This window comes from Paraburkholderia lebeckiae, assembly GCF_050436325.1.
Classification (GTDB): Bacteria; Pseudomonadota; Gammaproteobacteria; order Burkholderiales; family Burkholderiaceae; genus Paraburkholderia; species Paraburkholderia tuberum.
The window spans coordinates 1,926,231-2,041,573 of sequence record NZ_JBNDLZ010000002.1 but is presented as its reverse complement, the minus strand read 5'-3'; the positions used below and the strand labels follow the sequence as shown (position 1 = coordinate 2,041,573).

Annotated in this window: 98 protein-coding genes and 2 pseudogenes (1 of these 100 only partly in view); 57 read left to right on the top strand and 43 right to left on the bottom strand. The window is 64.8% G+C overall.

Translation table 11 applies throughout. The annotated features are described in order from the left end of the window. Positions 1-95 precede the first annotated feature (95 nt). Positions 96-2,546, top strand: a complete 2,451-nt coding sequence (locus OKW44_RS12505; RefSeq protein WP_018424079.1) for a bifunctional acetate--CoA ligase family protein/GNAT family N-acetyltransferase — start codon at positions 96-98, stop codon at positions 2,544-2,546. 42 nt (positions 2,547-2,588) lie between these two features. Here OKW44_RS12505 and OKW44_RS12500 read toward each other — a convergent pair whose 3' ends face one another. Continuing rightward, complete coding sequence (locus tag OKW44_RS12500) at positions 2,589-3,134, bottom strand: hypothetical protein (RefSeq protein WP_018424080.1); 546 nt, start codon at positions 3,132-3,134, stop codon at positions 2,589-2,591. A 114-nt stretch (positions 3,135-3,248) separates the two neighbouring features. Next, on the bottom strand, positions 3,249-4,034 hold the full coding sequence (locus OKW44_RS12495; protein WP_018424081.1) for an IclR family transcriptional regulator: 786 nt from the start codon (positions 4,032-4,034) through the stop codon (positions 3,249-3,251). 259 nt (positions 4,035-4,293) lie between these two features. Here OKW44_RS12495 and OKW44_RS12490 point away from each other — a divergent pair, with 259 nt between their 5' ends. The 4 genes from OKW44_RS12490 to OKW44_RS12475 are packed head-to-tail and all read left to right on the top strand — an operon-like array spanning position 4,294 to position 7,850. Further along, positions 4,294-5,334: an aldo/keto reductase gene (locus OKW44_RS12490; protein WP_018424082.1), complete on the top strand. Its 1,041-nt coding sequence runs from the start codon at positions 4,294-4,296 to the stop codon at positions 5,332-5,334. A 7-nt stretch (positions 5,335-5,341) separates the two neighbouring features. Next, a complete protein-coding gene (locus OKW44_RS12485; RefSeq protein ID WP_018424083.1) occupies positions 5,342-6,172 on the top strand; it encodes an amidohydrolase family protein in 831 nt (276 codons plus the stop codon). A 33-nt stretch (positions 6,173-6,205) separates the two neighbouring features. Next, the gene (locus OKW44_RS12480) at positions 6,206-6,949 is read left to right on the top strand and encodes an SDR family oxidoreductase (RefSeq protein WP_018424084.1); all 744 of its coding nucleotides are present in this window, start codon (positions 6,206-6,208) and stop codon (positions 6,947-6,949) included. Positions 6,950-7,001: 52 nt separating this feature from the next. After that, entirely contained in the window at positions 7,002-7,850 is an 849-nt protein-coding gene (locus OKW44_RS12475; RefSeq protein ID WP_018424085.1) for an ureidoglycolate lyase, read from the top strand. Between the two features lie 87 nt (positions 7,851-7,937). On the opposite strand, the gene OKW44_RS12470 is transcribed toward OKW44_RS12475, so the two are convergent. Then, complete coding sequence (locus OKW44_RS12470) at positions 7,938-8,372, bottom strand: PaaI family thioesterase (protein WP_018424086.1); 435 nt, start codon at positions 8,370-8,372, stop codon at positions 7,938-7,940. A 283-nt stretch (positions 8,373-8,655) separates the two neighbouring features. On the opposite strand from OKW44_RS12470, the gene OKW44_RS12465 reads away from it, so the two are divergent. Further along, positions 8,656-10,278, top strand: a complete 1,623-nt coding sequence (locus OKW44_RS12465) for a methyl-accepting chemotaxis protein (RefSeq protein WP_018424087.1) — start codon at positions 8,656-8,658, stop codon at positions 10,276-10,278. A gap of 131 nt (positions 10,279-10,409) precedes the next feature. Here OKW44_RS12465 and OKW44_RS12460 read toward each other — a convergent pair whose 3' ends face one another. Together OKW44_RS12460 and OKW44_RS12455 are read right to left on the bottom strand one after the other, a co-directional pair. Then, entirely contained in the window at positions 10,410-10,613 is a 204-nt protein-coding gene (locus OKW44_RS12460) for a cold-shock protein (protein WP_018424088.1), read from the bottom strand. Between the two features lie 302 nt (positions 10,614-10,915). Continuing rightward, a complete protein-coding gene (locus tag OKW44_RS12455) occupies positions 10,916-12,049 on the bottom strand; it encodes an AGE family epimerase/isomerase (protein ID WP_018424089.1) in 1,134 nt (377 codons plus the stop codon). Positions 12,050-12,373: 324 nt separating this feature from the next. Here OKW44_RS12455 and OKW44_RS12450 point away from each other — a divergent pair. The 6 genes and pseudogenes from OKW44_RS12450 to OKW44_RS12425 form a co-directional block, all read left to right on the top strand. Then, positions 12,374-12,880 (top strand): annotated as a pseudogene (locus tag OKW44_RS12450) (MgtC/SapB family protein); the annotation flags it as partial. A gap of 150 nt (positions 12,881-13,030) precedes the next feature. Beyond that, complete coding sequence (locus OKW44_RS12445) at positions 13,031-14,344, top strand: hypothetical protein (RefSeq protein ID WP_026226455.1); 1,314 nt, start codon at positions 13,031-13,033, stop codon at positions 14,342-14,344. 162 nt (positions 14,345-14,506) lie between these two features. Continuing rightward, entirely contained in the window at positions 14,507-14,665 is a 159-nt protein-coding gene (locus tag OKW44_RS12440; RefSeq protein WP_018424094.1) for a hypothetical protein, read from the top strand. A 497-nt stretch (positions 14,666-15,162) separates the two neighbouring features. Further along, positions 15,163-15,477: a hypothetical protein gene (locus OKW44_RS12435; RefSeq protein ID WP_018424095.1), complete on the top strand. Its 315-nt coding sequence runs from the start codon at positions 15,163-15,165 to the stop codon at positions 15,475-15,477. A 213-nt stretch (positions 15,478-15,690) separates the two neighbouring features. Continuing rightward, complete coding sequence (locus tag OKW44_RS12430; RefSeq protein ID WP_018424096.1) at positions 15,691-16,566, top strand: 3-hydroxyacyl-CoA dehydrogenase family protein; 876 nt, start codon at positions 15,691-15,693, stop codon at positions 16,564-16,566. 110 nt (positions 16,567-16,676) lie between these two features. Continuing rightward, positions 16,677-17,288: a flavin reductase family protein gene (locus OKW44_RS12425; RefSeq protein WP_018424097.1), complete on the top strand. Its 612-nt coding sequence runs from the start codon at positions 16,677-16,679 to the stop codon at positions 17,286-17,288. Between the two features lie 147 nt (positions 17,289-17,435). Here the strand turns inward: OKW44_RS12425 and OKW44_RS12420 are convergent, their stop codons facing one another. Next, positions 17,436-18,881: a polyhydroxyalkanoate depolymerase gene (locus tag OKW44_RS12420; RefSeq protein WP_018424098.1), complete on the bottom strand. Its 1,446-nt coding sequence runs from the start codon at positions 18,879-18,881 to the stop codon at positions 17,436-17,438. A gap of 226 nt (positions 18,882-19,107) precedes the next feature. On the opposite strand from OKW44_RS12420, the gene OKW44_RS12415 reads away from it, so the two are divergent. Further along, a complete protein-coding gene (locus tag OKW44_RS12415) occupies positions 19,108-19,761 on the top strand; it encodes a glutathione S-transferase family protein (RefSeq protein ID WP_026226457.1) in 654 nt (217 codons plus the stop codon). 44 nt (positions 19,762-19,805) lie between these two features. On the opposite strand, the gene OKW44_RS12410 is transcribed toward OKW44_RS12415, so the two are convergent. The 3 genes from OKW44_RS12410 to OKW44_RS12400 all read right to left on the bottom strand — a co-directional run bounded on the left by OKW44_RS12410 (position 19,806) and on the right by OKW44_RS12400 (position 25,358). Then, a complete protein-coding gene (locus OKW44_RS12410) occupies positions 19,806-21,779 on the bottom strand; it encodes a methyl-accepting chemotaxis protein (RefSeq protein WP_026226458.1) in 1,974 nt (657 codons plus the stop codon). A gap of 193 nt (positions 21,780-21,972) precedes the next feature. Further along, positions 21,973-24,615, bottom strand: a complete 2,643-nt coding sequence (locus OKW44_RS12405; RefSeq protein ID WP_018424101.1) for a heavy metal translocating P-type ATPase — start codon at positions 24,613-24,615, stop codon at positions 21,973-21,975. Between the two features lie 95 nt (positions 24,616-24,710). Continuing rightward, positions 24,711-25,358, bottom strand: a complete 648-nt coding sequence (locus tag OKW44_RS12400; RefSeq protein WP_018424102.1) for an FMN-binding negative transcriptional regulator — start codon at positions 25,356-25,358, stop codon at positions 24,711-24,713. Between the two features lie 344 nt (positions 25,359-25,702). Here OKW44_RS12400 and OKW44_RS12395 point away from each other — a divergent pair, with 344 nt between their 5' ends. Both OKW44_RS12395 and OKW44_RS12390 read left to right on the top strand, forming a co-directional pair. Continuing rightward, positions 25,703-27,121, top strand: coding sequence for a DUF1254 domain-containing protein (locus tag OKW44_RS12395; protein WP_026226459.1), 1,419 nt, complete (start codon positions 25,703-25,705; stop codon positions 27,119-27,121). A gap of 213 nt (positions 27,122-27,334) precedes the next feature. After that, a complete protein-coding gene (locus OKW44_RS12390; RefSeq protein ID WP_026226460.1) occupies positions 27,335-31,105 on the top strand; it encodes a DUF748 domain-containing protein in 3,771 nt (1,256 codons plus the stop codon). A 143-nt stretch (positions 31,106-31,248) separates the two neighbouring features. Here OKW44_RS12390 and acnA read toward each other — a convergent pair whose 3' ends face one another. The 6 genes from acnA to OKW44_RS12360 form a co-directional block, all read right to left on the bottom strand. Beyond that, on the bottom strand, positions 31,249-33,963 hold the full coding sequence (acnA, locus tag OKW44_RS12385; RefSeq protein WP_018424105.1) for an aconitate hydratase AcnA: 2,715 nt from the start codon (positions 33,961-33,963) through the stop codon (positions 31,249-31,251). Positions 33,964-34,005: 42 nt separating this feature from the next. Beyond that, a complete protein-coding gene (locus tag OKW44_RS12380) occupies positions 34,006-35,457 on the bottom strand; it encodes a bifunctional 2-methylcitrate dehydratase/aconitate hydratase (protein ID WP_018424106.1) in 1,452 nt (483 codons plus the stop codon). Between the two features lie 24 nt (positions 35,458-35,481). Further along, positions 35,482-35,994 (bottom strand): hypothetical protein, encoded by a 513-nt coding sequence (locus tag OKW44_RS12375; protein WP_018424107.1) that lies wholly within the window; start codon positions 35,992-35,994, stop codon positions 35,482-35,484. Positions 35,995-36,091: 97 nt separating this feature from the next. Then, entirely contained in the window at positions 36,092-37,279 is a 1,188-nt protein-coding gene (prpC, locus tag OKW44_RS12370; RefSeq protein ID WP_018424108.1) for a bifunctional 2-methylcitrate synthase/citrate synthase, read from the bottom strand. Between the two features lie 54 nt (positions 37,280-37,333). Beyond that, on the bottom strand, positions 37,334-38,350 hold the full coding sequence (locus tag OKW44_RS12365; RefSeq protein ID WP_026226461.1) for an HpcH/HpaI aldolase/citrate lyase family protein: 1,017 nt from the start codon (positions 38,348-38,350) through the stop codon (positions 37,334-37,336). Between the two features lie 191 nt (positions 38,351-38,541). Beyond that, the gene (locus tag OKW44_RS12360) at positions 38,542-39,525 is read right to left on the bottom strand and encodes a malate dehydrogenase (RefSeq protein WP_018424110.1); all 984 of its coding nucleotides are present in this window, start codon (positions 39,523-39,525) and stop codon (positions 38,542-38,544) included. A 540-nt stretch (positions 39,526-40,065) separates the two neighbouring features. Between OKW44_RS12360 and OKW44_RS12355 the strand changes: the two genes are divergently transcribed. The 11 genes from OKW44_RS12355 (at position 40,066) to leuB (ending at position 49,842) form a co-directional block, all read left to right on the top strand. Further along, positions 40,066-40,866, top strand: coding sequence for a GntR family transcriptional regulator (locus OKW44_RS12355; protein ID WP_018424111.1), 801 nt, complete (start codon positions 40,066-40,068; stop codon positions 40,864-40,866). Positions 40,867-41,023: 157 nt separating this feature from the next. After that, entirely contained in the window at positions 41,024-41,440 is a 417-nt protein-coding gene (sdhC, locus tag OKW44_RS12350) for a succinate dehydrogenase, cytochrome b556 subunit (protein WP_018424112.1), read from the top strand. 3 nt (positions 41,441-41,443) lie between these two features. Continuing rightward, positions 41,444-41,812 carry a succinate dehydrogenase, hydrophobic membrane anchor protein gene (sdhD, locus tag OKW44_RS12345; protein ID WP_018424113.1) on the top strand — a complete coding sequence of 123 codons (369 nt, stop codon included), beginning with the start codon at positions 41,444-41,446 and terminating at the stop codon, positions 41,810-41,812. A 4-nt stretch (positions 41,813-41,816) separates the two neighbouring features. After that, positions 41,817-43,592 carry a succinate dehydrogenase flavoprotein subunit gene (gene sdhA, locus OKW44_RS12340; RefSeq protein ID WP_018424114.1) on the top strand — a complete coding sequence of 592 codons (1,776 nt, stop codon included), beginning with the start codon at positions 41,817-41,819 and terminating at the stop codon, positions 43,590-43,592. 26 nt (positions 43,593-43,618) lie between these two features. Continuing rightward, positions 43,619-44,323 carry a succinate dehydrogenase iron-sulfur subunit gene (locus OKW44_RS12335; RefSeq protein WP_018424115.1) on the top strand — a complete coding sequence of 235 codons (705 nt, stop codon included), beginning with the start codon at positions 43,619-43,621 and terminating at the stop codon, positions 44,321-44,323. Positions 44,324-44,408: 85 nt separating this feature from the next. Further along, positions 44,409-44,681 (top strand): FAD assembly factor SdhE, encoded by a 273-nt coding sequence (locus OKW44_RS12330; protein ID WP_018424116.1) that lies wholly within the window; start codon positions 44,409-44,411, stop codon positions 44,679-44,681. A 72-nt stretch (positions 44,682-44,753) separates the two neighbouring features. Then, positions 44,754-46,055, top strand: coding sequence for a citrate synthase (gene gltA, locus OKW44_RS12325; protein WP_018424117.1), 1,302 nt, complete (start codon positions 44,754-44,756; stop codon positions 46,053-46,055). A gap of 318 nt (positions 46,056-46,373) precedes the next feature. Next, a complete protein-coding gene (gene leuC, locus OKW44_RS12320; protein ID WP_026226462.1) occupies positions 46,374-47,783 on the top strand; it encodes a 3-isopropylmalate dehydratase large subunit in 1,410 nt (469 codons plus the stop codon). Between the two features lie 5 nt (positions 47,784-47,788). Continuing rightward, entirely contained in the window at positions 47,789-47,947 is a 159-nt protein-coding gene (locus tag OKW44_RS12315; RefSeq protein WP_018424119.1) for an entericidin A/B family lipoprotein, read from the top strand. A gap of 83 nt (positions 47,948-48,030) precedes the next feature. Continuing rightward, on the top strand, positions 48,031-48,684 hold the full coding sequence (gene leuD / locus OKW44_RS12310; RefSeq protein WP_018424120.1) for a 3-isopropylmalate dehydratase small subunit: 654 nt from the start codon (positions 48,031-48,033) through the stop codon (positions 48,682-48,684). Positions 48,685-48,774: 90 nt separating this feature from the next. After that, the gene (gene leuB / locus OKW44_RS12305) at positions 48,775-49,842 is read left to right on the top strand and encodes a 3-isopropylmalate dehydrogenase (RefSeq protein WP_018424121.1); all 1,068 of its coding nucleotides are present in this window, start codon (positions 48,775-48,777) and stop codon (positions 49,840-49,842) included. A gap of 44 nt (positions 49,843-49,886) precedes the next feature. On the opposite strand, the gene OKW44_RS12300 is transcribed toward leuB, so the two are convergent. After that, positions 49,887-50,204 (bottom strand): hypothetical protein, encoded by a 318-nt coding sequence (locus OKW44_RS12300; RefSeq protein ID WP_162634088.1) that lies wholly within the window; start codon positions 50,202-50,204, stop codon positions 49,887-49,889. Here OKW44_RS12300 and asd point away from each other — a divergent pair. The 13 genes from asd (at position 50,203) to OKW44_RS12235 (ending at position 65,885) form a co-directional block, all read left to right on the top strand. Beyond that, positions 50,203-51,324 (top strand): aspartate-semialdehyde dehydrogenase, encoded by a 1,122-nt coding sequence (asd, locus tag OKW44_RS12295; RefSeq protein ID WP_026226463.1) that lies wholly within the window; start codon positions 50,203-50,205, stop codon positions 51,322-51,324. The genes OKW44_RS12300 and asd overlap by 2 nt on opposite strands. A gap of 138 nt (positions 51,325-51,462) precedes the next feature. Then, complete coding sequence (locus OKW44_RS12290) at positions 51,463-54,117, top strand: FimV/HubP family polar landmark protein (protein WP_026226464.1); 2,655 nt, start codon at positions 51,463-51,465, stop codon at positions 54,115-54,117. After that, positions 54,114-54,926 carry a tRNA pseudouridine(38-40) synthase TruA gene (gene truA / locus OKW44_RS12285; protein ID WP_018424125.1) on the top strand — a complete coding sequence of 271 codons (813 nt, stop codon included), beginning with the start codon at positions 54,114-54,116 and terminating at the stop codon, positions 54,924-54,926. Before OKW44_RS12290 ends, truA begins: the two co-directional genes overlap by 4 nt. Continuing rightward, positions 54,923-55,633 (top strand): phosphoribosylanthranilate isomerase, encoded by a 711-nt coding sequence (locus tag OKW44_RS12280; RefSeq protein WP_018424126.1) that lies wholly within the window; start codon positions 54,923-54,925, stop codon positions 55,631-55,633. The genes truA and OKW44_RS12280 overlap by 4 nt, the downstream gene beginning before the upstream one ends. 60 nt (positions 55,634-55,693) lie before the next feature. Beyond that, positions 55,694-56,887 (top strand): tryptophan synthase subunit beta, encoded by a 1,194-nt coding sequence (gene trpB, locus OKW44_RS12275; RefSeq protein WP_026226465.1) that lies wholly within the window; start codon positions 55,694-55,696, stop codon positions 56,885-56,887. 9 nt (positions 56,888-56,896) lie between these two features. After that, a complete protein-coding gene (locus tag OKW44_RS12270) occupies positions 56,897-57,811 on the top strand; it encodes a DNA-methyltransferase (RefSeq protein WP_018424128.1) in 915 nt (304 codons plus the stop codon). An 80-nt stretch (positions 57,812-57,891) separates the two neighbouring features. Beyond that, entirely contained in the window at positions 57,892-58,704 is an 813-nt protein-coding gene (gene trpA / locus OKW44_RS12265) for a tryptophan synthase subunit alpha (RefSeq protein WP_018424129.1), read from the top strand. 79 nt (positions 58,705-58,783) lie between these two features. Continuing rightward, positions 58,784-59,656, top strand: coding sequence for an acetyl-CoA carboxylase, carboxyltransferase subunit beta (accD, locus tag OKW44_RS12260; protein WP_018424130.1), 873 nt, complete (start codon positions 58,784-58,786; stop codon positions 59,654-59,656). Between the two features lie 310 nt (positions 59,657-59,966). Then, positions 59,967-61,277 carry a bifunctional tetrahydrofolate synthase/dihydrofolate synthase gene (gene folC / locus OKW44_RS12255; RefSeq protein WP_018424132.1) on the top strand — a complete coding sequence of 437 codons (1,311 nt, stop codon included), beginning with the start codon at positions 59,967-59,969 and terminating at the stop codon, positions 61,275-61,277. A 29-nt stretch (positions 61,278-61,306) separates the two neighbouring features. Further along, the gene (locus tag OKW44_RS12250) at positions 61,307-62,251 is read left to right on the top strand and encodes an SPOR domain-containing protein (RefSeq protein ID WP_018424133.1); all 945 of its coding nucleotides are present in this window, start codon (positions 61,307-61,309) and stop codon (positions 62,249-62,251) included. Positions 62,252-62,258: 7 nt separating this feature from the next. Further along, the gene (locus OKW44_RS12245; protein WP_018424134.1) at positions 62,259-62,810 is read left to right on the top strand and encodes a CvpA family protein; all 552 of its coding nucleotides are present in this window, start codon (positions 62,259-62,261) and stop codon (positions 62,808-62,810) included. A gap of 89 nt (positions 62,811-62,899) precedes the next feature. Then, positions 62,900-64,450 (top strand): amidophosphoribosyltransferase, encoded by a 1,551-nt coding sequence (gene purF, locus OKW44_RS12240; protein ID WP_018424135.1) that lies wholly within the window; start codon positions 62,900-62,902, stop codon positions 64,448-64,450. Between the two features lie 238 nt (positions 64,451-64,688). Further along, positions 64,689-65,885 (top strand): O-succinylhomoserine sulfhydrylase, encoded by a 1,197-nt coding sequence (locus OKW44_RS12235; protein ID WP_018424136.1) that lies wholly within the window; start codon positions 64,689-64,691, stop codon positions 65,883-65,885. A 93-nt stretch (positions 65,886-65,978) separates the two neighbouring features. Here the strand turns inward: OKW44_RS12235 and OKW44_RS12230 are convergent, their stop codons facing one another. Then, a complete protein-coding gene (locus OKW44_RS12230; protein WP_018424137.1) occupies positions 65,979-66,767 on the bottom strand; it encodes an AraC family transcriptional regulator in 789 nt (262 codons plus the stop codon). 19 nt (positions 66,768-66,786) lie between these two features. After that, entirely contained in the window at positions 66,787-67,128 is a 342-nt protein-coding gene (locus OKW44_RS12225) for an FKBP-type peptidyl-prolyl cis-trans isomerase (protein WP_018424138.1), read from the bottom strand. 195 nt (positions 67,129-67,323) lie between these two features. Here OKW44_RS12225 and OKW44_RS12220 point away from each other — a divergent pair, with 195 nt between their 5' ends. Continuing rightward, complete coding sequence (locus OKW44_RS12220; protein WP_018424139.1) at positions 67,324-68,145, top strand: sensor histidine kinase; 822 nt, start codon at positions 67,324-67,326, stop codon at positions 68,143-68,145. 91 nt (positions 68,146-68,236) lie between these two features. Next, positions 68,237-69,580 carry a hemolysin family protein gene (locus tag OKW44_RS12215; RefSeq protein WP_026226466.1) on the top strand — a complete coding sequence of 448 codons (1,344 nt, stop codon included), beginning with the start codon at positions 68,237-68,239 and terminating at the stop codon, positions 69,578-69,580. A 40-nt stretch (positions 69,581-69,620) separates the two neighbouring features. Here the strand turns inward: OKW44_RS12215 and treY are convergent, their stop codons facing one another. From treY to OKW44_RS12175, 8 genes are all read right to left on the bottom strand, one after another. Further along, positions 69,621-72,488 carry a malto-oligosyltrehalose synthase gene (treY, locus tag OKW44_RS12210; protein ID WP_018424141.1) on the bottom strand — a complete coding sequence of 956 codons (2,868 nt, stop codon included), beginning with the start codon at positions 72,486-72,488 and terminating at the stop codon, positions 69,621-69,623. Beyond that, complete coding sequence (gene malQ / locus OKW44_RS12205) at positions 72,485-74,677, bottom strand: 4-alpha-glucanotransferase (protein ID WP_018424142.1); 2,193 nt, start codon at positions 74,675-74,677, stop codon at positions 72,485-72,487. Before malQ ends, treY begins: the two co-directional genes overlap by 4 nt. Continuing rightward, positions 74,674-76,578, bottom strand: a complete 1,905-nt coding sequence (treZ, locus tag OKW44_RS12200; RefSeq protein ID WP_018424143.1) for a malto-oligosyltrehalose trehalohydrolase — start codon at positions 76,576-76,578, stop codon at positions 74,674-74,676. Before treZ ends, malQ begins: the two co-directional genes overlap by 4 nt. Before the next feature lie 139 nt (positions 76,579-76,717). Beyond that, entirely contained in the window at positions 76,718-78,931 is a 2,214-nt protein-coding gene (gene glgX / locus OKW44_RS12195; RefSeq protein ID WP_018424144.1) for a glycogen debranching protein GlgX, read from the bottom strand. A gap of 115 nt (positions 78,932-79,046) precedes the next feature. Next, on the bottom strand, positions 79,047-81,257 hold the full coding sequence (glgB, locus tag OKW44_RS12190) for a 1,4-alpha-glucan branching protein GlgB (RefSeq protein WP_018424145.1): 2,211 nt from the start codon (positions 81,255-81,257) through the stop codon (positions 79,047-79,049). Then, positions 81,250-84,717, bottom strand: coding sequence for a maltose alpha-D-glucosyltransferase (gene treS / locus OKW44_RS12185; protein WP_018424146.1), 3,468 nt, complete (start codon positions 84,715-84,717; stop codon positions 81,250-81,252). The genes glgB and treS overlap by 8 nt, the downstream gene beginning before the upstream one ends. Further along, positions 84,714-88,166, bottom strand: coding sequence for a maltotransferase domain-containing protein (locus OKW44_RS12180; RefSeq protein ID WP_018424147.1), 3,453 nt, complete (start codon positions 88,164-88,166; stop codon positions 84,714-84,716). Before OKW44_RS12180 ends, treS begins: the two co-directional genes overlap by 4 nt. Positions 88,167-88,698: 532 nt before the next feature. After that, a complete protein-coding gene (locus OKW44_RS12175) occupies positions 88,699-89,361 on the bottom strand; it encodes a DUF1345 domain-containing protein (RefSeq protein ID WP_018424149.1) in 663 nt (220 codons plus the stop codon). Between the two features lie 307 nt (positions 89,362-89,668). Here OKW44_RS12175 and OKW44_RS12170 point away from each other — a divergent pair, with 307 nt between their 5' ends. The 4 genes from OKW44_RS12170 (at position 89,669) to OKW44_RS12155 (ending at position 94,383) form a co-directional block, all read left to right on the top strand. After that, the gene (locus tag OKW44_RS12170) at positions 89,669-90,295 is read left to right on the top strand and encodes a sugar dehydrogenase complex small subunit (RefSeq protein ID WP_018424151.1); all 627 of its coding nucleotides are present in this window, start codon (positions 89,669-89,671) and stop codon (positions 90,293-90,295) included. 109 nt (positions 90,296-90,404) lie between these two features. After that, positions 90,405-92,006 carry a GMC family oxidoreductase gene (locus OKW44_RS12165; RefSeq protein ID WP_018424152.1) on the top strand — a complete coding sequence of 534 codons (1,602 nt, stop codon included), beginning with the start codon at positions 90,405-90,407 and terminating at the stop codon, positions 92,004-92,006. A 20-nt stretch (positions 92,007-92,026) separates the two neighbouring features. Next, positions 92,027-93,457 carry a cytochrome c gene (locus OKW44_RS12160; protein WP_018424153.1) on the top strand — a complete coding sequence of 477 codons (1,431 nt, stop codon included), beginning with the start codon at positions 92,027-92,029 and terminating at the stop codon, positions 93,455-93,457. 188 nt (positions 93,458-93,645) lie between these two features. Continuing rightward, positions 93,646-94,383: a metallophosphoesterase gene (locus tag OKW44_RS12155; protein ID WP_026226467.1), complete on the top strand. Its 738-nt coding sequence runs from the start codon at positions 93,646-93,648 to the stop codon at positions 94,381-94,383. 37 nt (positions 94,384-94,420) lie between these two features. Here OKW44_RS12155 and OKW44_RS12150 read toward each other — a convergent pair whose 3' ends face one another. After that, complete coding sequence (locus tag OKW44_RS12150; RefSeq protein ID WP_018424155.1) at positions 94,421-95,122, bottom strand: RES family NAD+ phosphorylase; 702 nt, start codon at positions 95,120-95,122, stop codon at positions 94,421-94,423. Next, a complete protein-coding gene (locus OKW44_RS12145) occupies positions 95,119-95,481 on the bottom strand; it encodes an MbcA/ParS/Xre antitoxin family protein (protein WP_018424156.1) in 363 nt (120 codons plus the stop codon). Before OKW44_RS12145 ends, OKW44_RS12150 begins: the two co-directional genes overlap by 4 nt. A 187-nt stretch (positions 95,482-95,668) precedes the next feature. Between OKW44_RS12145 and OKW44_RS12140 the strand changes: the two genes are divergently transcribed. Beyond that, on the top strand, positions 95,669-96,343 hold the full coding sequence (locus tag OKW44_RS12140; protein ID WP_026226469.1) for a hypothetical protein: 675 nt from the start codon (positions 95,669-95,671) through the stop codon (positions 96,341-96,343). Between the two features lie 54 nt (positions 96,344-96,397). On the opposite strand, the gene OKW44_RS12135 is transcribed toward OKW44_RS12140, so the two are convergent. Next, the gene (locus OKW44_RS12135) at positions 96,398-97,249 is read right to left on the bottom strand and encodes a LysR family transcriptional regulator (RefSeq protein WP_018424158.1); all 852 of its coding nucleotides are present in this window, start codon (positions 97,247-97,249) and stop codon (positions 96,398-96,400) included. 98 nt (positions 97,250-97,347) lie between these two features. On the opposite strand from OKW44_RS12135, the gene OKW44_RS12130 reads away from it, so the two are divergent. The 6 genes from OKW44_RS12130 (at position 97,348) to arsH (ending at position 100,988) form a co-directional block, all read left to right on the top strand. Next, a complete protein-coding gene (locus OKW44_RS12130; protein ID WP_018424159.1) occupies positions 97,348-97,740 on the top strand; it encodes a tautomerase family protein in 393 nt (130 codons plus the stop codon). Between the two features lie 91 nt (positions 97,741-97,831). Next, positions 97,832-98,164, top strand: a complete 333-nt coding sequence (locus OKW44_RS12125; RefSeq protein ID WP_018424160.1) for an ArsR/SmtB family transcription factor — start codon at positions 97,832-97,834, stop codon at positions 98,162-98,164. Next, a complete protein-coding gene (locus OKW44_RS12120; protein ID WP_018424161.1) occupies positions 98,161-98,628 on the top strand; it encodes an ArsI/CadI family heavy metal resistance metalloenzyme in 468 nt (155 codons plus the stop codon). The genes OKW44_RS12125 and OKW44_RS12120 overlap by 4 nt, the downstream gene beginning before the upstream one ends. Further along, entirely contained in the window at positions 98,625-99,146 is a 522-nt protein-coding gene (locus tag OKW44_RS12115) for an arsenate reductase ArsC (RefSeq protein WP_018424162.1), read from the top strand. Before OKW44_RS12120 ends, OKW44_RS12115 begins: the two co-directional genes overlap by 4 nt. Further along, positions 99,133-100,230 (top strand): ACR3 family arsenite efflux transporter, encoded by a 1,098-nt coding sequence (gene arsB / locus OKW44_RS12110; RefSeq protein WP_018424163.1) that lies wholly within the window; start codon positions 99,133-99,135, stop codon positions 100,228-100,230. The genes OKW44_RS12115 and arsB overlap by 14 nt, the downstream gene beginning before the upstream one ends. Beyond that, positions 100,227-100,988, top strand: coding sequence for an arsenical resistance protein ArsH (arsH, locus tag OKW44_RS12105; RefSeq protein ID WP_026226470.1), 762 nt, complete (start codon positions 100,227-100,229; stop codon positions 100,986-100,988). The genes arsB and arsH overlap by 4 nt, the downstream gene beginning before the upstream one ends. A gap of 59 nt (positions 100,989-101,047) precedes the next feature. Here arsH and OKW44_RS12100 read toward each other — a convergent pair whose 3' ends face one another. Beyond that, entirely contained in the window at positions 101,048-101,296 is a 249-nt protein-coding gene (locus tag OKW44_RS12100; protein WP_026226471.1) for a hypothetical protein, read from the bottom strand. A gap of 144 nt (positions 101,297-101,440) precedes the next feature. Between OKW44_RS12100 and OKW44_RS12095 the strand changes: the two genes are divergently transcribed. Both OKW44_RS12095 and OKW44_RS12090 read left to right on the top strand, forming a co-directional pair. Then, a complete protein-coding gene (locus tag OKW44_RS12095; protein ID WP_018424166.1) occupies positions 101,441-102,145 on the top strand; it encodes an SDR family NAD(P)-dependent oxidoreductase in 705 nt (234 codons plus the stop codon). An 85-nt stretch (positions 102,146-102,230) separates the two neighbouring features. Further along, on the top strand, positions 102,231-103,076 hold the full coding sequence (locus tag OKW44_RS12090) for a TOBE domain-containing protein (protein WP_018424167.1): 846 nt from the start codon (positions 102,231-102,233) through the stop codon (positions 103,074-103,076). 37 nt (positions 103,077-103,113) lie between these two features. Here OKW44_RS12090 and OKW44_RS12085 read toward each other — a convergent pair whose 3' ends face one another. From OKW44_RS12085 to OKW44_RS12070, 4 genes are all read right to left on the bottom strand, one after another. Beyond that, complete coding sequence (locus tag OKW44_RS12085) at positions 103,114-103,824, bottom strand: sulfate/molybdate ABC transporter ATP-binding protein (protein ID WP_018424168.1); 711 nt, start codon at positions 103,822-103,824, stop codon at positions 103,114-103,116. A gap of 1 nt (position 103,825) precedes the next feature. Beyond that, a complete protein-coding gene (gene modB, locus OKW44_RS12080; RefSeq protein ID WP_018424169.1) occupies positions 103,826-104,500 on the bottom strand; it encodes a molybdate ABC transporter permease subunit in 675 nt (224 codons plus the stop codon). Between the two features lie 22 nt (positions 104,501-104,522). Continuing rightward, complete coding sequence (gene modA, locus OKW44_RS12075; RefSeq protein ID WP_018424170.1) at positions 104,523-105,296, bottom strand: molybdate ABC transporter substrate-binding protein; 774 nt, start codon at positions 105,294-105,296, stop codon at positions 104,523-104,525. Between the two features lie 190 nt (positions 105,297-105,486). After that, positions 105,487-106,188, bottom strand: a complete 702-nt coding sequence (locus OKW44_RS12070; RefSeq protein ID WP_026226472.1) for a phosphatase PAP2 family protein — start codon at positions 106,186-106,188, stop codon at positions 105,487-105,489. Positions 106,189-106,546: 358 nt separating this feature from the next. Here OKW44_RS12070 and OKW44_RS12065 point away from each other — a divergent pair, with 358 nt between their 5' ends. After that, the gene (locus OKW44_RS12065; RefSeq protein ID WP_018424172.1) at positions 106,547-107,725 is read left to right on the top strand and encodes an extracellular catalytic domain type 1 short-chain-length polyhydroxyalkanoate depolymerase; all 1,179 of its coding nucleotides are present in this window, start codon (positions 106,547-106,549) and stop codon (positions 107,723-107,725) included. A gap of 109 nt (positions 107,726-107,834) precedes the next feature. Beyond that, a complete protein-coding gene (locus OKW44_RS12060; RefSeq protein ID WP_018424173.1) occupies positions 107,835-108,017 on the top strand; it encodes a DUF3563 family protein in 183 nt (60 codons plus the stop codon). A 156-nt stretch (positions 108,018-108,173) separates the two neighbouring features. On the opposite strand, the gene OKW44_RS12055 is transcribed toward OKW44_RS12060, so the two are convergent. From OKW44_RS12055 to OKW44_RS12025, 7 genes and pseudogenes are all read right to left on the bottom strand, one after another. Continuing rightward, positions 108,174-108,632: a TspO/MBR family protein gene (locus OKW44_RS12055; RefSeq protein ID WP_018424174.1), complete on the bottom strand. Its 459-nt coding sequence runs from the start codon at positions 108,630-108,632 to the stop codon at positions 108,174-108,176. A 57-nt stretch (positions 108,633-108,689) separates the two neighbouring features. Continuing rightward, positions 108,690-109,316: pseudogene (locus OKW44_RS12050) on the bottom strand (FAD-binding domain-containing protein). Between the two features lie 29 nt (positions 109,317-109,345). Continuing rightward, positions 109,346-109,765 carry an organic hydroperoxide resistance protein gene (locus OKW44_RS12045; RefSeq protein WP_018424176.1) on the bottom strand — a complete coding sequence of 140 codons (420 nt, stop codon included), beginning with the start codon at positions 109,763-109,765 and terminating at the stop codon, positions 109,346-109,348. 172 nt (positions 109,766-109,937) lie between these two features. Then, positions 109,938-110,390 carry a MarR family winged helix-turn-helix transcriptional regulator gene (locus OKW44_RS12040; RefSeq protein WP_018424177.1) on the bottom strand — a complete coding sequence of 151 codons (453 nt, stop codon included), beginning with the start codon at positions 110,388-110,390 and terminating at the stop codon, positions 109,938-109,940. 174 nt (positions 110,391-110,564) lie between these two features. Then, positions 110,565-111,371 (bottom strand): BPSS1780 family membrane protein, encoded by an 807-nt coding sequence (locus tag OKW44_RS12035; RefSeq protein ID WP_018424178.1) that lies wholly within the window; start codon positions 111,369-111,371, stop codon positions 110,565-110,567. Further along, on the bottom strand, positions 111,362-112,357 hold the full coding sequence (locus OKW44_RS12030) for a homoserine kinase (protein WP_026226473.1): 996 nt from the start codon (positions 112,355-112,357) through the stop codon (positions 111,362-111,364). Before OKW44_RS12030 ends, OKW44_RS12035 begins: the two co-directional genes overlap by 10 nt. A 176-nt stretch (positions 112,358-112,533) precedes the next feature. Further along, positions 112,534-112,929, bottom strand: a complete 396-nt coding sequence (locus tag OKW44_RS12025) for a hypothetical protein (RefSeq protein WP_018424180.1) — start codon at positions 112,927-112,929, stop codon at positions 112,534-112,536. Between the two features lie 190 nt (positions 112,930-113,119). On the opposite strand from OKW44_RS12025, the gene OKW44_RS12020 reads away from it, so the two are divergent. Then, positions 113,120-114,646, top strand: coding sequence for an AMP nucleosidase (locus OKW44_RS12020; RefSeq protein WP_026226474.1), 1,527 nt, complete (start codon positions 113,120-113,122; stop codon positions 114,644-114,646). Positions 114,647-114,764: 118 nt separating this feature from the next. On the opposite strand, the gene OKW44_RS12015 is transcribed toward OKW44_RS12020, so the two are convergent. Both OKW44_RS12015 and OKW44_RS12010 read right to left on the bottom strand, forming a co-directional pair. Continuing rightward, on the bottom strand, positions 114,765-115,295 hold the full coding sequence (locus tag OKW44_RS12015) for a chromate transporter (RefSeq protein WP_018424182.1): 531 nt from the start codon (positions 115,293-115,295) through the stop codon (positions 114,765-114,767). Then, on the bottom strand, positions 115,292-115,343 hold the 3' end of the coding sequence (locus OKW44_RS12010) for a chromate transporter (protein WP_018424183.1). It continues 524 nt past the right edge of the window; 52 of the gene's 576 nt are visible here — the last part of the coding sequence; its start codon lies beyond the right edge, outside the window; the stop codon is at positions 115,292-115,294. Before OKW44_RS12010 ends, OKW44_RS12015 begins: the two co-directional genes overlap by 4 nt.

Below are 115,343 nucleotides of genomic sequence, written 5' to 3'. Positions count from 1 at the left end.
GTCCCGCGCCAGCGCGCGACTTCGCCTATGCTGACGGAACCACCCGCCCCGCCGCGAAGCCGGCTCCAATCCCTGTCCAACCGCATGGAGCGCCCGTGACCGTTCGCAACCTCGACGCCTTGTTTCGCCCGAAATCCGTCGCCGTGATCGGCGCGTCCGAGCGGCCGGGCAGCACCGGCGCGATGGTCTGGGCGCGTGTGCTGGAAGGCGGCTTCGACGGCCCGCTGTGGCCGGTCAATCCGAAGCACGCGACGCTCGGCGTCCACCCGGTGATTCCCGACGTCGGCGATCTGCCGCAGGCGCCCACCGTCGCGGTGATCTGCACGCCGCCCGCGACGTGGCCCTCGTTGATCCATAAGCTCGGTGGCATGGGCACGCGCGCCGTAATCATCGTTGGCGAGGTGCGCAGCGATGAAGACCGGCTCGAGCTGCGGCACGCGCTGTCGGCGGCGCGGCTGCATCTGTTGCGCATCGTCGGACCCGGCAGTCTCGGCGTGGTGTCGCCGGCGCTCGGCGCGCATCTGGGCGCGCCGTCGTGCACGGTCAAGGCGGGCGGCGTCGCGTGGGTGTCGCAGTCGAATGCGCTGACCAACGCAGTGCTCGGCTGGGCACGAGCGCGCGGGCTCGGTTTTTCGCACGCGGTGGCGCTCGGAGCGGAGGCCGACGTCGATGCCGGCGACGTGCTCGATTACCTTGCGAGCGACCCCGGCACCCGCGCGATCCTGCTCGAACTCGACAGCGTGCGGGCGGCGCGCAAGTTCATGTCGGCCGCGCGCGCGGCGGCGCGCAACAAGCCGGTGCTCGCGCTGCGCTCCGGCCGCGACGATCCCGCGGACGGTCTCTACACAGCGGCGTTCCGGCGCGCGGGCCTCGTGCGCGTCGACGCGCTCGACGATCTGCTCGACGAAATCGAAACGCTCGGCGTCGGCCGCGTGGCGGCGGGCGCCACCGCCACGCTGATCACTAGCGATAGCGGTCTCGCGACGCTCGCGCGCGACGCGTTCACCGCCGCCGGCGGCCTGCTCGCGCCGTGGCCGGCCGCGGCGTCGGACGCGCTGCGCGAGGCGTTGCCGCTCGCGGTCGGCGGCAATCCGCTGCTGCTCGGCGACGGCGCGCGTCCTGAGCACTTCGGCACCGCGCTGAAGCTGCTCGGCGAGTATCGCGAGACCGGCACCGCCGTCGTGGTGCACGCATCGACGCATGGCGCGCCCGTCGACGATGTCGCGCAGGCGCTTATCGAGCATCAGCGTTTTGCCTATCGCGGGCTGCTCGCGTGCTTTTTCGGCGGTGTCGATGCGGCAAGGCGCGACGCGCTGCATGCGCAGGGCATCCCGGTGCACACGACGCCGCAGCGGCTCGCGCGCGCCTTCGCCCGTCTGGTCGATTACCGGCTGGGCCGCGAACTGCTGATGCAAACGCCGGAAGGCCTGCCTGCGCAGATTCCCGAGTCGATCGACGCCGCCCAGGCGCAGGCTCGCGAAGCGTTGGCGGCGGGCGCGAGCGAGCTTGCCGGGGCGGCGGCGGCGCGGTTTCTATCGCGGTTCGGGTTGCGGGTGGAGGGCGCGGAAGGAGGGGGCGCCCACGCATCGGGCGCCGATGCACCGAGCGCCGATGCCGACGGCGCCGTAAAGCCCATCGTCGACGTCGCCGTCGAACTGCACGACGACGACAACTTCGGCCCCGTGTTCCGCTTCGCCGCGCCGCCGATCGACGGCGTTTCCAGCGGGGTGCACGTGTACGGCCTGCCGCCGCTCAATCCGATGCTCGCGCGCGACATCGTCACGCGTTCGCACTACGCGAGGCTGGTCGCGCCGGAGCCGACGCTCGCGGCGTTGACGGCGGTGTCGCAAGCGGTTTGCGACGTGCGCGAGATCGTCGGCCTGTCGTTGAAGCTCAGGGTCTACCGGGACCGGGTGACGGTGGTCGATCCCGTGTTGCGGGTCGGCGCGCAGCGCAGCCGTCTCGCGATCGTGCCGTATCCGCGCCGCTTCGAGGAAACGATCGACTGGCAGGGGATGCGTGTAACGGTGCGGCCGATTCGCCCCGAAGACGAAAACGCGCATCGCGAGTTCGTGCAGGCGATGACGCCGGAAGATTTGCGGCTGCGTTTTTTCGGTTCGGTCGGCGCGTTCGACCACTCGCAACTCGCGCGCATGACGCAGATCGACTACGACCGGGAAATGGCGCTGATCGCGACGGTCGACAACGAAGACGGCGTCGCGCAGACGCTCGGCGTGGTGCGCGCGGTGGCCGATCCCGACAACGAGACGGCCGAATTCGCGGTGACCGTGCGCTCGGACCAGAAGGGGCGGCGCCTCGGCCAGTTGCTGATGCAGCGGATCATCGCGTACGCGCGGGCGCGCGACACGCACTGGCTGATCGGTGAAGCGTTGCGCGAGAACGCCGCGATGATCGCGCTCGCGAAGGCCAGCGGCTTCACGATCACGCGGACCGATGACCCCGGTGTGGTCGGCTTCCGGATGGCGCTCGACGAAACGGCGGGGGCGGACCCGAAGTCCGCCGCGCAGAACCAGCCGGCGCGTTGAGCGGCTGACGTCGCGAGCCGCTCAACGCATGGCTTCACCGCCTCACGCCGCCAGCTTCTGAGCCGCCTCGTCGACCTGCGCGCGCGTGACCGACAGCTCGTCGAGCCATGCCTGCGCATAAACGGCGCCGGTTTCGCGTTCGAGCCGCGCGATCGTCGCGGCGCAGCGGTTCGCGTCCTTCAGCGTCGAAATGAACGCTTTCACCGACTCACCGCCCTTGAACGCGTCGAACAGCGGCACGCGAATTTCGTCGGGCAGCGCACGGGTGGTCCATTGGTACGGCTTGCCGTTGAACGTCAGCGACGGCGGCAGCACGCGCTCCTTGCGCGCGGCCGGAATCAGGCCGTAGGTGCGCGCCGCTTCGCCGATCTGCTCGGGCGAAAACAGCTCGTCGGGCGTGATGTCGAACTGCTGGATGAAAGTCTCGATGCTTTGCATCGCGGCGGCGCGGTCGTCGCGGCGCTTCTGCGCGTGGGCGACGATGTCGCGCAGTTCGTCGGCTTCTTCGACGGTGATCGTGAAGCTCGACTGCTTCTGCTGGAGTTCGGAAAAACGCTGGAATTCGGAATCGGTCAGAAGTTTGGCCATTGCTCAATCGATGCGCGCGCATGAGCCCGTCATGCGGCGTTATTTTGGAAGGGCCGCCATTCTAAACCATGTGCGCGTGCGCGCCGCCGCGCACTTTACCGCGCAACTTACCGATCACGCCGCCTGCTCGCGGAACATCGACAGCGCCTGCACCGTGTCGCGCAGCAGCGTGGTGGCCGCTTCTAGCGTCGGCGCGACGTATTCGTCGATCCGCCGCAGATATGGGCAGGTCAGCACCGCGATCGCCTGTCCCGACGGCGCGAGTATCGGGAACGTCAAGTCGGTGACGCCGAAGGTCTGCTGGCTGTCCTTCTGCCAGAAGCCCGCTGCGCGGATGCGCTCGCAGGCCTCCTCCAGCGCGTCGCGATCGAGCGTCACTTCGCCCTTCACCTTCGTGTGCTCCGCAAGCATCTGCCGGCGCTGCTCGACGCTCTGGAACGCGAGCATCACGCGCCCCGAACCGGTGTCGATCAGGCCGACCCGCGAACCGAGCCGCACTGACATGCCCCATGTGCCCGGTCCGTCGACTTGCGCAATCACCAGCAGGTTGCCGCGGTCGTAGACGACGAGGTGGCAAGACTGCTCGGCCGCGTCGGCGAAACGCTGCATCAGCGGCAGCGCTTCTGCGATCAGCCGGTTCATTGGCGGATGACGGTGCGCGAGCGCGAACAGCTTCAGGCTCAGCGAGTAGCGGTCGCCAGCCGCCGAGCGCACCACATATTGGCGCGCGACGAGGCGTTCGAGCATCCGGTACATCTCGCTCGCGTTGCGGCCCAGCTGCCGCGTGATTTCGGCGCGCGTGAGTCCTTCCTTCTGCTCGGACAGTAGCTCGAGAATGTCGAGGCCTTTATCCAGCGCGGGGGCGCGATAGCGGTCGTCGTCCTTGTCTTCGGCGTCCATCGTGAGGGTCGGAGAATTCGGTCTGGGAGTTCTTATTATCTGGTGTACGCGGGCGAGTGCGTAGCATTTCGCGAACTGGATCGCCTATGTCCAGGGAAAACCTAGGCGTCCGCGCCGCGTAGTTTGCTTGACTTGGAAAAATTCGAATATGAATAATACGTTCATTGGTGAATGAATGCACTTCCAGGCGGTGCGCGGAGTGTGATCGCCGCACCTCGCCGCCGCATGGTAAAAAGACCACAAAACTGGAGACACGCTCATGTCGGCATCGATCGTATCGAAAATCGGGCAGCGGCGCCGTATCGGCCGCGGCTCGTTGCAGGTGAGCGGACTCGGGCTCGGCACGGCGCCGCTCGGCGGCCTGTACCGTGACCTGTCCGACGAGGAGGCCCAAGCGACGATCGCCGCCGCCTGGGACGCGGGTGTGCGCTACTTCGACACCGCGCCGCACTACGGCAACACCAAGGCCGAGCATCGGCTCGGCGCGGCGCTGCGCCACTATCCGCGCGGCGAGTATGTGCTGTCGACCAAGGTCGGCCGCCGCTTCGTGCCGCGCACGTCGCCATTCGACGACCGCGAAGGCTGGCAGAATCCGCTGCCGTTCGAAGCGATCTACGACTACACGCACGACGGCATTCTGCGTTCGTTCGAGGACAGCCAGCAGCGCCTCGGCATCATCGATATCGACGTCCTGCTCGTGCATGACATCGGTCGCGTCACGCACGGCGACCGGCATCCGCACTACTGGCGGCAACTGACCGAAGGGGGCGGCTTCCGTGCGCTCGAGCGCCTGCGCTCGACGGGCGCAATCAAGGCGCTCGGCCTCGGCGTCAACGAGGGCGCGGTGATCCTCGATGCGATGGCCGAGTGCGATATCGATTGCGCGTTGCTCGCGGGCCGTTATACGCTGCTCGAGCAGACCACCTTGGATGACCTGCTGCCCGCCTGCGAGGCGCGCGGCGTCAGCATCCTGCTCGGCGGCGCGTTCAATTCGGGCATTCTGGCGCGGGGCGTCGAAGGCGATCTGAAGTTCAATTACGGCGCCGCGCCGCCCGAGGTGATCGAGCGCGTCGCGCGTCTGGAGGCGGTGTGCCGCGTCCATGACGTGCCGCTCGCCGCCGCCGCGTTGCAGTTTCCGTATGCGCACCCGGCAGTCGCCACCGTGCTGACCGGCGCGCGCAGCGCCGACGAATTGCGCGAGAACGTCGCGTCGTTCGAGCTGCCGATCCCAACGGCCCTGTGGTCCGCATTGCGCGACGCGGGCCTGCTCGACCCCCGTGCGCCCGCGCCCGAGGATTGATCCGACCATGCCGATCGATGCTCACCAGCACTACTGGGACCCCGCGCGGGGTGACTACGAGTGGCTGACGCCGGAGCTGAAAATCCTCTACCGGCCGTTCGGGCCTGATGATCTGAAGCCGTTGCGCGAACAGGCCGGCATCGAGCGAACCGTGGTCGTGCAGGCCGCGCCGACGCTCGACGAAACTCGCTACCTGCTCGACATCGCGCGGCACGAGCCGTCGATCGCGGGCGTGGTCGGCTGGGTGCCGCTGTTGTTGCCGAACGCGCCCGATCTGATCGAGGTGCTCGCGCGCGAGCCGAAGTTCAAGGGCGTGCGGCCGATGCTTCAGGATCTGCCCGACGACGGCTGGATCGCGAACCCCGATCTCGCGCCGGCGATCGAGGCGCTGATCGCGCACGATCTCGCGTTCGATGCGCTGATCTACGCGCGTCACGTGCAATACGTCGAGATCTTCGCGCAGCGTTTCCCGGCGCTGCGCATGGTGGTCGATCATGGCGCGAAGCCGCCGATCCGCTACGGACAGGCGGGCTACCCGGTATGGCGCGACGCGATCACGCGGCTCGCCGCGCTGCCGCAGGTGCACTGCAAGCTGTCGGGTCTCGCAACCGAGGCCTCGCCCGGCTGGAGCGAGGACACGCTGCGGCCCTACGTCGAACATCTGCTGAAAACGTTCGGTCCCGCGCGGCTGATGTGGGGCAGCGACTGGCCGGTGCTCGAACTGAACGGCGACTATCTGCTGTGGCATTCGGTGGCGACCACGCTCGTCGCGTCGTTGAGCGACGCCGAGCGCGACGCCGTGTTCGGCGACAACGCCGCCGCGTTTTATCGGCTTTGATTTCGTTAGCAGCCCATTCAACTGGAGTCGTAGATGACACAAAGACTGGCCGGCAAAACGGCCCTGATCACCGCGGCGGGACAAGGTATCGGTCTCGCCACCGCCGAACTGTTCGCGCGCGAAGGCGCGCGCGTGATCGCCACCGATATCCGCATCGACGGACTCGCCGGCAAGCCGGTCGAGGCGCGCAAGCTCGACGTGCTCGATGGCGCGGCGATCAAGGCGCTCGCCGCGGAAGTCGGCACGATCGACGTGCTGTTCAACTGCGCGGGCTTCGTACACTCGGGCAATATCCTCGAATGCAGCGAGGAGGACTGGGATTTCGCGTTCGACCTCAACGCGAAGGCCATGTACCGTATGATTCGCGCGTTCTTGCCGGCCATGCTGGAGAAGGGCGGCGGCTCGATCATCAACATGTCGTCGGCGGCGTCGAGCGTGAAGGGCGTGCCGAATCGCTTCGCGTACGGCGCGTCGAAGGCCGCGGTGGTCGGGCTGACGAAGTCCGTCGCTGCGGATTTCGTCACGCGTGGTGTACGCTGTAACGCGATTTGCCCGGGCACGGTGTCCTCGCCGTCGCTCGAACAGCGAATCGCCGCGCAGGCTCAGGCGCAGGGCGCGTCGCTCGATGCGGTGCAGGCCGCCTTCGTCGCGCGTCAGCCGATGGGCCGCATCGGCAAGCCGGAGGAGATCGCCGCGCTCGCGCTGTATCTCGCGTCCGACGAGTCGTCATTCACGACGGGCCAACTCCATGTAATCGACGGCGGATGGTCGAACTGATTCTGATTGACTGACGAACCGAACACTACTGAACGTAAAGGGAAGTGCAACGATGAAATTGCTTCGTTATGGGCCGAAAGGCCAGGAAAAGCCGGGCCTGCTCGACGCGCACGGCAAGATTCGCGATTTGTCGAAGGTGGTGGGCGATATCGACGGCGCTGTGCTCGGCGATGAAAGTCTCGCGAAACTGCGCGCGCTCGATCCGGCAACGCTCCCGGTCGTCGAAGGTAATCCGCGCGTTGGACCGTGCGTCGGCAAGATCGGTAAGTTCATCTGCATCGGCCTGAACTATGCGGATCACGCGGCGGAATCGAATCTGCCGGTACCGGCCGAACCGGTCATCTTCAACAAGTGGACGAGCGCGATCAGCGGCCCGAACGACGACATCGAAATCCCGCGCGGTTCGAAGAAGACCGACTGGGAAGTGGAACTCGGCGTCGTGATCGGCAAGGCGGCGAAGTATGTCGACGAAGCGAACGCGCTCGAGCACGTGGCCGGCTACTGCGTCATCAACGACGTGTCGGAGCGCGAATGGCAGATCGAGCGCGGCGGCACGTGGGACAAGGGCAAGGGCTTCGACACGTTCGGCCCGATCGGCCCGTGGGTCGTCACGCGCGACGAAGTCGCCGATCCGCAGAACCTTAGCCTGTGGCTCGAAGTGGACGGCCATCGCTACCAGAACGGCAGCACGAAGACGATGATCTTCAGTGTCGCGAAGCTGGTGTCGTATGTGTCGCAGTGCATGAGCCTGCAGCCGGGCGACGTTATCTCGACCGGCACGCCGCCGGGCGTCGGCATGGGCGTGAAGCCGAACCCGGTGTTTCTGAAGCCGGGCCAGACGGTGCGTCTGGGTATCGAAGGGCTGGGCGAGCAGACGCAGAAGACTTACGCGGCGGAGTAACGCTCTTTCGCTTTCCGTCATATCGCTGAGAAATGAAAGGCCGTTCCTGCTTCGCGCAGGAGCGGCTTTTTTCATGGCGTCCCGGCTTTAAGCCCCCGCCTCCTGCTCTCCGTTCTCCCCAATCCGATTCACGGTCCCCTGCGCGACCGCCACCAGCTTCTCGCGGTTCCCCTCCATCACGAACACACTGCACTGGCACGTCGCCTGATGCCTGCCCGCATAGACAACGCTAGCGCGCGCGATCAGCATGCCCTTCACTGCCGGGCGCAGATAATTGATCTTGTACTCACCGATCACGACTCTCGGACCCAACGACAGCGCGCCAGCGAACGTCAACGCATTGTCGGCCAGATAGCTGATGACGCCGCCATGTACGAAGCCATGCTGCTGCCGCAGTTCATCTCGAATCGGCAGACACAGGGTGAGCTCGTCGCTGCCGGCGTGCATCAACTCCGCGCCTAGCAGCATGCTGAACGGCTGGGCGTGCAGTGCGCCGCGCGCCCGGTCGAGTAGGTCGGTCATCGTGGTTCCTTCGTGCAGGGTCTGGGTAGTGCATCGGTGCAGCAGAGCATCCGCGCGGCGTGCGCCACGCGGTCCCTACCCACTCTAGGAAGCGCAGCTGAACTGCGCAAGGTGATTCCGCGCGACCAGCGGCGCATTGTTGCGCAAAACAACCGCAATCGCGACGATCGACGATGAAACCCGCACGTAGAGCGCTTTTTGCGGGAATTGGCCTCAAGCAGCCAATCGGCCTGCCGTTAACCCTGGTCTAACCCCCGTCATCCTTTGTTCCCAGGTGTCCACGATGTTCAGCAAGATCAAGGTCGCATCCGGCCTCCTATGTGTTCTGGCCGCGTTCTGCGTCTTCCAACTCGTCACGGTAGGGTTGGGCTTCTGGTCACTGACGCGGACGCACGACGATGTCGGCGATCTGTCGAACATCGCACTGAAGCAGGTCGAGGCGGTCAATCAGACCACGCAGCGCCTGATGGACGCGCGCATCAACCTGTCGCGTGCCGGCACGCGCATGGTGCGCGGGGGCACCGAGCCCACGGACATCGTGCAGCACGCTCGCGAACAGCTCGCCGCCGCCGATCAGTCTTTCGCGGCCTTCATGAGCGCGCAGAAGACCAGCGACGAAAACAGCGCGCGCGCCACCGCACTCGCCGAACGCTACAAGACGCTGCATGGCGCGCTCGCGGAACTCGCGCAGTATCTCGACTCGAACAATATCCAGGCCTTCCTCGATCAGCCGACGCAGTCGTTTCAGGACGCCTATCTGGCGGAAGTGCACAACTTCGGGCAATTCGGCGACGCCGCGAGCCGCGCGTCGCTCGATTCGATCGATGCGCGCGTGGCGGCGTTTCGCATCGTCAGCATGGTGATTTTGCTCGTGCTCGTCGCCGGCACGCTCGCCGTCTATACGGCGCTGCGCCGCGGCGTCGTGGCACCGCTCGAGGAAGCGGGCCGCCACTTCGAGCGCATCGCCCAAGGCCGTCTCGATCAACCGATCGCCGCACGCGGCAGCAACGAAATCGGCCGTCTGTTCTCGGGCCTCGCCACGATGCAGGCGAGCGTCGCACGCACCGTCAAGAGCGTGCGCGAATCGGCCGACTCGATCCATCTTGGCGCCAACGAAATCGCGACCGGCAACGCCGATCTGTCGGCGCGCACCGAAAACCAGGCGGCATCGCTCGAGGAAACGGCATCGAGCATGGAGGAACTCACAGCGACCGTGCGCCAGAACGCCGATCATGCGCGCGAAGCCAATGCGCTCGCCGAGACCGCGCTTGGCGCGACGTCACGCGGCAGTGAAGTCGTCAATCAGGTGGTCGACAAGATGCGCGGCATCGCGCAGAGCTCGGACAAGATCGCCGAGATCATCTCTGTGATCGACGGCATCGCATTCCAAACCAACATCCTCGCGCTGAATGCCGCCGTCGAGGCGGCGCGCGCGGGCGAACAGGGCCGCGGCTTCGCGGTCGTGGCCGGCGAAGTGCGCGGCCTCGCGCAACGCAGCGCGCAGTCGGCTAAGGAAATCAAGACGCTGATCAGCGAATCGGTCGCGGAGATTCAGGGCGGCTCGACGCTCGTCGAGCGCGCCGGCGAAGCGATGAGTCATGTGTCGGCGTCGATCTCGCGCGTCACGCAGATGATGGCCGAAATCAGCGCGTCGTCGCTCGAGCAGAGCACCGGCATCGAGCAGGTGAATCAGGCGGTCGTGCAGATGGACGAGATGACGCAGCAGAACGCGGCGCTCGTCGAGCAGGCCGCGGCGGCGGCGGCTTCGCTACATCAGCAAACCGAGCAATTGAAACAGGCCGTTTCCGTGTTCGAAATTTCTGAAAGTGTGTTGCGTATGCAACAGCGCGGAGCGATGTCCGTCGCAAACGCAGAATTCGCAATAACCGGAATGCATGCGCTTTAAGCGGCGACGCTTGAAAACGGACGCAGAAATAGAAAATGGCTCGCGTAAAGCGAGCCATTTGCATTAGACGCAAGCGCCTGTAGAGGCGCCTATCGTGACGTCCAGGTCTGTCTCAAAGTACCCGAAGGAACTTAGACCGGCTGGATGTTTGCAGCCTGCTTGCCCTTCGGGCCTTGCTTGACTTCGAACGACACTTTCTGGTTTTCCTGCAGGGACTTGAAGCCCGAAGACTGGATTTCCGAGAAGTGCGCAAACAGGTCTTCGCCGCCGTCGTCCGGGGTGATGAAGCCAAAGCCCTTTGCATCGTTAAACCACTTAACAGTACCTGTTGCCATTTTTGATCCAAATAAATGTTGTGTATTGCATCGCGACCGCAATCGCTCCAATGCGAGAGCGAGCGCGAGGGGAGAGTTGTATCACGTCTTTATGACAGACGCCAATCAACCTGCGTCCGGGTATTCCCCGGTTTTGATGTTTTTTCGCGCTTTGAGAACGTCTGACGATAACTTTTTTGCGCCAGGGTTTACCAGCGGCATAAAATTTCTCCCGCGACCCGGCGGCGGGCATTCGTCCGTGCGTGCCGCACTTTATTGAGACGATCAAGCGTTGAACTTGATCTATCACTGGCCAAATTCGGCTAAGTTCGCGCTCGCAATTCGGCGTCCGCAGGCAGCGCCGCGTAGGCGGTGGCCAGATGATAAGGCGTCGTTGACGGCATGTCCGTACGTGCAATTTCGCCGCTCGACGTCTTGCATTCGAACCAGCCGTGTTCATGCAAAAAGCATCGCCGGAAACGTGCGATCTGTTGCGGCAGCGCCGCGCGCACGGCCGGATCGTCGTGACTGGCAAGCGCGCGCAGATATTCCGTCTGCGCCCAGATCCGCTGGGTCGCGTCGGTGACGTTGCCAGCCTCGTCGAGGGATGCGCACACGCCGCCGTTGTCCGGGTCCACGCCATGCTGCTGCGCGAAGGTGAAGGCGCGCGCCAGCGCTTCGGTTAGCCCCGTGTCGTCGAACAGCGCGCCCGCCTGCCTGACCAGCCAGTACCACTCGAACTGATGTCCCGGCTCCAGACGGTTGCCGCTCGTGCCGATCGGCAATTCGGCGATACAGCCGCTCGGCGCATGCACGAAGTGTCGCGCGACCGCGACAGCGAGGCGGCGCAACGCGGCGCCGAAGACGTTGTCGCGCGTCGCCTCGCAGGCGGCGAGCCACGCTTCGGTCAGGTGCATCAGCGGATTCTGCAACGGCGTCGCGGTGACCTTCGAAAAGTCGACGTTGAGCGCGGCGTTGAACAGATCGCCGTCGGCCGCGAAGTTCGACTGGATCAGCGCGGTCGTGTTGTGCACGAGCTTGAGCGCATCGAGGTTGTCGGAGCGCCGCGCGTATTCCGCGCACGCGAACATGACGAACGCATGCGTGTAGAGGTCCTTGGTCGTGTCGAGCGGCACGCCGAGCGCGTCGACGCTGTAGAACCATCCGCCGTGGTCGGTGTCCCGAAAGGTGTGCGTCAGCGAATCGAACAGCACGCGCGCGTGTTCCATGTCGCCCGCTTGCGCAAACGTGAACAACTGGCGCGCGCACGCCATCGCCCGGTAGCGTTGCGCGGGCAGCGGCTCGCCTCCGGTGGCGTCGAGCGCTTCGTAGGGCAGCTGCAACGCGTGGTTGAAGCCGGACCCCCGCCACATCGGCAGCACCACGTTCGCGAAGTGCTCGCGCAGCGCGGTCGCGACGGTGGTCGTCGAAGCAGGGGGAGGGGTCGTGCTTGGCATGGTCGGTTGGTTCGGGCGCGCAACGTGCGCAGTGTATCGAGGCAGCGTTCAGGGCGGCGGTTCAGGATTCCGCTCGCCGAGACTGCTGCGGTGTGCGGCCTAGCATAAAGCAAACGCCTCGCGCTGACAGCTTGGGTCAAGCATCCGAAATGCTCGACGCCTACGCGGGGCGACAGACGCATCAGGCGCGGAAGATGCACGAGCCGCATGGAATGCGTAACGCGAGGCGCGCTGAGCTGCTGCCGCCGCTCATTTCGGATAGGGAGGAACAAAGATGCCCGGTGATCTCGAACTTATCTCCCGTCTCGTGCTGGCAGCGGTGCTCGGGAGCACGTGATACTCGATCCGTCGCGGACGGCCGCCCAGGTCGTGTCGGGCATCGGCTTTCCAGGGGCGGGCTCGATCCTGCTGCGCGGCGAGATCGTGCGCGGGCTCACGAGCGCGGCGAGCCTGTGGTCGGTCGCGGCGTCGGACTGGCGATCGGTGGCGGCATGTATACGGCGTCGATTGCGGCGACCATCATCGTCCTGATCATCCTCGCCGGCATCAAGCCGCACGAGCGGCGCTTCATCCGCGGCCACGCAGCGGCGTCAGCTGACGATGCTGGTCGAGCGCGGAACGCTGACGTTCCATTCGCTGGACGACGAACTCGGCACCGCGAGTCCGCGCGTCAAGCAATTCGTGATGCAGTAAAGCGACGATGCGAACGAGTGCGACGAAGTGATCGTCACGCTGCATCGCGTGTCGATTCCGGAATACGAGTCGATCTGCGCTCGCCTTTGGCAATTGCAGGGCGTGCGGGAGTCCCGGAGCGACGACGCGAGGTCGTGAAAGGCGTGGGGCACGAAAGGGCGCAAAATCGTCGGGTAATGGCTTCGGCGCGGGCGGAGCGCCATGCGACAATGCTGGCTCTAAATATTCCAATGGCAATGACAAGCGGCATCCGGCGCCCCGTTCCTGGCGACGACCGCTTTTTCCTCTATGGCAGAATCCGCAGCATCCCCGCAGTCCATGTCCCGGCGCGTCGCTTCGAAGAAGCAGCGCCAGGGCGCCGTCTCCACCGAAACCGAAAACAAGCTGGCGCGCGCGGCGCGCTCGGCGCAACGCCTCGCGCAACTGAGCGGCGTCGCGCGCGACGACAGCACGCTCGACCTGTTCCCCGACGATCCGACCCGCGCGACGCTCGAGGCGATGAACATCGACGTCCGCCAAGGCACGCTGCACGGCTTCGAACTGCCGGACGTGGTGCTGCAGGCGGTCGGCGCATTCGATGAACATGGATCGCTCGACAAAACTGCGCGCCGCGCACCGCGTGCGGCGAAGCTGGATGCGTCGATGCCGGTGAACGGGCAGTTGAGCGGGTTTGACGTCGGGCCGGCGGTGGCGGTTGCGGATGCGTCCGCAAACGAGCCGGCGAACGGCGGCCCCGACGACGCAGCGCCGAACGCCGCAGCAAACACCGACGACAAGCCCGCGGCAACGTCGCGTGAGCCATCCGCGCCGCTCAGCTCGGCGATGGCCGCCGCGACCGTCGCGCGCAGCGTGACCGCGTTGCGCCAGGCGGCCGAAGCGGAGTCGGCTGCGACGGCGGGCGCGGGCAAGCCACAGCAGCGTTTCGCCGCGACGTTCGCGAAAGCCGCGACGGCTTCGCTTGCAACGTCCGCTGCGACCGACGGCAGTAGCATGAGCCAGTCCGCCGACGAGCCCGCGACGCGTACGCAACCCGCCTCGCCAGAGGCCGTGACCACGAGACAGGACGACAAGCTCTCCGCCACCGCGCCGTTGACGACACCCCGGTCCCCGTCCGCAGACAACCATGCCGGATTCGCCACTTCCTCGCGTGACGCGCGCCGCACCGACGCGGCCGCCGCCGCGCTACGCTCAGAGCCGGAACTCGACCACGCGCGTGCCACCGCGTTCGCCGATACGGTCGATGCGCTCTATGGCGTGATCGCCGATCAACGCCGCGCCGCGACCGATCATTCGCGGCGCGTGAAATGGATGCTGTCGATCGTGGTCGGTGCGCTGCTGGTGACGGTGGCTATCGGCATCGCGCAGACGCTGCTGTTGATGCGCCTCACGCGCGAGACGACGGCGCAGCAACACCGCATCGAACAGATGATGCAGAACCAGCAAGCGGCGATGGTGAGCCTGATCGACGCGCATACGGCGACAGCGAACGCCGCGTCGGCGCCTGCGGCCACGACCCCCACCGCAGCGCCCGTCCAGCCCAGCGTTACGCCGACGCGCGCGAGGCACGCTCGCGCTTCGCACGGGCGCCCGCCGGGTCATTAAACGGGGACGTTGTCGCGATGCAACGCCTCCCGGCCCAATGACATCGCGACTGCCCGCCGCAGCGAAAATTTGCTGCATTGCACTAGCTTTTCCCTAGGGGAAACCCCTATAATCATTACTAAGGGAAAACCCTAGCAATGCAGTCACTAACCGGGAGTCGCCATGAGCTACATCTTTGCACTGTTCCAAAAGGTCAGCGACCTCTTTGCGTCGCCCCATCTGCCGCTGGATTCGGACTACTCGTACGCAGCACGTGCCCGTGAAGCAGAGCGTCTGCGCCGCGCGCAGGCCACGCTGTTCGGCATCAAGCTGACGGACTAAAAACCAGCCGCACCTCCCCGAGCGCGCGACAACGCGCCGGGGCGCGCACCTCGAGTGCGCTTCTCATTGAGCCATTATTCGCGAAATGCGGATCGTGGCTTTTTGTTTTTCGGGGCTCTCTTGTCGCAATGCACCATTGCACGACGAGACAGACGTATCAGCGCCAGGCCTCCATATCTGTCCGACTCCTTGCGAAATATTTCGGGGCCGAAATGAATGTAACCAGCTTTCACGCCGATTCAGCGAGTCGAATGAAAGCATTGCCCGTAAGTCTTTGTTGAATGAAGCGCAAAAGCGAAACCGCGCTTCCATCATCAAGCCCCATCTATGAAATGCTCGCTTACAAGTGCTAACGTCTTCATGCGATCCGGGCCGCTAAAGTGAGTCTCAAGCGTACGGCGTCTGGTTCGGCTCACAAGCGAAGCGAACGAAGCGAATCGCACGGTCCGAACAAACACGGACGCTGGCCTGGAATAAAACTTTGACGGGAGGTCATTATGAAAAACTTTGGCAAGGCATCGCGCTCGCTGATCGCAACGCTGCTTGCGGGCGGCGCACTCGTCGCGGCTGGTAGCGCATTCGCGCAGGACCGCGTGATCGTCGAACACGGTCCGGCGCCAGTCGTGTACGGGCAACCGCATATGATGCCGGTGGGCGTGTCGATCAACATCGGCTGGCACGGCGATCGTTACTGGGACGGCCACCGCTACTGGGAGCACGACGAGTGGATGCGCCATCATCCGCACGACTACGATCCGCACCACCGCGGCGGCGATCGCAACGATCACCGCCCGCCGACCTCGCGCTACTAAAGCGCGCCTGACGGCGCCGCAACAGGCGGCGTGAGTCCACGAAGCCGGTCTTTCCTCGAGGGGAAGGCCGGCTTCGTCGCAATTGGGCGTGCGAGTCCGACCGTGGTATTGCGCGTGCTGCGCTATGCTTCGGGACTTTCATCGACGGCAGCGGGAGCGCGCGTGGGCAAGACGACACAGGATGTAGCGATAGGGGTGGTGGGCACGGGACTGATGGGCGTCGGCATTGCGACGCAGGCCGCGTTGCATGGATACCGCACGATCGTTCACGACGTTGATCCGGCGCGACTCGCGAGCGTCGCGCCGAAAGCGCAAGCCGTGCTCGACGAACTGATCGACGCGGGCCGTATCGACGATGCTGCCAAACAGGCGGCGCTCGCGCGCATCGAAACCAATGCGCAACTCGATGCGATCGGGCAAGCGCGCTTCGTGATCGAGGCGATTCCCGAAGTGCTCGAACTCAAACACCGCCTCTACGCGACGCTGACCAGCCTGCTCGCCGATGATGCGATCCTCGCCAGCAACACCAGCGGCTTCCCGCCCGACCAGCTTGCCACCCCGCTGTGCGCGAAAGAACGCTTCGTGATCGCGCATTTCTGGAACCCGCCGCACATGATTCCGCTCGTCGAGGTCGTGCCGGGCACCGAGACCGCACCCGAAGTCGTGCAGCAAACCACCGGACTGATGAGCGCGATCGGCATGGAGCCGGTCGTGCTCGCGAAGGCGATTCCGGGCTTCGTCGGTAATCGGCTGCAGTTCGCGGTGCTGCGCGAGGCATTGCATATCGTGCGTTCGGGAGCGGCAACACCCGAAGTCGTCGATCGCGTGATGAAAGCTTCGCTGGGACGTCGCTGGGGCATCGTCGGACCATTCGAGGGCGCGGACATGGGGGGACTCGACACGTTCGTCGACATCGCGTCGCATCTGATGCCGCAACTCGCGAAAGACGAGGACGTGATCGATCTGCTGCGCGCGCAGGTCGACGCTGGGCGTGTCGGCGTGCGCAGCGGCGCGGGTTTTCATGACTGGGATGAAGCGCGCATCTCGCGGGTAAAGGAAGGGCGCAAGCGCGTGATCGCGCGCGGCTAGTGCGGTATAAATAGCCGTTCCGTGCCCGCTACTCCGCCGCTTTTCGCGCAAACTGCCACACGCGTCGCAAGCGAACCTAAGTCAACTCCAAGCCAACCCCAAGCCACTCCATGTCTCACTACTTCTACGACCCCGCCGCCGGTCACGGCCTGCCGCACGATCCTTTCAAGGCGATCGTCGCGCCGCGGCTGATCGGCTGGATTTCGTCGCGCAATGCCGAAGGCACGCTCAATCTCGCGCCATACAGCTTTTTCGGCGCGTTCGCGACCTTTCCGCCGATCATCGGTTTTAGCAGCGAGGGCCGCAAGGACAGCCTCGCCAACATCGAGGCGACCGGCGAATTCGTGTGGAATCTCGCCACCCGGCCGCTCGCCGAGCAGATGAACCGCTCGTCGGCGCCGGTCGCGCCGCACATCGACGAGTTCGCACTGGCCGGGCTCACGCCCGCGCCGGGCCGCAACGTCGCCGTGCCGCACGTGGCCGAATCGCCGGCCGCGCTCGAATGCAAGCTGCTGCAGATCGTGCGTCTGCATGACGTCGATGGCAAGCCGATGGACAACTATCTGTCGCTCGGCCAGGTGGTCGGCGTGCACATCGACGAGGCCTATCTGAAGAACGGCCTGTTCGACACGCACGCCGCGCAGCCGATCATGCGCGCGGGTTATCGCGCCGACTATGCGCAGATCGGCGAGATGTTCCAGATGATCCGGCCAACGGCCTGAACTCGCCCTCATCAGCTTCCGCTGATTAGCTCCACTGGCCTGCTCGATGCTCGCAACCGCCGCTCCACCGCGCCGGTATCGATGCCGGCGCGGTGCCAGCTTCGACGCCGTGGCGTGACGGAACGGTTTGATGGAGCGGCGGATCGTTCAGGGTGTCACCGGCGGCGGTTTGCGTGGGGACTGCGCGGACGTTTTTGCCGCGGAGTCGCTGTTGTCGCTCCTGCCGCCGCTCTCGCCCACGGGCGCATCCACTTCCACCTCGACAACAGAGGCCGCGACCGGCGCGGCCGCCGTGACTTCCGCCGCGGTCGCCGCGGGCACCGGCTGGATCGGGCGCGCACGCGAGTTGACGAGCACCGCGCGCGGTTCATTGTCGTAAATCACGGCCCGCACGCGCGGATAAATGTGCCGCTCCCAGCGACGTCCGCTGAACACGCCGTAGTGGCCGACGCCCGTTTGCACGTGATGCGTCTTCAGATACGGCCGCAGACGATCGCACATGTCCTGCGCGGCGAGCGTCTGACCGACTGCGCAGATATCGTCCTTTTCACCTTCCACGGTCAGCAATGCGGTGCGGCGAATCTTCGACGGCTCCACCAGACGCCCCTCGACTTCGAGCGCGCGTAACGGCAGCGCATGCTGCTGGAACACGGTGTCGACGGTCTCCAGGTAGAAGTCGGCGGTCAGATCCATCGTCGCGAAGTACTCTTCGTAGAACGTGCGAATCGTGTCGGCTTTCTGCGGATCGCCCTTGCCGCGCTCGTAGTACATCGTTTCGAACGAGTCGGCGTGGCGGCCCGGATTCATCGCCATGAACGCTCCCAGCTGCACGAAACCCGGATACACGCGACGCTGCGCGCCGGCGAAGCCGAACGGCACCGCGCTGATCAGGTTGCGCTCAAACCACTCGATCGGCCGGCTCCTGGCCAGTTCATTGACGCGTGTCGGATTGATGCGCGTGTCGATCGGGCCGGCCATCAGCGTGATGCTGGCCGGCTGCGCGGGATGGTCGTCGGCGGCCATCAGCGCGACGGCGGCGAGCGCCGCGACGGTCGGTTGACAGACCGCGAGCAGATGCGTGCCGGACCCGATCGTCGCGGTGAAGTCGATCACGTGGCGCACGAATTCATCGAAGCCGAAGCGGCCTTCGCCGAGCGGCACGTCGCGCGGGTTGTGCCAGTCGGTGATATAGACGTCGTGCTCGGTCAGCATCGTGCGCACGGTTGCGCGCAGCAGTGTCGCGAAGTGGCCCGACATTGGCGCGATCATCAGCACGCGCGGCTGCGGCGTTGAAAGCACGGCGTCCTTGCGAAAATGCAGCAGCGAGCAGAACGGCGTGCGCGCGACGACTTCCTCGACCACCGCGACCGGCTCGCCTTCGGTGACGACGCTGTCGATGCCGAACGGCGGCCGCTTCGGCGTGAGTCCGCCGAGCATCAGAAGTTCGCACGTCGCGCGCAGCGAGCGTCCGTGCGACGTCTGAGCGAATGCCGACCATGCATCGAGCGAACGGTTCGCCAGCGCCGCGCCGTGCCGCAGCGGTAGCAGCAGGTCGGCGCAAGCCTGATAGGCGGGATAGGCGAACAGATTCATACTTTCGAATGCGCCAGAAAGACCGGAACTCAAAATAAAAGCAAGTGATGCGCCAGGCGCTGGCGCGCGTTGCCCCCTGTATAGCGTCATGTCTGCGTGCGTCGGCATATCCCTTGCGTGCGTAGGCGAAATGGGCCGGCCTTGCCGCGCTTTGGTGCGCGCGCGCACCGCGGCGTGCATGGGTGCAGGCGCGCGCGGCGCAATGCCCGATCTGGAGGACATACGGATGGGAAATACTACGCTTACGATAAGCAGCAGGAATTATTCGTCCTGGTCTCTGCGGGGCTGGCTGCTGACGAAGTTCAGCGGCTTGCCGTTCGAGGAAATCGTGGTGCCGATCGACGACCCCGCGACGCGCGCCGAACTACTGCTGCTGTCGCCGTCGATTCTGGTGCCATGCCTCGTGCACGACGGCGTCAAGGTCTGGGACACGCTGGCGATCGCCGAATTTCTGAACGAGCTGAAGCCGCAAGCCGCGCTGTTGCCGCACGAGATCCGCGCTCGTGCGCATTGCCGCTCTATCTGCGGCGAGATGCATTCGGGGTTTGCGTCGTTGCGCTCGGCCCTGCCGATGAACCTGAAGGCGCATTTCCCGGGCTTCAAGGTATGGGCGCGCGCGCAATCGGATATCGAGCGGATCGTGACGATCTGGCGTGAATGTCTGAAGGAGTACGGCGGCCCGTTCCTGTTCGGCGAGCGGACCGCCGCGGACGCGATGTACGCACCGGTGGTTACGCGTTTCGTGACCTATGACGTGCAACTCGATCCGGATATCGTCGAATACGGGCAGCGCATCATGGCGCTGCCCGAAATGCGCGAGTGGATCGCGCTCGCGCGTCAGGAGGTCGAGGAGATCGATGAACTGGACGTCGAGTTCTGAGCGCGGCGGCCGCCGTCCGCCGCCGTCCGCATCAAGCGGATCCGTCAGCCGCGCTCGCCTTCGAGCTTGAACACGCTAACCAGCTGCGCGAGCCGCGCAGCCTGCTCGCGCAACTCGGCCGCCGCGGCTTCCGCATCGACCACGATCGTCGCATTCTGCTGCGTCGCCTCGCCGATCTGCGTGACCGCCAGGTTGACCTGCTCGATGCCGCCCGACTGCTCGCGCGATGCGACATTGATCTCGCTCATGATCGCGCGGACCTGACCGACCTGAGTGACGATCCCCTGCATCGTCGCGCTCGCTTCTTCGGCGATGCGAAAACCGCTTTTCACGTTCGCGCTCGACGCCGCGATCACCCCCTCGATCTCCTTCACCGCCGCCGCGCTGCGCTGCGCGAGCGCGCGCACTTCCGACGCGACGACCGCGAAGCCCTTGCCGTGCTCGCCCGCGCGCGCCGCTTCGACGGCCGCGTTCAGCGCGAGGATGTTGGTCTGGAAGGCGATGCCCTCGATCACCGTCGTGATCTCGGCGATCTTCTGCGACGAGCGGCCGATCTCGGACATCGTCGACACCACGCGCTCGACCGCGCGGCCGCCTTCGAGCGCGGCGTCGGCGGCGTGGGTGACGAGGGTGTTCGCTTCGGTCGCGTGATCGGCATTCTGCTGCACGGTCGACGTGATCTGCTCCATGCTCGCCGCGGTTTCTTCGAGGCTGCTCGCCTGGGTCGCGATGCGCATCGCGATGTTGCCGCTGCCGCTGGCGATCTTCTCGGTGCCCGCCGACATGTCGGCCGACGCGTTGCGCACCTGCGCGACGATGCGCGCGAGGCCTTCGCCGATGCCGTCGATCGCCAGCATCAGGCGGCCGATCTCGTCGGCGCGCGCGCGGCCGTGCTGCGCGACGCGCACGCTCAGATCGCCCGCGGCGAGACGCTCCGACGCACGCGCGGCTTCGTCGAGCGGACGGCTGACGAGCCGCCGCACCGCAACGAGGAACACGATCGCGAACAGGCCGACCAGCGCGAGGCCGAGCAGCAGGAAGGCGTTGCGGGTGCGCACGACGTCGGCCATCACTTCGTCGCGCGGCGCGACGCCGCCGACGAGCCACTGCCATTCCGGCACCGTGACGAACGACACGAACTTGTCGCGCGCGTCGCTCTCGCCGAGCGTCGCGTCGGCCGAGCGGTAGTCGAGCTCGCCCTGCTTCATGTCGAGCATGCGCTGATACGGCGCGTTGGCGTCGTCGGCTTTCTGGCCCGCGGCGGCCGGATGCACGAGCAGCTTGCCGCGCTCCGCGCCGCTCGACGCGTCGAGCACGAAGTAGTAGCCGCTCGCGCCGATCTTCAGCGCCTGGATGCCGTCCTGGACCGACTGGATCTCCTTGTCCACGTCGACGCCGACGAACAGCGCGCCGATCACGCGGCCGCTCGCGTCGGCGATCGGCCGGTACTGCGTGATCATGCGCTTGCCGAACAGCATGGCGAGGCCGGTGTACGAGCGGCTCGCGAGCAGCGGCGCATACGCCGGCCCCTTGCGGTCGAGCAGTGTGCCGACCGCTCGGGTGCCGTCCTGCTTCTTCAGCGAGGTGGTCACGCGCACGAAGTCGTCGCCGCTGCGCGCAAACACGGTCGCGACCGCGCCGCTGCGTTCGAGGAACTGGTCGGGAATCGTGAAGTCGAGATTCAGCACCTTGCCGCCGGCCTTGAAAGTCGGCGTCGCGGTGCTCCCGATGTCGACTTTCTGCGTGTCGTCGAGCGAAAAGTCGGTGGGCAGGAAGCTCGCGAACAGCGCCATCGACCGATCGACTTCGGCCGACAGCGCCTTGTCGAACAGCTCGATCATCGCGGCGATCGAGCGGTCTTTTTCGGCGATGCGGGCGAGCACCTGGTCGCGGACCTGGTCGCCGACGGCGCGTGCGAGCGCCCACGCGAAGGTGCTGAAAATCAACGCGACCAGCACGCACGAGAGCACGGCAAGCCGCGCGCCGACGCTGGCGCGGCGCAAGAAGAGAGAGTTCATGGGCAGGCGTGAAAAAGGGGACAGGCGACGCGCGTCGGGCATGGCCGCGAACAGCATCGATTTACTGGTTTACGGCTCGGGAGACGGCGGCTTTAGGGCGACTGAAAGCCGCTCGTAATATGCTGAAAGGGGCCACAAAAAACGGGCCCCGAAAAAGGGACGAGCCGGAATGCGGAAGGTGTTGCTGCGTTGCTCAGCGCACCCGATCGACGGTTCGGCCGGGCGCGCTTCGCCACGTCCGCAGCAACAACGCATTGGTGACGACGCTGACGCTCGAAAACGCCATCGCCGCGCCCGCGAGCATCGGATTCAGCAAGCCGAAGGCGGCCAGCGGAATGCCGACCAGGTTGTAGACGAATGCCCAGAACAGGTTCTGCTGGATCTTGCGCCACGTTCTGCGCGAGATGTCGATCGCGTCGGCGACGAGCGCCGGATCGCCGCGCATCAGCGTGATGCCGGCGGCGTGCATGGCGACGTCGGTGCCGCTCGCCATCGCGATGCCGATGTCGGCGGCGGCGAGCGCGGGCGCGTCGTTGATGCCGTCGCCCGCCATCGCGACGATGCCGGCGTGGCGCATCTTCAGGTCGCGGATCACGCGGGCCTTGTCGTCGGGCAGCACCTCGGCGTGGAATTCGTCGATGCCGAGCGCCCGCGCGACGCTTGCCGCACTGCCGCGATTGTCGCCAGTCACGAGCACGCTGCGGATGCCCATCTGCGCGAGCCGCGCGACGGCCGCGCGCGCGGTCGGTTTCACCGTGTCGCCGAACGCGATCAGCGCGAGCGTTTCGGGGGCGTGAGGCGCGCGGGTCATCAGCCACGACACCGTGTTGCCCTCCGCTTCGAGTTCCTGCGCGCGCGCGGCAAGCGCGGTCGGCAGCGCGATGTCGAGCTCGCGCAGCCAGCGCGTGCTGCCGAGGGCGAGCGTGCGGCCGTCGACGTCGGCTTCGACGCCCCGGCCGGCGACGGCGCGAGCGGCGGTGGCGCTTGGCCCGCCCTCGTGTTCGCCGGCCATTTGCCCGAGTTGAGCCTCGTGCGCGCGCATCACCGCCCGCGCGAGAGGATGATCGCTATGCCGCTGCACCGCCGCCGCGAGCGCGAGCGCTTGGTCGCGGCTCAAGCCGCCAACCGGCTCGAACGCCGTTACCGATGGTTGGCCGAGCGTCAGCGTGCCGGTTTTGTCGAACGCGACGATCGACACGCGATGCGCGATTTCCAGCGCTTCCGCGTCCTTGATCAGCACGCCGTGGCGCGCGGCGACGCCAGTGCCGGCCATGATCGCGGCGGGCGTCGCGAGGCCGAGCGCGCACGGGCAGGCGATCACCAACACCGCGACCGCGTTCAGGATCGCGGTTTCCGCGCCCGCACCGGCGAGCAGCCAGCCGATCAGCGTCAGCGCGGCGAGCGCGAGAATCGTCGGCACGAAGACTTCGCTGACGCGGTCGACGAGCCGCTGGATCGGCGCCTTCTCGGCCTGCGCGCTTTCGACGAGCCGGATGATGCGCGCGAGCGTCGTCTCCGCGCCGATCGCGGTGGTCGTCACCACGAGCGCGCCTTCGCCGTTGATCGAGCCGGCCGTGACGGCGTCGCCGGTCTGCTTCGGCACCGGCAGGCTTTCGCCGGTGATCAGCGCTTCGTCGATATGCGTGCGGCCTTCGTGCACCGCGCCGTCGACCGGTACGCGCTCGCCCGGCCGCACGATCACGACGGTGCCGACCCGCACCTGCGCGAGCGGCACCTCGCGTTCGCCGGCGCCGTCGCGGATGCGCGCGCGCTCGGGGCGCAGCGCGTTGAGCGCGCGGATCGCGTCGGTGGTCTGGCGCTTGGCGCGCGCCTCGAGCCACTTGCCGAAGCGCACCAGCGTGATCACGACCGCCGATGCCTCGAAGTACAGATGCATCGTGTCGCCCGGATGCATCGCGAGTTCGTAGACGCTGATGCCGTACGCCGCCGATGTGCCCAGCGCGACCAGCAGGTCCATGTTGCCCGCGCCCGCGCGCACCGCGCGCCAGGCTGCGCGATAGAAGCGCGCGCCGAATATGAACTGCACGATCGACGCGAGCACGAATTGCAGCCAGGCTGGCAGCATCGCGTGGAGGCCGAACCATTCACCGAACATCGGTGCGACTAGCGGCAGCGTCAGCAGCGCGGACGCAACGACGCTCGCGAGGTCGCGGCGGGTTTGAATCCGCTTGCGGTCGACGACGGGGGCGTGGGTCGTGTCGAGGATGTCGCGTTCGTCGCCGGACGCGGCGATAGCTGCCGTTGTCTCGGCTGGAGCGGCAGCAGCGGGCGGCGCGCTCAACGTCGCTTCGTAGCCAGCTTTCCTGACGGCTGCGAGCAGCGCGCCGGTATCGGCGGATGCGCTGCCTTGCGGATGAACGGTGGCGGTTTCGGTCGCCAGATTGACCGACGCGCGCGTGACCCCAGACACCTTCGCGAGCGCTTTTTCGACGCGCAACGCGCAGGCTGCGCAGGTCATGCCGCCGATCTCCAGTTCAATGGTTCCCGGGGTGGCGGCGGGTGTCGCGGTTTGCGTCGCGCTTGGCGCGGCAAGCTCGGCGTTCGCGACCGGCGTCGCTTCGTATCCGGCCTTGCGCACGGCATCGGCCAGTTGCTGAGGCCCGAGCGTCGCGTCGCTTTCCACGCGGGCGCGCTCGGTCGCGAGATTCACCGACGCACGCGCCACTCCCGGCAGCTTGGTCAGTGCTTTTTCGACGCGGCTCGCGCACGACGCGCAAGTCATCCCGCCGATGTCGAGTTCGACGACGCGCGTGGGCGAAGAAGAAGCAGTAGCGGCAGCGTCGGCGGGGCGCTGCGGGTTGGCAAGTGCGGTCATGGCAGGCTAGGCTCGTGGCGGCATCGGGCCGCATCGTGAATCCAGTATCGACCTTCCCATGACGGGAAGGTCAAGGCCGGATTATGCGGCCGCCGTCAGAACGCCGGCGGCGCATCGAGCATCGCCTGTCCCACCGCCTTCTGTTGATCGCCGTCGCGCGCGAGCAGCGTTTGCGCGGCGCCGCGCCGGTCTTCGGCCGCCTTGTTCTGCCCGAGCTTCCATTTGCCGACGAGCCGCGTTACCTCGATCTCGATACCGACGATCGCGCCGAGCATCTGCGCGATGTAGTCGGCGGGCGCGTCGCCCATCTTCCATGGCACCGGCTCGCCGGCCTCCATCTCGCGCGTGAGTCGCGCGACGAGACCGCGCACGAACGATTCATCGTCATGCACCACGATCCTGCCATGTGCATGCACGACCATATAGTTGTAGGTCGGTACCTGCTTGGGTGTTTCGTGTTTGCTCGGATACCAGCTCGGGGAAATATAGGCGGTCGGCCCCTGGAAGATCACGAGCGCTTCGGGATGGGTCGCGGCTTCCTGCCAGACGGGGTTCGCCCGCGCGACGTGCGCGCGCAGCACCAGACGTGACGAATCCGCCGCATCCGCCTGCGCCTCGAACGGCAGATGATTCGCATCGAGCCCGTTGGGGCCGTGCGTAATCAGCGCTGCGAACGGGTGCTCGGCGATCAGGCGGTGAAGAACCTCTGAACGGTTCTCTTCGAAATGGGCGGGCATGTACATTGAAGTATTCCGAATGCAGGACGACGAAAGAGTGGAGGCGAACGGCCAAGCTGGCGGTTCGACGAATCCGCGAATCGAAAAAGCGTGGCGCGCTCGCGCGAGCCGTTGGCGCGGGAACATAATGTGGCGGCGACGCCGATTGTCACATCGGTGACGCGCCTGCGCGCTGTCAGCCGCAATTCCGTGCTTTGTGCTTGCCTGGCTAGCAAGGATACGATACAACGCGATGTTGTCGGAATCGCAATCCGCGGACTCGCTGCGCAGTGTTTCGGGAGAACTGCGCATGCACCAGGCGCTGCACACCGGCATCCCCCATAGGACCGCACGTTCCGCACTCTGAACGAATGATAAAAAATCTCCGAGAACTGTTTTTGCTTCAACGAACCTGCGCGTCGCTCGCGGGTCTCGCACTGCTGGCCAGCTGTGCGTCGACCCCCACCGCGACGCAACAACGCACCGGCTGGATCAAGGACGAAGTCGCCGACTCCTACGTATTCGGCTATCCGCTCGTGCTGATGAGTGCCGCGCGCGATGCGGCGGTCGGCACCGAGCCGGGTCAGGCGCCTTTCAATACGCTGCGTCACGCGCAGGCGCTGCCGCCGATCGGCGCGACCAATCCGTCGCAGCCGAGCCTCGACACGCTCGGCTCGACTGGCTGGCTCGACCTTGCCGCCGAGCCGGTGATCCTGGCGCTACCTGATTCGCATGGCCGTTACGTCGATGCGCGGGTGCTCGACATGTGGACCAACGTCGCGTGGTCGACCGGGCCGCAGTTCGCCGCGGGCACGGGCACCGCGAAGGGCTTGCGCGCGCAGACGATCGCGTTCGTCGCACCGGGCTGGAAGGGCGAGCTGCCGAAGGGCGCACAGCGCGTCGAAGTGCCGACGCGCAACGCATGGATCAGCGTGCGCATCCAGTCGAACGGCGCGCGCGATCTGAACGCGGTGCGCAAGCTGCAGCACGCGATCCGTCTGGAGCCGCTGAGCGTGTTCGTCGGCGACGCGGAGCCGGCGGTGCCGCCGCGCGGTTACGCAAGCGGCGTCGCGGGCCCGAGCGGCACGCCGGCGCAGCAGGTCGCCGCGCTCGACGCGAGCGGCTTCTTCGGCCGTCTCGCCGTTGCGTTGCCTGACAATCCGCCGACACCGGCCGATCCGCACGCGCTCAAATTTCTCGCCGACCTCGGCGTGACGCCGGGCGATCCTGTGAAGCTGCCGAAGTCATCCGATGCGCTCGCGGCCGGTCTCGCCGACGGTCGCGATCGCGTCGCGACGCCGCCGTCGAATCTGCTGAGCGCGAACGGCTGGAGCTGGTTCGGCGATACCGTCGGCAACTACGGTCCCGACTATGGATTGCGGGCGTATGCGGCGAGCACACAGTTGGGCCTCGGTACGAAGGACGACGAAGTACGCGCGTTCGTCACGCAGGACAGCGACGGCAACGCGCTGAACGGCGCGAATCGCTATGTGATCCACTTCGCGGCGAACCAGCTGCCGCCGGTGCGCGGTTTCTGGACGATCACCGCGTATACGAAGGATGGCGCGCTGAGCGAGAACGCGCCGGCGCGGCTCGCGGTTGGCGATCGCAATGGCGCGCGCCGCAATCGCGATGGTTCGCTCGACGTGGTCGTGTCGTCGACGCGCAGCCGGACCGGTAACTGGCTGCCCGCACCGCGCGCGGACATGCAACTGGTGCTACGCCTGTATGCGCCGAAGCCGCACGCCACCGACGGCAGCTGGCAGCCGCCGCCGGTAGTGCGGCAATGATGTGAACGGCGCGCGGACAAACCGCGCGCCGTCCGGTTTCGTTTTCTAACGCTCGCGAAAATCTCGTTCGCGGGAAAGCCAGTCAGTCAGCAGCACGAATCGTCAAGGCGGGCCTGACATTCCTGTCTAACCATTGATTCACGCCTTATACTGCCGCTTGCGGGATCTCTGTTTTTCGCGGCGGGCTTGCCGCCGCATTCCTCCACATCGAGCATGGCAAGCCTCAATAAAGAATCGTTAGCCTCCTCCATACAGACCGTGCGCGCAGTCGCGCAGTCGCGCCGTACGCGACGGATTCTCGTCGGTCTGCTGATCTTCGTCGTCGTGTTCGGCCTGCTCGGCTTTTTCGCAGCGCCGCCGCTGATTCGCCACATCGCGAGCCAGCAACTGAGCAAGCAGCTCGACCGGCCGGCGTCGATCGGCCGCATCGCGCTCAATCCGTACACACTGCGTTTCGAGGCCGACAACGTGCACATCGGCGAGCGCGGCGGCGCGGGCGACTTCGTCGATATTTCGCGGCTCATCGTGAAGCCCTCGTGGAGTTCGCTGTTTCGCGGCGCGCCCATCGTCGACGAAGTGCAGGTCGATTCGCCGCGCTTTCATATCGTTCGCCTCGATGCGCAGCACTTCAATTTCAGCGACCTGATCGAGAAATTCGCGAATCAGCCGGCAAAACCGAATAGCAAGCCGACGCAGTTCTCCGTCTCAAACATTCGCGTCGAAAATGGCCAGATCAGGTTCGACGACCGGCTGCTCGGCACGAGCCACGTGATCGATCAATGGAAGCTCGGCATTCCGTTCATCGCGACGCTGCCATCGAAGACCGATATCTTCGTCGAGCCGCTGCTGCGCGCGCGCATCGACGGTGATAGTCAGCTCGCGATCGACGGCAGGACCAAGCCGTTCGCGGCATCGCGCGAGTCGGAAGTGTCGCTGCGCTTCGACGAGCTCGACGTGCCGAAGCTGGTGTCTTACGCGCCGTCGAAGCTGCCGGTGATCGTGCAGTCGGGCAAGCTGTCCACCGACCTGAAGCTGAACTTCGAGATGTCGAACGACACGCCGTCGCTGCGCGTCGCCGGCACCGTCGATCTGAACGACGTCAACGTGCAGAATCAGGGCAAGGCGCCGTTTTTCGCGGCGCGCGCCGTGCATGTGGCGGCGGCATCGCTCGAACCGTTGAAGAGCATCTATCACTTCGACGATATTCGCATCGACGCGCCGAGCGCGAGCCTCGCGCGCGACAAGGACGGCGTATTGAGCGTCGAGCATATGTTCGCGCCCGCGCCGGACAAAACCGCGGCAAAGGAAACCGCGGACGCGAATGCCAACGCCAAAACCGCCGCCGCCGAAAAGGCGGCCCCGCCGTTCGACGTCGCGATCAAACGTTTCACACTCAACGACGGCACCGTGAACGTACACGACGAAGCCGTGTCGCATCCGGTAGAAGCCGGGCTGCAAAACCTCGCGGTTACGCTGACCGATTTCTCGACGCTCGCGTCGACGCCAGCGCACTACACGCTGAACACGAACCTGAAGAACATTGGCGGTTCGCTCGCCGCCGATGGCACGGTCGGCCTCGCGGCGAAGACGGCGAGCGCGAAGCTCGATCTGAAGTCGCTGAAGCTGCCGCCGTTGCAGCCCTATCTGGATACCGCGACGTCCGCGCAGGTGCTGGACGGTGCGTTGTCCGCGACGACGAATATCGACGCGAACTGGTCGAAGTCGCCGATGGCACTGACGGTCGCGGACACGCAGCTGGACATGCAGGCGGTGAAGCTCGCGGCGCGCGGCGGCAAGACGCCGATAATCTCGCTCGCGCAGGGCAACGTGGTAGTCAAACAGGTCGACGTCGCGGCGCGCACGGCCGACGTGACGAGCGTAGACGTAACCGGTCTCGCGGTAGACGCGCAGCGCCTGAAGGACGGCACCATCAATCTGAATGCGCTCGCGGGGGCGCATCAACAGGCGACGGAGCGCACGGCGATCCACGCGGCGAAACAGGCGCACGCCGAAGGCCCCGCATGGCGCTACAAGATCGCCGAATTGACACTCAAAGACGCGACCGCCGATTTCACCGACAACACGACGCCGCAGCCGGTCAAACTGAGCTTTACGCCGGTGCAGCTGAAGGTGCAGAAGATCAGCGACGACCTGAGCCGTCCGCTGCCGGTAGACCTGCAAGCGACGTTGAACAAGAAGGGCACGCTTGCCGTGAAAGGCGACGTGACCGCGACGCCGCTGAAGCTGGCTGTCAAGATCAACGCGAACCGGCTCGACGCGGCCGCGTTCGAGCCGTACTTCGGCAACAAGCTGAACGCGGCGGTCGCGAGCGCGCTGCTGAACGCGAACGGGGATCTCGCGGTCGCGCAGGCGAAGTCGCTGAAAGCGAACTATCACGGCGACATGGCGCTCGTCGACGTGCGCATGCTTGACAAGGCGACGTCGAACCCGTTCGCGGGCTGGGGCTCGCTCGCGCTGTCGAACCTGAAGGCCGATTACGACGAGCACGGCACCGTGGTCGACGCAAGCCGCGTGACGTTCTCGAAGTTCTATGGGCGCGTGCTGCTCGACGCGCAAGGTAAGCTGAACCTGAATGATGTGGTCGCGCACGAGGGCGGTACGGCGCAGTCGCTGACGCGCGACAAGAGCGGCTCGCACCCGATTCCGCTGACGCCCGAGGCGGTGTCCGAGGCAGTCGCGGCGTCGGCGCCGGTCGCGGCATCTGCCGCAACGCCCGACAAGCCTGCCGCCACGGCCGTCGCCAGTGCCACGGCCGCGAGGCCGCCAGCAAACCCGGTCAAGATGCACTTCGGGCAACTGGTGTTGCAGCAGGGCCGCGTGACCTATACCGACAACTTCGTCAAGCCGAACTACACGGCGAACCTTGTCGCCATTCAGGGCACGATCGGCGCGTTCGGTACGGAATCGACGACGCCCGCGCCGGTCGACGTGGCCGCGAAGCTCGCGGCCAACGGTCCGCTGACGATCCGCGGCACCATCAATCCGTTGATCGCGAAACCGGCGCTCGATCTGACCGCGAGCGCGCACGACATCGAGCTGACCAACCTGACGCCGTATTCGGCGAAATACGCGGGCTATCCGATCACGAAGGGCAAGCTCAACGTCGATCTGCATTACAAGCTCGAGAACGACCAGCTGAACGCGAACAATCACCTGTTCATCGATCAACTCACGTTCGGCGATCACATCGACAACAACACCGCGACCAAACTGCCGGTGCGTTTCGCCATCTCGCTGCTGAAGAACTCGCGCGGCGAGATCGACGTGAACCTGCCAGTGTCGGGCTCGTTGTCGAACCCCGAGTTCAGCATCGGCGGGCTGATCTGGCATGCGGTGCTCAATCTGCTCGAAAAGGCGGTGACCGCGCCGTTCTCGCTGATCGCGCACGCGTTCGGCGGCAATGGTGAGGACCTCGGTTACGTTGAATTCGAGGCCGGCTCGGCGACGCTTACCGATGCCGACAAGCAGAAACTCGACACGATCGTGAAGGCACTCACCGACAAGCCGTCGATCCGCATGGACCTGATCGGACGCGTCGATCCGAAGGTCGACGAGCCGGCGCTGCGCACGCAGTACGTCGATCAGATGGTCAAGCGGCAGAAGATCAGGGATACGGTGGGTAATGGTGAGAGCGTCGATCCATCGACGGTCACGATCGATCAGAAAGACTACGACAAATATCTGACCAAGGCCTACAAGTCCTCCGACTTCAAGAAGCCGCACAACTTCATCGGCATGACGAAGACGCTGCCCGACGACGACATGAAGGGCGCGCTCGCGGCCAACGCACCGATCGACGACGCGAGCTTGCGGCAACTCGCGCAGCGGCGCGCGCAGAGTGTGCAGCAGTACCTGCAAGGCAAGATCGACAGCAGCCGCGTGTTTATCGTCGCGCCGAAGATGAATGCCGACGACATCAAGGACAAGGGTGCAACGACGCGGGTCGATTTCGGCTTGAAGTAACGGAGGAGTCGCGGCGCACGAGCCGTGGCGTTCGGCGAGCCGATAAAAAAAGCCCGACCTGAGGTCGGGCTTCAAAGTCGGCTGCGCCCTCCACAGGACGCAGCCCCTGCAAAACAGCGAGGCTGTATGCGTTGCCGCGAGGCTTAAGCAGCCAGCAGCGAGCGCAGCACGAACGGCAGAATCCCGCCGTGCTTGTAGTAGTCGACTTCGATCGGCGTGTCGATACGCAGCAGCACCGGAACGCGCTTGTCGCCGTCCTTGCCGTGGATCACGAGCGTGACTTCCTGTTGCGGCTTGAAGTCGTCGCCGAGGCCTTCGATGTCGTACGTTTCTTCGCCGGTGATGCCGAGCGACTGCACGCTATCCGAGCCCTTGAACTGCAGCGGCAGAACGCCCATGCCGACCAGGTTCGAACGATGGATCCGCTCGAAGCTGCGTGCGACCACGGCCTTCACGCCCAGCAGTTGCGTGCCCTTGGCCGCCCAGTCGCGCGACGAGCCCGTGCCGTACTCTTCGCCCGCGAACACGACGGTCGGCGTATCGGCGCCGATGTACCTCATCGCTGCGTCATAGATGGACAGCTGTTCGCCGCTCGGCTGGTGAATCGTCAAGCCGCCTTCGACGCGCGAGCCGTCCGCCTTCACCGGGATCATCAGGTTCTTGATACGGACGTTCGCGAACGTGCCGCGCATCATCACGTCGTGGTTACCGCGCCGCGAGCCGTAGCTGTTGAAGTCGGCCTTTTGCACGCCGTTTTCCTTCAACCAGCGGCCTGCCGGCGAGTCTTCCTTGATCGAGCCTGCCGGGCTGATGTGGTCGGTCGTGACCGAGTCACCGAAGATGCCCAACGCGCGTGCGCCCTTGACCGGCGGGATGCTGGAAGCCGGCGTCATCGAGAAGTCCTTGCCGAAGAACGGCGGCTCGGCGATGTAGGTCGACTTCGGCCAGTCGTAGACCTGACCTTCTTCGCCCTCGATCTTGCTCCACAGGTCGCCCTTCTTCGTGAGCTGCGAGTAGTTCTTGCGGAACGCGTCGGCATCCATCGCGTACTTCAGCAATGCGTTGACTTCTTCGCTGCTCGGCCAGATGTCGCCGAGGTAGATGTCCTTGCCGCCCTTGCCCTTGCCGACCGGCTCGGTCATCAGGTCGCGCGTGATGTTGCCGGCGATCGCGTATGCCACGACGAGCGGCGGCGACGCGAGGAAGTTCGCGCGGATGTTCGGGTGGATACGCGCTTCGAAGTTACGGTTGCCCGACAGCACCGCTGCCGCGACGATGTCGTTCTTCGTGATCGCGTCGTTCAGTTCCGGCGTCAGGTCGCCCGCGTTACCGATACAGGTCGTGCAGCCGTAAGCGGCCAGCGTGAAGCCGAGCTTGTCGAGGTACTTCAGCAGGTCGGTTTTCGTCAGGTACTCGGTGACGATACGCGATCCCGGCGCCAGCGACGTCTTGATGTGGGGAGCGACCGTCAGGCCAGCTTCGACAGCCTTCTTCGCAAGCAGACCGGCGGCCAGCAGCACGCTCGGGTTCGACGTGTTCGTGCACGACGTGATCGCGGCGATCAGCACGTCGCCGTTCTTGACGTCGACGCCGTTGCTCGTCGTGTATTGCGCGTCGAGATCGGCGGCCTTCTTCGCAAAGCCGTTTTCGGCGACCGGCTTCGAGAACAGGTCGGTGAAGGTGGACTTCACGTGGCCGATCTCGATGCGGTCCTGCGGACGCTTCGGGCCTGCCAGCGACGGCGCGACCGTCGCGAGATCCAGCGTGACGACCTTCGTGTAATCGATATCGCCTTCGCCCGGAATGCCGAACAGCTCCTGTGCCTTGAAGTAGTTTTCGAACGCCGAGATCTCCGCGTCCGTGCGGCCGGTGCCGTGGAAGAAGTCGATGGTCTTTTCGTCGACCGGGAAGAAGCCCATCGTTGCGCCGTATTCCGGCGCCATGTTGCCGATCGTCGCACGGTCCGGCACCGACAGCGAGCGCGTGCCTTCGCCGAAGAACTCGACGAACTTGCCGACGACCTTCTCCTTACGCAGCAGTTCGGTGATCGTCAGCACGAGGTCGGTCGCGGTCACGCCTTCAATCAGCTTGCCCTTCAGGTGCACACCGACGACGTCCGGCGTCAGGAAGTACACCGGCTGGCCGAGCATGCCTGCTTCGGCTTCGATACCGCCCACGCCCCAGCCGACCACGCCGATGCCGTTGATCATCGTCGTGTGGCTGTCCGTGCCGACCAGCGAATCCGGGTAGTACACGGTGTCCGCGCCGTCGGCCTTCTTGTGCACGCCGCGCGCGAGGTATTCGAGGTTCACCTGGTGAACGATGCCGACGCCCGGCGGCACGACCTTGAACGTGTCGAACGCCTGCATGCCCCACTTCATGAACTGATAGCGCTCGTTGTTGCGCTGGAATTCAAGCTTCATGTTCAGGTCGAGCGCGTTCTTCTCGCGGAAGTGGTCGATCTGCACCGAGTGGTCGACGACCAGATCGACCGGCACTAGCGGCTCGATCGACTTGGGGTTCTTGCCGACGGCCTTCGCGACGCCGCGCATCGCGGCGATGTCGGCGAGCAGGGGCACGCCGGTGAAGTCCTGCAGCACGACGCGCGACACGACGAACGGAATTTCGTCGACGCGCGCCGCGGTCGGCTTCCAGTTCGCGAGTTGCGTGACATGTTCTTCGGCGATTTTCTTGCCGTCGTAGTTGCGCAGCACCGATTCCAGCACGATACGGATCGAGACCGGCAGGCGGTCGATCTTGAGGTTCAGAGCCTTGCCGAGTTGCGGCAGGGAGTAGAACTTGCCTTTGCCGGAACCGCTGTCGAATTCCTTGAGCGTTTTGTGGAGGTTGTGGGCCATGGTGTTTTCCTTGGTTTGGATCGCGGAACTACAGTACTCAACCTAGATGACGTACAGATCGACGTATTCATTGACCGGCGTCGCTTCGAGCTTGGCCTGGTCGAGCGATACCTCGAGAATCGCCCGTTGTTGCTTGACCGGAAAGCGCCGCGCGAGGTTGGTCTTGAACTTCTCGACCAGCAACGGAATACCGTCTTCACGACGGCGCTTGTGACCGATCGGGTATTCGACTACGACTTCATCGAACTTCGACCCGTCGTTGAATTCGATCGTCAGTGCGTTGGCGATCGAACGCTTCTCCGGGTCGTGATAGTCCTTCGTGAACTGTGGGTCTTCGACGCATTCCATCTTCGCGCGCAATGCATCGATACGCGAGTCCTGCGCGACTGAATCTTCGTAATCGGCAGCCGTCAGACGGCCGAAAATCAGCGGCACCGAAATCATGTACTGGATGCAATGATCACGGTCAGCCGGATTGTTCAGCGGACCCTTTTTATCGATGATGCGAATCGCCGCTTCGTGCGTGCGGATCGTGATGCGGCGAATGTCTTCGACGCGCCGGCCCTGCGCGGCGAGCTGCACATGCAGCGCGAGCGCGGCTTCTACGGCGGTTTGCGCGTGGAACTCGGCCGGAAACGAGATTTTGAACAGCACGTTTTCCATCACGTACGAGCCGTACGGACGCTGGAACTGGAACGCGTTGCCGTTGAACAGCACGTCGTAGAAGCCCCACGTTTTCCCGCTGAGCACCAACGGATAGCCCATCTCGCCGGTCTTCGAGATCAGCGCGAGGCGCACGGCGCGCGAGGTCGCGTCGCCGGCGGCCCACGATTTGCGCGAACCGGTGTTCGGCGCATGACGGTACGTGCGCAGCGCCTGCCCATCGACGAGCGCCTGCGATACCGCGTTGATCAGCTCGTCGCGCGTAAGGCCGATCAGCTGACCGACCACCGCGGTCGACGCGAGCTTGACGAGCAGCACATGATCGAGCCCTACCTTGTTGAACGAGTTCTCGAGTGCGATGCAGCCTTGAATTTCGTGCGCCTTGATCATGGCGATCAGGACGTCATTCATCGTCAGCGGCGCTTTGCCGGCTGCGATGGCGGTGCGCGAGAGCCAGTCGGCCGTCGCGAGAATGCCACCGAGGTTATCGGACGGATGGCCCCATTCGGCGGCGAGCCAGGTGTCGTTGAAATCGAGCCAGCGGATCATCGCGCCGATGTTGAAGGCGGCCTGAACCGGGTCCAGCTGGAACGACGTGCCCGGCACCTTCGCGCCGTTGGGGACGATCGTGCCTGCCACGATCGGTCCCATCAGCTTGGTGCAGGCTGGGTAGGTAAGCGCCTCGAGTCCGCAACCGAGCGTGTCGATCAGGCAATGACGCGCGGTTTCCAGCGCGAGCGCGCTGTCGATCCGGTAATCCAGCACGTAGTTGACGATATCGACCAGGACGGCGTCCGGGGCGGGTCGTACATTGGAGATCGGGGCGGACATCGGGGGCTTCCCTGGCAGCGAAAATCAGTTGCCGGTCTTGTTGATCGCGTTCGATTGCGTTGCAGCCGGCGCGCCCTGTTCCATGGCGACCGTCTTGCACTCGTCGGCGAGACGCGAGCTGTCCTTGTCCTGGAACAGCATGGCCTTAGTCGGGATCACGACGAGGTCCATACCGGATGCTGCGTCGTGGAAGCGGTCGGCGCCCGTCGTGGTCGCTTCGCGCGGCAGGTTGTAGTTCTTGTTCGCCCAGTGAACCGTGACAATCTGATCACGCTTCATGTCACCTTTCATTTCGAAAGCAAGGCCGTCCTTGCACGCCCACTTTTCAGCGCCTTCGGGAATCGGATCGAACTTCGCTTCCTTCGCCGGATTCGCCTTGCGCTTGATCAGGCGGCGCGGCTCCGGGCGCTTCGCGACGGCCTTGGTGGCCGGCTTCTTCGTGGTGGTGGCCGTGTCCGCAGCGGTGGCGTCAGTCGCGACGGTCAGCATCGTCGTGGACAGGGCGCCAATCATGGCGGCGATCATCAGCTTTTTCATGGAGAAAACCTTTCAAAATCAGTTAAACAGTGCGCGAACGACCGGTCCGGCGGCCGCGCGGGTTGAACTGCACGCGCTGTGGAGCGCGCAGCGACCGCTATTTTCTCCTATTTAGCGGCACGTACTTCAAATTCTCGGGTCCGGTGTAATTCGCGCTCGGGCGGATGATCTTGTTGTCGACGCGCTGCTCGATGATGTGCGCGCTCCATCCTGCCGTACGCGAGATCACGAACAGCGGCGTGAACATCGCGGTCGGCACGCCCATCATGTGATACGACACCGCGCTGAACCAGTCGAGGTTCGGGAACATCTTCTTCGCGTCCCACATCACCGATTCGAGCCGTTCGGCGATCGAGAACAGTTTCGTGTTGCCCGCTTCCTTCGACAGCTTCTTCGCGACTTCCTTGATGATCTTGTTGCGCGGGTCCGAGATCGTGTACACCGGATGGCCAAAGCCGATCACGACTTCCCTGTTCTCGACGCGGCGGCGGATGTCGGCTTCGGCTTCGTCAGGCGTCTGGTAGCGCGACTGGATTTCGAACGCGGCTTCATTGGCGCCGCCGTGTTTCGGGCCGCGCAGCGCGCCGATCGCGCCGGTGACCGCAGAGTACATGTCCGAGCCCGTGCCCGCGATCACGCGGCCGGTGAACGTCGACGCGGTGAACTCGTGCTCCGCGTACAGATTCAGCGACACGTGCATCGCATCGACCCACGCCTTCGACGGCTCGACGCCATGCAGCAGATGCAGGAAATGACCGCCGATCGAATCGTCGTCGGTTTCGACCTCGATGCGCTTGCCGTTGTGCGAGTAGTGATACCAGTACAGCAGCATCGAGCCGAGCGAGGCCATCAGTTTGTCGGCGATATCGCGCGCGCCGGGCAGGTTGTGATCGTCTTTCTCCGGCAGCACGGTGCCGAGCACCGACACGCCGGTGCGCATCACGTCCATCGGATGCGCGGCGGCCGGAATCCATTCGAGCGCGGCTTTCACGTTGGCGGGCAGGCCGCGCATCGACTTCAGCTTCGTCTTGTACGCGGTCAGTTCGGCCTGGGTCGGCAGCTTGCCGTGAACCAGCAGATAAGCGATCTCCTCGAATTCGCACGCCTCGGCGATGTCGAGAATGTCATAGCCGCGATAGTGCAGATCGTTGCCGGTCTTGCCGACCGTGCACAGCGCGGTGTTGCCCGCGGTCACGCCCGACAGCGCGACGGATTTTTTTGGTTTGAAGCCGCTTTGCGTTTCGTTGCCGCCGGTTGCGCCAGCGGCTTGCGTCGTCTCGCTCATGTTCCGCCTTCTCCTGTGTGCCGGCTCATCGCGGCCGTTTGAAAAACGCGTTGCTTATGCCACCGACTGTCGGTTGGCGCCCACTTGCAAAAAAAGCGGCGCCGCTTCTTGTGGAACAGCGCGGCCGGTGGTTTGCGCGCGGCGCAGCACCGACCAGTAATAGCGGTAGCTCGCGCGGTCGTGCAGCGTGTCGCCGTGACGCGTCGGGCCCCAATGCGCGGACTGCGCGGCCAGCAGGATTTCGGTGGCCGTCGCGATTTCCTCGTCGCGCGGCGCGAACGCGGCGACGATCGCCTCGATCTGCGCGGGGTGGATGCTCCACATGCGCGTGTAGCCGAACTCGTTGCGGGCGCGCTGTGCGTCGTTCGCGACCACGCTCATGTCGCGCACTTCGGTGCTGACGTTGTGCGACGGCACCTTGCCGAACGCATGGCAGGCCGCCGAAATCTCGAGCTTCGCGCGCCGCACGAGTGGATGATCGAATTGGCCCGGCGAGCGCATCGCGGTATCGGGGATCACGCCGTCGTGCGCGGAGACGAAGTCCATCAGGCCGAAGCTCAGTGCCTCGACGCCCGGCAGCGCGGCGAGTTCGAACACACGCGTAAGCGCGCCGTGGGTTTCGACCAGCAGCTGCACCGGCACCGGCTGCGCGAGGCTGAGCTCGCGTCGCGTCGCCTCGATGAACGCGATCATTTCGGCGGCGTCGTGGACGTTGCGGATTTTCGGCAGCGTGATGTAAGCGGGTGCTCGCTTCGCGGCGCGCAGAATGAGGCGTACGTCGTCGCGCCAGTGCGCGTGAGCGAAGTCGTGGATGCGCACGCCGACGCGGCCGAAGCGGTCATGCTCGCTGCCCAGTAGCGACGCGACCAGTTCCGCGTGCTCGGCCTCGCGGCCGACCTGCGCGCCGTCTTCGCAATCGAGCGTGATATCGAACACCGGGCCGAGTTGCCGCTGTAACGCGAGCGACTTCAGCATCAGCTTTTCGCTGCCCGCGTAGTGATCGCAGGCAGGCAGCACAGCGGGCGGCGCTTCGCCCTCGAACAGCACTTCGGCGGGTGTGAGAACGCGCATCTTCGGCGTGTGGGGCGTGGTGAGGATCAAGAATGTCGGATTCGGGCGTGCTCTGCGCGAGTGCGGTCGGGCAACGGCAAAGCACGTTCGAATCAGAGGCGAATGGCGATGATCGCACGGCCATTCACACGAAAAAAACCGGAACCCGCCGCGCTGACGCTTCGGAGTTCCGGTTCATCGGCATCAGATGCTTAGCCGAGCAGGTGCTGAACGCCGTCGCGCTCTTCCAGCAGTTCCTGCAGCGTGCCGTCCATCTTTTCGCGCGAGAACGCGTCGATTGCCAGACCTTCGACGCGCTTGTACTCGCCGTTTTCGCAGGTCACGGGCACGCCGTAGATGATGTCTTCAGGGATGCCGTACGAGCCGTCCGACGGGATGCCCATCGTGACCCACTTGCCGTTCGTGCCGAGCACCCAGTCACGCACGTGGTCGATTGCAGCGTTAGCCGCCGATGCCGCCGACGACAGGCCGCGCGCTTCGATGATCGCCGCGCCGCGCTTGCCGACGGTCGGGATGAACGTGTTGCGGTTCCATTCTTCGTCGTTGATCAGCTTGGTCAGGTCCTGACCTTCAGCCGTTGCAACGCGGAAGTCCGGGTACATGGTCGGCGAGTGGTTGCCCCACACCGCGAGCTTTTCGATCGACGCGACCGGCTTGCCCGACTTGGCGGCCAGTTGCGACAGCGCGCGGTTGTGGTCCAGACGCAGCATCGCGGTGAAGTTCTTCTTCGGCAGATCCGGCGCCGACTTCATGGCGATGTATGCGTTCGTGTTGGCCGGGTTGCCGACCACCAGAACCTTCACGTCGCGGCTGGCGACGTCGTTCAGCGCCTTGCCCTGAACCGTGAAGATTTCGGCGTTGGCCGACAGCAGATCCTTGCGCTCCATACCCTTCGAACGCGGACGCGCGCCGACGAGCAGTGCAATGTCTGCGTCCTTGAACGCGACCTTCGGGTCGTCCGTGATCACGACGCCCGACAGCAGCGGGAATGCGCAATCATCCAGTTCCATCACGACGCCTTTGACGGCGGCTTGCGCTTGCGGCAGATCGAGCAGTTGCAGGACCACCGGCTGGTCCTTGCCGAGCAGGTCGCCATTGGCGATGCGGAATAGCAGGGAGTAAGCGATTTGACCTGCGGCGCCGGTGACGGCAACGCGCTTTGCGGGCTTAGCCATTGAGAAATCTCCAGGACGATGCGTTAGACGCTAGGGAAAACGCCATTCTATATGCGCGTTCAGCGAAGCGTGATGAAACACGGCGGAATTCACTGTTCGCGTGCGGGCTCGGAATTGGCGAGACCGGGCGGCGCGTTGCGGCAAGACCGCCGTGCCGGAAACCTGTACTGCCGGAGCGGGACGGGATGGCCCAGGGCTTACGCCGGGCCGGGGCCGCAACTGCACGGTGCGGGCTCCTGCAAACAGCGCGTTTCGGCAAGCGTCGGGCCAGTGGGTGCAACACGGAGACAGCGCGCGAATGCAACGGATGGCGGCGAATCGAAACCTGGACTGCGTAGGGGACAGCATGGTGCAGAGTGGCTGCCGGAGCGTCGCGGCACTGCATCAAACTGCCGCCGCAAAATCCCGCAAACCCTTGCTCGACAAGGAGTGTAGGAGTCGAAACAGACAAAGTCAACAGTATCTTATGTCTTATATAAGACACATCTATCGCGGGGAAAACCCTAGACGTGCCCCAGCCCTTTATGATGAAATGCGCGCATGAATTCGAACCCGGCGAATCCTGTGAACCCGAACGGCCAGGGGGCCGCCGGCGAAGGTGTATCCGCTGTTTCCGCTGCGGCGTCGCCTACCTTCAGCCCCTTATATCAGCAGATCAAGGGCTTGATTACGCAGAGCCTCGAAAGTGGCGAATGGAAGCCGGGCGAGATCATCCCTAGTGAAGTCGAACTGGCCGCGCGTTTCAAGGTGAGTCAGGGTACGGTGCGCAAGGCGATCGACGAACTCGCCGCCGACAACCTGCTGGTGCGCCGCCAGGGCAAGGGCACATTCGTTGCGACGCACAACGAAGAGCGCGCGCAGTTCCGTTTCCTGAGATTGCTCGCCGACGACGGCGTCGAGCATCCGCACGTGAGCCGTCTGCTCGAATGCCGGCGGCTGCGCGCATCGGCGGAAATCGCGCGGCAGCTCGATCTGAAGCCGGCCGATCCAGTCGTGCTGATCAAGCGTTTGCTGCAGTTCGACGGCGAAGTCACCGTGCTCGACGAAATCTGGCTGCCCGGCGTCGTGTTCCGCGGGCTCACGCTCGAGCGGCTGTCGGAGTACAAGGGTCCCCTCTACGCGATGTTCGAGACGGAATTCGGCACCCGCATGATTCGCGCGACGGAAAAAATCCGCGCGGTCGCGGCGGAGCCTGCCGTGGCGGACCTGCTGCATGTGCCGGCGGGTTTTCCGTTGCTCTCGGTCGAGCGCGTGTCCTATACCTATGGGGACCGGCCGGTCGAAGTCCGGCGAGGTTGGTATGTCACAACCGGGTATTACTATCAGAACGATCTGAGCTGAATCGGGCTGAAACGAGGCGCGGCGTCCCACACGCGTGCCAATCGGAAGGCGCTTTCAATGCGCGCGCGGCAAAGGACCCAGCGTGGTTTTCGCTGCAGCGCGATATAAAAAGGCGCTAAAATCGCGGATTAGTGTGACTACATAGTAGGGGTCTAGCATGGCAGAAGCCGTAAAAAAACCGAGGCCGGAATTCCGGAACATCGGTATCGGGCAAATACTGACGGCATACCGTCTCCCGCTGGCGGGGCGCGTGTCGATTCTGCATCGCGTGAGCGGTGCCTTGTTGTTTCTCTTTCTTCCGTTCCTGCTGTTCCTCTTCGATCAGAGCCTGACTTCCGAACTGAGCTTCGAAGTCTTCAAGGGCTTCCTCTCCAATATCATCGTCAAGCTGATCACGCTTGTTCTCGCGTGGGCTTTCCTGTTCCACTTCTGCGCCGGCGTCCGTCACCTCGTGATGGATACGAATCATGATGCCGTGTCGAAAGAGAAGGGCAAATCGACCTCCATCGTGGTGATCGTCGTCTCGTCGCTGCTTACCATCGCATTCGCGGCAAAACTGTTCGGAGCATTCTAAAAAATGTCAGCCAATAACCGAATCGGTTCGAAGCGTCTCGTCGTCGGCGCACATTACGGTCTGCGCGACTGGCTCGCGCAACGCGTCACCGCCTGCGTGATGGCGGTCTACACGGTGATTCTGCTCGCGTGGTTCTTCCTCGCGCACGACTTTTCGTACGACGGCTGGGCGTCGATCTTCGCGACGCAGTGGATGAAGCTCGCCACGTTCGTCACGCTTCTCTCGCTGTTCTACCACGCTTGGGTGGGTATGCGCGACATCTGGATGGATTACGTGAAGCCCGTTGGCACGCGTCTCGTCCTGCAGGCGCTGACGATCCTCTGGCTGCTCGCATGTGCGGGCTACGCTGCGCAGATTCTCTGGAGAGTATAAAAGCATGGTTGCAATCAAGAATTCTCTGCCGCGTCGCCGCTTCGACGTGGTTATCGTCGGCGCGGGCGGTTCGGGGATGCGCGCGTCGCTGCAACTGGCGCGCGCCGGTCTGTCGGTCTGCGTGCTGTCCAAAGTGTTCCCGACGCGTTCGCACACGGTCGCTGCCCAGGGCGGCATCGGCGCTTCGCTCGGCAACATGAGCGAAGACAACTGGCACTACCACTTCTACGACACGATCAAGGGCTCCGACTGGCTCGGCGACCAGGACGCGATCGAGTTCATGTGCCGTGAAGCACCGAACGCCGTCTACGAACTCGAACACTTCGGCATGCCGTTCGACCGTAACGCGGACGGCACGATCTATCAGCGCCCGTTCGGCGGCCACACCGCGAACTACGGCGAAAAGCCGGTGCAACGCGCCTGCGCGGCGGCTGACCGTACCGGTCACGCGCTGCTGCACACGCTGTACCAGCAGAACGTTGCTGCCAAGACGCAATTCTTCGTCGAATGGATGGCGCTGGACCTGATCCGCGACGCCGACGGCGACGTGCTCGGCGTGACCGCGCTGGAAATGGAAACCGGCGACGTCTACATTCTCGAGGGCAAGACCACGCTGTTCGCCACGGGCGGCGCGGGCCGGATCTTCGCGGCATCGACCAACGCATTCATCAACACCGGTGACGGCCTCGGCATGGCGGCCCGTTCGGGCATCGCGCTGCAGGACATGGAATTCTGGCAATTCCACCCGACCGGCGTGGCCGGCGCGGGCGTGCTGATCACCGAAGGCGTGCGCGGCGAAGGCGGTATTCTGCGTAACTCGAACGGCGAACGCTTCATGGAGCGCTATGCGCCGACGCTGAAGGATCTGGCGCCGCGCGACTTCGTTTCGCGTTCCATGGACCAGGAAATCAAGGAGGGCCGCGGCGTGGGTCCGAACAAGGATCACGTGCTGCTCGACTTGTCGCACATCGGCGCCGAGACGATCATGAAGCGTCTGCCGTCGATCCGCGAAATCGCGCTGAAGTTCGCGAACGTCGACTGCATCAAGGAGCCGATTCCGGTCGTGCCGACCATCCACTACCAGATGGGCGGTATTCCGACGAACATCAACGGCCAGGTCGTCGGTACGCCGCGCGGCCCCGAAGAAGTCGTCAACGGCTTCTACGCAGTGGGCGAATGCTCGTGCGTGTCGGTGCACGGCGCGAACCGTCTCGGCACGAACTCGCTGCTCGACCTCGTGGTGTTCGGCCGCGCTGCCGGCAACCACATCGTCAAGCACGTGAAGGAACTGAAGGAACACAAGCCGCTGCCGGCCGATGCAGCCGACTTCGCGCTGTCGCGTCTGGCGAAGCTCGATAACTCGTCGTCGGGCGAGTACGCGCAGTCGGTCGCGAACGACATCCGCGGCACGATGCAGAAGCACGCTGGCGTGTTCCGTACATCGGCTCTGCTGGCCGAAGGCGTCGAAGCCATCCGCGAAGTGGCCGGACGCGTCGACAACATCCATCTGAAGGACAAGTCGAAGGTCTTCAACACGGCCCGTATCGAAGCGCTCGAAGTGGCGAACCTGATCGAAGTGGCGCGCGCCACGATGGTCTCCGCCGAAGCGCGCAAGGAAAGCCGTGGCGCGCACGCGCAAAACGACTTCGAACATCGCGACGACGAAAACTGGCTGCGCCATACGTTGTGGTTCAGCGAAGGCGATCGCCTAGACTACAAGCCGGTTCACATGAAGCCGCTGACCGTCGAATCGGTTCCGCCGAAAGCGCGTACCTTCTAAGGCACAAGTCAAAGGAATTCAGAGAAATGGCCAAGCGTACATTTGAAATTTACCGCTACGATCCGGACAAGGACGCCGCTCCGCGCATGCAGACGTACGAGATCGAAATCGACTCGCACGAACGCATGCTGCTCGACGCGCTCATCAAGCTGAAGGCGTTCGACGAAACCCTGTCGTTCCGTCGCTCGTGCCGCGAAGGCGTGTGCGGTTCGGACGCAATGAACATCAACGGCAAGAACGGCCTCGCGTGCCTGACGAACCTGAACGACCTGCCGCAGAAGATCGTGCTGCGTCCGCTGCCGGGCCTGCCCGTCGTGCGTGACCTGATCTGCGACTTCACGCAGTTCTTCAACCAGTATCACTCGATCAAGCCGTACCTGATCAACGATACGCCGCCGCCGGAGAAGGAACGTCTGCAGTCGCCGGAAGAACGCGACGAGCTCGACGGCCTGTACGAATGCATCCTGTGCGCGAGCTGCTCGACGTCGTGCCCGAGCTTCTGGTGGAACCCGGACAAGTTCGTCGGCCCGGCTGGTCTGCTGCAAGCCTACCGCTTCATCGCGGATAGCCGCGACGAGGCAACCGGCGAGCGCCTCGACAACCTGGAAGATCCGTACCGTCTGTTCCGTTGCCACACCATCATGAACTGTGTCGACGTTTGCCCGAAGGGCCTTAACCCGACCAAGGCAATCGGCAAGATCAAGGAATTGATGGTTCGCCGCGCTGTCTAGTATCAATGAGCTCCGCGCTCCCTGGCGCGCGCTGCCCCCCGAGAGGGCGGTCAGTGCGCCCGGGCGCGGCGCGGGGTGTACCGACATGACCGAAACATCGCATCAGTCCGACCCTCTCCGCCGCGCGCGTCTTCGCTGGCGCGCACGTCGGGGCCTGCTGGAAAACGACCTGATTTTCGAGCGTTTTTTCAGCCGATATGAGCATGACCTCAGCGATGCCGACGTGGGCGCACTCACGCGCCTGCTCGAGCTGAGCGATAACGACCTGATGGACTTGCTGCTCGCGCGCAAGGAACCAGAAGGCGATCTGGCCGACCCGGACGTGGTCCGGGTTCTGGAGTTGCTGCGCAACGCTTGAGCGCCGCCAGTCCGTCGTTCCAGGCGTGCAATTATCGAAACCCTGTATCCATACTTCGATTGAGGATGTGCTATGACCCCGTCAGATGTTAAAGCCACGCTATCGTTCAGCGACAATTCGCCGAGCGTCGAAATGCCGATTTACAAGGGCACGATTGGCCCGGATGTGATCGACATTCGCAAACTGTACGGCCAGACCGGCAAATTCACGTACGACCCGGGCTTCATGTCGACGGCGGCGTGCAATTCGGCGATCACCTACATCGACGGCGACAAGGGCGAACTGCTCTACCGCGGCTACCCGATCGACAACCTCGCGCAGAACGCCGACTTCCTCGAAACCTGCTACCTGCTGCTGAACGGCGAACTGCCGAACGAGAAGCAGAAGGCTGAATTCGTCGGCACCGTCACGAAGCACACGATGGTGCACGAGCAGATGCAGTTCTTCTTCCGCGGCTTCCGTCGCGATGCGCACCCGATGGCAATTCTGGTCGCCGCGGTCGGCGCGCTGTCGGCGTTCTATCACGACTCGCTCGACATCAATAACCCGCGTCACCGCGAAGTGTCGGCGATCCGTATGATCGCGAAGCTGCCTACGCTGGTCGCGATGGCGTACAAGTACAGCATCGGCCAGCCGTTCGTGTATCCGAAGAACGACCTGTCGTACAGCGCGAACTTCATGCGCATGATGTTCTCGAACCCGTGCGAAGAGTACGTGGTCAACGACGTGCTGGTGCGCGCGCTCGACCGTATCCTGATCCTGCACGCGGACCACGAGCAGAACGCGTCGACGTCGACCGTGCGTCTCGCCGGTTCGTCGGGCGCGAATCCATTCGCGTGTATCGCGGCGGGTATCGCGTGTCTGTGGGGCCCAGCGCACGGCGGCGCGAACGAAGCCGCGCTGAACATGCTGGAAGAAATCGGCTCGGTCGACAACATTCCTGAGTTCATCAAGCAGGTGAAGGACAAGAACTCGGGCGTGAAGCTGATGGGCTTCGGTCACCGCGTGTACAAGAACTACGATCCGCGCGCGAAGCTGATGCGCGAAACCTGCCACGAAGTGCTCGAAGAGCTGGGCCTGCACGACGACCCGCTGTTCAAGCTCGCGATGGCGCTGGAAAAGATCGCGCTCGAAGACGAGTACTTCGTGTCGCGCAAGCTGTACCCGAACGTCGACTTCTACTCGGGCATCGTGCAGCGCGCGCTAGGCATCCCGACGTCGATGTTCACCTGCATCTTCGCGATGGCACGCACGGTCGGCTGGATCGCGCAGTGGAACGAAATGATCGCCGATCCCGAGCAGAAGATTGGCCGTCCGCGTCAGCTGTTCGTCGGCGAGACGCTGCGTGAAGCGAAGCCGATCGTACAGCGCTGATCGCTGATCGACCCCGATACGCGCGCTTCGTCGCGGCATTCGTGCCGCGCACAAGCGCGAAATTGGAGTGAATGAAACGCCTCAACGGTTGACCGTTGGGGCGTTTCTGTTTCTGCGGCCGCCGCGGGTCGGGCACGCGGCGCATTGGCGTCGCCGGTCGCCGATGCTTGCCGGGTAACACCGATACAGGTATCGACACTACCAGCCAACCCCATGTTTTTTATCGGTTTTTTCGCCGTCTATGCAGCCCATCGCGGTGCGCAGCGTGGCATAATCGATCGACACAGTCAGCCCGCAGTCATTACTATCCCGCATACCATGGCACAGACTCTCTACGACAAATTGTGGAACACGCACGTGGTCCACACGGAAGACGACGGCACCACGATTCTCTACATCGACCGCCACCTGCTGCATGAAGTGACCAGCCCGCAGGCGTTCGAAGGCCTGAAAATCGCCCAGCGTCCGGTGTGGCGCATCAGCGCGAACCTGGCCGTGTCCGACCACAACGTGCCGACCACGGACCGCAGCCACGGCATCGCCGATCCGGTGTCGAAGCTGCAGGTCGACACGCTCGACGCCAACTGCGACGCCTACGGCATCACACAGTTCAAGATGAACGACCTGCGTCAGGGCATCGTTCACATCATCGGGCCGGAACAGGGCGCCACGCTGCCGGGTATGACGATCGTCTGCGGCGACTCGCACACGTCCACGCACGGCGCGTTCGGCGCGCTCGCGCACGGCATCGGCACGTCGGAAGTCGAGCACGTGCTGGCCACGCAAACGCTGCTCCAGAAGAAGAGCAAGAACATGCTCGTGAAGGTCGAGGGCCAATTGCCGCGCGGCTGTACCGCGAAGGACATCGTGCTCGCGATCATCGGCAAGATCGGCACCGCGGGCGGCACCGGCTACGCGATCGAATTCGGCGGCTCGACGATCCGTTCGCTGACAATGGAAGGCCGCATGACGGTCTGCAACATGGCGATCGAAGCGGGCGCGCGCGCCGGCATGGTCGCCGTCGACGACACCACGGTCGAATACCTGAAAGGCCGTCCGTTCTCGCCGCAGGGCGTCGAGTGGGATCACGCGGTCGAGTACTGGAAGCAGTTCAAGTCGGACGACGGAGCGCATTTCGATCGCGTGGTCGAGTTGAACGCCGCCGAAATCGTGCCGCAGGTCACCTGGGGCACGTCGCCGGAAATGGTCACGCCGATCGACGGCCGCGTGCCGGATCCGGAGCGCGAAAAGGACCCGGTCAAGCGCGACGCGATGGAGCGCGCGCTCAAGTACATGGCGCTCGAGCCGAACGCGCCGATCGAGTCGATCAAGCCGGATAAAATCTTTATCGGGTCGTGCACCAACGCGCGCATCGAAGACATTCGCGCCGCGGCTTACGTCGTGAAGAAGCTCGGCCGTCGCGTCGCGCCGAACATCCGTCTGGCGATGGTCGTGCCGGGTTCGGGTCTCGTGAAGGCGCAGGCGGAGCGTGAAGGCCTCGACAAGGTCTTTACCGAGGCCGGTTTCGAATGGCGCGAGCCGGGCTGCTCGATGTGTCTGGCAATGAACGCTGACCGGCTCGAGCCGGGCGAGCGTTGCGCGTCCACGTCGAACCGCAATTTCGAAGGTCGTCAGGGCGCTGGTGGCCGCACGCACCTGGTGAGCCCCGCAATGGCCGCGGCTGCGGCCATCGAAGGGCATTTCGTCGACATTCGCAAGCTCGGATAAATCGCATGATGAAGAACATGAATCGCATCACTCTATTGCGCCGCTTCGCACTCGGCACGTTCGCCGGGCTCCTGCTCGGTCTTGCCGGCTGCAACACGGTGCACGGATTCGGCCAGGACATGTCGCACCTCGGCAATTCGATCAGCAATCACGCTGAGAAATAAGCGGTTTTTGATTTTTGCCGGCGATACGGCGCGGGGGTTCAGCCGCCAGTCGCATCGCCCGGTCCTGAACAGGCGCAAGCGTCATGGATAAATTCATCGTACACACCGGCGTCGTGGCGCCGCTCGATCGCGAGAACGTCGACACGGACGCGATCATTCCGAAGCAGTTCCTGAAGTCGATCAAGCGCACGGGTTTCGGTCCGAATGCGTTCGACGAATGGCGCTACCTCGACCACGGCGAACCGGGTCAAGACAACTCGAAGCGTCCGCTGAACCCGGATTTCGTGCTGAACCAGCCGCGCTACCAGGGCGCCTCGGTGCTGCTCGCGCGCAAGAATTTTGGCTGCGGCAGCTCGCGCGAACACGCGCCCTGGGCGTTGCAGCAATACGGCTTTCGCGCGCTGATCGCGCCGAGCTTCGCGGACATCTTCTACAACAACTGCTTCAAGAACGGCGTGCTGCCGATCGTGTTGACCGAACAGCAGGTCGATCATCTGTTCAACGAGACGTATGCGTTCAACGGCTTCGAGCTGACGATCGACCTTGAAGCGCAAGTCGTGCGCACGGCCGACGGCGGCACCGAATATCCGTTCGAAGTCGCGGCGTTCCGCAAGTATTGTCTGCTGAACGGTTTCGACGACATCGGCCTCACGTTGCGTCACGCGGACAAGATCCGCCAATTCGAAGCGGAGCGTCTCGCGAAGCAACCGTGGCTGAACAATCGCCTCGTCCGTTAAGCGAAACCGTGAGGGCGTTAGGGGCGTGAAGTCCGCGCGCCAATGTCGGTTTGCGCCAGAAAGATCCGAAAAAATCATCAAGGAATTCGCATGAAGATCGCAGTGTTGCCGGGCGACGGCATCGGTCCCGAAATCGTCAAGGAGGCCGTCAAGGTCCTGAACGTGCTCGGCGAGAAGTTCGAACTCGAAGAAGCGCCGGTCGGCGGTGCAGGCTACGAAGCGAAGGGCCACCCGCTGCCAGACTCGACGCTCACGCTCGCGAAGGAAGCCGACGCGATCCTGTTCGGCGCAGTCGGCGACTGGAAGTACGACAAGCTCGAACGCGCTCTGCGCCCTGAGCAGGCGATTCTCGGTCTGCGCAAGCACCTGGAACTTTTCGCGAACTTCCGTCCGGCGATCTGCTACCCGCAACTGACGGGCGCATCGTCGCTGAAGGAAGAAATCGTTTCGGGTCTCGACATCCTGATCGTGCGCGAACTGAACGGCGACATCTATTTCGGCGCGCCGCGCGGGCTGCGTACGTCGCCGGACGGCCTGTTCGCCGGCGCGAAGGAAGGCTTCGACACGATGCGCTATTCGGAACCCGAAGTGCGTCGCATCGCGCACGTCGCGTTCCAGGCGGCGCAAAAGCGCGGCAAGAAGCTCACCTCGGTCGATAAAGCCAACGTGCTCGAAACGTCGCAGTTCTGGAAGGACGTGATGATCGACGTGTCGAAGGAATACGCGGACGTCGAACTGTCGCACATGTACGTCGACAACGCCGCGATGCAGCTCGTGAAGGCGCCGAAGTCGTTCGACGTGATCGTGACCGGCAACATGTTCGGCGACATCCTGTCCGACGAGGCGGCCATGCTGACCGGCTCGATCGGCATGCTGCCGTCGGCATCGCTCGACAAGAACAACAAGGGCTTGTACGAGCCGTCGCACGGCTCCGCGCCGGATATCGCCGGCAAGGGTGTTGCCAACCCGCTCGCCACGATCCTGTCGGCCGCGATGATGCTGCGCTATTCGCTGAACAAGGCGGAGCAGGCCGATCGCATCGAAACCGCGGTGAAGAAGGTGCTCGAACAGGGCTATCGCACCGGCGACATTCTCACGCCGGGTTGCAAGCAGGTCGGCACCGCCGCGATGGGCGATGCCGTCGTGGCCGCGCTGTAAAACGCGTGCACCGCATGCGCTCGCAGAGCGAGGGCATGCGGTGGTCAGGTCAACGGTACCGGCCTTTTAAAAACGCGAATCGGGCCTTGAAACAGGCCGATTTGCGCGTCATACGGCGAAGAACGCCGCCAGTTTTCCGTTTTCGTGTATATTCTTGCGATGGCTCGGATCTCCCAAATCTCCTCGATTTCCAAAATGCACGGCACAACGGCCCGTGCGATCGAGTTCGCCATTACCATCAAAACCATTACCCCGAAAACGATCACGAAGCGCTGATCGTCCGCCGTGCCCGCCCATCTTCCCCGCGCGGTCACTGCGGGCAAAGATGCGGGGAAGTTTCCATTCGAAGGGTATGAAGTCATGAACGTAGGTCTCGTAGGTTGGCGCGGCATGGTCGGCAGCGTCCTGATGCAACGTATGCAGCAGGAAGGCGATTTCGACTTGATCGAACCGGTGTTTTTCAGCACCAGCAACGCGGGCGGCAACGCGCCTTCGTTCGCCAAAAACGAGACCAAGCTCAAAGATGCGACAAGCATCGACGACCTGAAGAAGTGCGACGCGATCATTTCCTGCCAGGGCGGTGACTACACGAACGAAGTGTTCCCGAAGCTGCGCGCGGCGGGCTGGAACGGCTACTGGATCGACGCGGCATCGTCGCTGCGCATGAAGGACGACGCGGTCATCATTCTCGATCCGGTCAACCTCGACGTGATCAAGAACGCGCTCGTCAAAGGCCAGAAGAATTTCATCGGCGGTAACTGCACGGTCAGCCTGATGCTGATGGCATTGGGCGGCCTGTTCCGCGAAAACCTCGTCGACTGGATGACGGCCATGACTTATCAGGCCGCATCCGGCGCGGGCGCGCAGAACATGCGCGAATTGCTGTCGCAAATGGGCACGCTGCACGCCGCGGTGAAGAACGAACTGGCAGACCCGGCTTCGGCGATTCTCGACATCGACCGCCGCGTGCTCGAAGCGATGAACAGCGACAGCATGCCGACCGACCACTTCGGCGTGCCGCTCGCGGGCTCGCTGATTCCGTGGATCGACAAGGATCTCGGCAACGGCATGTCGAAGGAAGAGTGGAAGGGCGGCGCGGAAACCAACAAGATCCTCGGCAAGCCGGCCATGGGCACGCCGGGTTCGATTCCCGTCGATGGTCTGTGCGTGCGGATCGGCGCAATGCGCTGCCATTCGCAAGCGCTCACGATCAAGCTGAACAAGGACGTGCCGCTCGACGAAGTGAACGGCATCCTCGCGTCGGGCAACGACTGGGTCAAGGTTGTGCCGAACGAACGCGAAGCGTCGATGCGCGATCTGTCCCCGGCGGTTGTCACCGGTACGCTGACGGTGCCGGTCGGCCGCGTGCGCAAGCTCGCGATGGGCGGCGAGTATCTGTCGGCCTTCACGGTCGGCGATCAGCTGCTGTGGGGCGCGGCTGAACCGCTGCGTCGTATGCTTCGCATTGTGCTCGACAAGTAAAGTAAACTACGCGCTCACGACGCGTAGACAACTCAAGAAGCGTCGCGCTTGCGCGGCGCTTTTTTCATTGTGTGCTCCGATCATCTTGTCTCTTTCCACTCGCAAAAAAGGCTGCGCGCTGACGCGCCAGGAGTCCCGATGAACTTTCGACGCTCCGCTCTTCGGGCTATGTCCATTCGTCACGAGAAGGTGCGATTCAGCAGCCGTCCGGCGGCGATGGCCGCTTGTGCCGCTTTCGTCCTTGCGCTGCTCGGCGGTGGCGCGGGCAATGCGCTTGCCGCGCCGGCTAGTGCCACGAGCGCGCCGGATGCCGCTTCCGCTGTCAGTTCCACTACCGCTGTCGCTGCTGTTGCTGCGGGCTCTCAGTACACCGTGCACGCAGGGCAGTCGCTGAACGATGTCGCGATCGCTGTTACTCAGTCGCATGACCGGGCGGTACTCGCGCGCGCTACGCGCGCATTGTTCGACACGAATCCGGCCGCGTTCATGAACCACGATCCGAGCCGGATGCGTGTAGGAGCGGTGTTGATCGTGCCGGCGCTCGATGCGTCGGGGGCCTTGGCGGCTTCGTCGACTGGGGCCGCGGCAGGGGCGTCGGAGTCGACGGCGGCTGCGCCCGCTTCCGCGCCGACTGCCGCGCCGGCCGCGGCGGCGGCTGCCGCCAGCACGGCGAGTGCAGTCGCGCAGGTCAACGCCGCCGCCGCGAGTGCGGCCAGCGCGGCGGCTCAAGCGACGACGCTAGCCGCACCCACGGTTTCCGGCGCGGCCAGCGCGGCGGTATCGACCGGCGCGGCGGCGGGCGGTGCGATTTCGTCCGCGCCAGCGGCCGGTTCGCCGCCGGTGGCGACGAGTGGCACGCAAGAATGGGCCGGATCGATTCAACCGGGGGCGAGCGCGCCCGCCGGACAAGCGCCGTCGGTAGCGACCGCGACTGCACCGGCGGCCGCGGCCGCGCAGGCGGCTTCGCAGCCGCGTCCGCAGGTGTCGAGTCTGCAGCAATTGCTGGCGCTGAAAAACCGCGTGCTGATGGAGTTGCAGAAGCATGGTATCGGCGGGGCGCCCGTCGCTTCAGGCCCAACGCCGACGAGCGCTGCGCAGCAGGCACCGGCAGGTTCCGCGGCGACCGTGGCCGTGGCGCCCGAGCGCGCGGATGTGACGACGTCGCCGTCGAATGAGGGCGGCATCTCTCAGCGCGATTTGAGCATCGCGGCGGCCGTGGGCGCGGCACTGATCGTTCTGCTCGCTGCTCTGCGCATGGGTCGCCGCAAGCGCGATAAAGAGGCCGCGGCACGGGCTGCCCAGGCAACTGATGCAGAAATGGCGAGATCCGCGCGTGAGGCCGATTCGCGCAATGGCGGCGCGGCGGCGGGGCAGGCGGCGGTCACGAAAGGATCGGACGCGCAAGACCAAGAGGTTGCGCGGCAGGCCGCAGCAGCAGAGCATGCGGCTGCGGAACGTGCGGCAGCCGAACAGGCAGCGGCAGAAAGCGCGGCTGCGGAGCGGGTAGCAGCGGAGCGCGCGGTGGCCGAGGAGGCGGCGACCAAGCGCGCCGCAGCGGAACGTGCGGCTGCGGAACGCGCAGCAGCCGAGCAAGCCGCAGCGGAAAGTGCAGCAGCCGAACAGACGGCAGCGGAGCGAGCAGCGGCCGTAGAACACGCCGCGGCGGAACGCGCAGCAGCGGAACAAGCGGCAGCCGAACAAGCAGCAGCACGCGTCGCCGCCGAACATGCGGAAGCGGAACGCATAGCAGCAGAACGCAGCGCATCCGAGCGCGCCGCAGAAGAACAGGCGGCACAGCAAGCAGGCACGCCCGAACCTACTGCACCGACGGCGCCACTCGCCAGCATCCCGCTACCCAGCGAAAGCGAACTGTCCAGCGAACCACCGGCGGTCGCGCCCGCCCATGACGAGACGCTTCGCTCCGCCGCGACGGCCGCCAATCTCGCCGCCGCGGCAGAACTCGGCGCCGACGCGTTGCCGCTGGGACCGCTCGAACCGGTCAGCGCCGCGACGGAGGACGAGAACGCGCATCGCCTGCAATGGGACGAGCAATCCACAGAAAGTCCGACCGCAGAGAAAACGACAGGCACGACGACAACCCCGAGCCCAAGCGCCGCGGAACCGCCCTCGACAGCGTCGCACACCGCGACGGCCGAACCGCAGTCCCCCTTGAACGTTCCACCCCCAGTGATCGATTTCACGCAACATCAGATCGAACCGCGCCCCACCACGTCGTTCGGTCAGCCGTTCAGCGACATCCCCGTGCCGACGGAACCCGCGCCGTCCGCACCGACGGAGTTCCCGCGCGAGGCCGTCGACGCGTTCGGCAGCCTCAACATGCCGCTGCCACCGCGCATCGACGTGCCCACCGTCGGCGAAGCCGAGCCTTCCACGTCGCTGTCGACGCAACCGGTCGCATCGCCCGACACGACCGCACAGCAGGCCTTCGGCGTCCATGGCGCGGACGACGACGCCCCGCACATCGCCGACGAGATCGCCGCCGGCACAGCCGGCCACGGCGCCGTCGCGGGCCTCGGCGCGGCCGGCTTCGGCGCGCTGAAGCTCGACTTCGACCTCGAGTTGCCGCCGAGCCCGGCTCAGCCATTGCCGGCCTTCACACCGGCCGATCTCGGCCGCATCGCGCGCAACAAGCTGGAGTTGGCCTCCGAGTACATCGAGCTCGGCGATCTGGCGGGCGCGCGCGCGCTCATCAACGAAGTGATCGAAGCGAACGATCCAGCCACGCGCACCGAAGCCCGCGCGTTGCTTTCGACTCTCGCACCGCTGTCGTGAAGCGCATCGCATTAGGCGTGCAATACGACGGCGCCGGATTCGCTGGATGGCAGTCGCAGCCGCACGGCAACACGGTACAGGACGAGCTCGAACGGGCGCTGCGCGAATTCACGCGCACGCCCGTGCAGACGGTGGTCGCCGGCCGCACTGACCGCGGTGTGCACGGCTTGGGCCAGGTCGTGCATTTCGACACCGACCTTGATCGCCTCGACATCTCCTGGGTGCGCGGCCCAAATGCGTTTCTGCCGAAGACGATCGGCGTGCAATGGGCCAAGCCGATGCCCGCCGATTTTCACGCGCGGTTTTCGGCATTCGAGCGGACCTATTACTACGTGCTGTACGTAAGTCCGGTTCGCTCGCCGATGCTCACGACGCGCGCCGGCTGGATGCACACGCCACTCGACGTCGAAGCGATGCGCTCGGCCGCCGGGCACCTGATCGGCGAGCATGACTTTTCGGCGTTTCGTTCGTCGCAATGCCAGTCGAAGACGCCGTTCAAACACCTGTACCAGATCGACGTCAAACGACAGGGTAACTTCGTGCATTTCCGCTTCCGCGCCAACGCGTTCCTGCATCACATGGTGCGCAACGTGATGGGCTGTCTGATCGAAATCGGCAGCGGCCGCCGCCCGGCCGCGTGGATGGCCGACGTGCTCGCGAGCCGTAGCCGCGATTGCGCGGCGCCGACCTTCATGTCCGACGGCTTATACCTCGCGCAAGTGGGCTATCCTGAGCAATTCGGCGTGCCCGACCCGGCGACGGGCAGCGTGCCGTGGAGCAGCGTATGGACCGAACAACCGGAAACATGAAAGCAGCAGAGAACCCCGCCATTCAGACCGACGCCACCGCCTTGCAAGGCGTGCCACATCGCACGCGCATCAAGCTGTGCGGACTATCGAAACCCGTCGACATCGCACACGCGATCGACCTCGGCGCCGACGCGATCGGCCTCGTGTTCTATCCGCCGAGCCCGCGCTCGGTGAGCGTCGCGCAAGCGGTCGAACTCGTGCATGAGGTGCCGCCGTTCGTGTCGGTCGTCGGTCTGTTCGTCAACGCGACGCCGGAATGGGTTCACGAAGTCGCGAGCAACGTGAACCTGACGCTGTTGCAGTTCCACGGCGACGAGACGCCTGAGCAGTGCGAGGCGCTCGCCGGCGTTGCGGGTTTGCCTTGGTTGCGCGCATTGCGGGTTGCGGCGGATACTCGATCGGCCGATTTGGTAAAATCGGCGTTCAACTATTCAGCAGCCAGTGGTCTTCTGTTCGACACCCATGTCGAAGGCTACGGCGGCGGTGGGAAGGTTTTCGATTGGTCACTTATTCCAGCAGAGCTCGCGCATCGGGCCGTTTTGAGTGGTGGGTTGAACGCGCAAAACGTCAGTGATGCGATCCATCGCGTGCGCCCGTACGCGGTCGATGTCTCGAGCGGCATCGAAGTAGCGGGCGCCCGGGGCGTGAAGGATCACGCCCGGATGGCGGCGTTCGTACGCGCGGTGCGCGCTGCGGACGCTGAATGATTCAGGCTCGCGGGCGCTTTCCGATGAAAGCCGCGAGCCATCCTGAGAAGAGTGATCACCATGTATAACTTGCCTGACGAAAGAGGCCACTTCGGCCAATTTGGTGGTGTGTTCGTCGCCGAAACGCTGTTTTCCGCACTCGACGAGTTGCGTGAAGCGTACGAGAAATATCAGAAAGACCCGGAGTTCGTCGCCGAATACGAGCGCGAATTGAAGTATTTCGTGGGTCGCCCGTCCCCAATTTATCACGCCCAGCGCTGGAGCGAATTGCTCGGCGGCGCGCAGGTTTATCTGAAGCGCGAAGACCTGAATCACACCGGCGCGCACAAGATCAACAACGTAATCGGCCAGGCGCTGCTCGCCAAGCGCATGGGCAAGCCACGCGTGATCGCGGAAACCGGTGCGGGTCAGCACGGCGTGGCCACGGCGACGATCTGCGCGCGCTTCGGTATGGAGTGCGTGGTCTACATGGGCGCCGAGGACGTGCACCGCCAGGCGGCGAACGTTTATCGCATGAAACTGCTTGGTGCGACGGTCGTGCCGGTCGAATCGGGGTCGCGCACGCTGAAGGACGCGCTGAACGAAGCGATGCGCGACTGGGTCACCAACGTCGAAAACACGTTCTACATCATCGGCACGGTTGCGGGTCCGCACCCGTATCCGATGATGGTGCGCGACTTCCAGCGCGTGATCGGCGACGAATGCCGCATGCAGATGCCAGAACTCGCTGGCCGCCAGCCGGACGCCATCATCGCGTGCGTTGGCGGCGGTTCGAATGCGATGGGGATCTTTTACCCGTATATCGACGATAGTCCCGTGCAGTTGGTCGGCGTCGAAGCGGCCGGCGACGGCCTCGAAACGGGGCGTCACGCGGCATCGCTGATCGGCGGTAGTCCCGGCGTGTTGCATGGTAACCGCACGTATCTGCTGCAAGACGAAGACGGCCAGATCATCGAGACCCATTCGGTGTCGGCAGGCCTCGACTACCCGGGCGTCGGCCCCGAGCATGCGTGGCTAAAAGAGAGCAATCGCGCTCAATACGTAGGCATCACCGACGAAGAAGCCCTGAAGGCGTTCCACGATTGCTGCCGCATCGAGGGCATTATTCCTGCGCTGGAGTCGAGCCACGCGCTCGCTTACGCTACGAAACTCGCGCCGACCTTGTCGAAAGACAAGATTCTGCTGGTCAACCTGTCGGGCCGCGGCGACAAGGACATGCACACGGTCGCCGAGCGATCGGGTATCCAGTTCTGAGCCGCGACGATGCGTGACGAGTTCGACGAGCCGCAGCCGGCGATTGAATCCACGAATCCGGCCGCCGAAGTCCCGGCGGCCGCGGCATCCGCACCGCTGCTGGCGCAGGTGCCGGCCGGCATTCAGCTGTTGAATCGCGATTTTCTAACCGATGTAGAGAACATTCCCGATGGGTCGATCGACCTGATCGTCTGTGATCCGCCTTATGGGTTGGGGAAGGACTATGGCAACGACTCGGACATGCGCACGGGCGAGGAATTTCTCGTCTGGACGCGAGGCTGGCTAGAGCTAGCTGTACCGAAGCTCAAGCCAACAGGGTCGCTCTATATCTTCTGCACCTGGCAATACGCGCCGGAAATCTTCAGTTTCCTGAAGACGAAACTCACGATGGTCAACGAAATCATCTGGGACCGGCGCGTTCCGAGTATGGGCGGCACGACGCGCCGCTTCACGTCAGTGCACGACAACATCGGTTTTTTCGCGGTGTCGAAGGACTATTTCTTCGACCTCGATCCCGTCCGCATCCCGTACGATGCAGTCACGAAGAAGGCCCGTTCGCGAAAGTTGTTCGAAGGAAGCAAGTGGTTGGAGCTTGGCTATAATCCGAAGGATGTCTGGTCGGTTTCGCGTCTGCATCGGCAGCACGCCGAGCGCGTTGCGCACCCAACCCAGAAACCACTGGAAATCGTCGAGCGGATGGTACTGTCCAGCTGCCCGAAGGGCGGCCGCGTGCTCGACCCATTCATGGGCAGCGGCACTACCGCAGTCGCTTGCGCCCGTCATCAGCGCGAATTCGTCGGCTATGAGATCAACGAGAGCTATTGCGCGATAGCGCGCGAGCGCGTCAGCGCCGCCGCTACGCCTGCTGCGCCCCGTCGGACCCGAGCCAGGCCAAAAGTGCAGCCGTCGACCGAAGTGCAGTGAAAAGCGCGAGATTTGCCGCTAAGTTCGCTGAAAAGCGCCCGGCAATGGGCGCGCAATGGCCCTAATTCGAGAGTACTTCCATGTCCCGTATCAAGAACACGTTTGCCACGCTGTCCGCCCAAGGTAAGAAAGGCTTGATCCCGTTCATGACTGCTGGCGATCCGGACCCGGCGCGCACGGTTGAGTTCATGCACGCCCTCGCCGCCGGCGGCGCCGATGTGATCGAACTTGGCGTGCCGTTTTCCGACCCAATGGCAGATGGTCCTGTCATTCAGCAGTCGTCTGAACGCGCGCTCGCGAAGGGCGTGTCGCTACGCCATGTGCTGGCCGACGTCAAACGCTTCCGCGAAGCCGACGACAAAACCCCGGTCGTGCTGATGGGCTATGCGAATCCGATCGAGCGAATGGGCGCCGAGGCCTTCGCAAAAGCCGCGAAGGAAGCCGGTGTCGATGGCGTGCTCGTGGTCGACTATCCGCCTGAAGAGTGCGCAAACTTCGCGGAACAGATGCAATCTGCCGGGATCGATCCGATCTTTTTGCTCGCGCCGACTTCAACCGACGAACGTATCGCCGAAGTCGGCCGCATCGCCAGCGGCTACGTCTACTATGTGTCGCTGAAAGGAGTCACCGGCGCCGCAAATCTGGACGTTTCCAGCATCGCGAGTAAAATCCCGGCCATCAAGTCGCGCGTTCCCCTGCCGGTGGGCGTCGGTTTCGGCATTCGCGACGCGCAAACGGCGCGTGCGGTGGGCGAGGTGGCCGATGCCGTCGTGATCGGCAGCCGTATCGTTCAATTGCTCGAACAGGCAGCGCCCGACGCCGCTGCCGAGACGCTCACGCGTTTCATTGCCGAGGTGCGCGAGGCGCTCGATAGCCTCGCGAATGCCCGATAACAGTTATTTTTTGTCGCGGTAACGTGAGCGGCGGGCTCGTCCCGCCGTTCGCGCGACTGCTGACCCAGAAGGATTCCCTATGAGCTGGCTCGATAAGCTGCTGCCGCCAAAAATCAAACAAACCGACCCGAAAAACCGCAAGGGAATTCCGGAAGGCCTGTGGATCAAGTGCCCGTCGTGCGAAGCCGTGCTGTATCGCAACGACGTCGAGGCCAATCTGCATGTTTGCCCAAAGTGCGACCATCACATGCGCATCGGCGCACGTGAGCGGCTCGACGGTCTGCTCGATCCGGAAGGCCGCTACGAAATCGGCCAGGAAATCGTTCCGGTCGACGCGCTGAAGTTCAAAGATAGCCGCAAGTACCCTGAGCGCATTAAAGAGGCGATGGACGAAACCGACGAGACCGACGCAATGGTCGTGATGGGCGGCGCGATTCACACGCTGCCGGTCGTCGTGGCGAACTTCGAGTTCTCGTTTATGGGCGGCTCGATGGGTTCGGTGGTCGGCGAGCGTTTCGCGCGCGGCGCGCAGAACGCGCTCGAACAGAAAGTGCCGTTCATCTGCTTCACCGCTTCGGGCGGCGCGCGGATGCAGGAAAGCTTGCTGTCGTTGATGCAGATGGCAAAGACCACCGCGATGCTCACGAAGCTGGCGGAAGCCAAGCTGCCATTCATTTCGGTGCTGACCGACCCGACGATGGGTGGCGTGTCCGCGAGTTTCGCATTCCTCGGCGACGTCGTGATCGCCGAACCGAAGGCGCTGATCGGCTTTGCTGGTCCGCGCGTGATCGAACAGACCGTGCGCGAGAAACTGCCGGAAGGCTTCCAACGCGCCGAGTTTCTGCTGCAAAAGGGCGCGATCGACATGATCGTCGATCGTCGCAAGCTGCGCGAAGAGATCGCGCAATTGCTGGCGCTGTTGAGCCATCAGCCGGCGGACGCGGTCGCGTAAAAGCCGGGCAGCACCGCATTTGCCGCTCTTTCGCCGCGCTGTCGAAGACGCGGCGGAGCCAGAGAAGCAATCAAAAAATAGCGCGCCGCGTGAGCAATCAAGCGGCGCGCTGTCATTTCCAGGATAATTGCGGTCGCCTGCGATGCGGCAGCGGTCGAAGCCGAAGCTGGCGCGGCTCAAGGCACGGGTTTGTGCGCATAAACCGCGCAACGGCCTACGCCCATGACCGGCGACCCGCAACCGCAACCGCCTGACCAGCACCCTTCGCAGCACTGCAGAACCGAACCGCGACCCACTCAAGATTCACCCGATGACGACATTCCCCACTCTCGACGCGTGGCTCACGCACCTTGAATCTGCGCATCCGGTCGGCATCGACATGGGTTTGGGCCGCATCTCCCAGGTACGTGATGCGATGCAGCTATCGTTTGCGTGCCCGATCATTACGGTCGGTGGCACGAATGGCAAAGGCTCGACCTGCGCGATTCTCGAAGCGATCCTTCTGCGCGCGGGCTATACGGTCGGCTGCCACACGTCGCCGCATCTGCTGTCGTTCAACGAGCGCGCGCGCATCAACGGGGCAATGGCCAGCGACGCAGATCTGCTGCCGCACTTCGAAGCCGTCGAAGCCGCGCGCCAGAGCCTCGCCAAACCGGTCACGCTGACCTATTTCGAATTCACGACGCTAGCGATCATGAGCCTGTTCGCGTCGCGCGGCCTCGACGCGGTGATTTTCGAAGTGGGCCTCGGTGGCCGTCTCGACGCGGTCAATATCCTCGATACCGACTGCGCGATCATCACGAGCATCGATATTGACCACACCGACTATCTCGGCGACACGCGCGAAAAAATCGCGTTCGAAAAGGCCGGTATCTTCCGTCCCGGCAAGCCCGCGATTTGCGCGGACCCGGTGCCGCCGCAATCGTTGATCGATCACGCGGAAAAGATCGGCGCGCAATTGTGGTTGTTCGGCCGCGATTTCCGTTACGAAGGCCAGGCCGGCAGCGAGCGACAGCAGTGGAGCTATGTCGGCCCGACGCTGCGGCGCTCGGCGCTCGCGTATCCATCGCTTCGCGGGGCGAATCAGCTGATCAACACGTCGGCGGCGCTGGCCGGGCTCGAAGCTTTGCGCGACCGTCTGCCGGTGTCCGCGCAGGACATCCGGCTCGGCATCGCCAACGTGGATCTTCCGGGTCGTTTCCAAGTGCTGCCGGGCAAGCCGTCCATCGTGCTCGACGTCGGCCACAATCCGCATGCCGCCGCGGTGCTCGGGCAGAACCTCGGCAACATGGGCTTTTTCCCGTACACGTACGCGGTGTTCGGCGCGATGCGTGATAAGGACATCGCCGGCGTGCTCAATCATCTGAAAGGCGAGATCGATCACTGGTGCGTAACCGATCTGCCGACCCCGCGCGCTGCGTTCGCGCAAGAGCTCGAAACCGTGTTGCGCGAGCTGGGCGTGGAAGACGGCGCCGACAGCAGCGTCACGCGTTACACAACGCCGGCGCTGGCTTTCCAGGACGCGCTAAAACGTGCGTCAGAGAATGATAGAATCGTGGTCTTCGGCAGTTTCTATACGGTAGCGGGTGTGATGGCCTACCGGAAATCGCAGCAACACTGAGCGGGCACCAGGCTCGAACCAAGCGATTCATGGGAATTTTCTCGTTCGGCAAGAAAGACGACGCGCCCAGCCGGCGCGGCGCAAACACCAGTTCCAATCGGGCCGCCCGGGGCGAACGCGTCGAGCGGCGCACCCGCCGCACCGAGCGCACCGTCGATGCAGATGCAATGCTGCTCGACCCCACGCTGCCTGAAAAGCAGCGCGCGCGCCGCCGGCTCGTCGGCGCAATCGCACTGGTTGTCGCGGCGGTGATCATCCTGCCGATGGTGTTGGACTCGCACCCCAAGCCCGTCACCGACGACATCTCGATCGACATTCCGAACCGGCCCGCGCCGAAGCTCTCCAGATCCACCGACAACGAAGACGTGCAGGCCGGCGTCGCGCCGGACAATCCGACGGCCGCCGACACGGGCGTGGCTGCATCCAGCCTCGCGCCGGCAACGAGCGCGGCGACCACGGCGGCAGCCTCGGCCTCCGCCGCCAAATCGACGCAATCGACCGCAGCGAAACAAGGAGCGACCCCCTCCGCCGCAACTGGCGCTCTTACCGCCGCGACGCCGAAACCCGCCGCGAAGCCGCAAACGCAGTCGCTCGCAGCCAACACCGCGCCTGCTGCCCCCGCCAAACAGACGAAGGCACCCGCCACCGCACCGTCGGCGTCGACCGACGACGAAGCGAACACGGCCACCGCCAGCGCCCACGCGAACTCCGGCACCCCGGCCTCGCCGCCGGGCAACCGTTTCGCGGTGCAGCTCGGCGCCTTCTCGAACGAAGCGAACGCGCGCAATTGGGCAGCGAAGTTGAAAGCGGCAGGCGTGCCCACATATACGGAACATAGGAAGCAAGCCGACGGCTCGACGCTGACATTGCTGCGTGCGGGCCCGTTCGCCGACCGCGCCGCGGCCACCGCCGCTGTCGCGAAGGTCCGCGAGGCGGGCCTCGTGTCGGGCTCGAACGGCAGCAGCGCACAGTAAGCGAGCGATGTTCACTGCCTTCGACTACGCTGTAATGGCGGTGATTGGTTTGTCGGCGCTGCGAGGCGCCTGGCGCGGTTTGCTTTCGGAAGTGTTTGGTTTGATCGGCTGGGTCGCGGCGTTTTTCATCGCTTGCGAGCTCGTGGGCTACGTGGTCCCGTATATCCCGTCTACCTGGCCGGGCGGCGCGTTGACGCAGTGGCTGCTGGCTTTTTCGCTCGTGGTGATCGGCGTAGTGCTGGTCACGAGCGTGGTGAGCGCGCTGCTCAGCCGCCTCGTGCAGGTCACGGGACTGGGCGGTGCGGACCGCTCGCTCGGCTTGATGTTCGGCCTCGTGCGTGGGGTCGTTCTGGTGCTGATTCTGGTCGCCCTCGCAGGCTTGACCGAACTGCCCAAAGAGGAATTCTGGCGCAACGCGCTGCTTCGTCCGTATGCGGTTGCGGGCGTGCGCGCAATGAAACCGCTGCTCCCCGAGGCGCTCGCCGCTTACGTCCATGTGGACGATTCGGGCGTCCCGAGCAATGCGCAACAGGACTCCGGCGCATACCGGCTGCCTTGACGTCGTAGCGCGTCCCGTCGCATGAAAGCGCGGGCGCGGTCGCAGGCACCGGTCGCCATCACGAATTTCGTACCTTTGAAGGACATGCCATGTGCGGCATCGTAGGCGTAGTTTCCCACTCCCCGGTCAACCAGCTGATCTATGACAGCCTGCTGCTTCTGCAGCATCGCGGTCAGGACGCCGCCGGCATCGCGACGGCGAACGGCAGCAATTTCCACATGCACAAGGCCAATGGCATGGTGCGCGACGTGTTCCGCACGCGCAACATGCGCGGCTTGCCGGGCACGACGGGCATCGGCCAGGTCCGTTACCCGACCGCCGGTTCGGCGTCGAGCGAAGAAGAAGCGCAGCCGTTCTACGTGAACGCGCCGTTCGGCATCATCCTCGCGCATAACGGCAACCTCACCAACTGGCAGCAGCTGAAAGATGAGATGTTCCGCATCGATCGCCGCCACGTGAACACCAATTCCGATACCGAAGTGCTGCTCAACGTGCTCGCGCACGAGCTGCAACTATCGAGCTCGGGTCTGCAGCTCGATCCGGCCGCGCTGTTCAAGGCGGTGTCGGGTGTGCATCGCCGGGTGCGCGGCTCGTACGCGATCGTTTCGCTGATCGCCGGCTACGGCCTGCTCGGTTTCCGCGACCCGTTCGGCATCCGTCCGCTGTGCCTCGGCAAGCAGGAAACGGCAGAGGGTGTCGAGTGGATGCTGGCGTCGGAATCGGTGGCGATCGAAGGCATCGGTTTCGAATTCGTGCGCGACGTGCAGCCGGGCGAGGCGATTTTCATCGACACCGAAGGCCAACTGCATTCGCAGCAATGCGCGACGACCACGAGCCTGAACCCCTGCATCTTCGAACTCGTGTATCTGGCGCGTCCGGATTCGGTGCTCGATGGCGTGCCGGTCTACAACGTGCGTCTGCGCATGGGCGACTACCTCGCCGAGAAGATCAGGCGCGAGCTGCCCGACGTCGCAATCGACGTGGTGATGCCGATTCCCGATTCGTCGCGCCCGGCCGCGATGCAGGTCGCAAAGAAGCTCGGCGTCGAGTATCGCGAGGGCTTCTTCAAGAACCGCTATGTAGGCCGTACCTTCATCATGCCGGGGCAGGCGGTGCGCAAGAAGTCGGTGCGCCAGAAGCTGAACGCGATGAACATCGAGTTCAAGGGCAAGAACGTGCTGATCGTCGACGACTCGATCGTGCGCGGCACGACGTCGCATGAAATCGTGCAGATGGCACGCGATGCGGGCGCGAACAAGGTGATTTTCGCGTCGGCGGCGCCGCCGGTGAAATTCCCGAACGTCTACGGCATCGATATGCCGACGCGCGGCGAACTGGTCGCGCACGGCCGCTCGGACGAGGAAGTTGCGCGCATGATCGGCGCGGATCACCTCGTGTATCAGGACGTCGATGCGCTGAAGCAGGCGGTGCGCGATATCAATCCGGCGCTGAAGGAATTCGAGGCTTCGTGCTTCGACGGCAACTACGTGACCGGCGACATCACGACCGAATACCTCGACCGCATCGAAAGCGCGCGTCTCGCGCCGTCGTCGCAATCGGATCGCGATGCCGCGAGCGAAGCGATCGACGGTGGCGGCCCGGCGCGTTCGCAGCTGCATCTGCAACTGTCGGTGGGTTGAGCATACACACCGCGCCACGAGCGTATCAACACGTTGGCTTGCGTCGATTTGATCTCGGCTTGCGGACGCGGGGCAACCCGAAACAGCTAAAGCGAAGGGCGGAACGCCACGGTCGTCCGCCCTGGCTCCAACCTCCCCGCACATGAAGCCCGCTTATGCCGACGCAAAAGCGGGCTTTTTTGTTGCTGCCTCATTTAGCCACGAAAGCAGCCACGGAAACCTGGAGACCAGAACCAACATGGACGACTTCCACGACTTTGACTTCGACACGCTGGCCGTTCGCTCGGGCACCGTGCGCAGCGATTTCAACGAGCACTCGGAAGCGATCTTCCTGACCTCGAGCTTCGTGTTCGAGAGCGCCGCGGACGCCGCCGAACGCTTCAGGAACTCCGAGGACTATTTCACGTACTCGCGCTTCTCGAACCCGACCGTCTCGATGTTCCAGGACCGTCTGGCCGCGCTCGAAGGCGGCGAGGCCTGCATCGCGACGGCTTCGGGCATGGCCGCGATCATGTCGGTCGTGATGTCGACGTTGCAGGCGGGCGATCACCTCGTTAGCTCGCGGGCGCTATTCGGCTCGACGCTCGGCATGTTCTCTCAGATCTTCAGCAAGTTCGGCATAACGACTACGTTCGTCGATCCGACTGATTTGAACGCGTGGAACGAAGCGGTGCGTCCCGAAACGAAGATGTTCTTCCTCGAAACGCCTTCCAACCCGCTGACGGAAGTGTCGGATATCGCAGCGATCGGCAAGATCGCGAAGGCCGCGAATGCGCTGTTCGTCGTCGATAACTGCTTCTGCAGCCCGGCGTTGCAGCAGCCGCTGAAGCTCGGCGCGGACGTCGTCATGCATTCGGCGACCAAGTTCCTCGACGGCCAGGGTCGTGTGCTCGGCGGCGCGCTGGTCGGTTCGAAGAAAATCATCATGGAAAAGGTGTTTCCGTTCGTACGCAGCGCCGGGCCGACGCTGTCCGCGTTCAACGCGTGGGTACTGTTGAAAGGCATGGAAACGATGTCGCTGCGCGTCGAGAAGCAGTCGGCGAATGCGCTCGAAATCGCGCGCTGGCTCGACTCGCATCCGGCCGTCAATCGCGTGTTCTATCCGGGGCTCGAATCGCATCCTCAGCACGCGCTCGCGATGCGTCAGCAGAAGTTGGGCGGCGCGATCGTGTCGTTCGAGTTGAAGGGCGACACGCCCGAGCAGATGCGTACGAACGCATGGCGCGTGATCGACGGCACGAAGGTCTGCTCGATCACCGGCAACCTGGGCGACACGCGTACGACGATCACGCATCCGGCGACGACAACGCACGGCCGCATTACGCCCGAAGCGCGCGCGGCGGCAGGCATCAGCGAAGGTCTGATCCGGCTTGCGGTGGGGCTTGAAAACGCGGGCGATATCCGTGCGGATCTGCAATGTGGGCTCGAAAGCTGACAGGCAGGGCGAAGCCTGTGCGCGGCATACAGGCTTCAAATGGCCTCAAAGCCCTCAAAGCCCTCAAAGCCCTCCGCGCCACCTCCGCCGCGCTCAGTGCCGCAGCGCGCGCCACTGCCCGGGCGGCAGCCCGAAACGCCGCGTGAAGGCGTGCGTGTAAGCGCTCTGATCGCCGAAGCCGATCTCGAGCGCGATATCGGTCAACGAAAGACGCGGGTCCGCAAGCAGCGTGATCGACGTGTCGAGCCGCAGCCGCTGCAAATAGCGATGCGGCGTCTCGCCGAACGCATCGATAAACAATTGATGAAAACGCCGCATGCCGAAGCCGCAGTGCGCGGCGAGGTCCGCGATCTTCAGCGGCTCGGACAGATGCGCGCGCAGCCAGCGGTCGATGCGCGCGAAATCGAGACGAACGCCTTCGCTCTGCACACCGGCAAGTGCCCCGGAATCGGCGACAAGCGCGGCGCCCAGGCGTGCCGCGGCATCCCAATGAAAGCGACGGTGACCGAAGGCATTACCTTGCGCTTCGCCCACGCCGCCCGCAGCATGCGCGGCAATCGCGTGCACGAGCTGTGCGAGCGACGGATCAACGGCCACGGCGCGCGCGCGCTCGAACAACCGCTCGGGCACCGCCAGCGACGCCGCAGGCAAATCGAGCACGAGCTGCCGGTTCGTGCCGACACCCGCATAATCGTGCCGCGCGCCGGCCGGGATCAGCCATGCGGAGCCGGCGTCGATCTGCTCGGCGACGCCGTCTACCGCCATCACCATTGCGCCGTCGAGCCCCAGCACGACCTGGTGGAAGTCGTGCACGTCCGACGCTTCGATCGCGCCATAGCAGCGCAGCGAAACGTTGGGGGCGGCGACGGCGGCGTGGCTCATGACAATACTTTGGTGTAACTCAGACTTCGAGCAGTTCGACTTCGAACACGAGCGTCGCGTTCGGCGGAATCACCCCGCCCGCGCCGCGCACGCCGTAGCCGAGTTGCGGCGGAATGGTCAGCTTGCGCTTGCCGCCGACCTTCATGCCTTGCACGCCTTCGTCCCAGCCCTTGATGACCATGCCGCCGCCCAGCACGAACGCGAACGGGTCATTGCGGTCCTTGCTCGAATCGAACTTCTGGCCGTCGGTCAGCCAGCCCGTGTAATGCACGGTCACGGTCTTGCCGGCCACGGCTTCGGCGCCGGTGCCTTCCACGAGATCTTCGTACTTCAGGCCGGATTCGGTCGTCACAGTCGACATGCGTTGCTCCTCAGATCAAAACGTAAAACCGACATTGTAGGCGCGTTGACGTCGATCGCCGAGTCCGGTCCGGTTCCGCGCATGGCATGCGGATTGCGTCCCGCGTCGCGATTCGGCCTCGACTGGTCGGTCCGACCGGGATGCCTATAATGAGGCTTCCGCCCATCATCCAGCATTGCCTGAGAGGACTCGATCGTGACTACGTCACCCAACGGGACTGCTGGCGCCCAGCCGGCGTCGGCCGGCTTCGTCATCACCGAACGCAGCGCGCTGCTGCGCGCGGAAACCGCGTTGTTCATGCGCGATCACGTGCTGTCGCTGGTGTCGCACGACCTGCGCGGTCCGTTGAATGCGATTCATAGCTGGGCGTACGTGCTCGAGCGCAAGCTCGACGCGAACGATCCCAATTCGCAGCGCGCGATCACGGGCATTCGCAGCGGCGTCGATCAGCAGGTGAAGCTGCTCGAGACGATCGTCGATGCTACGCGCGCCGAAACGAAATCGCTCGCGCTCACGTATGAACCCTTTCCGCTGCATCCGCTGCTCGACGAAACCGTCGACGAAGTCCGCGCCGGCCTCGCCCGCGCGCGCGGCGTCGAAGTGCGGCTCGACTCGCAGATCGCCACCGAGCAACTGAACGGCGACCGCGCTCGGCTCGCCGCCGCGGTGTGGCTGATGCTGACGTTCGCCGTCGAAGCGAGCGCGCGGGGCACCGAGGTCGCACTGGCCGCGCGCGCGGATAACGGCACATGGCATGCGAGCGTCACTTACGAGCCGAACGAGGCCGCGTTGAACGACGCCGCGCTGCCGCATGTGCTCGAAGCGTTCGCGCGCAAGCAGGCGGGGGAACCGCGCGAGGCGAAGCGCATCGCGTGGGTGTTCGCGTTGTGCAAACGCGTCGCGGAGGCGCACGGCGGAAGCTTCGAGCAAAGCGATACGACGGAAGCGGACGGCGTCACCGCGACCCCCGCCACGCTCGTGCTGCGCGTGCCGTTCAGCGCGGCGGCGCCGAAATGAGCGTCGCGCGCGAATGCATTGGCGCACAATCAAGATTTCATCGAGCTTTCAGCCCCTATACTGACAACTTTTGTTGCCGGAGCCCGTCGCTTTGATCCAGGTTGTCGCTCTTATCGGTGCAATGTTTCTGGTTGCACTCAACGGCTTTTTCGTCGCCGCCGAATTCGGTCTGGTCAAACTGCGGCAGACCCGCGTGCAAAGCCTCGCCACCCAGCATGGCATGCGCGGACGTCTGCTCGCGAAGGTGCACGGACAGCTCGACGCGTATCTGTCGGCGTGTCAGCTCGGCATCACGCTCGCGTCGCTCGGCCTCGGCTGGATCGGCGAACCGGCGTTCGCGCAACTGCTGATGCCGCTTTTCACCGTGATCGGCGTGGAGTCCGAGAAGCTGATGCATGGCATTTCACTGTTCTTCGCGTTTTCGTGTATTTCGTTCCTGCATATCGTGGTCGGCGAACTCGCGCCGAAGTCGCTCGCGATTCGCGAGGCGGAGAAAATTTCGCTGTGGACCGCGGCGCCGCTGTACGGTTTCTATTGGGCCATGTACCCGGCCATCTGGCTGCTCAACACGAGCGCGAACGCGGTGCTGAAGGCCGCGGGGCTCGATACCGACCAAGGTCACGACTCGCATTACTCGACCGAGGAACTCAAGCTGATCCTGCGCGGCCGCCGCGCGAACGTCGCGAGCGAACTCGGTGCGTCGACCGGTGCGTACAGCCAGGACGAATGGAACACGATCGCGCACTCGCTCGACTTCTCGCGGATGACCGTATCGGACCTGATGCGGCCGTCGCATGAAATGGTGTGCCTGCGGCGCGATCTGCCGCTGCGCGACAACATGCAGGTGGTCGCGCGGCACCGCTTCAGCCGCTATCCGCTATTCGAGGATGCATCGGGCGAACGCGTGGCCGGCATGATCCACCTGAAGGACCTGTTGCTCGCGCGCCAGGCGGGCAGCACGCTCGACGACCTGTCGCGCTACGTCCGCCCCGTGCAGTACGTGAAGCCGGACATGCCGGCGCTCGATCTGTTCCGGCGCTTTCGCAAGGGCGCGCCGCATTTCGCGCTGGTCGGCCACAAGAACGCGAAACCGATCGGCTTCCTGACGCTCGACAACCTGCTCGGCGCGCTGGTCGGGCAGATCCACGATGAATTCCGCCAGGGCGACGCCGACTGGACCCGCATGGACGACGGCACGCTGATGGGCAAGGGCAGCTTGCCGGTGGTGTCGCTCGAACGTGCACTGGGTATCGACATCGATGAAGGCAAGGCCGAATCGGTGGGCGGGCTCGTGATCCAGGCGCTCAACGATCTGCCGAGCGAAGGGCAGCGCGTCGAGTTCGAAGACTTCGACGTCGTGGTCAAGAAGATGAAGGGACCGCGCATCGTGCTCGTGCGCGTGTATCCGAAGGTGTTCGACGACGAGGGCGGTTGAGGCCCGAGCCAACCCGAAGCCTCAACCCTTTTTAGCCGCGTCAGCTTCGAGGCACCCCATCCTCCACCAGCACCGCGACCGGCATCGCGGCGAGCGCGTCGCGCAGATACAGCAGCCCGTGATCGTCGACTTTCGGCGCGGCGGGGCTCAGCCAATCGAACAGCGCACGCGCCGACAGATCGGGCGGCATTTCGATGGCCGTATCCGCCCATTGCGCCGGCTCGACGAGCGGCAGACCAGCATCATCGCCAAGCAGTCGCGCGGCCAACCGGCTGGCAATCACCACGGCCCACGCATTGCCATGCCGCCGCGCGAACGCGATCACACTCGACGCATGCGCGCCGCGCACCGTGAGCGGCAGATACGTGCCCTGACTCAGCAACTCCGGCAGATGCGCGCGCAGCGCCAGCACACGCTGGATCACCGCGAGCTTTACGCGCCCATCGCGCCAGTCCGCCAGAAATTCCGACGGCGGCGTTTGCGTCTGCGGCAGCCACGCCTCGCGTTTCGCGAAATCGACGGGCCGCCGATTGTCCGGGTCGACGAGGCTGAAGTCCCACAGCTCGGTGCCTTGATAAAGATCAGGGATCCCAGGCGACGCGACGCGCAACACCGTCTGCTGCAGGCTGTTGAGCGCGCCCGCGCGACCAATGCGCTCGACGAACGCCGACAGCTCCTTCAGAAAGGCGTCGCGCCGCTGCGGCGCAAGGATACCGAACAGGAATTCGCGGCAGCCGGCCTCGTAAGCTTCGTCGGGCGCGAGCCAGCTGGTTTGCAGCTTCGCCTCGCGCAGCGCCTTCAACTGCCATTGCGCGACGCGCTCGGCCAGCTCCTTGACGCCGGCTTCGTCGTCGGCGCGCAGCGCCGGCGGCCAGCAGCCCACCAGTGTTTGATACAGCATCGCCTCGGCGGCGGGGCCGGGAGCCCATGCGTCGCTCTTGTCCTGGCTCACGCTGCTGATCGGCGTGCCGTCGAGCGCTCGACGCTGCGGCGCGTTCAACGTCGACCATGCACGCAACGTCGCGCCCCATTCGTCGGCGATCTCGCTGAGCACCGCGAGCCGCGCGCGCACGTCTTCGCCGCGCTTGTGATCGTGCGTGGCGGTCGCAAGCATCGCATGAGGAAAACGTTGCGCGCGCTCGAGATTGCCCGCATGAAACCGCTCCACCGACAGCGCGAACTCGCCCGGGTCCGAGCCGACTTCGTTGCGCGACAGCAGACGGCCGTAGCGATAGCACGCGGTGTCCTCGATCGCCTTGGCGGCGAGCGGCGCGGTCAGCTGCGAAAACAGCGTTTGCGCGCTGCGCCGGGACGAGCCCGCATGCGGCGGCGCTCCGCCGCCTTGCGCCTGCTGCTGCGACTGCGCGCCGGGGCGCGCGGGCGGGGCTTCTTCGGCGCTGCCGCCGAGCCACGCATTCACGCGCTCGAGCGCCGCATGGTCCGAGCGCGGCAGCGAAGCGCGCGCGCCCGCGAGCGCCTCCTCGAAATAGACGTTGTCGGCGGCGCTGCGCAGTCCGCCCAGCGGATACATGCGGTACACGGGGAAATGCACGACCAGTTCGGTCAGCACGCGGCGCAGCGCCGGGTACGTGAAGTCGCGCGTGCTCAGCGAATCGCGTGCGATCCGATGCAGCGCGCGCGCCGCGCGGTCCAGTTCCGCGGAGAAGTTTTCCGCGAGAATTTTGCGCCGCGCAGCGTGCGCTTCATCGGCGAAGCGCGCGCTGCGGCCGGTGAGCTCGGCCCACGTACCGGCGAGCGGGTCCGCGCCGGCCGGATCGTGCAGCAGCGCGCCGACGTCGCTCATGAAGTCGTAGCCGGTCGTGCCGTCGACGGGCCAATCGTCGCGCAACGGCTCGCCACGGCCGAGAATCTTCTCCACCAACACGTACGGCGCTGTGTCGCGCAACTCGCTGAGCCGTTGGCGCAAACGCTGGCAGTATTCGCGCGGCTCGGCGAGCCCGTCGATGTGATCGATCCGCAAGCCGTCGACGACCCCTTCGCGATAGAGGCGAAAGATCAGCGCGTGCACTGCCTCGAACACCTCGGGCCGCTCGACGCGCACGCCGGCGAGCGTCGAGATGTCGAAGAAGCGCCGCCAGTTCACTTCGTCGGAGGCGGTGCGCCACCACGCGAGCCGGAAATGCTGCCGCTCGATCAGCCGATGCAGCCGGTCGCGCGTGACCGGATCCTCAGGCGCGTAAGTCTCCAGTACGAACTCGATCGCCGACTCGCCTTCGCGCGCGACGAACTCGCGCAGCGCGTCGCGCGCCTCGGCGGCGCGTGGTTGGTCGGCGGGCTGCGTGGTGAGTCCCTGAAAGCGATTCGCGAGCGTGCTCAGATCGGCGCGGTCGGCGCCTTGCAGGATCGCCGCGTAATCGACCGGGCAGATCGGGAACACGTGCGGACCATAGCCGATTTGAAAGCGTCCGCTGTCGGCCGCGAAATGCAGCCCGATGCGGCCCGCCGCCAGTTCTTCGCCGTACGACGCGCCGAGCGTCGGCAGTAGCACCTTGCCGCGCAGCGCGGGATCGGGCGAATGCCAGTCGACGTCGAAATGTCGCGCATACGAGCTGTGGCGGCCCCATTCGAGGATGTCGAGCCACCACGCGTTGCTCGACCCGCCGACGCCCATATGATTCGGCACCATGTCGACGATGAGCCCCATGTCGTGCGCGCGCAGCTTGTCGACGAGGCGCTTCAGGCCCGCCTCGCCGCCGTATTCGGCACTGACCTGGGTGTAGTCGACGGTGTCGTAGCCGTGCATCGAGCCGGGCTCGGCCGTCGTGATCGGCGACGCGTACAGGTGGCTGATGCCGAGCGCGGCGAAGTAGTCGACGTGTCGCGCGGCGTCGTCGAACGTGAAGCCTCGATGGAACTGGAGGCGCAGTGTGGAGCGAGGAACGGTCATGGCGTGTCAGGCTCCGCGGAAGTGTTGGATGAACGCGCGGCGGCGCGGCGCGCGCCGTCGACGGCCAGCAGGCGGTCGGTGAACACGGGGTCGTCGAACATCGCGTCGACGGGCAGCGCCATGCGGCGGCGCCAGTTCGGATGTTCGTCGATCGAGCCCGGCAGGTTCGGTTGCTCGTCGAGCGCGAGCAGGTCTTCGAGCGGAAACGTGACGAGTGGCCCTGGTGTCGCGGCGACGAATGCGAGCGCTTCGTCGACCGGCGCGTTGTCGGCGTCCGGCGGCGCGACATCGGGCGCGGCCACGCCCGCTTGCTGGAACGCGCGCCACAAGTCGGCGCGCTGCTGCGCGCGCTCTTCGAGCGCCGCTTCCTCGGGATCGCGCCCGTCGGCGCGCGCCATCGTCTGGCCGATGCGGTTGCGCCACATGATGTCGCTGCCGCGCCACCAGCCGGCGACGGTCGGCAGATCGTGCGTGGTCGTCGTGCCGACCGCGTAGCGGTCCCAATCGGCCGGCGCCTTGAAGCCGTTGCCGTCGGGGGCGCCTTCGAACCACAGCACGCGAATCCCCTCGATGCCGTGCTCGTCGAGCCGCTCCCGAAACCCGGACGGCACGGTGCCGAGGTCCTCGCCGATCACGATCGCGCGATGCCGCCACGATTCGAGCGCGATCAGCCGCAGCAGGTCTTCGAGCGGATAGCGCAGATACGCGCCATTGCGCGCGCTTTCGCCTTCGGGCACGAGCCACAGACGCCGCAAGCCGAGGATGTGATCGATGCGGATGCCGCCGGCATGCGCGAACGCCGCGCGCAGCATGTCGATGAACGCGGCGAAGCCTTGTGTGCGCATCGCGCGCGGCGAAAAGGTCGTGAGTCCCCACGACTGGCCGGCCTGATTGAAGAGATCGGGCGGCGCGCCGACCGACACGCCCTGCAGCATGTCGTCGGGATAGGACCATGCATGACTGCCGGCGCTGTCGCAACCCACCGCGAGATCGGCGATCAGGCCGACCGCCATGCCGGCTTCGCGCGCGGTGTGCTGAGCGTGCAACAGCCCGCGCGATGCCAGCCACTGCAGGAACAGATGAAAGTCGACCTCGTTGCGATGCGCGGCGGCGAACACCTCGACTTCGGGGCTGCGTGGGTCGCGCAAGGCGTCGGGCCAGTTGCGCCAATGGCCGTCGCCGCCTTGCGCGAGCTGCGCGGCCTGCAGCGCTTCGAAGCGCGCGTGATCTTCGAGCGCGCGCCCCGCGCGTTCGCAGAAGCCGTGAAATTCGAGCGCGCGCGGCGAGTGCTGCGGGCGCTCGTTGGCGCTGAACTGCTCGTAGAGCGCGCGCAAAACCGTGAGCTTCAGCGGGGTCGCGTGCGGCCAATCGATCAGCGGCAGGTCTTCGTATTTGGACCACGCTTTGCCGGCCTGCGCCGATGCATCTGCGCCGAACACCGCGGCCGGATCGATATGCGTGACGTTGAGCCATAAACGCGACGACGGCGCATACGGGCTGAAGCGCTCGGGCTGCGCGCTGAACATCGCGTGGGTCGGACTGACGGCGAGCGCGTGCGCGCCGCGCTGCGCGCCGTGCCGCGCCAGCTGCGCGAGCGCCGTGTAATCGCCGATGCCGCCGTCGCCGGTGCGGCGCAAGCCATACAGTTGCGCGGCGATGCCCCACAGTGGCGGTGCGGGCGGCGCGGCTTCGCGTTCGCCTTCTCCGTCACCGCCGTGCAGCGTGCGCCACGCGTCGGCGACGGTGTAGCAGCGCGGCGGCGCGACCGCGAGCGTTATGCGCTGGTCGTTGATCACGAGCGTGTGATAGCCGGCTTCGTCGATCGGCGCGAGCAGCGCTTCCTCGCCTTTCGGCGCGGTGAAGCGGCCGTCGATGATCGAGCCGCTCTCCAGCTCGATCCGGTAATGGCTGCCCGACTTGACCGCGGCCGCGGGCAGCGCGATGCCACGCCCGATCACCGCGGTCATCAGCGGCGGCAGCCTACGGCCCGATAGTTCGGCCTCCAGAGCAGCGGCGCTGTGGCGGATATCCGTGGCGTTGCCGCACGGCAGACCCATGCGTTCGAGCAGCGTACCAAGTGTCTTTTCGGGCACATGCTGCGTATTGTGGTGCGCGTCCTGCCACTCCACCTCGAAGCCTGCGCGGGTGGCGAGCGCTGCGAGCCTGTCGTTGGGGCGTCGGGTCGTCACGCGCGCTGCTCCTCGTGCGATGCGATGCGCGCATCGTGGCGGCTCGCGAATTCGTTGATGTCGCCGGTCAGCCACGCGATGCACGCATGCGCGGGCAACACCCGCGCGTCGGCCTGTTCGCGCGCGCGCGGCGGTGTTTCGAAAATGATCTTGCCGTCGGGGATGGCGTCGAACGCGACGTTCTGCTGCGACAGATTCAGCGCAATCGACAGCGTCTCGCCATCGCCGAGTTTCCAGCGCGCGATCAGCGCGTTCGCGTCGCTGCCACCGGCATCGCGCAGCACGGTCGCGCCGCACGCCTTCGTATGTTTCAGGCGCGGCGTGATCAGCTTCGCGCGCACCGCGAGCGCGGACTTGTAGTAATGCATCCAGTCGAGCCGATCCGGCGTCGGCTTTACATCGGGCGCGGGTGGCGACGAGGCGGCGAAGGTCTGGGCATCGTTCGGATCGGGAATCTGCGCGCGGCGCTTCTCATCGCTGAACGCGGCAAAGCGCGCGAATTCACGGCGTCTCCCTTCGCGCACCGCGTCGGCGAGATCGCCGGTGTAGTCGGTGAAAAACAGGAACGGTTGCGTCGAACCATGCTCCTCGTCCATGAACAGCAGCGGAATTTGCGGCGACAGCAACAGCAACGCGGTCGCGGCGCGCAGCGCGTCATCCGAGGTCAGCTTGCGCAGACGTTCGCCGAACGCACGGTTGCCGATCTGATCGTGGTTCTGCAAAAACATCACGAACGACGTCGGCGGCAGATGCGCGCTCGCTTCGCCACGCGGCGCACCATCGCGCAGCGGCGACGGCTCGCCCTGATACGCGAAGCCTTCGGACAACACTCGCGCGAGCCGGCGAATCGGTTCGTTTGCATACGCGTGGTAATAGCCTTCGGTTTCGCCGGTCAGCAGCACGTGCAGCGTGTTGTGCGCGTCGTCGTTCCATTGTGCGTCGAAATGCGCGTCGAGCAGGCTCGCGCTGTTGTGCTCGTTTTCGAGCACCAGATGCACGTGACGGCCATGCTGCACGTGCGCGCGGATATGGTCCGACAGCTCGCGCAGCCACTCGGGATTGTCGATCGCATGCACCGCATCGAAGCGCAGTCCGTCGAAGCGGTACTCGTTGATCCAGTAGACGGCGTTGTCGGTGAAGAAGTCGCTGACTTCGCTGCGCTCGAAGTCGATCGCGGGGCCCCACGGCGTGTTCACGCCTGCGCGGAAAAACGGCTCCGCGTAAGTATGCAGATAGTTGCCGTCCGGTCCGAAGTGGTTGTAGACGACGTCGAGAAACACCATCAGGCCCACACCATGCGCGGCGTCGATCAGAGCCTTCAGTTTTTCGGGGCGGCCGTATGCAGAGTCGGGCGCGTACGGCAACACGCCGTCGTAACCCCAGTTGTGACGACCGGGAAAGTCGTTCAACGGCATCAGTTCGATTGCGGTGACGCCGAGCGCGGCGAGCTCGGGCAGGCGCTTTTGCACGCCCGCATACCCGCCCATTGCACCGACGTGCAATTCGTACAGCACCGTCTCTTCCCAGGGCCGGCCGTGCCATTCGGTGTGTTCCCAATGGTAGGCGCGCGGATCGATGACCTCGCTCGGGCCGTGCACGTCCCGCGGTTGGAACCGCGAGGCCGGATCGGGCACCGCCTGCCCGTCGTCGAGCTGGAACCGATACAGCGTGCCCGCGCCGCTCTCCACGGTGATCTCGAACCAGCCGTTGCCGGTCGGAGCCATGTCGTGCGCGCCTTGCGCGGGGCCATTTTCGACGACCACCTGCACGCTGTTGCACGACGGTGCCCAAAAACGGAACCGCGTGCGCGGTCGCGTGCCGCTCGCGCCGATCAACTGCGCGCTGAACGGCAGGCAGTGCGCGTGATGATGCGTGTGAGGATCAATCGGACTTTCAGACATGTGTTCACCATTCGGGTCTGCTAACGAGCCTGGACGGCAATGCGACGCAACCCAAGCAGGCATTGCGTCGCAACATTCTTGCCACCCCGGCTGCGGTGCGATTGGTTCACGCTCGAAGGAGGTCGCCGCAGTGCATCGTTCATTGCGAACCATCGTCCTTTGCGGTCTGCGCGCCCGGATCGGGCGGCAGCGCGGTCAACAGCCGCGGCCCGTGCTGCGCGCCAGCCACCCAGCCGGCTTGCCAATCCGCTTCACCGGTCGGTTGCGCGGCGAGTATCACGAGGCCGTGCGCGGCAACCTCGAGTTCGGCCGTCGCGAGCCGCTGCGGCGCGCGTTCCGGATCGGCCGTGTCTAACAGCACATGCCATTCCAGGTGCGGCGCGGGAGGCGCGAACTGCAGCGGTTCCTCGTGAGCGTTGAGCATCAGTAACAATACTTCGGTTTCGCCATTCAGGCCCGGACCCGCGCGACGCAACGTGAACGCGCGTCCCTCCGGGTCCTGCCACGCTTCGATAGTCAGCGGATCGCCGTGTTCGTCGAACCAGCCGACGTCGAACAGACCGGGCAGCACTTCGCGGTCGCCGAACAGAAAGCGCGTTTCACGTAGCAGCGGATGGCGCTTGCGCAACCCGATCACGCGCGCGACGAACTCGGTCATGCGCTGACCTTCCGGCGAATCCGCGAGGTCCCAGTCGATCCAGGATAGGTCGTTATCCTGACAGTACGCATTGTTGTTGCCGCGCTGCGTGCGCAGCGCTTCGTCGCCGGCGAGCAGCATCGGCGTGCCGAGCGCGATCATCAGTGTCGCGATCAGCGAGCGCGACACGCGACGGCGGGTCGCGAGGATCGCGGGGTCGTCGGTCGCTCCTTCGAGACCCCAATTGCGGCTGCAATTCTCGTTGTGGCCGTCGTTGTTGTCTTCCAGGTTGGCTTCGTTGTGCTTCTGCTCGTACGCGGTGACATCGGACAAGGTGAAGCCGTCATGCGACGTGACGAAGTTGATCGACGCCCACGGCTTGCGATGCCGCCGGTTGAACAGATCGGCCGAACCGGTCAGGCGCGCGGCGAGGTCGGGCCGCAGGCCGGCATCGCCACGCCAGAAACGTCGCACCGTGTCACGGAAACGGTCGTTCCATTCGCTGAATCCCGGCGGATGATTGCCGAGCTGATAGCCGCCAGGGCCGATATCCCATGGCTCGGAAATCAGCTTGCGTTGCGATAGCACCGGGTCCTGGCGCAACGCGTCGAACAGGCCCGAGCCCGGATCGAAGCCGTGGCTTTCGCGCCCGAGCGTCACGCCGAGATCGAAACGGAAGCCGTCGATATTGAACGCGGTCGACCAGTAGCGCAGTGAATCCATCACCATCTGCAGCACGCGCGGATGCGGCAGATTGACCGTGTTGCCACAGCCCGTGTCGTTGATATGGTGACGCTCGTCGCCGGGAATCAGCCGGTAATAGCTGGCATTGTCGAGGCCGCGCCATGAAATGGTCGGGCCCATCTCATTGCTTTCGCAAGTGTGGTTGTAGACCACGTCGAGAATCACCTCGATGCCGGCCGCGTGCAGCTGGCGCACGGCGATGCGCATTTCGTCGAGCCGGTGCGTGCTCAGATAGGTCGGCTCCGGCGCGAAGAACGCTGCCGTGTTGTAGCCCCAGTAATTGCGCAGGCCGCGCTCCACGAGGAAGCGGTCGTTCAGAAACGCGTGCACGGGCAGCAGCTCGACTGTGGTCACGCCGAGCTTCAGCAGATGCTCGATGAACTCCGGCGACGCGAGCGCCGCGAACGTGCCGCGTTCATGCTGGCGCAGATCAGAGCGCAGCATCGACGCGCCGCGCAAGTGCGTTTCGTAGATCACGGTCTCGCCCCACGGCACGTCGGGCCGCCTGTCGTGCGACGAGTCGAACGCCTCGTCGATGACGACGCACTTGGGCATCGCGGGCGCGGAATCGCGCCGATCGATCGAAAGGTCCGCGCGATTCGAATGCACGCGATAGCCGAACAGCGCGTCGGACCAGCGAAACTGCCCGACGAGCTTGCGCGCATACGGGTCGAGCAGCAGTTTGTGCGGATTGAAACGATGTCCGAAATGCGGCTGATACGGCCCATGCGCGCGAAAGCCGTACGCGGTGCCCGGATGCGCGTTCGGCAGATAGCCGTGCCAGATCTCGTCGGTGCATTCGGGCATGGTGAAGCGGCGAATCTCCTTGCGGCCGGTTGAGTCGAACAGGCATAGCTCGATTTTCTGCGCATTGGCCGAGAACACCGCGAAGTTGACGCCCAGTCCATCCCAGTTCGCGCCGAGCGGATACGGCGAGCCGGGCAGCAACCGGTCGGGCAACGCATGCGACATGATTTCCCTTTCCTGTTCTGATTGTCGAGCTGGAGCTCGGGTCTGCCTGGGTCCTCATGCAACGGGCGCGCGGCGGCTGCCTGTGCGCCGCGCGCCCGGGTTACGGCACGTTTCCTCAGTCCGCGCGCAATACGATCGTCGCGAGCGGGGGCAAGGTCAGCGCGGCGGAATATGGCCTGCCGTGGCTCGATACATGGTCGGAATGAATCAGCCCGCCGTTGCCCATGTTCGAGCCGCCATACACGCCTGCATCGGTATTCAGCACTTCCACCCAGCGTCCGCCGCGCGGCATGCCGAGCCGATAGCCGAGCCGCGGCACCGGCGTCATGTTGCACGCCACGACGAACTCCTGGCCCGCGCCGTCGGTGCGCCGATAGGCGAACACGCTGTTGCCGCTGTCGTCGCCGATCAACCATTCGAAGCCGCCCGGTTCGCTGTCGAGCAGATGCAGCGCGGGCTCGTTGCGATACAGATGGTTCAGGTCGCGCACCAGTAATTGCACGCCGTGGTGGTTCGAATCGTCGAGAAGATGCCAATGCGGCGAGCCGTCATGGTCGAACTCCGCCATCTGGCCGAATTCGCCGCCCATGAACAGCAGCTTCTTGCCCGGGTGCGTCCACATGAATCCGAAGTACGCGCGCAGATTAGCGAAACGCTGCCAGCGGTCGCCGGGCATCTTGCCGAGTAGCGAGCCTTTGCCGTGCACCACCTCATCGTGCGAAAGCGGCAGCACGAAGCGCTCGGAATATGCGTACACCATGCCGAACGTCATGTTGTGGTGGTGAAACTGGCGATACACCGGGTCTTCGTGCATGTAGTGCAGCGTGTCGTGCATCCAGCCCATGTTCCACTTGAAGTCGAAGCCGAGGCCGCCGTCCGCGAGGCGCGCGGTCACGCCCGGCCATGCGGTCGATTCCTCGGCGACCGTGATCGCGCCGGGGGCGCCCGGCACATAGCGGACTTCGTGATTCAAGCGCTTCAGGAACGCGATCGATTCGAGATTCTCGCGGCCGCCATAGATGTTCGGCACCCACTCGCCGGCCGCGCGGGAGTAGTCGCGATACAGCATCGACGCGACCGCATCGACTCGCAGGCCGTCGACGTGATAGCGCTTCAACCACGCGAGCCCCGACGCGATCAGGAACGCGCTGACCTCGTTACGGCCGAGGTTGTAGATCATCGTGTTCCAGTCCTGGTGATAGCCTTCGCGCGGATCGGCATGCTCGTAGAGCGGCGTGCCGTCGAAATCGATCAGGCCATGCGCGTCGTTCGGGAAATGCGCGGGTACCCAGTCGAGAATCACGCCGAGCCCTGCTTCGTGCGCGCGATCGACGAAACGCGCGAACTGCTCGGGCTTGCCGAAGCGCGCGGACGGCGCGAACTGCCCGAGCGGCTGATAGCCCCACGAACCGCCGAACGGATGCTCGGCGATCGGCAGAAATTCGATGTGCGTGAAGCCCATGCTCTTCACGTAGGGAATCAGCCGCTCGGCGAGCTCTTCCCAGACGAGACCACGCTGGCCTTCCTCGGCGATGCGCAGCCACGACTCCGCGTGCACTTCGTAGATCGTGACCGGCGTGCGCGCGGTCTGCTTGTCGGCGCGCGACTGGATCCACTCGTGATCGGTCCACGGAAACTGCTCGATCTCGTCGACGTGTGCGACGATCGATGCGGTGCCCGGCGGCTTTTCCGTCTGCATCGCGCACGGGTCGGCTTTCAGCGGCAGCGGATGGCCGTCGCGCGACAGCAGCTCGTACTTGTAGCACGTGCCGGCGCCGACGCGCGGCACGAACAGCTCCCACACGCCCGCCTGGTGACGCAGCCGCATCGGATGGCGGCGGCCGTCCCACGCATTGAAGTCGCCGACCACCGACACGCGCCGCGCATTCGGCGCCCACACCGCAAAGCGCACGCCCGGCACACCGTCGATGTCGAGCGGCCGCGCGCCCAGACATTCGAGCACCGCATACGGATCGCCGTGCGCGAGACGTTCGAGCGGCTCGTCGCCGAGCACCGGACTGAATGAATAGGTATCCTCCACTTCCTGCACCACACCATGCCAGTCGATGCGCAAGCGATACGGCATCGCCGACGTGATGCGGCCCGCGAACAGGCCAGGGCGCAGCTGTTCGAGTTCGCCGAGCGTCGCGCCATCAGCGCGCGAAATCACGGTGACGTGCGCGGCGTTCGGCAGCAGCGCGCGCACGATCGGCCCCGCGTCCGTCTGATGCAGCCCGAGCTGCGAAAACGGATCGGGGTGACGCGCTTCGACGAGCGCGTCGATATCGACGGGTTGAAGGCCTGCGGCCGGATCATGCTCACTCATAGTCGCCCTCGGCCGGGTTAGGCGGTGTGGCGGCGCCAGGCGCCTGGGTTGATGGATCGTGGTGCGGCGGCCTGCCGGTGTCGCCGAGCAGCCGGCTCACGAGCGCCGCGAGGCCGCGCACCGGCAAGCCGAGCCACGCCGGTCGGTTGGCCGCTTCGTAGCGGATTTCGTAGGCGGCCTTCTCGATCAGGAACAGATCGAGCAGCGCCTCCTCGGATTCGGGCGCGACGAGCGGCGTCGGCGACTGCGCGGCGGCCGCGCGATATTCCGCGAGGAACGCGCCCGTCGCGTGCGCGCGGAAGCGCTCGAACAGCGCGCGCTTGCGATCGGCGGTCTGTTGCGGCGCGCTTTCGGTGGTCGATTGCGCGGCCGCGCTCGCATACGAGAGCGAGCGCATCAGACCGGCCACGTCACGCAATGGGCTCGATTTCTGGCGACGCTCGTCGAGCGAACGCGCTGGCTCGCCCTCGAAGTCGATCAGGTACGCGTCGCCGTGCGCGACCAGCACCTGGCCGAGGTGGAAGTCGCCGTGGATGCGGATGCGCAACGCGCCCGCGTTCCCCGGCACGAGATTGTCGACGGCCTCGACGAGCGCGGCGCGGCGATCGATCAGACTTTGCGCGAGCCCCTTCGTGTCCGCGTCGCTCATGTCCGCGATGCGCGGCGCGAGCAGATCGAGCGCGGCCGCGAGCATCGTCTGCGTCGCGTCGACCCACGCCTTCACCTGGTCGGCGTTGGCCGGTTCCGGCGCGAACGCGGGGTCGTCGCTCGGCGTGGCGAGCGCGACGTGCAACTCACCGAGCCGGCGACCGATGATGCCCGCGAGTTCGCCGTAACCGTCCAGCAGAATCGACTCGTTCGTGCGATCGGGCACGGTCTGCGTTTCGGTGTCGATCGCGATCGCGAGTTCGTCGACCGAGCGGCGCAGATAGTCGAGCGACCAGTTCCACGCATCGCCCTGATTGTCGATAAAGCCCTGCAGGATCGCGAGCGTATGCGGCACGCCCTCGGGATCGACGCGCACCACTTCGCCATACAGCGGCGCGGTGTTCGCATAGCCGAGCTGCGTCAGATAGCGGCTGATTTCCGCTTCCGGATGGATGCCGCTGACGAGTCGTCGCACCAGCTTCAGCACTGCGGCATCGGCGACGATCAGCGAGCTGTTGCTCTGTTCGGCCGCGAGCCAGCGAATCTCGGGCCGCTCGCCGAGATCGTCGAGTTCGGCGAAGCGCTCGGTCGGCAGGAACTTGATCTCGCTCTTCTGCACGGTCGGCACGACCGCGCGCTCGCGCAGCTTGCGCAGCACGTTGTGCGCGAAGATCGGCAGCGCGAACGCGTCGGTCAGATGGCCGACGTTGCGGCCGCGCCGCACGCGCGCAAGCGCCAATTGCATGAACAGCGGCGTGGTGGTTTCGCCGCCCCACGTGATCGCGATCGGCACCACGTAGCGTTCGGTGTGGTTGCCGACGTCCGCTTCGATTTCGGTGAACGCGAAGCCGCCGTTCGGGATCGTGGTCAGCGCGGCGAGCCGCACCGCGTGCATCTTCTGATCTTTCGACGCGAACCAGCGGCGCCGGCTCAGCCACGACGGCAGCACCTCTGATTCCAGCAGCCGCACGTTTTCGGGTGTCGGCCCGGATTGTCCTTCGCGGATCACGATCGTGACGAACTCCGGCAGCGGCTCGGAATGCGCCTGCGCCCATGTCGGACGCCCGCCGCCTTCGCACAGCATGAACCACAGGAAGCCGTATGGCGGGAACGTCAGCAGATAGGTCAACTGGCCGATCGCGGGGAACACCGAATCGGCGGTCATCTCGATCGGCACGAAGCCGTTGAATTCTGACAGTTCGAGCTCGACCGCTTGCGGCGCGCGCGACAGATTCGCGACGCACAGAATCGGCGCCTCGCCGGGCATCTCGCGCAGATACGCGAGAATCTTGCGGTTTTCCGGCTTCAGAAAGCGGATCGTGCCCCGCCCGAAGGTCTGCTTCGCGCGCCGCGTCGCAAGCATGCGGCGGGTCCAGTTCAGCAGCGAATGCGGGTCGCGGCTCTGCGCTTCGACGTTGACCGCGTCGAAGCCGTATAGCGTACCCATCACGGGCGGCAGCACCAGTTGCTCAGGGTCGGCGCGCGAGAAGCCGCCGTTGCGATCCGACGACCACTGCATCGGGGTGCGCACGCCGTCGCGGTCGCCGAGGTGGATGTTGTCGCCCATGCCGAGTTCGTCGCCGTAGTAGATGACCGGCGTGCCGGGCATCGACAGCAGCAGCGAGTTGATCAGCTCGATGCGGCGGCGGTCGCGCTCCATCAGCGGCGCGAGACGGCGGCGAATGCCGAGATTCAAACGTGCTCGGCGATCGCTCGCATAGGTGTTCCACAAATAGTCACGCTCGGAATCGGTGACCATTTCGAGCGTCAGCTCGTCGTGATTGCGCAGGAAGATCGCCCACTGGTTCGATTCGGGGAGTTCCGGTGTCTGCTTCATGATGTCGGTGATCGGGAAGCGGTCTTCGCTCGCGATCGACATGTAGATGCGCGGCATCAGCGGGAAGTGGAACGCCATATGGCATTCGTCTTCGTTGCCGAAATACTCCTTCACGTCCTCGGGCCACTGGTTGGCCTCGGCAAGCAGCATCCGGTTCGGGTACTCGGCGTCGATGGTCGCGCGAATCCGCTTCAGGACCTCGTGCGTCTCAGGCAGGTTCTCGTTGTTGGTGCCTTCACGTTCGACGAGGTATGGCACCGCATCGAGCCGCAGCCCGTCGATGCCCATGTCGAGCCAGAAACGCATCACCTGCAGCACCTCTCTCATTACCGCCGGATTGTCGAAGTTCAGATCGGGCTGGTGCGAGTAGAAGCGGTGCCAGTAGTACGCGCCCGCAACCGGATCGTGCGTCCAGTTCGACGGCTCCGAGTCGATGAAGATGATGCGCGTCTCCGGGTACTTCTGATCGGTATCGGACCACACATAGTAGTTGCGATAGTTCGAGCCGGGCTTCGCGCGGCGCGCGCGCTGGAACCACGGATGCTGATCCGACGTGTGGTTGATGACGAGCTCGGTGATCACGCGGATGCCGCGCGCGTGCGCTTCCTGGATGAAGCGCCGCACGTCCGCGAGCTGACCATAGTCGGGATGTACATTGCGGTAGTCGGCGATGTCGTAGCCGTCGTCGCGGCGTGGCGACGGATAGAACGGCAGCAGCCAGATCGCGTTGACGCCGAGCTCGGCGATGTAGTCGAGCTTGGCCATCAGACCGGGGAAATCGCCGACGCCGTCGTTGTTCCCATCGAAGAACGACTTGATGTGCACCTGATAGATGATCGCGTCCTTGTACCACAGCGGATCGTCGCTGAGGGCCGCGGGTTTACCGCGCCGGCGCGTGCGTACCTTCGCCGCGGTGCCGACGGCCACGGCCGTTTGCGCCTCGTGCGCGGTTTGGGCTGGATCGTCGCGCTTCATGTTCCACCTTCCATCCAGGTTGGGTTGACAGCGTCTGCTTGAGGAGCGCTGTCGGGATCGTGGTCGCTGTCCTCGGGGCGATCGGCGGGCAGGCCGCCAAGCGGCGCGATGCGCCAGATCGAGAAGGGTTGGCCCGAGCCGAGCCGCACGTGTTGCCAGCGTCCGTGCCATTCGAAGCGTGCACCGGTCATCTGGTCGATCACTTCGAGCGTGGCGTGATCGTGTAGATGCCAGCGCTGGAACGTGTCCCATGACAACTCGATGTCCGCGCCCTGCTCGTTGAACGGATCGAGATTGATCGCGACGACGATCACGTTGTCGCGCGATTCGGTCGCTTTCTCGAAGCACAGGATGTGGTCGTTGTGCGCGGCGAGGAACGTGAGACCGAGATGCGTTTGCAGCGCCGGATTCGCGCGACGGATGCGGTTCAGTGCGGTGATCTCGCCGACGATATTGCCGGGCCGGTGCCAGTCCCACGCCCGCAACTGATACTTTTCGGAGTCCAGATACTCTTCGCTGTTCGGCAGCGCGGTGGCCTCGCACAGTTCGAAGCCGCTATACACGCCCCACAGGCCGGCCAGTGTCGCGGCCAGCGCCGCCCGGATCAGAAAGCCCGTGCGCCCCTGCGATTGCAGATGGCGCGGGTTGATGTCCGGCGTATTGACGAAGAAGTTCGGCCGATAGAAATCGCGCGCGCCGGTCTGCGTGAGTTCGCCCATGTACTCGGTGAAATCGCGCTTCGACTCGCGCCACGTGAAGTACGTGTACGACTGCGAGAAGCCGATTTTGCCGAGCCGGTTCATCATGCGCGGCCGCGTGAACGCTTCGGCGAGGAAGATCGCGTCGGGATGGCGCGCGCGCACGTCGGCGATCATCCATTCCCAGAACGGCAGCGGCTTGGTGTGCGGATTGTCGACGCGGAAGATGCGCACGCCCGCGTCGACCCAGAACAGGATCACGTCGCGCAACGCGAGCCACAGGCCGGGCTTGGCGTCGTGCGCGTAGAAGTCCGGGTTGACGATGTCCTGATACTTCTTCGGCGGATTTTCGGCGTAGCGCAGCGTGCCGTCGGGGCGCCACGCGAACCACGTCGGATGCTCCTTCAGCCACGGGTGATCGGGCGAGCACTGGATCGCGAAGTCGAGCGCGATCTCGAGGCCATGCGCATGCGCGGCGGCGAGCATCGCCTTGAAATCTTCGAGCGTGCCGAGCTGCGGATGGACGGCGGTGTGACCGCCCTCGGCGCCGCCAATCGCATAGGGACTGCCCACATCGCCCGGCTGCGTGGTCAGCGTGTTGTTGCGGCCCTTGCGGTTCGCGAGGCCGATCGGGTGGATCGGCGGGAAGTACAGCACGTCGAAGCCCATGTCGCGGATGCGCGGCAGCTTCGCGGTCACGTCCGCGAACGTGCCGTGGCGCGACTCGTCGTCGCTCATCGAGCGCGGGAAGATCTCGTACCAGCTCGCGAAATAGGCGGCCGTGCGTTCCGCGTCGATCTTGTAGATCACGGAGTCGCGGCTCAGAAACGGGCGATGGCGCGCGGCGGTCATTGCCTTCGCTGTGGCGGGCGCGAGAATCACTGCGAGCTTCTGTTCGGCGTCGGCCTTCTGGAAGTCGAGCACGATGTGTTCGAGCGGCTCCTTGTCGGCGCCTTCGGTCGTCTCGACTTCGGCGAGCACGAGTGCGAACAGATGCGCGGCTTCGTCGAGTTCTATCTCGACGGTCTGGTTTGCCTTCAGCTTCTTCTGGATGTGCTCGACGAGTGACGCGAAGTCGTCGCGCCACGCGATCACGGTGAACTCGTAGCGGCCGATCCGCTCGAGCGGAATGCGCGCGCTCCACAAGTCGAGCCCGGCCGGCGGCGCGGGCGACATCAATTCTTCGTGCCACGCGGTTTCGTCGGCCGCGCGCCACAGCACGGCAGCCGCGATCTTGTCGTGACCTTCGGCGAAGATCGCCGCGCGAATTTCCGCGCGCTCGCCGACGCTGCGCTTGGCCGCGAAGCGACCGTTCTCCACCGACGGCGACACGCTCTCGATCGCGACGCGCGGCGCTTCGATCGCGTCGAGCACTGTCTTGCGGCCGCTGCGCTTGCTGTTCGCCTTGTCGATGGGCGGCGCGAGGCAGATCGGCTGCTCCGCGAACGCGCGCAGCAGCCGCACCGCACCGGGCGCGAGCGCGAACGGCACGAGTGCCGCGGGTTCAGTTCGGCCGCGCGCATCGAGCGGCGCGAAGCGCGTAAAGCTGCCCGGCACGCCCGCGAGGAAGCGCGCGGGATCGACACGCACTGGCGCGCCGAGTTCGGGATTCACGACGATCAGGACTGCTTCGCTGGCGTCGCGCAGATCGGCTGCGTCGCCGCGCAGAAGAACCGCGGCCGATGCGCCGGGGCCGCTCAATGGGCGCAATTCACCGTTCGCGTGCAGCGTCGGCGTGTTGCGCGCGAAGTCGTTGGCCTGGGTGACGGCGGCGCTCAGATCGAAGCGGCGCGACTGCGCGGCGCGGGCGAACTGCGCGGAGTCGCCGCGCGTTTGCGACATCGGTTCGGCGATGCCGTATTCGAAGCCCATCGGCATCATCCAGCCGCTGCCCAATGCAACCGACGTGAACAGCGCGCGTCGATACGCCCGCTCGACGATCGCCGCATCATGCACGTCGCTCAGCTCGGCGGCGAGGCGGGTACCGTACGGCGCTTCGGGAAAGGCGATCGGCGCACCAACGCGCGCGAGCGCCGCATGCTCCTCGGCCATCCAGCTCGAACGGAAATCCCACCAGCGCACCGACGAAAACGCGCTGTCGAAGCCGGCTGCTTCGAGACCGGGCAGATTGCCGCGCGACAGGCCCGGCGTTGCCGCGAGAAAGCGCACGTGCGGATGCTTCGCGCGCACTTCATCGCCGAGGTGCCGCCATACGGCAGCCGGCACGCGATGCGGCGAATCGAAACGGAAGCCGCCGACACCCGCCTCGGCGAGCGCGAGCAGTTGCTGGGTCCACCAGACGCTCAGCGAGGCACTCGTCGCGGGATCGTCGAAATTCGCGTAGGCAACGTTGTCTTCGCGATGCACGTGGCGCGGATCGAGCCGTGCGAGCTCGGACTCACGCGCGTGAAACCAGTCCGAATGCTCGCTGTACAGCACGCCGTCGGCGGCCATGCGGTCGATCACGAGATCGACCAGCAGCGTCAGGTTGTTGCGGCGCGCGGCATCGGCGAGCATGCGCACGGCGTCGTGCACCGAATGCTGCGCCTCGAACACCGGATGCAGCCGAGCGTGATTGCCGACCACCTGGCCATGGCCGGCCTGGCCGGGCTCGAACAGCCCGCCGATCAACGCATGATCGAAGCCGAGCCCGGCCGCGTGAGCGAACTGCGCGGGCCAGGCATCGAGGGGCCCGACGAGAAGAGAATGAAAAAAGTAAATCCGCGGCGCGTACCCGTTTGGAGATTCCATCGGTCGTTTCCAGAGTTGTCCTGCTGCGGTGTGGATGCACTTGGCATGCGATCACAGCGCTCATTGGGCTTCCCGAGCCGGATACCGCGCGATGCGTCAGCGGGGGCACGTACTGGTCAATGTAGTGCAAAGATCGTCGCGCTGCTGGCCAGTCGCGGGTGCTTTGACGCCAGACGCCGGTCTCGCGGGACTGGTCGCCACTCGTCGCAGAGACGAGCAAACCGTGTGCCAACGCGGCGGGCAGCCGGTCACCGCGCTAGCGCGGAAACGGGGAGGTTACGGTGAGAGGGCGAGTGCCGAAGGTGCGCGCGCGCACGGAGCGCGCGTAATAATGCGGGCATTGTTACGCATGCCGCGGGTGGCCGGCATGTAAAACGGGATGGCGTGGGGCCGGTTTTACACGAGCGGCCCCGCGTTGCACGGAATGCGGTTCAAGCGGACGCGTGAAGCCGCGGCGCCGCTCACGTGGCAGCCATGTGGCACGCGCGTGGCATTCGCGTGAAATTCATCCGAACGCCGCGCAACGGCCGTGTTACGAACCCAGCAGCCCCGCAGCGATGTTCACGCACAGGCCGAGCACTGCGACGTTGAAGTAGAACGACAGGACCGATTGGGCGAGCGTCGCGCGGCGAATTTCGCGTGAGCGCAACACGACATCGGAAGTCTGCGACGCGACCGCGATCGTGAACGAGTAGTACAGGAAGTCCCAGTAGTTCGGCAGCAAATGGTGATCGGGAAACTTCAACGCTGTCTCTTGCGCGTCCGCGTCGTAGTAGAGGCGCGCGTAGTGCAGCGTGAAGATCGTCGGAATCAGAAACCATGCGCCGATCAGCGTCAGACCGGTCAGCAGGTAGTGCCAGACGGTCGTTGCGCCGCCCGCGCCCTTGGCCGACGCGAGTTCGAGCACGATCGCGGCGACGCTCGCGATCGTCGCGACGCAGATGACGACCAGCACGACGCCCGCGTTTTCGTCGTCGCGCATCGCGTATTCGCGCACGCGGTGCTCGTCGGCAAGAGCCATATGCACCCAGATCATCAGCAGGTAGCTCCAGATGGCCGCGTCCCAGCCGATCAGTGTGCGGGCGATCGGACTCGTATGACCGGGCACGAGGAACGCGACGACGATCCCGATCACGAGGCCGATCACCGTGCGGGGCCGATTGCGAAGAAGCTGCGGATAGTAGTTGATGGACATGGACTCGATGAACGACGAAGTGTAGGGCAGTCGGTGTCGCGGATTCTACGCGTGCAACGCGGACCGATTGTCGAATAGTGGGTCACAGGCTATAGTCTTTCGCAGCGGCCTTGCGCGCCGCTTTCAGTCGAAAGCCGATTGGTAGAAAACACCACACATGCGGCGCGCGTGAATCACGCGCACGGATACGAGACCGCTGAAGCGGCGTAAGACCAGGTTTGGGGAAGTGCAAACGAAGCGGCACGCGAACGGCATCATGCCCCTCGCCGGGCTGCTCGTCGAGAACGACTCATCATCTGGAGCCCCCATGACAGATGTTCCTGAGGATAACGATGCGCATCCCCACGTGACGCATCGGCAAGGAGCGAAGTCTTATCGCAATGCCACACGGTTCACCAGCTTGCCACCGTCGTTTTCCGCTTCGCGCAGGGCCTGGGTGCTCGGCTCGTGCGCGACGGCCGCGGCGCTCGCGTTCGCCGGCGCGAGCCGTTCGCCGTCGTGGATCGTGCCCGCCTTCGCCGATACGCGGCCAGCCGGGGGCGGACTCGATGCCTTCCTCGCGCTTTCGCAACACCTCACCGGTCGTAGCAGTTTCGATACCGTGCTTGGCCAACGTGCCTACGATGCGCTGTCGCGTGCCGATAACCTGTTCGCGCAGAACGTCGCGGCGCTGAACACGTGGCTGCAAGGCCACGGCGGCGTGCCGTCCGATACGGTCAAGCAGGCGCTGCAGACCGACCAGCCCGCGCTCGCGAAAACGGTCGGCGCGATCATGCGCGCGTGGTATCTGGGTCTCGTCGGCGACATGCCGCACGTCCAGGTGATCGCGTATGAAAAGGCGCTGATGTTCGAGCCCGTCCAAGACGTGCTCACGATTCCCTCCTATTGCCGCGACGTGCCGTTCTACTGGACGCAGAAGCCGACGCCCGCGTGAGTCGCGCGAGCCCGCGAGCGGGCCGCGCCAGCGGCGCAACCAGCACGCCGGAGCTGCAAACGTCGCACGAACAGAGCCCGCAACAGGCAGGGCATCGAAGAGAGAAACGATGGCAAACACACAATCCGCCGATATCGTCGTGGTCGGCTCCGGCGTCGCCGGCAGTCTGGTTGCGCATCAGATGGCGCTGGCGGGCGCGTCGGTGATCCTGCTCGAAGCGGGGCCGCGCATTCCGCGCTGGCAGATCGTCGAGAACTTTCGCAACTCGCCGGCCAAGTCAGACTTCGCGACGCCGTATCCGTCGACGCTTTACGCGCCGCATCCCGAGTATGCGCCCGCGAACAACTACCTAATCCAGAAGGGCGATTATCCGTACAACTCACAATACGTGCGGCTCGTCGGCGGTACGACCTGGCACTGGGCGGCCGCCGCGTGGCGGCTGCTGCCGTCGGACTTCCAGTTGCGCAAGCTATATGGTGTCGGGCGCGACTGGCCGTATCCGTACGAAACGCTCGAGCCGTGGTACGTAGCCGCCGAAGTGCAGCTCGGCGTGTCCGGTCCGGATAGTTCGTTCGATCTCGGTTCGCCGCGCTCGAAGCCCTATCCGATGCAGCAGTTGCCGCTGTCGTACATGGATCAGCGTTTCAGCGACGTGCTCAACGCGCAGGGCTTCAAGGTCGTGCCCGAACCGGTCGCGCGCAACAGCCGTCCGTACGATGCGCGGCCCACCTGCTGCGGCAACAACAACTGCATGCCGATCTGCCCGATCGCGGCGATGTACAACGGTGTGATCCACGCGGAGAAGGCCGAGCAGGCCGGCGCGAAACTGATTCCCGAAGCGGTCGTGTATCGCATCGAAGCGGACGACAAAGGGCTCATCACCGCGGTCCACTACAAGGACCCGAACGGCAATAGCACACGCGTCACCGGCAAGCTGTTCGTGCTCGCGGCGAACGGCATCGAAACGCCGAAACTGATGTTGATGTCAACCTCCGACAAATTTCCGCACGGCGTCGGCAACAGCTCCGATCAGGTGGGCCGCAACCTGATGGACCATCCCGGCACCGGCGTCACGTTTCTCGCCAACGAACCGCTGTGGCCCGGCCGCGGGCCGATGGAGATGACCTCGATCGTCAACTTCCGCGACGGCGCGTTCCGCTCCGAATACGCGTCGAAGAAGCTGCATTTGTCGAACGGCGTGCCGACGATGGGCGTCACCGCCGACCTGCTGGAAAAAGGCCTGACCGGCGCCGAACTCGACCGGCAGATTCGCGACCGCGCGGCGCGCACGCTGAACATCAACAGCTTTCACGAACATCTGCCGGAGCCGCAGAACCGCATCGTGCCGTCGGCAGATCACAAGGACGCGCTCGGGATTCCTCAGCCCGAGATCTACTACTCGATCAACGACTACGTGAAGAAGAGCGCCGCCAATACGCACGAACTGTATGCGCAGATCGCGACGCTATTCGGCGGCACCGAGGTCTCGTTCGACGACAGCTTCGCGCCCAACAATCACATCATGGGTACGACGATCATGGGCAGCGATGCGGCGAGTTCGGTCGTCGACGCGGACTGCCGCACGCACGATCATTCGAACCTGTTCATCGCGAGCAGCGGCGTGATGCCCACCGCCGCGTCGGTGAACTGCACGCTGACGATCGCTGCACTGTCGCTGAAACTGGGCGACAAGCTGAAGCGCGAAATCTGAGCGCCGACCGGAGAGCCACAATGACGAAGAACACCTGTCGCGCGCAGCCGGACCCTGTGCTGATGCACGTCAACCAGCGCCGCCGCTTCGGCGGCGCGGCGCTCGCGGCCGCGTTTTCGCTGTTTGCGCTGTCGATAGCGTGGCACGAGTCGCACGGCCCGGACGCAAACTCGACCGACGAAATGCCGATTACCCATGCGCGCGCCGACGACGCGGCGCAGGCTTCGGTCGGCGGCCCGGCCATGCTCGCCGGCAAGGCCGCGAATGGCGAACTCGTGAAGCGCGGCCAATACCTGACCCGTGCCGCCGATTGCGCGGCCTGCCATACGGCGGACAAGTCGCGCCCCTTCGCGGGCGGCCTGCCGATCAGCACACCGTTCGGCACGATCGTGACGCCGAACATCACGCCCGATCCCGACACCGGCATCGGCCAATGGAGCGACGCCGATTTCATGCGCGCGATGCACGAAGGCATCGGCAAAGGCGGCGAGCGGCTCTATCCGGCGTTCCCGTACACCGCCTACACACGCGTGACCGAACAGGACGTGCTGGCGATTCGCGCGTATCTGAACACGCTCGCGCCGATTCACTACACGCCGCCCTCGAACAGCCTCAAGTTCCCGTTCAATCAGCGCTGGCTAATGGTGTTCTGGAACATGTTCAACTTCACCGAGGGGCGCTTCGTGCCGGACCCGAAACAGAGCCCCGAATGGAACCGGGGCGCGTATCTGGTCGAAGGGCTCGCGCATTGCGAGGAATGCCATACACCGCGCAATTTCATGCAGGGGCTGAAGTCGAGCGCGCGTTTCTCCGGTGCGGTGCAGGCCGGCTGGCATGCGTTCAATATCACGCCGGACAAGCTGAGCGGCGTGGGCGACTGGCGCGACGACGAACTCACGTCGTATCTGTCGACCGGCGCGGCGCCGAGCCGCGCAAACGCGGCCGGCCCGATGGGCGAAGTGGTCGCGAACAGCACGCAGTATCTGACGCCGGTGGATTTGCGCTCGATCGTCGTGTTCTTGCGCTCGGTGCCGGCCGTGAGCGGCGGCGACGCGCGTCCACGTCATCAATGGGGCAAGCCGGCCAGCGACGTCACCGCCATGCGCGGCACCGCGATCACCGGCGTGAACGGCGCGCAACTGTTCGTCGCCAATTGCGCGACCTGTCATAGCTGGACCGGGGAGGGCGTGGGCGCGAGCGCGCCGGGCGCGTATCCGTCGCTGATCCACAATTCGACGGTCGGCGCGAACGACGCGAACAATCTCGCGTTGGTCATTCTGCACGGCGTGAATCGCACGACCGCGCACGCGGACGTGCTGATGCCCGCGTTCGGCGGCCATCTCGACGACGAGCAGATCGCGGCGATCGCCAACTACGTGACGAAACAGTTCGGCAATCCGCAGGCGACGATCGCGGCCGACCAGGTGGCGAAGCTGCGCACGCTGCAATAGCGCGCGGGAGGACTCGGGCGCGCGCCAGGAGTGACCCGCGCAAACGTGCGTTTCCGGTAACGCATACCGCAAATGTGCCGTTTCAGCGTCATTTCTGCGTCGTTCGATGTCTTTCTTGCTCGATGAAGCGTGCGGATACGATAGGCACCCCGCATACGCGCGCGCGTCGGCCGCATTATCATGGTGGGATGAATTCCTCCCCCGCCAACTTCGTTCAGCATCACGACGCCAACGAGGCCGGCCGCGATTTCGTGGTCGGCGATCTGCACGGCTGCGTCGACGCTTTGCGCTACCTGCTGCGTCAGATCGCGTTCGATCCGACGTGCGACCGGCTGTTTTCGGTCGGCGATCTGGTCGATCGGGGCGAGCACTCGGAGCAGGCGCTCGCGCTGCTCGAGAAGCCGTGGTTCCATGCGGTGCTCGGCAATCACGAGGACGCGCTGTGCGCGGTCGCCGACGGCCGCTTGCGGCGGCAGTGGTGGTACGGCATCGGCGGCGCGTGGGCGGTCGACGTGCCCGACGAGCGTCTGCGCTATTACGCCGAGCATCTGCGCACGCTGCCGCTCGTGCGCGTGATCGGCAGCGGCAAGGCGCGCTTCAACGTTCTGCACGCCGAATTTTTCGGCTCCGACGCCGAGCTCGACGCAGGCAATTATTCGGCCGAAACGCGCCAGCAATTGCTGTGGGGTCGCGAACTCGCGCTGGGCAACGGCGATCCGCTGCGGCAGCGCGGGCTGTCGCTGACTTATTGCGGCCATACGCCGGTGCGCGACATCACGCAGATCGGCTCGCAAGTGTTCATCGATACGGGCGCGTTCGGGCCGGACGGCACGTTGACGATCGTGCAGCCGCAGGCGTTGCGTCGTTGGTCGATCTCGGTCGAGGCCGCGCGCGCGGAAGGGGCGGCGGAACTGGCCTTGCCTTGAACGGCTGAAGTCCCCGCGCTGCTTCGCCGCTCTTCTGTCACCCGACCTGATTCAACTCGAACACCATATCGACGCTCCTGCCGTTCCAGTTGTATTCGAGGTATGCCGCGTGATGGCAGTCGCGCAGCAGCATCGTGCGGAACGCCGCGAGACATTCGCCAGCGCTGTCGCGCACCGACGGATACACGATGCCCGGCGCGCCCGCCGCGCGTACCGCGCGCCCGAGCGCCTGTCCGGGAAGATAGTCGTCGGGCGACAGCACGGCGGGATCGAACTCGGGGTCGCGACGCAAGTCGACCACGTTGCCTTGTGCGACTACCGTATAGAGACGCATCTGTTGACGCATCGGCGGCTCGGCGGTCGCCTGGAGAAACTGACCCGTGTGATAGCGTGTTTCCGCGATCGCAGTCGCGCGTGAACGCGCGCAATAGAACACGCCGTAGGTGCCGTCGGAAAAGCGGCTGCCGAGCGGATTCAGATGCGTGAGCGCGGCCATGATCGGCCCGTAGCCGGGCCCGAAACGGCGCTCCTCGCGCGGCACCAGATCGAGTTCGCCGATTTCGGTGCGCAGACGGTCGTTGGTCATCGCTTCGAGCGCATACAGCGCGTCGAAATCCTCCGGCGATGCGACCCGATCGAACAGGTTGATGGCCGGAAAGCGCGTCGGAATCACTCGATACGCGGGCGACCAATCGAGCGCTGCGCTGGTCCAGCGGTCCTGCCATTGCGGTGGTGTCACGCCCAGCCGCCTCGCATTGCGTCGAGATACTGGCGCACGGCCACGAGATCGCTGATGTTGCCTGCCAGCATACGGTCCAGCGCGCGTTTCCCGCCGAACGGCGGCGCGCTGTTGGGGCGTTTGACCCAGGTGTCGGCGGCGCTCGGCTGCGGCAGCAGAATCTGCAGCGCCTTGTAGATACCGAGCAGCAGCGACAGTCGCTCCAGCGTGTCGTGGCTGAGGCGCGCGGTCTCGGGCGTCGCCCTCCACTTGAAGAACGTCGAGCGGCCCGGCTTGCCGAGCAGCACGATCTGCTCGTCGGCGCTCAGGTCCCAGTCGCGCGCGATGTTGAAGAACGCACGCAGACCGGCCGCGGACATCTGCGTCAGCGTGGGTTCCGAAAGCGATCGTCGCGGCGATGCCTCGGGCGAGGAAATTCGGGCAGCGTGAGTCATTGCGGGTAAGTCCCTATGTGTACTTTTTAATGATATTAGTCCAAAAGTGGATTTTTGCAAGAGAATATAATCCCGGCTCGTTTTGGCAGTCGTCGGTCAGGAGAAGCAGCAGATGCGGGTTCGAGTAGTAGCAGCGGCGCTGGCCGTATGGCGTGTGTCGGAGGTGGCGTTGGCTGCCGGTTATGTGGAAGTGTGGAATCCGCCGGAGGTGAGCGGGCATCTCGCGAGCGGACACGTTACCCGGCAGGCGCACGCGCGGAAGAAACCCGAGGCGGTGAAAGTGAAGGCGGGCGCCAAGGGCGGAATCAAGACCAAAACTGGTGCGCATGCGCGGCAGACGGCGGGCGCCCGGCACGCGGCAACCCATGTCGCGTCGGCCGGCGTGGCCCACGGCGGCAAACTCGCGGCGCATGGGAACGGCGCGAAACATCTCGTGGGGGGCGGGAACGTGAAGGACGGCGTGAAAGTCGCCGCGTCGGGCCAGAACCGCTCGCACGCCATCGTTGACGCGCGGGCCGCGAAGCATGCGCAGCCACGGGTGCAACTGGCGCGCGCGAAGCCGGCTCAGGGCAAGGTGGTGCACGCCGATTTCGCGGCGGCTCACACTGCGCGTCCGCACGTGGACAAGGTCGCGGCGAAGCCCGCGATTTCCCGTGCGAATCCGATCAAACCGCCCGTGCGGACTTCGCCGGACGCGTCCGCAAACGTTAGCGACATCGCGCCGATGGGCTCCGTGCCCGATCCGGCGACCGCCAGCAGCGGTTCGCTGCCGCCAATCATCCACTAAGGCTGCTTCGAGCGGCGCGGTGTGGCGCGGCGCGGTGTGGCATCTGTCGTGGCGTCACGCCGTGGCGAGGCCGTTTGCAAGCAGCCGCAGCGTTTCCGCCGAGCGGGCCTCGCGCACGCGCGAATGCAGCGTCACACGCGACTCCGGCAGCGCCGGCAGGCTGAGCCGCGCGCCGACGTCGATCAGACCGCGCGGCGCAACCCGACGCGCGAGCGGCGATACGGCGAGCCCAGCGGCCACAGCCGCGCCCACTGCCGCGACGCCACCACCCACAAACACCTCCTGCCAGGCGATCCCCGCCGCCGTCAGCGTGCGCAACGCGACGTCACGCACGTTGCACGGCGGGCTCAATAGCGCGAGCGCCAGCGGCTCACCGGCTCGCGGCAGCCATGTCGGCGTCGCGAGCCAACCGAGCGGTTCGCTGAACAGCGTCTGCGCGTCATCGCGCGGCGGTTCGTCGGCGCCGTAGCGGATGATCGCCGCATCGAGCCGGCGTTCGTCGAACTGCGCGAGCAACGCCGCCGACGTGCCCATATGCAACTCGACCATGAGGCCCGGATCGTGCGCGTTGAGCCGGCCGAGCAGGTGCGGCAGATCGGAGCCCGCGACGTGCTCGCTGAGCCCGAGCACGAGCCGCCGCCGCTCCACCGACAGCGCGCCGAGCGCGCGCTCGTGCGCGTTCAGCAACTCGCGCGCGGCGTTGAGAAACGCGTGGCCGTCGGCGGACAGACGCACGACGCGCGGCGTGCGCTCCAGCAACTGCTTGCCCAGGTGCGCCTCCAGTCGCTTCAGCTTCAGGCTGACGGCCGATTGCGTGGTGTCGAGCGCGTCCGCGGCGCGCGTGAAGCTGCGCAGATCGGCGACCAGCACGAAGGCCCGCACCGCATCGAGATCGAGGACTTTCATTTCAGATGAAAATGGATGAAATAGGCATGGATATCTGTTTATTATGATGGAGCGCGCCTAAGCTGTGTTCAACCCAACACCGCAACAAGGAGCCCATCATGCCGCTCACCCGAATCTCACTGCGCGCCGGCAAGCCGGCCGAATACCGCCAGGCGCTGACCGCCGGCATCCAGCGCTCGCTGGTGGATACGTTCAACGTGCCGAAGGACGACATGTTCATGCTGATCACCGAGCACACGCCCGACAACATGATCTATGACCGGCAGTACCAGAATATCGAGCGAGGCGACGATCTCGTCGTGATCCAATTGACCGTCAGCAACACGCGCCCGGTCGAGCAGAAGAAAGCGCTGTATCGACGCATCGTCGATGAACTCGGGAAGTCGCCGGGCGTGCGGCCCGAGGATGTGTTCATCAACCTCGTCGAGGTCGAGAAGGAGAACTGGTCGTTCGGGAATGGGATTGCGCAGTACGCAAGCCGTCCCGACTAGCGAAATGCGTCATCAAAGAGCGAACCACCGACCAGATTGCGACATTTCAACAAATATTGAAATATGACGGTGAAGTGGATATAGTGTCCTTATGGACACGATCAATGCCGTACGCGCGCTGGGCGCGCTCGCTCACGAATCCCGACTCGCGATCTTTCGCCAGCTCGTCGTTGCCGGCCCCGAAGGCATGGCGGCTGGCGAAATAGCGCAGCAGTTAGGCATTTCGCCTTCCGGCCTTTCGTTCCATCTGAAAGACCTGACACACGCCGGACTGGTGAGTCCGCGACAGGAAGGGCGCTTCGTCATCTACACCGCAAACTTCGACGCGATGACGTCGCTGATCGGCTTCCTCACAGAGAACTGCTGCTCCGGTGCATCGTGCGCCGCGAGCGACCTTTCCAACTGCTGCCGAGACGAAACATGAAACGCATGCACATTCACGTGGCTGTCGACAATCTTGCCGACAGCATCCGCTTCTACAGCGCGTTGTTTGGCAACGTCGAGCCGACGGTCATCAAGAGCGATTACTGCAAGTGGGAGCTGAGGGACCCCGTCGTGAACTTCGCGATCTCGCAACGCGGCGCGAAACCTGGCGTCGATCACATTGGCATCCAGGTGGAAACCGATGAGGAACTGGCAGAGATGAACGCGCGCTTCGCCGCCGCTGAAGTTCCCGTGCAGCACCAGAGCGGCACGACATGCTGTTACGCGAAGTCGGACAAGGCGTGGACCGTCGATCCGCAAGGCGTGGCCTGGGAAACCTTCCTGACGCTCGAATCGGCTCTCATCTATGGGCAATCTCATACCCAGGCATTGGCAGCAAACGAATCCGCGGCAGCCTGCTGCGCTCCTTCCCCGACAGGCATTTCATTTCGGAGCCGCACATGAGCGGCAAACCGTATTCCGTACTGATTCTCTGCACCGGCAACAGTGCACGCAGCATCATGGCCGAGGCGCTGTTCAACGTGCTCGGCAAAGGACAGTTTCGCGCGTACAGCGCGGGCAGCCATCCATCCGGCGCAGTCAATCCGTTCGCGATCGAGAAATGCGCGGCACTGGGCTACGACACCGCGAAGATGCGCAGTAAGAGCTGGGACGAGTTCGCAACGCCCGCCGCGCCGCAGATGGACTTCGTCATTACCGTATGCGATCAGGCTGCGGGCGAGGTCTGCCCGATCTGGCCCGGCAAGCCGATCAGCGCACACTGGGGCTTTGAAGATCCCGCGGCCTGCCAGGGAACCGACGACGAGAAGCGCGAAGTTTTCGACAAGGTCTATCGACAGATCATGAATCGCGTGAGCCAGTTCGTGAACCTGCCGCTGCACGCGCTCGACCACGACGCAATCCAGCGCGAAATGCGTGCCATTGGCGAGCGTCCGGCAGAGGAAACCAATGAGTCGCGCTGAGGCTCGCGCAGCCGCGCGCCCGGCTATCGGCTTCTTCGAGCGCTATCTGACGGTGTGGGTCGCGCTGTGCATCGTGGCAGGCGTGATACTCGGCCAGTTGTTGCCGGGCGCATTTCAGGCGCTCGGGCGCATGGAAGTCGCGCACGTCAACCTGCCCGTCGGCGTGCTGATCTGGGTGATGATCATCCCGATGCTCATCAAGATCGACTTCTCGGCGATGAAGCAGGTCGGCAGCCAATGGCGCGGCATCGGCGTGACGCTCGCGGTCAACTGGCTCGTCAAACCGTTCTCGATGGCCGTGTTGGGCTGGGTGTTCATTCGTCACGTGTTCAGGCCGTGGCTGCCCGTCGAGCAACTCGACAGCTACGTCGCAGGTCTCATCCTGCTCGCCGCCGCGCCGTGCACGGCAATGGTCTTCGTGTGGTCGCAGCTGTGCAAGGGCGACCCGTATTTCACTCTGTCGCAGGTCGCGCTGAACGACTCGATCATGGTCGTGGCGTTCGCGCCACTCGTCGCGTTGCTGCTCGGGCTGTCCGCGATCACAGTGCCTTGGGACACACTGATCGCTTCGGTTGGCCTTTACATAGTGATCCCGGTCATCCTCGCGCAACTGCTGCGCCAACGCTTTCTTCGAAACGGCGAAAAGCATTTCCGTAGCGTCGTTGCCCGTCTCGGTCCCTGGTCCATCTGCGCCTTGCTCGTGACGCTGGTCCTGCTGTTTGCGTTTCAGGGTCAGCAGATCGTTGAGCAGCCGCTGGTGATCGCGATGCTCGCCGTGCCAATCCTCATCCAGGTGTTTCTGAACTCGGGACTGGCCTACCTGCTCAACCGCCAGTTGGGCGTCGCGCATTGCGTCGCTGGCCCGTCGAGTCTGATTGGCGCAAGCAACTTCTTCGAACTCGCCGTGGCCACGGCAATCAGCCTGTTCGGTTTTCATTCGGGTGCCGCACTGGCGACGGTGGTTGGGGTTCTGATCGAGGTCCCCGTGATGCTGCTCGTCGTGGGGGTCGTGAACCGTTCGCAAGCATGGTACGAATCAGGGCAGCGGAAAGTCGCGCCCAACTTGGGGAGAAACGGATCGTGATGAGTGATCTGCCGAACGTCAGCCCTATTCACCTCGATATACCGGACGTGGACAAGCTGGCACCCGTGACCACTTCAACGCATCCGCCACGCATCCTGCTGCTTTACGGGTCGCTGCGAGCAACGTCGTATAGCCGGCTGCTGACGCTCGAAGCCGAGCGCATCCTCCGGCATTTCGGAGCGCAAACGCAGGTATTCGACCCGCACGGCCTGCCGCTCGCCGATAGCGTCCCGGCAGATCATCCGAAGGTCGTCGAACTGCGCAAGCTGTCCGAGTGGTCGGAGGGCCAGGTTTGGTGCAGCCCGGAGCGCCACGGCAATCTCACGGCCGTATTCAAGAATCAGATCGACTGGCTGCCGCTCGAAAGCGCGGGAATACGGCCGACCCAAGGGCGCACGCTGGCTGTGATGCAGGTGTGCGGAGGCTCGCAATCGTTCAATGCGGTAAACGCGCTGCGCGTGCTTGGCCGCTGGATGCGGATGGTGACCATCCCCAATCAGTCGTCGGTCGCGAAGGCATACCAGGAATTCGATTCCGATGGCCGTATGAAGCCCTCGTCCTACTATGATCGCGTGGTCGACGTGATGGAAGAACTGATCAAGTTCACGCTGCTCGTGCGGGACCGTTCCGACTATCTGACCGATCGATACAGCGAGCGCAAGGAGGCCGCGCCCCTGCAAGCGAGCGTACTTGCAGGCTCGGCGATGCGACACGAAATCGACTCCAATGCCGACACCGACGACAGCGAAACCGAATGAACCCGACCATCTGCATGCCCGGCTAGAGACGTGGGTGCTGGCGTGGCTGAGCGGACTTGCTAGTCCTTACCCCACCGCCAGCGCGGCGGCTCGCCCTTCAGCCAGCACACGACCACGAGGGCCACTGTTAATAGCGCGACCAGCAAGGCGAACGTGAGCGGATGACCCGCGGGTTGAAACCGGAAAACGACCATCCCGAGCGACACGAAATATGCGAGCAGCGTCAGCCATCCTTGCCAGCGCACGGGAAGGCCCCAACCCCAGCCATAGCGTTTGGCTGGGAACCAGTATTCACGAGAGGGTGACATCGCGCGGTCTCCTGATTCGTGCGCTTGCTCATTGTCGACGATTCACGGTCGGTAAGTGCAAGCATTGCATCTTCCGCCCTGTTTCACGAGCGACTATATTTCCTGGACCGGTTTCGACCCGAGTCCATCGACAGGAAACGTTCCATGCAACCCGCAAACCAGCAAAAAACCGTGCTTCTGATCGGCGCCTCGCGCGGCCTCGGCTTCGCGATGGTCGAGGAGTATCTGAAGCGCGGCTGGCGAGTCATCGCGACCGGCAGACAAAATTCCACGACCAGGCTCCTTCAACTTGCAAAAGCGTCACATGAAGCACTCGAAGTCGAAACGGTCGACATCACGATGCCCGAACAGGTCGCCGCGTTGCGGGGCCGCCTCGAAGGACGTCCGATCGACCTGCTGTTCGTCAACGCCGGCGTCAAGAACGACGATAGTGAAACGATCGCGGATGTATCGACCGACGAATTCGTGCGCGTGATGGTGACGAACGCGTTGAGTCCGATGCGGGTCGTCGAGGCGCTGCAGGATCTCGTTCGGCCGACTGGCACGATCGGCGTAATGTCGTCGGGGCAGGGCAGCGTCGCCAACAACGAGAACGGCAATTACGAGGTCTATCGCGGCAGCAAGGCCGCGCTCAACATGTTCATGCGCAGCTTTGCCGCACGTCATCGAAGCGATACCAGAACCCTGCTGCTGATGGCGCCCGGCTGGGTGCGAACCGACATGGGCGGGCCGGACGCGCGTTTGAGCATCGACGAAAGCATCCCGAACCTGGTCAGCACGATCGACGCATACGACGGCCGTGCCGGTTTGCATTACCTCGACTACCTCGGCAGAGTCGTGCCGTGGTGAACGGCAAGCGTCGGGGCCAGCGGTAGAAGAGCGCGTCGCTATAATGATTCGCCGCCATGCCTCGTACCCTCAGCCACTCTCTGCCATGACCATCGACCGCCCCGATCCTCCCCGCGATGCCCTCGAACTCGGCGGCTCTGTCTGGTTTCAGGCGGGCACGCAGACGCTCGGCGGCGCGGCCCGCATCGCGCTGCTTGCGGCGATTGGCGAGACCGGCTCGATCACGAGCGCGGCGAAGGCGGTCGGCATCAGCTACAAAGGCGCGTGGGATGCCATCGACACGATGAACAACCTCGCCGGCGAGCCGCTCGTCGTGCGTCTGACCGGCGGCAAGGGCGGCGGCGGCACGACGCTGACGCCGCGCGCGGTGAAGCTGATCGAGACGTTTCGCGCGGTCGAGCGCGAGCATCGGCGCTTTCTCGAACGCGCCGGCGCGGCGATCGGCGAAGGCTTCGCGACGGACTGGGACCTGATCGGCCGCATCGGCGTGAAGACGAGCGCGCGCAATCAGTTCTACGGCACGGTGTCGGCGATCGAGCGCGGCACCGTCAACGACGAAGTGTCGCTCGCGCTGCCCGGCGGCCACACGATCGTCGCCGTGCTCACGCACGAGAGCACCGAAGCCCTCGGGCTCGCGGTCGGCGTGGCGGCGTTTGCGCTGATCAAGGCGTCGTGGGTCGTTTTGCTCGTACCGGGTGATGGCGATCGCAGTGCGCCGTTGAACCTGTCGGCGCGCAATCAGTTGCGTGGCACCGTGCACAGCGTGAAGCGCGGCGCGGTGAACGCGGAAGTGTCGCTCGGGCTCGAAGGCGGCGCGGTGGTCACGGCGGTCGTCACCAATGGCAGCGTCGACATGCTCGGTTTGCAGGAAGGCGCGAGCGCGGTCGCGGTGTTCAAGGCGTCGAGCGTGATACTTGGCGTGAAGGATTGAGGTTGCCGGGGCGTAACGAAGGCGCAATGCCACCCGCTCAACGAGGCGACGCCTCGCTGCGCGCATATCCTGCGAACGGATGATCCTCGCGCACGCGGCCGTCGCTGACCTGCACGACCTGATCGCCGAATGCGGCGACGTCGTCCGGATCGTGCGTGATCAGCACCATCGGAATATCGAGCCGCGTTTGCAGGTCCGATAGCTCGCGCCGCATGCGCTGGCGCAACTCGCTATCCAGTGCGGAAAACGGCTCGTCGAGCAGCAGCAGGCGCGGCTGTGAAACCAGCGCGCGCGCGAGCGCCACGCGCTGCTTCTGCCCGCCCGACAGCTGTGCCGGGTGATTGCCCGCCACGCCCCTCAATTCGAGCGCATCGAGCCAGTAATCGACCTGCGCATGCGCGCCGCGCGCACGCGGATTGAGCCAGCCCCGGTGCAGCCCGAAGCCGACGTTCTGCCGCACGTTCAGATGCGGAAACAGCGCGTAGTCCTGAAACAGATACGCGATCTCGCGCGCCTGCGGCTTCTGATCGATGCCGACCGCGCTATCGAACAAGGTGGTGCCGTGCAGCGTGATGGTCCCTTCATCGGGCCGCAGCAAGCCGGCGATCGCCTGCAAGGTCAAGCTCTTGCCCGCGCCCGACGGCCCGAACAGCACGAGCCGCTGCGTGCTCGCGCTGAACGCGACGTCGAGCGTGAAACGCCGCTCGGCGGTCTCGAAGGTCTTGCGGATGGCGACGTTGAGCGGCATGTCAGCGGGCTCTCAGAAGCGTGTGCTGCGGCACGAGACGCCCCGCAAGCAGCAGGATCGTCACGCACGCGACCGATGTCACGAGCACGAGGAAGTTGGCGGTGCTGTCGTCGCCGGCCTGCACCGCGGAATAGACTGCGACCGACAGTGTCTGTGTGCGGCCTGGCAGATTGCCCGCGATCATCAGCGTCGCGCCGAATTCGCCGAGCGCGCGCGCGAACGCGAGCAGGCCGCCCGCGAGGATGCCGCGCGCGGCGAGCGGCAGCGTCACGCGGAAAAACACCGCGGCTTCGCTGACGCCGAGCGTGCGCGCCGCGCGCTCCAACTGCGGATCGACGCCTTCAAAGGCGGCGCGCGCGGACTTCAGCACGAGCGGAAACGCGACCACCGTCGACGCGATCACCGCGCCCTGCCACGTGAAGACGAGCTGGATGTCGATGCGGTCGAGCCACGCGCCGATCACGCCGCGTCGGCCGAGCAGCACGAGCAGGTAATAGCCGAGCACGGTGGGCGGCAGCACGAGCGGCAGCATCAGCAGCGAATCGATCACGTCGCGCGCGCCGGAGCGCCAGCGCGACAGGCCGAGCGCGGCCGCGACGCCGAGCACGAGATTGAGCGCGGTGGCCCAGCCTGCGACCTTCAGCGATAGCAGCAGCGGAACCCAGGCCTGTTGCATGAGCGTGTGCTCTCCCCGTGAATCAATGCGCCGGCTTGAAGCCGTACTTCGCGAGCACCACCTGGCCGGCCGGCGACAGCACGAAGTCGATGAAGGCTTGCGCGTCGGCCGCGTGATGGCTGTCTTCGACCTGCGCGATCGGATAGCTGATCGACGTTTGCGTCGGCAGGTTCAGCGCGACCTTGACCTTGTCGGGCATGATCGCGGCATCGGTGCCGAACACGAAGCCGGCGTCGACTTCGCCGCGCGCGACGTAATCAAGGCTCTGACGCACGTTCGACGCGAGCACCGCCTTCGCGCTGACCGCGTTCCACACGCCGGCGGCCTGAAGCGCGCCCTGCGTGTAGCGGCCAACCGGCACCGAGGCCGGATCGCCGAACGCGACGCGCTTGACGTTCGCGGTCGTCAGCGCGTTGAGGTTGGCGGGCGCGAAATGACTGTCGGCTGGCACGATCATCACCAGCGAGTTGGCGGCGAAGTCGCGCCGCGTCGACGGCACGATGACCTTTTCGGCGGCGGCCTTGTCCATTGCCTTCTGATCCGCGGACGCGAATACGTCCGCGGGCGCGCCTTTGACGATTTGTTGCATCAGCACGTCGGACGCGCCGAAGTTCAACAGAACCTTGGTGCCCGGATGCTGTTGCTCGAACGCGTCGCCGACCGCCTTGAACGCATTGGTCAGGCTGGCGGCGGCCGAGACCACCAGTTCATCGGCGTGGGCATCCACGCTGACCGCGAGGGCGGCGGCTGCTGCGACGCACAGCGCGTACTGCTTCAGATGGCAAGAGCGTGTCATGAAGGACCTGGAGTCTGACGTGAACGGGAAGCGGTGGCTTAAAAACGCTATCGTAATATATACGCGGTTATAGCGGTGCGCGAAACGGTCGATTCGGCGCAGCTCTTCACGTATGGCGTGAAGCGCGAGGGAAGTGCTACGGAACTGTAAAAGGAAGCTTGAAAACGCGGCGGGGGTCGGCGCAGCGTGCTCAGATGTCCAACGCGCGCATCGGCTCGAGCGTATTGCGCGTTTGCGACAGCGGCGCGGCCGACGGTCGGATGTCGCGTGGGGACCGCCATATCGCGCGAATGAACGGCCGGTCGTGGCCGGACACCTTCAACGCGATATGCGTGACCCAGCGCTGCGTGGGCACGTGCACGCCATGCATCAGGATTGCCAGCACCATCAGGCTGACAGCGACCGGGAGCGCCGACAACCGGCCCGGCTCCGCATTCCACGCGATGCGCACGAACACGAGCGCGGCGAGCGCGCCGACGAGGCAGCCAGTCACCGCTTCGGACGGCGAATGCGCGCTCAGCACGACGCGCGACAAGCCCACCGCCAGGCCGGCGGCAAGCCCCCCGAGCACGCCGAGCAGCCGGACGGCGCGGCGCGCGGGCAATAGCATCAAAAATAGCGCGACCGGATAGACGGCCGTGGACAGCATGGAGTGACCGCTGACACCGGTGAAATCGAGCTCGCGCACGCCGACGCCCCAGCCGAGGAAGGCGAGCTTGGTCACGGTCACGACGCCGATCGCCGTCCCGAGCAGCGCGAGCCAGCAGGCCGCGAGCCGCCACGAGTAGCCGACCGCCAACCACAGCGCGATGGCGAGCGCGAGCGGCAGCGTCAGGCCGGCGCCGCCGAGGCTGGTGATCGAATACCACAGGTGGATCGGTAAATCGGGCATGGCGGGAGCGCGACGCGGGTCGCGTGAAATCGGGTTGGTGGAAATCGGCGCGCGGCCGGCACGAAACGCCGATGCGGCCCGGATCGACACGTCGGGAGATCAATCGCCAGTATAGTCGGGTGTCGCGCGACGGTCTTGCGGCGCACAGCGCTTTTGCACGCCGAATGTGGGTTGCCGAACGGCTGTCGACGTGGTTTGACGACAGGTCCCCGGCAAGGTTCACGACGATCGGAATGGGCACGAAGAGCGGCCCTGGTGTTCAGCACCGCAGGAAAAATGATGTTATTGTGCATTGCACAACTTTATCCGATCCGCAGTTTTGGGGTCCGCATTTATCTCTTTTGCGAGGTTATCGCCGATGGCAAAAAGCCTGTCGAAAATCTGGCTGCGCGGTTTCAAGCGCCTGCTCGCGATCCAAACCGAACACGCGCAAAAAACCGCCAAGCGAGCGCAGGCGCGACCGGTTCGCGCCGCCACCACCAAACCGTCGAGCAAGGCTCATCCACTGAAACCGGCTGCCGCGCTACGCACGCCGGTGAAACGCGAAGCGCCGCGCGAGTCGCGCGTGCGTCCACGCGCGGCCGCGTGGGCGAGCGGCGCGTGGACGCGCTCGTTCCATTCCGCGCCGGCCGCGCCGGGCCGGCTGGTCAATCACCTGCAGTACGGGCTCTATATCCCGTCCGGGCACGCGCATGAGGCGATGCCGCTGGTCGTGATGCTGCATGGCTGCACGCAGTCGATCGACGAATTCGCCGAGGGTACGCGCATGAACCTGCTCGCCGACCGCTACGGCTTCGCGGTCGTGTATCCGGAGCAATCGAAGCACGCGCACTCGCACCGCTGCTGGCATTGGTACGACGCCGGCGATAACGCGGGCGGCGCGGAAGCGCTCGCGGTCGTGTCGCTGGTGGATTCGCTGGTCGAGCAGCACGGCTTTGACCGCGCGCGTGTCTACGTGGCGGGGATTTCGGCGGGCGCGGGGCTGACCGCGCTATTGGCCGTCAAGTACCCCGGGCATTTCGCAGCGGTTGCGCTGCATTCCGGCCCCGCTTTCGGCGAGGCGCGCTCCGGCATTACCGCCATGGACGTGATGCGCCGCGGCGCGCGTCGCGAGCCGGTGGAACTCGTCGACGAAACCACGAACGTCGCGCAATACCCGGGCATGCCGGCATTGATCGTCCACGGCGATGCCGACCATGTGGTGGCGCCGGTCAACGGGGACCAGTTGGCGACACAGTTTCTGCGTTTGAACCGCCTCATTGATGCAAACGGCGCGCGCAAGGCCGGCGAGACGCGCGAGGACCGCAAAAATGGCGTGGTGATGCGCGACTACCTGCGCGGCGGGCGGCGCGTGGTGCGGGTTTGTCGTGTGCAGGGACTGGGTCACGCATGGGCTGGCGGCGACGATGCGCTGCCCTTCCATTCGTCCAAGGGCCCGGACGCGAGCGCCATGCTGTGGGAGTTTTTCCGGCATCAGCGTCGCACGGACGCGGGCCGCATCGCGGAAGGATTGGCGGCTTCGTCGGTCGGGCGGTGACGTCCGAGCAACACCTCGAAAATGAGTAGTGGCGTGAAATCAGGGTTTTCCCTATAATACGGGTTATCCCCTAGGAGTAAACGCCTAGCCATCATTGCCGAGGTGAACCATGTATCTGATCAGCCGCCTGTTCCTGTTTCTGACCAAGTCGCCGGACCAGCTCGCGAAGGAGCGCGCTGACGCCTATCTCGCTGAAGCGACCGATCTCTACGACCTCGAATTCCGCATGCGCAAGCTCGATCAAGAGACGAACGTGCGTCAGCCGTCGTGGATGAGCCAGCACTACGGCTAAGCCGACTGCCTGGAGTCGGCAACAGGCCGTCAGCAATCGGAACATCGGCGCGTGGTGAGGCGCTGGTGTTTGGGGTTGGCCATCAAGGCTATTGCCCGTATCGCGCGCTCCCCTTTACTCATCGTGCGGCCTTCGCGCCCGCTTGGCAGGCTCCGCTCAAGCAGCCGGATTCAGCTGCCACAACGCGTAGTTCAAAAGCGCGGCGTACGCGACCCACACGACATACGGCATGAGCAGAATGCCCGCGAGGCGATCACGCCGCCAGAACACGTACGTCAGCGTCACGATCAGCAGCAGCAGAATCAGGATGTCGATCAACGCCGTCTCCGGCCGATGCAGGCCGAAAAACAGCCACATCCACGCGGCGTTGAACACCAGTTGCACGACCCACAGTACGATCGCCGCGGCCAGGCCGTCGCGCTTCCACACGCGCCACGCGGAAAACGCCATCAGCACGTAAAGTACGGTCCAGACCGGTGGGAAAACCCAGTTCGGCGGATTGAACACGGGCTTTTGCAGGCCCGTGTACCACGCGTCCGGCAGAGACAGACTCGCGGCCCAGCCGGCCGCCAGCGTCAGGATCAAAAACACGAGCAGCGACGGCAGACGGCGCATCTTCACCCCCTTCAGACCTTCTTATTCAATAATGTGAGCAGGCACTCACTTTCCGTATCAGGCCAGTGTGCGCTCGCGGGCCTGTGCGTGGTCGACGATCCGTTCGGGATGATTCCCCCCAGTACCATGCACCGAATTCCGCGAGCCGCTCCGCGCCGGCCAGCCACAGCGCGGGAATCCATTTTGCCGGCAACTTCGCGAGCCGCGGTAGATATCGTTTGATAAAGCGCCCGTCGGGTCGAATTTTTCGGATCGTGTGACCGGATTGAAAATACGGGAGCGAGGTTGCGCGCCGCAGCCGGTCGAGGCGGCCCACTGTCAGCCGCCGTTGTTCGCCGGGAAATCGAAGTCGTTCAGCAAATCAGCGAAGTATCGCTCGCCGATCCGCCAGTCGATGCCGAGATCCTTCGCGAGGAAGCTGGCCGTGACCATCCGCAGACGGTTGTGCTTATAGCCGGTCTGGTTCAACTGCAGCATCGCGGCATCGACGAGCGAATAGCCGGTGCGGCCGTCGCACCAGACGGCGAACGCTGCGTCGGCCGAGCGGCCTTTTTCCCAGCCCAACTGCTCGTATTCCCGCTTGAACGGCGCGCCTTTCGCGAGGCGCGGGTGGCGCCCGCACCCTGCACGATAGGGCCGGGCGCGGCACCGGGTAATGCGCCGTGAGCGGTTCTTCTTGAGCATTGCTGATCGGCGCAACGGCCGACCTGACCTCAAGCGACGTGCAGACGAACCGCGACGTTGTTACGCGTAGCGTTCGAGTACGGGCAGACCTGGTGCGCCGCATCCACCAGCTCCCTGGCAGCGTCCGCAGCCAGACCCGGCAGAGTGATACGCATGTCGATGTCGAGCGCGAAGCCGCCCTTGTCGTTCGGACCGATGCCGACGTCGGCGGAAACCTGCGTGTCGGCCGGCAGGGCCTGTTTGCGCTGGCCGGCGACAAACTTCATGGCGCTCAGGAAACAGGCCGAGTAGCCGGCTGCAAACAGCTGTTCGGGATTCGTGCCTGCTGCGCCATTTCCGCCGAGTTCACGCGGTGCCGCCAGCTTCACGTCCAATGCATTGTCCGACGATACGGCGCGGCCGTCGCGGCCGCCGGTGCTCGTTGCGCTTGCCTTGTAGAGGATGTTCATGGTGCAGCTCCTAGTCTGGGGTGTCAGGGGTTGGCATGTTTGCCGCTGGCTGCCGGTTCGCCGGTCCGGCGAAGCGCTAGCGAAGCGGCGTGTGACCAAGATAGTACACAAATCATTTGTGTGCAAATGAATTTTGCGATGGAACCGGAACTAGTCCTTTTCAGTTATCGCACTACTGGTCCATGAAGTCGTTGAGCGTCGTGCGCAGTCGTGTGAGGTCGTCGCGCAGACGCAGCAGGAAGTCCGCCGTCTGCTGCGTCGCGCAGAAGATTTCGCCGGGCACGTCGCGCGCCTGACGCTTGAGCGCCTTGCCCGCGCCCGTCAGGCGAATGTAGACGAGGCGCTCATCGTCGGTGCCGCGCGCGCGCCCGACGAGTCCCTGCGCTTCGAGGCGCTTGAGCAGCGGCGTGACCGTCGCCGGATCGAGATTCAGGCGCGCGGCCATGTCCTTGACGGTGACGTCGTCGGTTTCCCACAGCACGAGCATCGCCAGATACTGTGGATACGTGAGTCCGAGCTTTTCGAGCAGCGGCTTGTACGCTTTCGTCATCGCGAGCGAGGTCGAGTAGAGCGCGAAGCATAGTTGCTCGTCGAGCGTGAAGGGGAGAGCGGGGCGCTGGGTCATGATTCATCTCGGCAAAAAGCGCATGCAAATGGATTGCACGCAAACCATTGTGCCGCAAGTCGATTCAGGATGCCGTGCGTCGGGAACAGGTGTCTCAGCAGAGACGTCGGGAAGGGTCCGCGCGGAACACGCGCCGCGCGGGCGCCGGAACGGCTCCCGCGCGGGAACGACAGATCAGGCCGCCGGCGTGGTCGGCAGATCCGGCGTTTGCGGCGTCTGCACGCCGAAGCAGCCGCGATAGGTCGCGTAGAACGAGCAGTACAGCATGGTCGTGACGATCATCGTCGCGGGCATCAGGATCGCGAACGCGAAGTCGGCCGCGCCGAGCGCCTGCATCAGCGCGGACAGGCCGATCGACACGACTGTTGCGACTGCGAACCACAGCGCGGCGAATACGACGAAAGCGCCGCGATTGCGCCAGCAACTGACGACGCTGAAGAACATCGCCTTGACGGGCGGCACGTCGTGCCAGGCGGCGAGGATGGGCGAGAACCAGAACAGCATCGCGACCGGTATGTAGAACGCCAGCGCGGTGATCACCGCGAGCGGGATATTGCTGTTGGCGATCGTGTTCTCATCCATCGACGCGCTGCCGAGCATTACCTTCAGCAGCATGCCGCCGTCGGCGAGCGCCGAGCCGGCCAGCACGAGCGCCATGGCGATGACATACAGCACGCCGAGCACGAGCAGCCGCCGCGCGACCACCGGGCCATACGAGTGAAAGCCGTCGACAAGGATGGTCGGAAACACCGGTTTGCCCGCGATCGTGTTGCGGCATGCGGCCATGAAGCCGACAGCGACACCGGGAATGAACAATAGCGGCAACACGCCGCCGACCACCGGAATCTGCGACACGAGCGTCATCACCAGCAAATAGGTGAAGAACAGCGTCAGAAAGGCGAGCGGATTCTTGCGGAACAGCCAGATACCCTGGCGGAACCACACATAGCCGGTTTTCGCTGGGACTTCGATCAGTTGCATGTGGTATGGATGCCTGGATTCGCGACGCCCTGCAGGCGCTCGCGCAGAATGCGTTCGAAATGACCGGGGTCGTGCGGCTTCAGCAGTTCGGCCGCGCGCGGCAAATGAAAATCATACAGGCGCGAGACCCAGAAACGGTATGCGCCCGCACGCAGCATGTCGCCCCAGTGACGGTTTTCCTCGACGGTGAACGGCCGCACCGTCTGATACGCGCGCAACAGCGCCTCGGTGCGCTCGGCGTCGAGCTTGCCGGTCGCGAGGTCGACGCACCAGTCGTTGACCGTCACCGCGACGTCGAACAGCCACTTGTCGCAGCCGGCGAAATAGAAATCGAAGAAACCACCGAGCCGCACTTCGTGGCCGGTGTCGGGCGCCGCGTGAGCGAACATCGCGTTGTCGCGGAACAGGTCGGCGTGGCACGGGCCAGCGGGCATTGCTGCGTAATCGGCGGAGGCGAAGAACGCTTCCTGATGCGCAAGCTCGGACGCCAGCAGATCGCGCTGCTCGCCTTCCAGATACGGCAAAATCGTCGGCACGGTTTGGCGCCACCAAGGCAGGCTGCGCAGGTTCGGCTGATAGCGCGGATAGTCGCGGCCCGCGAGGTGCAGGCGCGCGAGCATCTGGCCGACCTCGACGCAATGCTCGACGCCCGGCGAGAGTTCGGGTGTGCCTTCGAGCTTCGTCACGATGGTCGCGGGTTTGCCCAGCAGCATGCCGAACAGCACGCCGTCGAGACGCGGCATCGGATCCGGTACCGGCACGCGATGCGCGGCGAGATGCCGCATAAGGTCCAGATAGAACGGCAGTTGTTCAGCTGTCAGCTTTTCGAAAATTGTCAGCACGTATTCGCCGCGCGTCGTCGTCAGAAAGAAGTTGCTGTTTTCAATGCCGGACGAAATGCCGCGAAACTCGACGACATCGCCGAGATCGTAGTGACTCATCCATTCTGCGAGTTGGGATTCGTTGACAGCGGTGAAGACGGCCATGCGGAAACGTCGGATCAGGTTGTTCGGGCTGGCGCGGTGCGGCCAGTGCGAGGTGAGACAAACGAATGTGGCGGAGCGGGCGACGAATGCGGAACGGCGCAGTGTAAGCGTCGCCGCATTCAGCGCGGGTTCGTCGCGCAGCGGCCGCCGTTGCCGGCGTGCCGCTTTCGTACCGATCAATAGTGGAGATTCACCGATGGCAAGCGCGTACTGGGCTTGCCGCTGTCGTGGACGGTGGGCGACGTGTCGGGCGACGCGCTCATCTGGTAGCGGGTGCCGAAATTCGAATGCACGTTGATTTCGACCGGCTTGCCCTTGTCGCGGAATTCAGTGATTTCGGTTCCGTTCGGGCTGACTTCGTGAAAGCTCGGCGTGCGCGGAACGTTGATGTCGACCTTCGAGCTGACCTCTGCGCCCGGACGATTGATCTTGTCCAGGTCCGGCAGACCGGCCCGTTCATTGGCGGACTGGGGCGCGCCGGCGGCCGGCGGTTCGTCGACGGGCTGGGCAGCCATCGCGGCGTTGCCGAAGGCGAGAGCCAGCGCAACCGCGATGGGAAGGAGCAGCTTCATGGTGATTCTCCGATTGGGTGCCCAGATTCTAGCAAATCCGGCCTGACGTACGGGCGCGAAGCCTTATTTTGCGCCGCTTTCGCGCAACCTGCGTGCGTCCTCGCGGGCGCTGTTGCAAGCGTCGCCGCCGACATTTGGCAACAGCGGGTTCCGTGGTAATGTCGTCTCATCAAAAGGGAGAACGATGATGATCAACAACGATATCAATCAGCGCACGGTGCAGACTCCCGCCAACAGCTTCCCAACCGAAGGCTTCGACGACGCGGCCGAGGCCGTCACCCGCCTCGCCGCGATCTACGAGGCAAACACGTCGTTCCTGCGCGATGCGTTCGCGCGCTATCGCCGCAACGAGCAGTTCGACCATCGTGTGCGCGCCTGCTATCCGTTCGTGCGCGTGCGTACCGAGGTCAACACGCACGTCGATTCACGCCGCTCGTACGGTTTCGTCGCGGGGCCGGGCGTGTTCGAGACGACCGTCACGCGGCCAGACCTGTTCGGCAACTACTATCGCGAGCAACTGCGGCTGCTGGCGAAGAATCATCATGTGCAGATCGAGGTCGGTGTGTCGGACCAGCCGATTCCGATTCATTTCGCGTTCGCCGAGGGCATCCACCTCGAAGGCGATCTGGACCGCGAGCGCCTGTTCCTGATGCGCGACATCTTCGATACACCGGACCTCGCGCTGCTCGACGACCGCATCGTCAACGGCACGTACGAGCCGCTGCAGGGCGAGCCGCATCCGCTCGCGTTGTTCACGGCGGCGCGCGTCGATTTTTCACTGCATCGGCTGAAGCACTACACGGCGACCTCGCCGACGCATGTGCAGAACTACGTGCTGTACACCAACTACCAGTTCTATATCGACGAATTCGTCAAGCTCGGCCGAGGCATGATGGCCCGTACGGACGACGAGGAATTGCGCGCCTATCGCAGCGAATACACATCATTCGTGGAGCCCGGCGACGTCATCACCTACAACGAGAATCTCGGCGAGCAGGCGCAGGAGGGCACGCCGCCGCCACGTCTGCCGCAGATGCCCGCCTATCACCTGAAACGCGCGGACGGCAGCGGCATCACGATGGTCAACATTGGGGTCGGGCCGTCGAATGCGAAGACCATCACCGATCACATCGGGGTGCTGCGTCCGCATGCGTGGATCATGCTCGGCCACTGCGCGGGACTGCGCAATACGCAGCGTCTCGGCGACTACGTGCTCGCGCACGGCTATGTGCGCGAAGATCATGTGCTCGATGCCGATCTGCCGCTGTGGGTGCCGATCCCGGCGCTCGCCGAAGTGCAGGTCGCGCTCGAGCGCGCGGTCGCGCAGGTCACGCAGCTCGACGGCGTCGAGCTGAAGCGCGTGATGCGCACGGGCACGGTGGCGAGCGTCGACAATCGCAACTGGGAGCTGCGCGATCATCGCGAGCCGGTGCAGCGGCTGTCGCAAAGCCGTGCAATCGCGCTCGATATGGAAAGCGCGACGATCGCCGCGAACGGCTTCCGCTTCCGCGTGCCTTACGGCACGTTGCTGTGCGTGTCGGACAAGCCGCTGCATGGCGAGCTGAAGCTGCCGGGCATGGCCGATCAGTTCTATCGCGCGCAGGTCGATCAGCATCTGCAGATCGGCGTGAAGGCGATGGAACTGCTCAGGATGAATGGGCTGCATCGATTGCATAGCCGCAAGCTGCGGAGTTTCGCGGAGGTCGCGTTTCAGTAACTCAGGCCGAGGCACTGATAAACAGCCCGCTTACGCTGGATGTGCCGCTTTGAAGATGGCTCGCGAGCGACGTCGGAACCAATCGGCTTCGTTGGTTGTCGAGGTGACGCTCGCCGGCTCAACCCTGCCCGAACCCGGTCAACCCGATCAAGCTCCCCGCCGCCAGCAGCCACAGCGGATGAATCCGCGTCTTCGTCGCCATCACGGCCGTGAACGCAGTAATCGCCCACGCTATCGCGGTCGGATTCGACGCGCGCGTGATCAGCGCCGCGCTCGCCGCGACGAGGCCGGCCGTCACCGGCACGAGTCCCAGCTGCGCAAAGCGGCGCCACGGACGGTCCTTGAAGCGGTTCCACGCATGCAGCGCGAGAATCGTCACGAGCGACGACGGCCCGAACTTCGCAATCGACGTGACGAGCATGCCTGCCCAGCCGGCCACATGCCAGCCGATCAGCGTGACGATCATCAGGTTCGGGCCGGGCGCGGCTTGAGCGAGCGCGAACAGCGCGCTGAACTCGCTGGCCGGCATCCAGTGATGCACGTCGACCACCTGCCGCTGCATCTCCGGAAGGATCGTATTGCCGCCGCCGAACGCGAGCAGCGACAGCTGACTAAAAATCGCCGCAAGTGAAACGAGCGTGTCGTTCATCGCGCGCTCCTTGCAGCAAGATAAATGCTGAGCGGCGTGAGCACGAGC

What these genes read in the sequence shown, in the direction of transcription:
- OKW44_RS12500 (WP_018424080.1), bottom strand. Translation starts at nt 3,134, where the DNA reads ATGGCCAAACTTCTGACCGATTCCGAATTCCAGCGTTTTTCCGAACTC.
- OKW44_RS12495 (WP_018424081.1), bottom strand. Translation starts at nt 4,034, where the DNA reads ATGGACGCCGAAGACAAGGACGACGACCGCTATCGCGCCCCCGCGCTG.
- OKW44_RS12490 (WP_018424082.1), top strand. Translation starts at nt 4,294, where the DNA reads ATGTCGGCATCGATCGTATCGAAAATCGGGCAGCGGCGCCGTATCGGC.
- OKW44_RS12485 (WP_018424083.1), top strand. Translation starts at nt 5,342, where the DNA reads ATGCCGATCGATGCTCACCAGCACTACTGGGACCCCGCGCGGGGTGAC.
- OKW44_RS12480 (WP_018424084.1), top strand. Translation starts at nt 6,206, where the DNA reads ATGACACAAAGACTGGCCGGCAAAACGGCCCTGATCACCGCGGCGGGA.
- OKW44_RS12475 (WP_018424085.1), top strand. Translation starts at nt 7,002, where the DNA reads ATGAAATTGCTTCGTTATGGGCCGAAAGGCCAGGAAAAGCCGGGCCTG.
- OKW44_RS12470 (WP_018424086.1), bottom strand. Translation starts at nt 8,372, where the DNA reads ATGACCGACCTACTCGACCGGGCGCGCGGCGCACTGCACGCCCAGCCG.
- OKW44_RS12465 (WP_018424087.1), top strand. Translation starts at nt 8,656, where the DNA reads ATGTTCAGCAAGATCAAGGTCGCATCCGGCCTCCTATGTGTTCTGGCC.
- OKW44_RS12460 (WP_018424088.1), bottom strand. Translation starts at nt 10,613, where the DNA reads ATGGCAACAGGTACTGTTAAGTGGTTTAACGATGCAAAGGGCTTTGGC.
- OKW44_RS12455 (WP_018424089.1), bottom strand. Translation starts at nt 12,049, where the DNA reads ATGCCAAGCACGACCCCTCCCCCTGCTTCGACGACCACCGTCGCGACC.
- OKW44_RS12445 (WP_026226455.1), top strand. Translation starts at nt 13,031, where the DNA reads ATGGCAGAATCCGCAGCATCCCCGCAGTCCATGTCCCGGCGCGTCGCT.
- OKW44_RS12440 (WP_018424094.1), top strand. Translation starts at nt 14,507, where the DNA reads ATGAGCTACATCTTTGCACTGTTCCAAAAGGTCAGCGACCTCTTTGCG.
- OKW44_RS12435 (WP_018424095.1), top strand. Translation starts at nt 15,163, where the DNA reads ATGAAAAACTTTGGCAAGGCATCGCGCTCGCTGATCGCAACGCTGCTT.
- OKW44_RS12430 (WP_018424096.1), top strand. Translation starts at nt 15,691, where the DNA reads ATGGGCGTCGGCATTGCGACGCAGGCCGCGTTGCATGGATACCGCACG.
- OKW44_RS12425 (WP_018424097.1), top strand. Translation starts at nt 16,677, where the DNA reads ATGTCTCACTACTTCTACGACCCCGCCGCCGGTCACGGCCTGCCGCAC.
- OKW44_RS12420 (WP_018424098.1), bottom strand. Translation starts at nt 18,881, where the DNA reads ATGAATCTGTTCGCCTATCCCGCCTATCAGGCTTGCGCCGACCTGCTG.
- OKW44_RS12415 (WP_026226457.1), top strand. Translation starts at nt 19,108, where the DNA reads ATGGGAAATACTACGCTTACGATAAGCAGCAGGAATTATTCGTCCTGG.
- OKW44_RS12410 (WP_026226458.1), bottom strand. Translation starts at nt 21,779, where the DNA reads ATGAACTCTCTCTTCTTGCGCCGCGCCAGCGTCGGCGCGCGGCTTGCC.
- OKW44_RS12405 (WP_018424101.1), bottom strand. Translation starts at nt 24,615, where the DNA reads ATGACCGCACTTGCCAACCCGCAGCGCCCCGCCGACGCTGCCGCTACT.
- OKW44_RS12400 (WP_018424102.1), bottom strand. Translation starts at nt 25,358, where the DNA reads ATGTACATGCCCGCCCATTTCGAAGAGAACCGTTCAGAGGTTCTTCAC.
- OKW44_RS12395 (WP_026226459.1), top strand. Translation starts at nt 25,703, where the DNA reads ATGATAAAAAATCTCCGAGAACTGTTTTTGCTTCAACGAACCTGCGCG.
- OKW44_RS12390 (WP_026226460.1), top strand. Translation starts at nt 27,335, where the DNA reads ATGGCAAGCCTCAATAAAGAATCGTTAGCCTCCTCCATACAGACCGTG.
- acnA (WP_018424105.1), bottom strand. Translation starts at nt 33,963, where the DNA reads ATGGCCCACAACCTCCACAAAACGCTCAAGGAATTCGACAGCGGTTCC.
- OKW44_RS12380 (WP_018424106.1), bottom strand. Translation starts at nt 35,457, where the DNA reads ATGTCCGCCCCGATCTCCAATGTACGACCCGCCCCGGACGCCGTCCTG.
- OKW44_RS12375 (WP_018424107.1), bottom strand. Translation starts at nt 35,994, where the DNA reads ATGAAAAAGCTGATGATCGCCGCCATGATTGGCGCCCTGTCCACGACG.
- prpC (WP_018424108.1), bottom strand. Translation starts at nt 37,279, where the DNA reads ATGAGCGAGACGACGCAAGCCGCTGGCGCAACCGGCGGCAACGAAACG.
- OKW44_RS12365 (WP_026226461.1), bottom strand. Translation starts at nt 38,350, where the DNA reads ATGCGCGTTCTCACACCCGCCGAAGTGCTGTTCGAGGGCGAAGCGCCG.
- OKW44_RS12360 (WP_018424110.1), bottom strand. Translation starts at nt 39,525, where the DNA reads ATGGCTAAGCCCGCAAAGCGCGTTGCCGTCACCGGCGCCGCAGGTCAA.
- OKW44_RS12355 (WP_018424111.1), top strand. Translation starts at nt 40,066, where the DNA reads ATGAATTCGAACCCGGCGAATCCTGTGAACCCGAACGGCCAGGGGGCC.
- sdhC (WP_018424112.1), top strand. Translation starts at nt 41,024, where the DNA reads ATGGCAGAAGCCGTAAAAAAACCGAGGCCGGAATTCCGGAACATCGGT.
- sdhD (WP_018424113.1), top strand. Translation starts at nt 41,444, where the DNA reads ATGTCAGCCAATAACCGAATCGGTTCGAAGCGTCTCGTCGTCGGCGCA.
- sdhA (WP_018424114.1), top strand. Translation starts at nt 41,817, where the DNA reads ATGGTTGCAATCAAGAATTCTCTGCCGCGTCGCCGCTTCGACGTGGTT.
- OKW44_RS12335 (WP_018424115.1), top strand. Translation starts at nt 43,619, where the DNA reads ATGGCCAAGCGTACATTTGAAATTTACCGCTACGATCCGGACAAGGAC.
- OKW44_RS12330 (WP_018424116.1), top strand. Translation starts at nt 44,409, where the DNA reads ATGACCGAAACATCGCATCAGTCCGACCCTCTCCGCCGCGCGCGTCTT.
- gltA (WP_018424117.1), top strand. Translation starts at nt 44,754, where the DNA reads ATGACCCCGTCAGATGTTAAAGCCACGCTATCGTTCAGCGACAATTCG.
- leuC (WP_026226462.1), top strand. Translation starts at nt 46,374, where the DNA reads ATGGCACAGACTCTCTACGACAAATTGTGGAACACGCACGTGGTCCAC.
- OKW44_RS12315 (WP_018424119.1), top strand. Translation starts at nt 47,789, where the DNA reads ATGATGAAGAACATGAATCGCATCACTCTATTGCGCCGCTTCGCACTC.
- leuD (WP_018424120.1), top strand. Translation starts at nt 48,031, where the DNA reads ATGGATAAATTCATCGTACACACCGGCGTCGTGGCGCCGCTCGATCGC.
- leuB (WP_018424121.1), top strand. Translation starts at nt 48,775, where the DNA reads ATGAAGATCGCAGTGTTGCCGGGCGACGGCATCGGTCCCGAAATCGTC.
- asd (WP_026226463.1), top strand. Translation starts at nt 50,203, where the DNA reads ATGAACGTAGGTCTCGTAGGTTGGCGCGGCATGGTCGGCAGCGTCCTG.
- OKW44_RS12300 (WP_162634088.1), bottom strand. Translation starts at nt 50,204, where the DNA reads ATGACTTCATACCCTTCGAATGGAAACTTCCCCGCATCTTTGCCCGCA.
- OKW44_RS12290 (WP_026226464.1), top strand. Translation starts at nt 51,463, where the DNA reads ATGAACTTTCGACGCTCCGCTCTTCGGGCTATGTCCATTCGTCACGAG.
- OKW44_RS12280 (WP_018424126.1), top strand. Translation starts at nt 54,923, where the DNA reads ATGAAAGCAGCAGAGAACCCCGCCATTCAGACCGACGCCACCGCCTTG.
- trpB (WP_026226465.1), top strand. Translation starts at nt 55,694, where the DNA reads ATGTATAACTTGCCTGACGAAAGAGGCCACTTCGGCCAATTTGGTGGT.
- OKW44_RS12270 (WP_018424128.1), top strand. Translation starts at nt 56,897, where the DNA reads ATGCGTGACGAGTTCGACGAGCCGCAGCCGGCGATTGAATCCACGAAT.
- trpA (WP_018424129.1), top strand. Translation starts at nt 57,892, where the DNA reads ATGTCCCGTATCAAGAACACGTTTGCCACGCTGTCCGCCCAAGGTAAG.
- accD (WP_018424130.1), top strand. Translation starts at nt 58,784, where the DNA reads ATGAGCTGGCTCGATAAGCTGCTGCCGCCAAAAATCAAACAAACCGAC.
- folC (WP_018424132.1), top strand. Translation starts at nt 59,967, where the DNA reads ATGACGACATTCCCCACTCTCGACGCGTGGCTCACGCACCTTGAATCT.
- OKW44_RS12250 (WP_018424133.1), top strand. Translation starts at nt 61,307, where the DNA reads ATGGGAATTTTCTCGTTCGGCAAGAAAGACGACGCGCCCAGCCGGCGC.
- OKW44_RS12245 (WP_018424134.1), top strand. Translation starts at nt 62,259, where the DNA reads ATGTTCACTGCCTTCGACTACGCTGTAATGGCGGTGATTGGTTTGTCG.
- purF (WP_018424135.1), top strand. Translation starts at nt 62,900, where the DNA reads ATGTGCGGCATCGTAGGCGTAGTTTCCCACTCCCCGGTCAACCAGCTG.
- OKW44_RS12235 (WP_018424136.1), top strand. Translation starts at nt 64,689, where the DNA reads ATGGACGACTTCCACGACTTTGACTTCGACACGCTGGCCGTTCGCTCG.
- OKW44_RS12230 (WP_018424137.1), bottom strand. Translation starts at nt 66,767, where the DNA reads ATGAGCCACGCCGCCGTCGCCGCCCCCAACGTTTCGCTGCGCTGCTAT.
- OKW44_RS12225 (WP_018424138.1), bottom strand. Translation starts at nt 67,128, where the DNA reads ATGTCGACTGTGACGACCGAATCCGGCCTGAAGTACGAAGATCTCGTG.
- treY (WP_018424141.1), bottom strand. Translation starts at nt 72,488, where the DNA reads ATGACCGTTCCTCGCTCCACACTGCGCCTCCAGTTCCATCGAGGCTTC.
- treZ (WP_018424143.1), bottom strand. Translation starts at nt 76,578, where the DNA reads ATGTCTGAAAGTCCGATTGATCCTCACACGCATCATCACGCGCACTGC.
- glgX (WP_018424144.1), bottom strand. Translation starts at nt 78,931, where the DNA reads ATGTCGCATGCGTTGCCCGACCGGTTGCTGCCCGGCTCGCCGTATCCG.
- glgB (WP_018424145.1), bottom strand. Translation starts at nt 81,257, where the DNA reads ATGAGTGAGCATGATCCGGCCGCAGGCCTTCAACCCGTCGATATCGAC.
- treS (WP_018424146.1), bottom strand. Translation starts at nt 84,717, where the DNA reads ATGAAGCGCGACGATCCAGCCCAAACCGCGCACGAGGCGCAAACGGCC.
- OKW44_RS12180 (WP_018424147.1), bottom strand. Translation starts at nt 88,166, where the DNA reads ATGGAATCTCCAAACGGGTACGCGCCGCGGATTTACTTTTTTCATTCT.
- OKW44_RS12175 (WP_018424149.1), bottom strand. Translation starts at nt 89,361, where the DNA reads ATGTCCATCAACTACTATCCGCAGCTTCTTCGCAATCGGCCCCGCACG.
- OKW44_RS12170 (WP_018424151.1), top strand. Translation starts at nt 89,669, where the DNA reads ATGACAGATGTTCCTGAGGATAACGATGCGCATCCCCACGTGACGCAT.
- OKW44_RS12165 (WP_018424152.1), top strand. Translation starts at nt 90,405, where the DNA reads ATGGCAAACACACAATCCGCCGATATCGTCGTGGTCGGCTCCGGCGTC.
- OKW44_RS12160 (WP_018424153.1), top strand. Translation starts at nt 92,027, where the DNA reads ATGACGAAGAACACCTGTCGCGCGCAGCCGGACCCTGTGCTGATGCAC.
- OKW44_RS12155 (WP_026226467.1), top strand. Translation starts at nt 93,646, where the DNA reads ATGAATTCCTCCCCCGCCAACTTCGTTCAGCATCACGACGCCAACGAG.
- OKW44_RS12145 (WP_018424156.1), bottom strand. Translation starts at nt 95,481, where the DNA reads ATGTCCGCGGCCGGTCTGCGTGCGTTCTTCAACATCGCGCGCGACTGG.
- OKW44_RS12140 (WP_026226469.1), top strand. Translation starts at nt 95,669, where the DNA reads ATGCGGGTTCGAGTAGTAGCAGCGGCGCTGGCCGTATGGCGTGTGTCG.
- OKW44_RS12135 (WP_018424158.1), bottom strand. Translation starts at nt 97,249, where the DNA reads ATGAAAGTCCTCGATCTCGATGCGGTGCGGGCCTTCGTGCTGGTCGCC.
- OKW44_RS12130 (WP_018424159.1), top strand. Translation starts at nt 97,348, where the DNA reads ATGCCGCTCACCCGAATCTCACTGCGCGCCGGCAAGCCGGCCGAATAC.
- OKW44_RS12125 (WP_018424160.1), top strand. Translation starts at nt 97,832, where the DNA reads ATGGACACGATCAATGCCGTACGCGCGCTGGGCGCGCTCGCTCACGAA.
- OKW44_RS12120 (WP_018424161.1), top strand. Translation starts at nt 98,161, where the DNA reads ATGAAACGCATGCACATTCACGTGGCTGTCGACAATCTTGCCGACAGC.
- OKW44_RS12115 (WP_018424162.1), top strand. Translation starts at nt 98,625, where the DNA reads ATGAGCGGCAAACCGTATTCCGTACTGATTCTCTGCACCGGCAACAGT.
- arsB (WP_018424163.1), top strand. Translation starts at nt 99,133, where the DNA reads ATGAGTCGCGCTGAGGCTCGCGCAGCCGCGCGCCCGGCTATCGGCTTC.
- OKW44_RS12100 (WP_026226471.1), bottom strand. Translation starts at nt 101,296, where the DNA reads ATGTCACCCTCTCGTGAATACTGGTTCCCAGCCAAACGCTATGGCTGG.
- OKW44_RS12095 (WP_018424166.1), top strand. Translation starts at nt 101,441, where the DNA reads ATGCAACCCGCAAACCAGCAAAAAACCGTGCTTCTGATCGGCGCCTCG.
- OKW44_RS12090 (WP_018424167.1), top strand. Translation starts at nt 102,231, where the DNA reads ATGACCATCGACCGCCCCGATCCTCCCCGCGATGCCCTCGAACTCGGC.
- OKW44_RS12085 (WP_018424168.1), bottom strand. Translation starts at nt 103,824, where the DNA reads ATGCCGCTCAACGTCGCCATCCGCAAGACCTTCGAGACCGCCGAGCGG.
- modB (WP_018424169.1), bottom strand. Translation starts at nt 104,500, where the DNA reads ATGCAACAGGCCTGGGTTCCGCTGCTGCTATCGCTGAAGGTCGCAGGC.
- modA (WP_018424170.1), bottom strand. Translation starts at nt 105,296, where the DNA reads ATGACACGCTCTTGCCATCTGAAGCAGTACGCGCTGTGCGTCGCAGCA.
- OKW44_RS12070 (WP_026226472.1), bottom strand. Translation starts at nt 106,188, where the DNA reads ATGCCCGATTTACCGATCCACCTGTGGTATTCGATCACCAGCCTCGGC.
- OKW44_RS12065 (WP_018424172.1), top strand. Translation starts at nt 106,547, where the DNA reads ATGGCAAAAAGCCTGTCGAAAATCTGGCTGCGCGGTTTCAAGCGCCTG.
- OKW44_RS12060 (WP_018424173.1), top strand. Translation starts at nt 107,835, where the DNA reads ATGTATCTGATCAGCCGCCTGTTCCTGTTTCTGACCAAGTCGCCGGAC.
- OKW44_RS12055 (WP_018424174.1), bottom strand. Translation starts at nt 108,632, where the DNA reads ATGCGCCGTCTGCCGTCGCTGCTCGTGTTTTTGATCCTGACGCTGGCG.
- OKW44_RS12045 (WP_018424176.1), bottom strand. Translation starts at nt 109,765, where the DNA reads ATGAACATCCTCTACAAGGCAAGCGCAACGAGCACCGGCGGCCGCGAC.
- OKW44_RS12040 (WP_018424177.1), bottom strand. Translation starts at nt 110,390, where the DNA reads ATGACCCAGCGCCCCGCTCTCCCCTTCACGCTCGACGAGCAACTATGC.
- OKW44_RS12035 (WP_018424178.1), bottom strand. Translation starts at nt 111,371, where the DNA reads ATGCAACTGATCGAAGTCCCAGCGAAAACCGGCTATGTGTGGTTCCGC.
- OKW44_RS12030 (WP_026226473.1), bottom strand. Translation starts at nt 112,357, where the DNA reads ATGGCCGTCTTCACCGCTGTCAACGAATCCCAACTCGCAGAATGGATG.
- OKW44_RS12025 (WP_018424180.1), bottom strand. Translation starts at nt 112,929, where the DNA reads ATGAAGCTGCTCCTTCCCATCGCGGTTGCGCTGGCTCTCGCCTTCGGC.
- OKW44_RS12015 (WP_018424182.1), bottom strand. Translation starts at nt 115,295, where the DNA reads ATGAACGACACGCTCGTTTCACTTGCGGCGATTTTTAGTCAGCTGTCG.